This is a genomic window from Paenibacillus radicibacter (assembly GCF_024721995.1).
Taxonomy (GTDB): Bacteria; Bacillota; Bacilli; order Paenibacillales; family NBRC-103111; genus Paenibacillus_AM; species Paenibacillus_AM radicibacter.
This window is the reverse complement of record NZ_JANQBC010000003.1, coordinates 1-115,343: the sequence shown is the minus strand read 5'-3', so window position 1 is coordinate 115,343 and position 115,343 is coordinate 1. Positions and strand designations below refer to the sequence as shown.

Below are 115,343 nucleotides of genomic sequence, written 5' to 3'. Positions count from 1 at the left end.
GAGTGCGAGATGGAGCATGTGCCGCATCAGTACGAGTTCGCGCGCCTTAACATGACGAATACGGTAATGAGCAAGCGTAACCTTAAGCAACTTGTGGACCAAGGTGTTGTTGATGGTTGGGACGATCCGCGTATGCCGACTATCTCGGGCTTACGTCGTCGTGGATTTACACCGGAGTCGATTCGTGCATTCGCACGTGAGATCGGGGTTTCCCGCAGCAATAGTATTGTCGATTCCAGACAGCTTGACCACTTCATTCGTGAAGACTTGAAGCTCAAGGCACCACGTACGATGTCCGTACTGCGTCCACTTAAAGTTGTCATTACGAACTATCCAGAAGGTCAAGTCGAGATGTTAGAGGCAGAAGTGAATGCAGAGAATGAAGAGATGGGCGTTCGTCAAATTCCGTTCTCTCGTGAAATCTACATCGAGCAAGACGACTTCATGGAAGATCCACCGAGCAAGTACTTCCGCTTGTTCCCTGGCAACGAAGTGCGTCTGAAGCATGCTTACTTCATTAAGTGTGAAGAAGTGATTAAGGATGAATCGGGTAACGTGGTTGAACTGCGTTGTACGTATGATGTGGAGACGAAGAGTGGCAGCGGCTTTACAGGACGTAAAGTCAAAGGTACGCTTCACTGGGTGGAGGCGACTCAAGCTGTTGCATCCGAGTTCCGTCTGTACGAGCCACTGATCTTGGATGAGGCAGAATCTGAGGAAGGTACAACATTCCTAGACCGCATCAACGCTGCGTCACTTGAAGTGCTTCAAGGTTTCATCGAGCCGAACATGAAAGATGTACAGCCACAGGACAAGTTCCAGATGTTCCGTCACGGCTACTTCAACGTGGATTCCAAGCTTTCCACACCTGAGAAGCCCGTGTTTAACTTGATCGTTTCGCTTAAGAGTTCATTTAAATAACAAGAATCCCGACCTGTGAGAGGTCGGGATTTTATTTGTTTTACAATTGAGGTTTACTTTGAATCAGCAAGTTTTGCAGCTTGTTCTTGGAACAGCACAAGCAACTTGGCAAGGCTGGTCTTAATGGCTTTGGAATCCTTCGATTCCAAGGCTTTTTCTAGTTCGGTATGTGCTTGGTTATGGGCATCGTTTACAGCCATTTCCTTCTCATCTAGCGTAGCCATTCCGAATACAACTTCACCAGCTACCTTCTTCATATCTATTGTATTCAGCATGTTCTCTGATACAGCGGATGTTGTTGCTGTTGCTGTTGCTGTTCCTGTGTTGGTTGGAAGCAACTCTGTTGCGAAAACGGCATCTTTAAAAGTAACTGTTTCCCCCAGGGAATCACTTGATTTAACTGCGAGTCTAGTTACAGCATGAGCGGAGGAAGTTACTTGAAGCTGTTTCATTACTTTCTCCCAGTCTTGCAATGTTTCTGGAGCGTATTCTTTTGCAATTTCTATGGGATTTAATGCGGGTTTACTTGCCATTGTGACGGATAGATTTTTTCCAACTGCAGTGAAGCTTAATCCTTTGTCATTTGTTGTACTTGCATAGGCTGGAACAGCTACTGCGGTTAATAACATTGCGGATAGTACGGAACTTAAAATCGTTTTCTTTTTCATAAATAGGCACGCTCCTTGAATTGGGTTATTTGTTGTTGACAAGACTCATTCTACGGACAAAGTGTGGCACAAGAAGTCTATAATTGTGGAAAAAGAATGGCAATTTATCTGAACTTAAGGTGCATTTGGTATACTAGCTTCATTGTTAGAGGGGGCAGGCTAAATGAACAATTATCGCATCGCGATTGTGGATGATGATCCATATATTAGAGAGCTCGTTGAAACGTACTTGCGCCAAGAAAACCTAGAGACGATCGGTTTGGGAACTGCTGAAGAAGCGTGGGAGCTATGGGAGCAGAATCCACCAGATATGTGGGTACTTGATATTATGTTGCCTGGGATGGACGGCTATGAATTGTGCAGGAGGATTCGGGGTAGCGCCGAGGTTCCGATTATTATGATCTCTGCTCGAGATGATGAAGTAGATAAAATTCTGGGAATTGAACTGGGAAGTGATGATTACTTAGTTAAGCCATTTAGTCCAAGGGAACTTGTAGCTCGTGTGAAGCGACAGCTTAAGCGGATGCAGAAGCTTCAGGGGATTGAGGAAGAAAGTACAGCAATACATACATATATACAGCTCGGACAATTGCGCTTGATGTTGAATAATCGTTGTACGATCTGGCGGGATGTGGAAATTGATCTGACCTCCAAGGAGTTTGATCTGTTAAAGCTGCTTGTTGTAAATCCCAATCGAGCTTTCGCAAGAGAAGAGCTATTGCAGCTCGTATGGGGTGAAGATTACTACGGCAGTGATCGGGCGGTTGATCATCTGGTCAAGCGATTACGCAAAAAAGCCGAGCATATTCCGATTGAAGCCGTCTGGGGACATGGTTACCGCTTAAATGGAGGGGATTGCTGATATGAAGCTGATCCATCAGATTAATCTTGCTTTTGGTGTGCTGCTGGTGCTCGTATTCTCGGTTACGGCTGTTATTATACATACGGTGCTACTTGATCATTTTATGGGAAAACAGCAAGATGAACTTCAGGAACTTAGCAATAATCTATCGATTACAATGAGTCAGCGAGCTGTGAGAATGCCGGAAGAAATCAGCACGCTTACGGTGACCAATAACGTTGAGGCGATTCTGCTCGATGCCAATAACCAGGTGATCTCCACGACTATAAAAACAATAGATGGAGTGACAGGAGTTACAGATGTTGTTCAAGGAATCAGCACAGCTATGCCAATAAATGAGGACATGAAGAGAATTATAGCGGGACAAGATATTCGTTATCTAACAAGTTCGGCAGTGACGGACTACGGGCACCTCACTTTGGTATCATCGGTCAGTAAAATCAAGGAGATCGAGCAGAAGCTGTTTGGTCAATTGTTGATCGTGCTTTGCGTCGGTTTTGCATTGGTATATCTACTTAGTTTGTTGATTACAAAAAGGCTCATTCATCCCTTAATGTTGCTAAGAGAGGAATTGAAGAAAGTGAAGTGTCGTCAATTCTCGGGTGTTCAGCGCATTCAGGCAGGTGGCGAGATCGGCGTAGTGGCGGAGACTGTCTATGATCTAGCGAAAGAATTGGAGCGTTATCATCAAGTGCAGAAGCAATTTTTCCAAAATGCATCGCATGAATTGAAGTCACCTATGATGTCAATTACCGGTTATGCAGAAGCGATCAAAGACGGATACATAGCTGGTGAGGGTGTTTCACGAGGATTGGATATTATTATGAGCGAGGGAAAGCGCGTCAAGAAGCTTGTTACGGAGATGACGTTGCTGGCCAAGCTGGATAGCGAAGAGAATATTTTTCAGTTCGAAGAAGTTGCCTTAACGGATATGATCTTAGAGACACAAGAGCGAGTGAATCCTACGATAATGAAGAAGCAATTGGAGCTGAATGTCCATTACCATATAGAATCGCCAGACTCGATAACCATCCGTGCTGATCGTGATAAGTTGCTGCAAGCACTGCTTAATGTTGTAAACAATGCGGCTCGCTATGCGAAGGAGCAGATTGATATCCATGTGTACCAGCAAGGGGTTCGGGTTCAAATCTCCGTACAAGATGATGGAATGGGGATTTCCGAGCAGTTGCTTCCAACCCTTTTTCATCGTTTTGTCAAAGGAAAAGACGGCGAATCCGGTCTCGGACTCGCCATAGCAAGGGCAATTGTTGAAAGATGTGGAGGTGGGATTACGGCGCATAATCAACCTGAAGGTGGAGCAAGACTGGAATTTGATTTTCCTTTGTATCGGTGTAAGTCTTTGTAATAAAAATAAACTAGACAAGCGTATAGCTCTTGCGATTGGAGGCTTCTAACATTGAGAAGTAAACAAGAGATGATGACGTTGTTCATCGATTATGCCAAGCACGATTCGCGAATTCGCCTAGTCACACTAGAAGGATCACGAACGAATCCGAATATCACACCAGATATTTATCAGGACTATGATGTCTCTTACTTTGTAACGGATATGGCATCGTTTAAGGAGAATGATACGTGGCTGGATCAGTTCGGAGAGCGGCTGATGATGCAGAAGCCGGAGGATATGGAGCTGTTTCCAGCGGAGCTTGGCAATTGGTTCTCGTATCTGATCTTGTTTGAAGATGGGAATAAGCTAGATTTAACACTGATTCCTGTGGATGAGTCGGACGATTATTTTGCCAATAGTGATGGATTGGTAGAGGTCTTACTGGATAAGGACTGTCTTGTGAAAAATGAAGTGATCGCGGATGACCGTCAATACTGGATCAAGAAGCCGACTGCGAGGGAGTTCGATGACTGTTGTAATGAGTTCTGGATGGGTTCGACCTATGTCGTGAAGGGTCTTGCTAGGAAAGAAATGCTGTTCGCGATCGATCACTTACACGAGGTTGCTCGTCCGAACTTGCTGCGCATGATGGCATGGTACATGGGGGCTGAGCGAGGTTATGATTTTAGCGTAGGGAAGAACTATAAATTTATAGATCGCTACCTGCCTAAAGAAGATTGGGAAGCCTTGCAATCGACTTATCAGCAGCATAGCGATCTTGTGATGTGGGAATCGTTACGGACTTGTTATACGTTATTCCGCAAATACTCTGGAGCTGTGGCAGAAAAACTAGGCTATTCATATCCCGATTACGATCGGGTGATAACCTTGTATACGGATAAGATTCACGGATCTATTTAATGTCCCACTCGACTTTGAAGTTATCCTTAAGCTTTTACCCTAAGACGATGAGCACGTAGTCTCCATCTTTGTTGATTTCGTAGTTTTTTACCATTTAGAAGAAAAGTAAAAGAAGAGTCCTTCAAATGGATTGATAAATAGGTTTGAACATTTTACAATATATTCAGAATGTTGAAACTGTATTTCATTAAATGAAACTATGAGGGGTGCATGAGATGAAAGCCGTTATCGTGGAACAATTCGGTTCAGCGGACAACATGAAAGTGGTGGATCAAGAGATTCCTACACCTAATCCAGATCAAGTGCTGATTCGTGTGAAGACGACGAGTGTTAATTTTGCAGATATTAAAGCGAGACATGGGAATAAAGGGGGAGGGAAGCTGCCTTTCCTACCTGGATTAGAAGCGGCAGGTGTCATTGAGCAAGTCGGCCGTAACGTGGTGAATTTGGCGGTAGGTGATCGTGTGATTGCTTTTCCTCATGATGGATCGTATGCCGAATATATCGTAGCAGATGCCAACTTAACGTATGTGCTTCCAGATCAGATCGATTGGGATACCGCGGGTGCGTGTGGAATTGTTTCGTTCTTAAGCTATAAGTTGTTAGCAGGTCTATCTCATTTGCAAAAAGGGGATTCTGTCCTCATCCATGCTGCCGCTGGTGGTGTAGGTACGACTGCAATTCAAATTGCCAGAGCACTTGGCGCTGGACTTATTATCGGAACAGTGGGTCACCCAAATAAAATCCAGACTGCATTAGACGCAGGGGCGGATAAAGTAATTGTGTATGAACAAGATGATTTTGCTGCTAAAGTGAACGAATTAACCGCGGGCAGAGGTGTAGATATTATCCTCGACTCAGTCGGAGGAGTGATTACGGAGAGTAGTATGAATTGCCTTGCGAAGTACGGTAGGCTCGTTGTATTCGGCAACTCCAGCGGGAAGTATGGCAACGTGAATACGAAGGACTTGCATGCAAGCTGCCGCTCGGTACTTGGGTTTAGTTTAGGTACGACGCGCAAAGAGCGACCCGACATTTTACAAGAAATAGCAGTTCAAGTGTTCGAATTACTATCAAAGGGCAAGCTGAACATCCAGATCGGTGCAAAGTTCCCATTCCAAGACGCAGCACAAGCGCATCAATTCGTGGAAAGCAGACAAAGTACAGGGAAAGTTGTACTAACGTTCGATCTGTAAGATTCCGTTAATATTGTAGAGATATTCTTACATAAACCGATTTGGATGGACAAGTAAAGGGCTAAGTAGATGAATTCTACTTAGCCCCTTTTGCACGGTTACACGCCAATAATCGTTAATTCTTTCGGGAAGGAAGTTAATACTTCGACACCGTCTGCCGTTACGATCACATCATCTTCGATACGTACGCCGCCATGACCAGGAACATATACGCCAGGCTCGATTGTGAATAACATACCTTCACGCGTCTTGTCTTGGTTCTCACCATGTACGGAAGGGTATTCGTGAATTTCAAGGCCAAGCCCATGACCAAGACGCGTGATGAAGTAGTCACCATAACCGCGGTCAACGATCGATTTGCGTGCTGCATAGTCGATGCTTGCGAACGTCACGTCAGGACGTACGGCTTCGATACCACGAAGGTTCGCTTGAAGCACGACATCGTACATTTCTTTGTTCTTCGCATTGAGCTCACCAACAGCGAATGTACGTGTAATATCTGAAGCGTAACCATCAGCGAATACGCCTAGATCAAGAAGCAGCAATTCGCCTTCTTTAATAACGCTGTTACTCGGTTCACCATGTGGTTGTCCGGATTTCTCACCTGCAAGTACCAAAGTACCGAAGGAAGGACCTTGAGAGCCTAATCTACGCATCTGGTATTCAAGTTCAGCGACGATATCCATTTCGGTAACGCCTACACGTACCTTCTCTACACCTGCACGAAGTACATCTTCAACGATGCGAATTGCTTTTTTCATAATTACAATTTCTTCTGGAGTCTTGATCACGCGCATTTCACGCAAAGGCTGTTCGATATCTGCCCATACTTTAGCTTCTACATGGGAGCTAAGTGCTTCAAATCCTGCTACGGTTAGGTGGGATTTCTCTACGCCGAAGCTAGTGATGCTGCTTGGTAAGTAGCTCTTCAGTACAGCATAAGGGTTTTGTGTATCCGTATGTGCATGAATCGTGCTTACCGAAGATGTTTGTTGTGCTTTCTCTAGATCAAGAGACGGAACAAGCAAGAATGGATCTTGACCTTTCACGAGGACTAAACCTAAGAAACGCTCATGTGGATCGGTATAGAAGCCCGTTAAATAATACACATGCTTGGGCATGGTTACGAGCAAGACGTCTAAGGATTGACGTTCCATGAAGCTGTACAAATTTTGAATACGACTGTTCATTCTTGACCACTCCTTTTTTTCATATGAACTCAGAATCTACCAAATGCCAGCGCTTGTCAACACATTCGAACATTTATTTTGTAGCAAGTACAAACCGCATAATCTGGCGTATTTCTTGCATATACATTGGTGGACCATCGTGACTTTGGTATACTTAATTAATAGAGAATGGGGGATGCATGTATGGAGACGATTCATTTTCACTTACAAGGCAGTTGGCAGGGTGACCGATTCGGGCAAGGGCATATTGCGACAGGTGAGCTGGTGAAACAAGTCTCGATTCCATCAGAGATGCAAGGACCCGGCATAGGTACGAACCCCGATGAGATGCTGCTTGGTGCAGCTAGTACCTGTTATATGATTACACTAGCGGCGCTTTTTCAAACACGAAAGTTAGACATTGCATCGTTCACACTTGCTTCAGAAGGTATTGTTGAAGTGGAGCGGGGCGTGCCGAAGTTTAAGGCGATCATTCATCGTCCGTCTATTAAATTACCAAGCGATACAACGGATGAGCAGATTACATACATCACAACATTAGTCGAGCGAGCAGAGCGAAGCTGTATGATTTCACAGGCCTTGCATGGCAATGTGCAGATGCGAGTTGAGCCGACTATTATTAGAAGTTAAGGAGAGATAGACGATGAAACAGAAAGTAATTTTACTTGCATCTCATACACTTGGAAAAGGTTCCGAGGAGCTTGGCGAGACGATTCTTGAAACGTTCTTCACATTACTTAAGCAGCGCGAATCACTGCCATATGCGGTATTTTGCATGAATAGTGGGGTGAAGGCATTAACGGATGCATCGTTCGCTTCGGTTCATCTGAAGGAGCTTGAGCAGCAAGGTGTTCGCGTCATTGCATGTAAAACTTGCGTGGATTATTATGAACTGAGTGAATCGCTAACAGTCGGTCAGATCGGCAGTATGGCGGATTTTATCCAATTAGCAAGTGAGTATGAGGTGTTGACGTTATCGTAGTGTCCGCTACACAAAAAGCAGCCGTAATGCCTCGTTAGAAGAAGGCATATACGACTGCTTTATTTGTATACAAGAACCCTTATTGTTTGATCGTAATATTACCTGAAGATGCCTGTACTTTGATGACTTCAGGGGAAGAGTTGCTCGTGTTCGGATAGCTCGTGTCACCTGAAGAGGTTTTGAGGTCAAATGAACCTGCGAAATCTTTCGGAATGATTACTTTGGCATCGCCTGAAGATAATTTGATATCCGCATTCGCTGACTTCTTCTGCTCCAGTGTCACATTACCTGAAGAATTCTTGATTTTCGCATCATGTGTTACGCCATCGATTTCGATATTACCAGATGAACCTTCCGCAGAGAGGACACCTTCGACTTTAGAAGCAATGATGTTTCCTGAAGTTGCTTTAAATTCAATCTCTTGACCGCGAACACCATCTAGACGAATATCGCCAGATGAACTCTTTACATCAATGTCGCGTGCAATTAGATTCTTACCTTTAATCGATCCAGAAGAAGTTTCAATATCGATTTCTTCAAGCTGATTAAGATCTGCCATAGTAACGGTTACGTTGATTTTATTATTTTTAAAATTACCAATGGTGAAGAATTGAATATTCGGTTTTTTGTTCGTGAGATTAATGTTGAATTCTCCATCACGAATACCAGTTGATTGAATCAGATCAATATTTTCTTGGTAGGTATCGCCGTCCATTTCAATGGAGTTGGAACCGTTCTTACTCACAACAAATGTAACGTCGAAGTCTTCAGAATTACCTTGAAGCTTGATGTCTTTTAACTGATTAGCTGAGAAATCCCACTTTTTATCAAAAGCGATCTTGCTATTCTCCGGGTTGCCGCCACCGTTCAGTAGATCACCACGAAATGCGATTGCCCCGATTAAGCCGATGGCGATTAAGATTAGACCAAATCCAATAATTTTCTTATTCATATCTATTTCTCTCCCCCTTAAGTGTTCGACCAATCCATTTGAAATAACGAGCTAGCACGAGTGTCCACGCACGTAAAAGCTTAACTGCGTATAGGATCGCAATAAGACCAAGCCCTAAACATGCTATGGATAAGAAGATCTTACCGACTGAGAAATAGTCATTGAACATGAACTCGAATGTGACGAGTACTGGTGCGAGCGTTAGTGATGCAGCGGCAACAACTAGGGATAGACAGGCTGCCCAAAGTGAAAGAAGCACAGGTGTAAGGGAGATGTTGAGAAAGAACTGCCCAATTAAGGCAAAGATGGTACGACTGGTGCTAGCAGTTTCACGTGGGAGCAGATCGGGATTGATATATTTCTCACCAAGTGCTTCACGCGCCAGTTCAATTGGATCGCCGAGTTCATAAGCAATTTCATCTTCTGTCTGGCCATTTCTCATTCCATGTTGGAAGTGCATATCGTATTCAGCTAACAGCTCATGACGTTCGTAAGCGGGTAGCGCGTATAAATGATGTTGTAGGATTGCCATAAACATGGATTTATTCATCGAATCCACCTTCTCTCAATAAGTTAGACACATTGTTTGCGAAAAATTTCCACTCAGCGATCATCGTGTTCATGTAGATGACGCCTTGATCGGTTAGACGGTAATACTTCCGAGGTGGACCCTCTGACGATTCCTGTAAGTAGGTCGTGCATAATCCGTCATTCACAAGTCGACGTAGCAGGGGGTAAAGTGCGCCTTCAGCCACTTGAATGTGGTGAGACATTTGCTGTGCTAATTCGAATCCGTACTGGTCTTTTTTATTAATAAGGACAAGAACACATAACTCCAAGACGCCCTTCTTGAACTGAACATTAATTTCCACGTGCATAACCTCCCTTAGTCGAGTGTGTATATTCCTATGTTGTAAGTTAGTATGTTTTATTCAGTACTAATTAATGTTAGGTACCTGATGAAGATTACTATATCACTATGTACTGAACAATGCAAGGTACTGAATCATAAATTTTAGCGGAAAATTTCTGTTAGTTGTAAGATAGTAGTACATCTATCTTTACACAATTAATTGATAGGTATATAATTGTCATAGCAACTAATTAAGGGGCGTGTTATGTTACATGAATCCAGTGGATCATTCTCTTGGATTTCAGTTGGGGCGAACCCATCGAAAGCTGTACAATCTACTCTCAGGTAAGTTTAAGTCAAGTGATGTAACACCCGAACAATGGAGTGTGCTCTGCTGCTTAATTGAAGAGGAAGACATTACGCAGAAAGATTTATCGAGTCGTCTGCACAAAGATCAACCTACGGTTACTCGGATCTTAGACTGTTTGGATCGCAAGGGATTTATCGTTCGTAAGCCGAATAAGGCTGATCGCAGATCGTATCTGATTGGAATTACAGATGAGGGACGAGCTGTTGAAGCAAGTCTGCATGATGTGGAACATCGCGTGATGGACTCCGCATTTCAAGGAATGAAAGAAGATGAGGTTAAGCAATTCGGGCAGTGGTTAGCCCTTATTAATGGGAATATAGAAAAAGAAACCAACTAATAGGAGTGTTAGACATATGGATCAGTCACCTACTGGAAGCGCGTCCCGATTGTGGACGCGCGAATTTATTTTGTTCACCATTTCCAATATGCTTCTTTATCTGAATTTACAAATGATTACGCCGTCGCTGCCTGCTTATGTGGCTTCAGCCTTTGACGTCAGTAGTGTCTGGATCAGCTTGATCATTAGTGTGTTTGCGTTTGCTGCGATTTTGACGCGATTGTTCGTCGGCAAAGCGCTTAGCATAATGTCGCCGAAGCGTGTTCTGATTATTGGACTTATTGTTTATCTGCTATCGACGATCTTCTACTACTTTGCAGGATCGGTTGCGATGATTCTCGTTATTCGAGTTCTGTATGGGATCAGCTTTGGTATTGTCAGTACAGCTTATGGAACGGTTGTATCGGATATTGTGCCGAATAAGCGTATGGGTGAAGGCATCGGTTATTTTGGCTTATCGACAAGCTTCTCCATGTCTATTGCACCCATGATCGGTTTGTGGTTGCTCGGACAATTCGGATTCCATACGGTTATTGAAGTAGCTACACTGCTCATTCTGCTTATTTTCCCATTGTTCGCGGTGATTCGATTCCCATCAGGTCCGCTTCAAGCAGAAGGTGAGCCTGCATCAATGCCTCATAACGTGCCTAAGCCGAAGATGATGGACAAGCGTTTGCTATTGCCATTCGTACTTAATATGTTCTTCACCGTGACATACGGTGGATTAATTACGTTTATTACGTTGTTCGGTAAAGAAGTGAGTATTGCCAATGTGGGTTGGTTCTTCTTGTTTAATGCGGTAACCATCATCTTGGTTCGTCCGTTCTCGGGAAAGTTATTTGATCGTAAGGGACATATTGCGGTACTGCCACTTGGTGCGGCATTGATTTTCACCGCTATGATCCTGTTATCTTTCATATCTTCAACTAGTGGACTAATCGTTGCTGCACTTATCTATGGAATGGGTTCTGGACTGCTGCAGCCGTCTTTACAAGCGTGGATGATTCAGCGTGTAGAGCCGGAACTTCGAGGTACGGCGAATGGTGCTTTCTATAATTCATTGGATTTGGGGATTGCGATGGGTTCCTTATGTTTAGGTACAATTGCGACTAGTACAAGCTATGCGATGATGTACCGAATCTCTGCCTTTATGATGGTTGTATTCATCGTTGTTTATTTGGTCGTTCTGATGTTGGAGAGAAAGGCTCGTCCACAGCTTGCGAGTACAAGGAATCGTTCGGGTCATATCGGTAACTTACGCGGTATCCGTAACGTCGAAGATATTGCGGATTAAGAAGCTTGTTCCATAATCATGTAGCCTGAAGTTGGAATGCCTATCGTAGGCGATTTCCAGCTTTTTTTGTTTTTCTATAAAATAGCAATTGACACTTTTTACCTATTAATGGTACTATACTGTCATTAATCATAGTAATCTTATCGGAATAGTTAAATTGATTGTCCACCGGACCACCGGAGACCCGTCACAGTCGGATTGTGATGTGGATTCGCGCTTGCAGTAGGCGAGCCCCATAGAGAAGTTATTTCATTTATTTAAGTTATGAAAAGGGGTAGGTTATTGTGGCGAAATTCGGTGGTGTAGGAAGTTTATTTAGGAAGATGTCCATCTTTACAGTTACGTCAGCACTTGTACTTGGCTTAGCAGCTTGCGGAGGGTCTACACAAAGTTCAGGACAATCAACGAGCACGCCAGATCCTTCAAAAGGGGCGCAGCCAACAGATAAACCGCAAGCGAAAGCTGCTATTGAACTGCTCAACGTATCGTATGATCCGACTCGCGAACTATACGACAATTTTAATAAAGCGTTCATTAAATATTGGAAAGATAAAACAGGTCAGACCTTAACGGTCAAGCAATCCCATGGTGGATCGGGTAAGCAAGCACGTTCGGTTGTAGATGGTTTACAAGCAGATGTTGTGACGCTCGCTCTTGGTTATGATGTGGATCAAGTGCAGGCGGCAGGGCTTATTCAAGAAGGTTGGCAGAAGGAGTTTAAAGATAATAGCACACCATACACATCTACGATTGTGTTCCTGGTTCGCAAAGGCAATCCCAAAGGGATCAAGGACTGGGACGATCTGATTAAGCCAGGCACTTCTGTCATTACACCGAACCCGAAGACATCAGGCGGAGCGCGTTGGAACTACGTTGCCGCTTGGGGTTACGCACTCAAGAAGAATAACAATGACCCAGAGAAAGCGAAACAATTCGTCACCCAACTATTTAAGAACGTTCCTGTGCTCGACTCCGGTGCACGTGATTCCACTACGACATTCGTAGAACGTGGCATTGGCGATGTACTCCTTGCTTGGGAGAACGAAGCGTTCCTCTCCATCAACGAGTTCGGTAAGGATAAATTCGAGATTGTCGTACCGTCCGTAAGCGTACTTGCAGAGCCTCCAGTTGCGATTGTCGATAAAGTTGTGGATAAGAAGGGCACGCGTGAAGTTGCGCAAGCTTATCTCGAATACCTTTACACCGAAGAAGGACAGACGATTGCAGCTAAGAATTACTATCGTCCACGATTAGATTCAGTAGCGAAGAAATTCGAAAGCCAATTCCCATCGATTCCACTGTTCAAAATCGATGACCCCGAATTTGGCGGCTGGGCTAAGACTCAGAAGACCCATTTCAGCGATGGCGGTGTCTTCGACCAAATCTACAAACCAGGTAAGTGATGATTGAAGTCTCCAAGCGTGAACGAAAGAGAAAAGTAGTACTGGAGGAGCGAAGATAATGCTTACGAAGTACTTTTCCTATGGAAAAGTTGTGAGTTCGCCTTTGAAATCGTGAAAATACCATTAAATAAATTCAAATTCACGATTGAGACAGCGACCGGAAGTACTATTTTTCTCTGTAGTGGTGCAACTCTTGGCGACGCCACAAAAAAAGGAGTGTGTGTTTGTGACCAAACGTTTGAAACAGCGCAGCATCCTACCTGGTTTCGGTTTATCGATGGGCTACACGATTGTGTATTTGGGACTGATTGTGCTTATACCTTTAACCGCTATCTTGCTGAAAAGCACCCAGCTTAGCTGGGGGCAATTCTGGGATACCGTGCTTGATCCACGCGTCATCGCGTCTTACAACCTTAGCTTTGGAGCTTCATTTCTAGCAGCGATTGTGAATGCCGTATTCGGCTTTATCGTCGCATGGGTGCTTGTCCGCTATGATTTTCCGGGCAAGCGCATCATTGATGCCTTAGTAGATTTGCCCTTCGCACTACCAACCGCAGTGGCGGGTATCGCATTAACAGCGATTTATGCGCCGAATGGATGGATTGGCTCGATGCTCGAACCACTCGGCATCAAGACCGCCTATTCCCCGCTTGGGATCGTGATTGCACTTGTGTTTATTGGGATTCCTTTCGTTGTACGTACGGTTCAGCCTGTTCTACAGGAGCTGGATAAAGATATTGAAGAGGCTGCTGTAAGCCTTGGGGCGAGACGGTGGTTGATTTTCCGAAGAGTCATATTTCCTGAAGTATTTCCTGCGCTTCTTACCGGGTTTGCCATTGCGTTTGCCCGCGGGGTTGGGGAGTATGGTTCCGTCGTCTTTATATCTGGCAACATGCCGATGAAGACCGAGATTACGCCGCTTCTCATTATGACGAAACTTGAGCAATTCGATTATGCAGGCGCAACTGCGATTGCACTTGTGATGCTGCTACTGTCGTTCATTTTATTGCTTATTATCAACATGCTGCAGTGGCGGAGTAGTCGTCGTCTGCTCGCGGAATAGGAGGATTCCATGGCTCAATTACCTACAGCGAACCTGGGTGCTCCGACGCAGCAGCGACCGGCACATTTATCAGAATCGAAGGGGATCAAGTGGCTGCTTATTGCAGTAGCATTATTTTTCCTAGTCTTATTGCTGATTCTTCCGCTCGTAACCATCTTCACCCAAGCTTTCAAAAAAGGAGCTGAAGTGTACTTCGCATCCTTGCTCGATTCAGATGCACTAGCAGCGATTCGATTAACACTTATTACAGCAGCGATTGTCGTACCCTTGAATGTGATCTTCGGGCTTGCAGCCGCGTGGGCAGTTACGAAATTCCGGTTTAGAGGCAAGCAGCTTTTGTTAACGCTGATTGATCTGCCTTTTGCTGTATCACCTGTTATAGCGGGGTTAGTGTTCGTTCTCTTATTCGGTGCGCAAGGCTTCTTCGGAAGTTTCTTAGCGGAGCATGATATCAAGATTATTTTCGCCATACCAGGAATTGTCCTTGCGACGTTGTTCGTCACCTTCCCATTCGTTGCGAGGGAACTTATCCCACTGATGCAGGCTCAAGGTACAGGGGAAGAAGAGGCAGCAACGACACTCGGTGCCAAAGGATGGACGATCTTCTGGCGCATCACGCTTCCGAATATGAAGTGGGGGCTCATCTACGGGATGATCCTCTGTAATGCAAGAGCAATGGGTGAGTTCGGTGCAGTATCTGTAGTATCTGGTCATATTCGCGGGGAGACGAACACGATTCCGCTGCATGTACAGATTTTGTATAACGAATACAAATTCTCGGCGTCGTTCGCGGTTGCTTCCTTACTCGTATTGCTTGCCATTGTTACATTGGTTGTCAAAGCCATTCTAGAGTGGAAATTTGCACAAGATCACAAGAAAGGCGGTGGGGTGTAATGCACATTACGGTCAATCAGCTGCAGAAGTCATTCGGTGATTATGAAGCTGCAAGGCAGATTAGTTTTGATATTGAAAAAGGAAAGCTCATCGGTTTACTAGGGCCGAGTGGCGGAGGCAAGACGACCATCCTTCGAATGCTCGCAGGGCTGGAGGAACCTGATTCAGGCGATATTCTGTTTAACGGAGTGCATGTTAATGGACTGCCGCCACAGAAGCGTGAGATCGGTTTTGTTTTTCAAAACTATGCACTGTTCAAGCACATGACCGTGTTCGATAACATCGCCTTTGGTCTAACGATCCAGAAGCAACGAAAAGCGGATATTCACAATCGCGTTAGAGAACTAATCGAACTGACAGGGTTGTCAGGTTTAGAGAATCGACTGCCGCATCAGTTGTCTGGCGGTCAACGGCAGCGGGTCGCTTTCGCTCGAGCATTGGCTCCACAGCCACAGCTGCTGCTGCTCGATGAACCGTTCGCAGCGATTGATGCGAAAGTAAGGAGAGAGCTTCGGTCATGGCTTCGAGAGATGATCGATCGTGTGAAGATCACGACGATTTTCGTTACGCATGATCAGGAAGAAGCGGTGGAAGTTGCCGATGAGATCATGATTATTCATGAAGGCCGATTGGAACAGAAGGGTTCCCCGATTGCGATCTACCAGCATCCACAGACTCCATTCGTCGCAGGATTCGTTGGAGAGTCGAGCCCACTTGATAGATTCACAGGACTCCGGGGATTCGATTATCCTGAGTGGCATGATGCTAAGGCGATTATTCGTCCGGAATTCGTTGAAATAGGTGGGAAGAATGAGCTGTCAGTCCCATCAGCAGCTGAGTTGGGTATCGTGAAACATGTGTATTTCCGAGGCTCGAATTGGCAGGTGGAAGTACAGGTAGGGCAGTATCAGTTGTATGCGTACCGTGGGCTTGATCAAGTTCCTCTATTTCCAGGGGATCAAGTGCATGTATGCATCGATCGCTTGTACGTGTTTGATCATGAGAAGACCACGTTACTCGTCAACAAGCAGAAGACGGACCCATTGCCTGTTTATATCTAGATAAAAGACAGAAGAACATTAAAGGAGGAAGCGGTTGTGGAGTATACATTATCTATTCAATCCGATCAGGCTGAGCTCGCTGCCGTTGTACATGAACCTCAGTGGACAGGGAAAGAGGCAAATAGGGAGAGCGACTCAGATGAAAATACGGAACTTTTCCCGCTCATTATTATTTGCCATGGATTTGTTGGTAACAAAATGGGTACAGATCGATTATTTGTCAAAACAGCAAGGGAGTTAAGTTCGCAAGGGTTCATGGTCATTCGCTTTGACTATGGCGGCTGCGGAGAGAGTACCGGGGAATATGGCAAGGGAGGACTAGATGCCTTTATTGAACAGACGAGGAAGGTGCTCGATTATGGTCTGTCTCTTGAGGGTGTCGATCCTGAGCGTGTCATCCTGATTGGGCACAGCCTTGGCGGTGCGACAGCGATCCTAACGGCGGTGGAAGATACGCGCGTAAAGACCGTTGTGATGTGGGCTGCTGTTGCCCATCCGCTGAATAACATCGTGAATATTGTTGGTAAACCCGTATATGAAGAAGCGATTCGTAAAGGGAAAGCCGATTATCTGGGTTATGATCTGCACACGAGCTTTTTCGAATCGCTAGGGAAATACCAGCCATTCTTACAGCAGATTGGGCAGTTCAAAGGCGATGTTCTGTTACTGCACGGCACAGCCGATGATGTTATACCCGTGGATTACTGCTTTTTGTATCAGCGTGTGTTCTGGCTGCGCGGAGATGGGCAGTGCGATAAAGAAGTTATTTTACAAGGAAATCATACATTTTCATCCAAAGAAAGCTATGAGCAGGTCATCAAGAAGACGGCAGAATGGCTGAAATATATTGATAAGCGCAAGAATGATTGGCAGGACTGGGCGATCTAACTGGCAAGACTCAATTACGTGAATTGGAGGGAATGTAATGGGAAGAGCGCTTGAAATTGATGAGGTATGGAAATCACGTATTGTGGAAAGCTTAAATGGTCTCGAGTATGGAGCGGTACAAATTATTGTTCACGATGGACGAATCGTACAAATTGAGCGTACACAGCGTAATCGGTATGAGAATGGCGCTAATAAAGTGCAAGCTATTGAAGTGAAGGCAGAAATCGAACGCCAAAAATCACATAAATGATGATCGAAGATATGTGTTGTCAACGCCTAATCAACAGCCTCTGAGCATTCCTTTTGCGGGTTTGCAAAGAGGCTGTTGCGCGTTCACACATTTAGATTTATACTAAGTCTAAATCAATATGATGGAGGCCATAACATGACTCGAAAAGGAATACTCACACCGCAGCGTAAAGCGATCTATGAAATTGTAACCAAAGCCGACGACCATCCGACTGCAGCAGATATTATTGAGCGTCTGCGTGTGGGAGGGCACAATTTTGCTTATGCGACGGTTTACAATTCCTTACGCTATTTAACAGAGGCGGGTATGGTGCGTGAGCTCAAGCTTGAAGGAGATGCAAGTAGGTACGACGGACATATGGACGATCACCAGCATATCATTTGTCGGGTATGCGGTAAGGTAGATGAGGTGTTTGCGCATGTACCAGAAGACTGGGTGAGGCAAGTTGCAGCAGATACAGGCTATAAGATCGAGGAGGAGCATATCGTATTTAAAGGAGTGTGCTTGGCATGTCAACAAATGAAAAATTAATGACATCAAGTAATCGGATTCCTTCTTCCTTCCCAGAAGGAGCAGTGTGCAAGTCGACAAACCGGATTGTCTTAATTAGTCCATATCCAGCGGGTTTGCAGGAGCTTGTAGGCATTCTTTCGGAGCACTGCTTCGACGTGATGGTCTTTCACCATATAAAGGATGATTTGTTAGCGATGTTAAAGATAGATGTACTTGTATTGGATCAGAGTCATGCAGGAATTGAGATGGACAGTAGTGAGTGGAATATTCCTACGATCCACCTCGTATCGCGTGTACCTGATCCAGTGGAACATTCTGATCAACATCGGTATATCCAGTGGCCAGCTGATCGTAAGGCTGTGCGTGAAGCCGTTGAATTACTCATCGTAGAAAACCGTCTTGCATCACCAGCACAGTCGAACGTCCAAGTAAGCGCGAGCTTAGGACAAGTGGTGTTTAAAGATCTCATGCTTGATTCTCGTAAAATGATCGTAAGTCGCGGAGAAGTGCGTATCGATCTAACGCGTATTGAATTCGATCTGCTTAAAGTATTGCTTGAAGCAGATGGGGCTGCACTTTCACGTCAAGCCATGATGGATGCTGTATGGGGCAGCCAATATTTTGGCGGGAGTAATATTGTAGATGTTCATGTGAAAAGCTTGCGCCAGAAGCTTGGCGATAGCCCGAAGGCGTCCAAATATATAACGACAGTTCGAGGAATTGGATATCGTCTTGCTGATTAATGGCGTGCTGCCAAACCTTCATGAAACCTTCATCATGACTTCATGAACTCTTCATGAATGTCATTCGTTCGAATGGTATGATTTTTCTATACAAAAGATTTAGATTAAGTCTAAATATAGAGAACGAAAGGTGGCAGCGCAATGATTCATTTTAATACATTAACGACGAACCAAGGAACGCCTGTTGGCGACAATCAGAATTCCCGTACAGCAGGTCCGAATGGACCGACTTTATTAGAAGATTATCACTTGATCGAGAAGCTCGCACATTTTGATAGAGAACGTATTCCAGAGCGAGTTGTACATGCGCGTGGTGCAGGTGCACATGGCGTGTTCGTGACGCACAGCAGTATGCAGGAGCATACGAAGGCGGCATTTTTACAAGAGGCAGGGAAGGAAACACAAGTGTTCGTTCGCTTCTCAACGGTTATTCATTCAGCAGGATCTCCAGAGACAGCACGTGATCCGCGTGGATTTGCGGTGAAGTTGTATACGGAAGAGGGGAACTATGATATTGTCGGCAATCACTTGCCCGTGTTCTTCATTCGCGACGCGATGAAATTCCCAGACATGGTACACTCCCTTAAACCAGCGCCAGATACGAACATCCAGACGCCGGATCGCTACTGGGATTTCATGTCGCTGACACCGGAATCTACGCATATGCTCACATGGGTATTCTCGGACTATGGAACACCTGCGAACTACCGCCAGATGGAAGGATTCAGTGTTCATGCATTCAAATGGATTAATGCAGAAGGTAAATTGACTTATGTGAAATACCGCTGGAATCCGAAGCAAGGCGTTCGCAACTTGTCTGCGAGCGAAGTACGTGAAGTACAGGGACAAGATTTCAACCATGCAACGAAAGATTTATACCGTAACATTGAGGTTGGCAACTCCCCTGAGTGGGACTTGGAAGTGCAGATGTTAGCACCTGAAGACTTTGACAAGTTCGACTTCGATCCGCTTGATCCGACGAAGCAATGGCCGGAAGCTCAGATCCCGTACCAACTTGTGGGTACGATGACTTTAAATCGCAATCCAATCAACTTCTTCGCTGAAGTCGAGCAGGCTGCATTCTCACCAAGTGTACTTGTACCTGGTATTGAGCCTTCGGAAGATAAGCTTTTGCAAGGTCGCTTATTCTCTTATCCAGATACACAGCGTCACCGCTTAGGTACGAACTACATGCAGCTGCCCATTAACTGCCCGTATGCGACAGTACGCAACAACCAACGTGACGGAGCGATGCAGACGAAGCAGAATCCATCATCCATTAACTATGAACCAAGCCGTCATGAACACAGCTTGAAAGAAGCTCCTGCATACAGGGATTCCGAAGTTGCCGTGAATGGACCGGTTACACGCCAGAAGATTGAAAAGACGAACGATTTCGCTCAAGCAGGAGAGCGTTACCGTACATTCTCTGAGCAAGAACGTGACAATCTTATTGCGAACTTGGTAGGCGATCTGCAAAGCGTGAATGAACAGACAAAGCTGCTTGCGATCTGTAACTTCTTCCGTGCTGATCGGGAATACGGCATGCGTTTAGCACAAGGATTAGGTGTTGATATTAGCGCGTTTATTCCAGCAGGGAAGTAAGAATAGCAAGTTGAAATAAATACGAAGCCTGTTTACGATTGTTGGTCGTGAACAGGCTTTTCTTCATGGATATATAGGTCTGCACATAATTGTGGGCATTTGGGCAAATAATCTCAAATGAGGGAGGTATGTGTATGCCAGATGTATTAGAGATATGTATACGTACGGTTCTAGCAGTCGTCGTCTTGTTCTTGTTAACAAAATTACTAGGTAAGAGACAGGTGACGCAGTTGTCACTCTTTGAATACATAACAGGGATTACAATTGGTAACTTGGCAGGGTCCATCTCACTGGATGTGGATACGGATTGGTACTTAGGTGTGGTAGCTTTATTGCTATGGGCTGTGGTGTCCCTCGGTATTGAATTTATACAGATGAAAAGTAAAAAAATACGCGATTTTATAGATAGTACGGGTACTGTGCTTATACGCTCTGGGAAAATACTTGAAAATAACTTGCGCAAAGAGAAGCTAACGGTCGATGAGTTAATGGCACAATTGCGCAAGAAGCGCGCATTTCATTTAGCGGATGTGGAATTTGCAATAATCGAGCCCAGTGGTGATCTGAACGTGCTATTAACGCGAGAGAATCAGCCTTTGACACCGAAGGACATCGGTCTATACGTGGAACCAGAAGAAGTGCCGCAAATCATCATTATGGATGGCAAATTACAGGACAAGGGACTGATTGCTAGTGGTTTTACGCGGGAATGGCTGAATCAGCATTTACAACAATTAGATATGAAAATTGAAGAAATTCTGGTTGGACAAGTACATTCGAATGGCAAGATGTATATCGATGCTTATAACGATAATATTGAAGCGGCCAAATTAGCGAAGCCACTCATTCAAGCACAAGGAAGTTCTTCACAGTCCACGAAGTCAGCAGAAGCTACACCACTAGTGAAACCCAGTGATCCTCCGCAAAAAGCAGCACTGCTTGCTGCCTTAAAGAAATGCGAAGCCGAGATGCTGCTATTTGGGCTTACCACGAAGTCGCCTGAAGCCCAAGCCATGCTGGGTCAATGTTCACAGCAGCTTGAAGACATGATTGCCCAGATAAAACCGGTGCAACTTCAATAACTCATAGAAGTCAAAAAAGCCGTCATCCCAATAAACAGGATGAACGGCTCTCATTTTGTATAAAAGCTAAAGTTAAGATAAGTTCATTAAGCGATAAGCTTCAGACCAACAGCGGAGAATAGAATCATTGCAATGAAGAGGAATCGCTGCCACTGGCGAGATTCGCCCCATAGGAACATGCCCACTAACGCACCACCAACTGTACCAATTCCCGTCCATACCGCGTAAGCAGTCCCCATCGAAATGCTATCCATTGCATAGGAGAGTAAGCTAAAGCTCACGCCAAATGCAACAATAAGCAGGAGATAGGAAGAGAGTGTCCTCTTTTCGTTGACGCGATTAATGGCGATTACGCCTAGTACTTCACAACAACCTGCAATGAGTAGTGCAAGCCATGCCATTATTCATCCCCTCCCTTCTGTGCAGTAGCGGGTTCCGTTGAAGTTTTTTCTTTTGTAATCATCTTCAGTCCGATAACTCCAGCAAGTAAGACGAGAATCAGCGTAATTTTAATCCCATTTACGGGTTCACCGAACAATAACATTTCGGCTAGAACCGTTCCAGCGGTTCCAAGACCTGCGAATACGGCGTATACCGTTCCAAGCGGAAGTACGCGTGAAGCGCGAATGATCGTATCAAATGAGATCGCGATTGCAATTGCAGTTAAACCCCATTGCCACCATAGGGTGGAGTGTTTAAGTCCCGTTACCCATGCAACTTCGAGTGTGCCTGCTAGAAAAACGAGCGTCCAGCTCTTATTCATCATGAATCATTCCTTTCTTTCTTGTGCCTGTGATCAGCCTTGTTTGTGTGTGAGACCAAGCCAATAAATATGCCATGCAGCATCCAGTCGTTTGGTGAATCGTTCAGGTCCTCCGAATAGAAGCTCAACCCATGTGCCATCGATGATACACAAATAAGCTGCAGCTGCTTTACCCGCATCAATAGGTGGAATATCACCTTGTGTTAGGGCAAGCCTAATACGATGGATGAGGCGCTCCTCAATGCCATCTAAATACATATAAGTCTGCGTATTGACTTGTTCCGCCACCGATTGTGGTGGGAAGAAGGACATACGGAGCATGAACTTCATCTGTTCATCTTGCTCATAGCGATCTTTCGCGGAAGCGAGCAACCCATAGAGAACATCGTGTAGCGTTGATGCTTGATGAGTAGTCATATATTGATCCACGATCTGTAACTCAGCCGTGAACACGTCGCGAATGATGTGTAAGAATAAATCTTCTTTACCCTTAAAGTGTGCATAAATAGAAGGTTTCTTAATGCCAACCTCGTCTGCAATATTTGCAAGGGAAGCCCCTTCATATCCATCTTTGGCAAAATGCTTAAGTGCGATCTCTTTAATGCGAGTTGCAGTCACTTTCATCACCTACCTATCGTTCGTTAGGTAAAATATATCAAACATCATCCAATTCGTCAATGGCTATTATCTTCAATTTCGCTATATAATACGAAGAGTAGGTAAATTTCAAATTTCTGAACAAAAGAATAAATATCAAGGAGCATCGCATGAAACGTTCGATTCAAACGATTATCGTGTTGATCATCATGACGGGTTTATTGTTTATTTTGAACCGTGTTTGGTCGGATAAAATTGCATTTTACACGAGTATCGTGACAACTTTGATGGTGATTTTCGTTGGTCTGGTCATCTTTATGGACAACCGGCATCCGTCGAGCACGATGGCTTGGATTATGATTTTGGCCTTATTTCCGATTACTGGCTTTATTTTTTACGTATTGTTTGGTCAGAATTATTACAAGAACCGTGTATATGGGCGTAAAGCAGAGCGGGATGCGAAAGCATTCTTAGATCTCCATGCTCATCGTAGTGATCACGTATGGAAAGACTTCAATGAAGATCAACAGCTTATTTTCCGATTAGCTCAGAATGTCGCGAAAAGCCCGATCTCTCAGCATACGTGCACACGCATTTTATCCAATGGTGACGAAACATTCGATTCGATTATTCAAGAGTTACATAAAGCAGAGCACCACATTCACATCGAGTATTACATCTACCGCGATGATTGCATCGGTAAACAAATTCAGCAAATTTTAATTGAAAAATCAAAGGCTGGCGTGGAAGTAAGATTCCTCTATGATGCCGTTGGTTCGTATCAGTTGCCCGACGCTTTTCTACAACAAATGCGAGAGGTTGGAATCGAGACCTATGCGTTTAATGATGTGAAAATTCCGTTCTTCTCCAGCACCGTCAATTATCGCAATCACCGTAAAATTATCGTGATCGACGGTAAAGTCGGATTTACAGGCGGACTGAATGTTGGCGATGAGTACTTGAGCCGCAGCAAAGCGATGGGATTCTGGCGGGATACGCATATGCTGCTTAAAGGCGAAGCCGTGCGTATGCTGCAGTTTATTTTTCTACAAGACTGGTTCCATACGACGAAAGAGCGATTACCAAATCCAGAATATTGGGCTCCTGAATTTGAAAGAGTGACTCATGATGGCGCTGTGCAAATTATTGCGAGTGGTCCGGATAATGAGTGGCGTACGATCAAGAACTTAACGTTCGCGATGATTACATCTGCGAAGAAGAAGATTTGGATTGCTTCTCCGTACTTCATTCCCGACGAAGATTTGCTGACAGCTCTGAAAGTCGCGGCACTCTCTGGTGTCGATGTGAAAGTGTTGTTCCCTGCTAAGCCAGACCGATGGATACCGTTCTGGGCATCACATTCCTATTTTCCAGCCTTAATGGATGCAGGGGTCGAAATTTATGAGTACAAGAAAGGCTTCATGCATTCCAAGATCCTAATTGTCGATGACAACATGGCAACGATAGGTACGGCCAATATGGATATGCGTAGTTACCATCTGAACTTTGAAGTGAATGCTTTCTTATATGGGACAGACAGCGTGCAGACGCTAATTCGCGATTATGAGGAAGATCTTACCGAGTCTTCGATTATTGAGATGGAGTGGGTGAAGAAGAAATCCTATCCGAAGCGATTCTTGGAGTCTGCGGCTAGATTGTTGTCGCCGATGCTGTAGGAGTGTGTTCAAAAAGAGTTTCTCCTGCGTTCAACTTTTTGAACACACTCCGTTGTTAATTTTATAAAAGGAAAGCCGCCATACGGATATGGCGGCTGTTTGTTTTTTACTGCTTATGCTGCTCACGCTATTTATGCGTGCACTGCAACTAGCGGATAGCTCTCCACGAAACGCTCGCACTCAAGCGCTGCTTTACATCCGCTGCCTGCGGCTGTGATGGCTTGACGGTATTTATGATCCATAACGTCACCACAAGCGAAGATGCCAGGGATGTTCGTCTCGGTCGTGTCTGGTTTCACGATAATATAGCCGAGCTCATCTGTCTCAATCTGACCGCCGAGGAACTTGGTGTTAGGGGTATGACCGATTGCAACGAATATACCGTTTGTATCGATTACTTCTTCTTCGCCGGTAGCGTTGTTGAGGACTTTAAGTCCAGTTACGCCCATGCCACTTGCTTCAACAGCTAGTGGAGTTTTACCAAGACTCCAAGAAACTTTAGGATTGGAACGTGCGCGATCCTGCATGATTTTCGAAGCGCGAAGCTCTGTTCTGCGGTTCACAATCACAACTTCGGAAGCAAATTTAGTTAAGAAGTGAGCTTCTTCCATCGCGGAATCTCCGCCACCCACCACAATAATTTTCTTATTACGGAAAAAGAACCCATCGCATGTTGCACATGTACTTACACCCATACCGACATTCTCCCGTTCATTAGGAATACCCAGATATTTAGCAGAAGCCCCCGTTGAAATAATTAAGGTCTCAGCTTGTAATTCACCGAGTCCCTCTACTTGCAATGTAAACGGACGCTTTGAGGTATCAACATGGTTAACCCAACCTGTGCGAAACTCAGCACCGAAACGCTCGGCTTGTTTGCGCATATTGGCCATCAGTTCAGGACCCGTAATGCCATCAGGAAATCCAGGGAAGTTCTCGACATCTGTAGTTGTCGTTAATTGACCACCAGGCTCAGGGCCTTCAATAACGAGAGGGTTCATGTTCGCGCGAGCCAAGTATATGGCAGCTGTGAGCCCAGCAGGGCCAGTTCCGATAATAATTGATTTATACATAAATCGTACCTCCCATATGTTCGATTTCACACTTAATATACGTTTATATATATAAATTATGATATGTAAGGATGGGAAAGTCAATCCTTTTTATTCCAATTGGATTCATCGGATTACATGTGTTAGATTATCTAACATTTAAGCAATATTTTCTGTAAAAAAATCAGAAAGTTCTTGAAATTACATATCGTTTTCCATATAATTACTAAAAATAAAGAATTTCATGTTAGAATATCTAACATAAAAGAGGAGTGGAGCAAATGGGAGTCAAGGGTAGGCTTAGTAAAAAAGTACTGTTTGCAGTTGTTTCGTTATTCGGATTGTTTCCAATCATGGCACTCGCGGCTGAGGAGAAGACAGTGGCATCGCTAAGCGCAGGAATTGATGGGGTATGGGTTATGATCTCGGCTGTGCTGGTGCTGCTCATGCAGGCAGGGTTTATATTACTCGAAACAGGCTCCACTCGGATGAAGAATGCAGGTCATGTCGCAGGGAAGACGATTTTTACAGTAGGTTTAAGTTCCATCGTATTCTGGCTTGTGAGTTATGGACTTATTTTCGGTAAATCAGGTAATGGATTTGTTGGTTGGGGAGACTTCTTCTATTCACCTGTTAGCAGTGATCCGAATGCACTTTCTCCGTTTATCTTCTTCATGTTTCAAATGGCGTTCGCCACCATTTCCTTATCTGTTGCTTTCGGTGGGTTTGCCGAACGTGCGAAACTCTCGACTTATCTGGTATTCTCGATTCTGTTCACGGCACTCGTATATCCGGTTATTGCCCACTGGATCTGGGGAGGTGGCTGGCTCAGTACGCATGGCAAGCAAGATTTTGCAGGATCAACGGTGGTGCATTTAACAGGTGCGATGGCAGCTCTTGCAGCGACAATTCTGCTTAAGCCTCGGATTGGCAAATACAACAAGAATGGGACGCCGAATGAAATCCACGGGCATAACCAAGTGTTCTCGTCACTCGGAATTTTTATATTATGGATCGGCTGGTTCGGATTTAATGCAGGCAGTACGCTTGCGGTAGGGGATGGTTTCTTCGGCTTTGTCGCTCTCAACACACATCTAGCAGCGGGTGCAGGAGCTTTGTCGGCACTCTTAATTTCTTGGGTCGTGAATGGAAAGGCAGACATTACGAGTATTTTGAACGGGGCGTTAGGCAGCTTAGTAGCCATTACTGCATCTTGTGCGTTTGTAGAAACATGGGCAGCGGTAGTGATTGGATTTATAGCGGGCTTGTTAGTATTCTTCGGGGCGAAGTTATTTGAGAAATGGCGTCTAGACGATCCCATCTATGCGATCTCTGCTCATGGGGTAGCGGGGGTGTGGGGAACACTCTCCAGTGGATTGTTCGCAACTCCGGAGCTTGCTGCAAAAGTCGGCGTGGGGCAAGGTGGATTATTTTACACAGGAAGCTTTGAACAACTGTGGGTGCAAGCATATGGCGTGCTGACAGCAGGTGGTTATGCGTTCGTCGTATCGTTCGCGATTCTTTATGTGATGAAGCGTGTAATGGGACTGCGTGTTACAGAAGAAGAAGAGATTGTAGGATTGGATTTAAGTGAACACGGCAGTTATGGATATCCCGAACATATGAAAGCAGCATCTATTGAGCCGAAGACAGAAGCACTCAAGGTGGAGTAATGGAAGCGGCGTTCATAGAGAAGTTGCAGAAGAAGATTGCAGATGCGGTAACGATGAGGAAGCTAAGAGAGATTCGGGATTCGATTACATCACTTTTTATGTTGGAAGAGGTTAGTGGTCAAGGAGACATCTTGGAGCGATATGCGCGTTTTAATGTCCTACAGGATTGTCTCATTGCAAGGGTTGTGCAGCTAGTGGAGTCAGACCTCAGTAGTGGTGGGAGAGTAGCTCCATGCGCGTATGCATTCGTACTATTCGGTAGTGGTGGACGCAGAGAGCAGACGTATGTCAGTGATCAGGATAATGGCATTATTTATGCAGATCAGCCGATCGAGAAAATATTCCAAGCGCATCATTACTTTCGAATGCTAGGTGAGGCGGTGCAGCATGCATTAGAAGAGATTGGCTACCCTCCGTGTGCAGGGCGAGTTGTATGTGGCAATACGGCATGGCGTGGGAGTGTGCGTGACTGGAATGAACAACTCTATAAGTGGGGGACAGAGCCGACTTGGGAGCATATTCGTTACCTACTCGTGATGGCAGATATGAGAATGGTATATGGCTCTGCGGATGTGGTGGAGCATGTGGCAGAGAGTTTTCGCCAGCTGATGCATACCCGACCTGAGTTGGTTCAGGAGATGTTAGCCAATACACTGTTTCATCGTCCTATTACGGGAGTGTTTGGTAACTTAGTGCCGATTCCATATGGGGAATATGCGGGTGGTATTGAGATTAAGTACGGACTATATATTCCCTTCGTGAACGCGATTCGCTTATTGAGCTTGATCCATGGGGTGCAGGCAGTCTCGACTATCGAGCGGATGAAGCAGCTTGCGGATCGGCAGGTGCTTGCGGTGATCGGGATGCAGATGTTCTATCGGGGACTGGCAGATACATTGTCGCTACGATCCTGTTCGGAAGCAGGTCAAATCGAAGGTATGGTTCAATCAGGAGGCATTATTGAGAAGGAATTAATTACGAAGGAAATTCGCTTGCGGATTAAGAATAGTATTCGCGTCGTCAAACGCATGCAGCGCTTGGTTCACCAAGAATGTCGATCATGGAATTTAAGGATGCGAGTGCGATGAAACCGGAGAAGTCACAAGTTCAATTCTGGCATTTGTACAAAATGGGCGGTCTATCTCCTGCGCTGCTGTCGTTCGTCAATGCGACAGGCGCGCAGCAGATGGCGTTCGTTCGCTCCTTGGTCAAGGAGAAACAGCAGAGTGAGATGGGGGTGTTACTAACGGATTTACAAACCGTTGTCTTTGATCTGGAAACGACAGGCTTCTATCCTCGGCAAGGCGATGAGATCATCTCGATGGGGGCTGTGGGAATTTTTGGACGATCAGCTCAAGAAGTAGATTCGTTCCATACGTTAGTTAATCCGAATCGTGTAATCCCATCCCATATTGAAGAACTCACTCACATCACCACGCCAATGGTGCAAAATGCCCCCACACTCATCGAAGCACTAGCCCAATTCTTCGAATTCGTCAAACAGCGTACACTCATCGCCCATGGCAGCAGCCATGACAAACAGTTCCTCAAGATGGCACTGTGGAAAACATCCCGCGCGGCATTTAATCACCGCTTGCTCGACACCATGTGGATCGCCTGCAAGCTACATCCCTCCCGTCATCACTTCACACTCGACGACTGGCTTACCTATTACGGTATCCCGATCAGCGAGCGCCACAACGCCCTCGCCGACTCACGCATGACCGCTAAGCTCTGGTCGTCCCTCCTCCAAGAGCTCTACACCAAGCGCATCGACACGCTCGGTGACTTGTACACCTTCTGCGCGAGGTGAGGGGGGAAAAGATGTCGCTTAGTAGTTGCGCTGGCTTGTAGGAGATAGATATTTGTACAGCATCGCTTTCATGGAGAGGGTTGTTGTTTGAGTAATGGGGCGGTTAGCTGCTATCACTTGCTCGTAGAACAGGTGATGCTCTTTGACTTCGGAGCAGTGCTTACCCACGAAGTACACAAAAAACCAGAGCCGCAATACATTGCGCTCTGGTTTTTTGCGCCCCTCCTGCCCCAAAATGAGGGGCAATCCCTGCTTCGAAGCAGAGACAGAGAGCGACCCTTCCCATGGAAAGCGAAGCGGTCGCCTTTTGAACATAGTGTCCCCACCCCTGTAACCTAATCAAGGGACACGGCGTTCTAGCGATGGAATGGGATGGGTCACTCGTCGTCTCAGCCCAATAGCATCATTCAAGTCACCTTCGAATCAACTCTCACATCTCTCCTCTGACTTTACCCCTCAGCCCCGAATATGATTCCCCCATGCCCCTCTAATCTCCGCACCCTCACATCGAGTCTGTTCACCCTCTGCTGCAATTGATTAATCTCCTGCGACATCCGAAACTGCTCGCGTTCAAGCCTGTTTACCCGCTGCTCCAGATTAGATCCTGGAGGAAAAGGAGGGAGTGGAAGGGGAGGTGGTGGGAATATACTTGGCTGTGGAATGGTGAGTCGCTGCCCCACATAGATATGAGACCCATCTAATTCATTACCTTGCAAAATATCATCAACCGTTACACCAAACCCTGTGGCGATGGAATAAAGAGAATCGCCTGATTGTACGACATACGTCTGCATATGAGAATCGCTCCTTTTTCAATAAAGAGTTTATCTTTTAGGCAATATATGAGGTAGGTGGGTGAATGGCGTTGGTTAAATGCCCATAATATCCCAATATTTCCGAAACTTGAATCAATAACTGAAAAGTTGTACGATTAGTGCCTACATCATATGAGAGACTGGGGAGTTATTATGAACAAGCAACAAGCGCATCCATCGGATGCAGGTCCTTCCAATCCGGGGGACCAGTTTAGTAAGGCTGGATTTATTTTTGCTGCAATCGGCAGCGCTGTGGGACTTGGGAACTTGTGGAAATTCCCTTATATTACAGGAAAATTCGGCGGTGGCGCCTTTTTCATGTTGTTCATTCTGTGCCTCATCATCATTGCTTTACCCGTACTCATTGCGGAGCTTGCGATTGGCCGCGGAGGAAGAGGGAACGCATCATCATCCTTTTACAAATTATCAGGATCAAAGTTCTGGGCAGGTTCGGGATTAATCGGGGTTGTTGCCGCGTTCATGATCCTATCTTTCTATAGCGTAGTAGCGGGCTGGACGGTGTATTATGCAGTGAAATCGTTCAGTGGCTCTTTATTTTCGAATCCAGATTACAATGGTCAATTCGAAGCGTTCACAGGCAGCTGGTCACCGGTCTTCTGGCAATTTATTGTTCTAGCGATCTGTTTGTTCGTCATCCTTAAGGGAGTTTCCAGTGGGATTGAGAAGTTCAATAAAGTACTGATTCCAGGACTTGTGATCGTATTATTGTTCTTAATGGTACAAGCACTTCGCTTGCCGGGTGCAGGGGCAGGAGTGGAATTTTTCCTAAAGCCTGACTTTTCTAAACTAACAGGACACTCCGTTCTTGAAGCGATGGGACTTGCGTTCTTCTCCATGTCACTGGGGATGGGTGCGATGATTACATTCGGTTCTTATGTGCAAAAAGAGCAATCGCTAGGAACTGCGTCTATTGCCGTAGGACTCGGAAATTTGTCGTATGCGCTCATCGCAGGACTTATTATTTTTCCAACAACATTCGCGTTTGGCATTGAACCGGCACAAGGGCCGGGACTCGTATTTGTCGTACTGCCTGCGGCGTTCTCCGCTATGCCGTTCGGTTCGTTGTTCGGCGGACTATTCTTCGTCTTACTGGCGATGGCGGCACTGACATCGGCGGTGTCCTTACTTGAAGTACCAACGGCTTATGTCATGAGTAGGTGGAACTTGAGCCGTAAGAAGGCAGCTGTGTATACAACGATTGTTGTATTCGCCCTTGGTGTGCCTGCTGCATTATCTGTCGGAGGAGTATTAAGTGATATCCATATTTTTGGGAAAAATATTTTTGATATTATCGACTATATCGCATCGAATATTCTTCTACCGCTTGGTGGACTTGCGGGGACAATTTTTGCCGGTTATGTGTGGAAGAAAGCAGGCGAGGAAGCAGGACTACAAGGTATCTGGTATAAGATTTGGAGATTCCTACTCTGCGTGATTACACCGATTCTGATCGTACTTGTGTTCTTGTCATCGACAGGACTTCTTGATTGGATTATCGTTTAACGAATTTGAAGTTGATCCGTGCATAGCTATCGCTTATTTGCCGCATCCTACTAGCTGATAGGAGGGAAGTATATGCCAGATAACGATACAAGCTTACAAGCGCAGAATCCGATTTCCGATGCTCAGAATGCGATTGATCATGCGTATAATGCGATTTCTCAAGCGATGAGTCATCCGACGTCGCAGACAATTGAGCAAGCCCGTAATTCACTATCCAAGGCGGAACATGCAGTAGAACAAGCCCATGGAGATCCGAATACAGAGGCACTTGATCGGTTAGAAGAAGCGCTGAGTAGCGAGCATGAAGACCTAGATCAGCTATCATAATCAACCATCGAAGGCGCGTGTGGGAGTAACTATCCTGCATGTGCCTTTTTGCGAATAAAGGTAAAATTATCAAAAAAATTCATTGACAAAATATTTCGACCGATGCTAGAATTCGGTTCATGAGCTGTAACAAATAATAACGAAAGGTGGGATTTCGATGTACAACATCATCAAGATTGTAGGTAGAAAATTGAATATCGAAATAGCAACCCGTCCTTCGGTACAGCCAATTGGCTTTTAACTGAACTCACATATCGGACGCAGTGTTGCTTGATTGATCAGGAGCGCTGCGTTTTTATATTGATATGGGTCTCTCTAGGTGTTTGATGAAATTCCATTTAACGGGTATTTCTCAATTACTTGGCGGATACATATGGATGAAGACGTATCGTAACTATCGCGATGCGTCTTTTTTTGTAGCTATGTAAGGATAAGGTTTGGCGATATTGGCTGCCGTGATGGCGGATTTGCAAATGATAGGACTAGATGCGCGTGTTCAAAAAGTTAAGCGAAGAAGAATGAGGGTGTTGAAGGAGCGTAGCGCTCGCCTTTGAAATCGTGAAAATACCATTAAATAAATTCAAAATTCACGATTGAGACAGCGACCGGAAGCACCTTCATTCTTCGTAGCAACCCGACTTATTGAACACGCTCGAGATGGGGGAGTGAACAGATTGTTTGATGTTTTAGGGAAATTAGGTTGGTACTTTAAGCAAGAGTGGAAGCGCTATACGATCGCGATTACGTTTCTAATCTTGGCAGGTGTACTGGAGGTTATTCCTCCTAAGCTTGTCGGTATGGCGATTGATGATATTCAGTTTGGCACGATGACAAGTGATAAGTTATGGATTTACATAGGTGTGGGCGCGCTACTCATTATTTCGATATATGCGGTGACCTTTGTCTGGTTTTCGAAGCTATTCGGCGGTGCGTTCTTGGTAGAGCGTACGCTTCGCTCACGATTTATGACTCATTTACTCAAGATGACACCGACATTCTATGAGCGTAATCGTACAGGCGATTTAATGGCGAGAGCGACGAATGATTTGCGCGCAGTGTCGATTACAGCAGGTTTCGGAATTCTGACTTTAGTCGACTCATCCGCATTCTTGCTCGTCATTCTCGTGACGATGGCTTACTTTATCTCATGGAAATTAACGCTGGCAGCTCTACTGCCGCTGCCGCTTATGGCAATTGCAATGCAGAAGTTTGGCTCGATCTTGCACAACAGATTTACCGTTGCACAAGACTCTTTCGGAACGATGAATGATGCGGTTCTAGAGTCTGTTGCTGGTGTGCGCGTTGTACGTGCTTATGTGCAAGAGAAAGCAGATGAAGGCAGATTTGAAGATCTTACACAAGATGTGTATCGGAAAAATACAGCGGTAGCGAAGATCGATTCTTTATTTGATCCTACGATTAAGATTCTGGTTGGATGCTCTTACTTAATTGGTTTGGGTTACGGTGCGTACTTGGTGTTTCACAATGAAATCACGCTCGGCGAACTTGTATCCTTCAACGTCTATCTCGGGATGCTCATCTGGCCGATGTTCGCGATGGGTGAGCTCATGAACGTCATGCAGCGTGGTGGAGCGTCACTAGATCGGGTGAATGAGACACTCGCTTATAAACCGGATGTGGCGGATCGTGATCAGGTTGTCCATATGGATAAACCGGGTCAGCTGGCATTCCACAATGTCACGTTCCGTTACCCATCCTCTGAAGTTAACAATCTAGAGCAGATTAACTTCAAGATCGAGCGCGGTGAAACGCTTGGAATTGTCGGACGTACGGGTTCTGGTAAAACAACGCTAATCAAGCAACTTCTGCGTGAATATCCGGTGCCGAGCGGACAAATTACCTTGTCCGGTAAATCGATTGATACACTTGCGATGGATCAATTGCTTGGTTTTGTCGGCTATGTGCCGCAAGACAGTACGTTGTTCTCAAAGACGATGCGCGAGAATATTCTTTTCGGTAAAAAGGATGCAACAAACGCTGACGTGATGCATGCGCTTGATCTAGCTTCCTTCTCAGAAGATATTACGGTGTTGCCGCAAGGTATGGAGACGCTTGTTGGGGAGAAGGGTGTTGCCCTCTCAGGCGGTCAGAAACAGCGTGTGTCGCTCGCACGGGCATTTATCGCAGATCCGGAAATATTACTATTAGATGACGCGATGTCGGCTGTGGATGCACGTACAGAAGCGAAGATTATCTCGAACATTCGCCGTGAACGTGCAGGGAAGACGACCATGATCGTTACACACCGTCTATCTGCTGTCCAGCATGCAAGTCGCATTGTTGTACTGGATGAAGGGCGAATCGTAGAAGAGGGTACACATGAAGAACTAATCGCAATAGGCGGTTGGTACAAAGAACAATATGAACGCCAACAGGCAGAAGCCGATTTGGGCTAAGAGAGAAGGTGAACGTACGTGAGTAAGGGAGTAGGACGTCGATTATGGCATTATGCCTTATTGTATAAGAAGAGCTTTATTCTTTCGCTAGTCATGCTAGCGATTACAGTTGCAGCGGAGTTAACAGGTCCGTTCATTGCGAAGACAATGATTGATACGCACATTCTCGGGATCGAGAAGAAGTGGTATGTCGTAACAAATCCGGGTAGCAATCCTTCCTATGAAATAGATTTTAGAGGAAAGGTATATATACGTGGGGATCGCATTCCAGAGGGGCAACCGCTCGGTCAAGAAGTACGTGTTCTTCAAGCCGGTAGACAGTTTGCATTAATTGAGAGCCCGCTTGTAAGTGATGGTGAGCGTAAGATTAACGGGGATACACTCGTTGTGACGAAAGCGGGTCAATCGACCACGTACCCTGCATATGTGCTAAGTGGTACGGAGTTGTATCAATTTTATAAGCCCGAAATTCAAGGGTTAGTGAAGTTAATTTTGATTTACTTGGGACTCTTGATCGTGGCATCGGTGTTCCAATTTGGTGAAAAATATGTGATGCAGACGTCTGCGAACCGAGTTATTCAGCGGATGCGCGGCGATGTGTATAAGCAAATTCATCGGATGCCGATCAATTACTTCGATAACTTGCCAGCAGGTAAGGTTGTATCCCGTGTTACGAACGATACTGAAGCGGTGAAAGACTTGTTCGTAACCGTACTCGCGCAATTCTTCTCCGGTTCCATTTACATGATCGGGATTCTCGGCGCACTATTCTTGCTCGACTACAAGCTAGGTCTTGCGTGTATGGTTGTCATTCCAATCTTGTTTGTATGGATTGTCGTGTACCGCAAGTTTGCGAGCAAGTATAACCGTGTTATTCGCTCCCGTCTAAGTGATATGAATGGGATGTTAAATGAATCGATTCAGGGTATGCCGATTATTCGTGCTTTCCGTCGTGGCAAAGAAACGAAGCAAGAGTTTGAAGAGCTCAATGAAGATTATTACCAGCACCAACGCAAGATGCAGCGCCTGAATTCCTTAACGTCGCATAACTTGGTCGGTGTGCTGCGTAACGCTGCGTTCGTGCTGCTAATCTGGTACTTCGGTGGGGCATCATTAGGTGTAGGTACGGTCATTTCAGTCGGTGTGCTCTATGCGTTTATCGACTACATGAACCGTCTATTCCAACCGATTGTTGGTATGGTGAACCAGCTTGCAACGCTAGAGTCCTCACTTGTTTCCGCGGAGCGCGTATTCGAGCTTATGGATCAAGAAGGAACAGATGTTGCAGAGGGTACACTTCCGCGTTACAAAGGGAATGTGAAGTTCGATCAAGTCACTTTTGCCTATATTGAGAATGAGAATGTCTTGAAGAATATCTCCTTTGAAGCGAAGCAAGGTCAGACCGTGGCACTTGTGGGTCATACAGGTTCGGGTAAGAGCTCGATTATGAACTTACTGTTCCGTTTCTATGATGTGAACCAAGGAAAGGTCACAATTGACGGTAAAGATGTGAAAGACATTCCGAAGCAGATGCTTCGACAACATATGGGGATTGTATTGCAAGACCCGTTCTTGTTTACAGGTACAATTGCGAACAACGTAAGCTTGAACGATCCTGCGATTACGCGTGAGAAAGTAGATGCTGCACTAAACGCAGTAGGTGCCAAGCGTGTACTCAATAACTTGCCGAACGGATTTGATGAGCCGGTTATTGAAAAAGGAAGCACCTTATCCGCAGGTCAGCGTCAGATTATATCCTTTGCTCGCGCACTCGCCTTCGATCCTGCGATTCTAATCTTGGACGAAGCGACAGCGAGCATTGACACAGAGACAGAAGCCGTCATTCAAGACGCGCTAGAAGTATTGAAAAAGGGAAGAACGACGTTTATTATCGCACACCGTTTGTCCACGATTCGAAGTGCCGATCAAATTCTGGTCTTGCACCGTGGGGAAATTGTAGAGCGTGGTAATCACGAGGAACTTATGGCACAGAAGGGTCGTTACTTTAACATGTATCAATTGCAGCAAGGTGGAGGAGCTGCTCCTGCACCAACACTTGCACCAGCAAGTGCAGCGGCAGTTGAACCCGATAAAGTGAGCCTACGTGCAGCGGAATAGAGGATAAACAAAAAGCAACGAAGCTAAGGCAATATGCCGAAGTTCGTTGCTTTTTTTAGATATTGAATTCATATCAGCGTTTCTCTTCTTAATGAGTTTTGAATCGAGTCGTCATCTCTTGTAAGTCTTGTGCCATGCTTGCCATTTCCGTAAGTGCATGATTCACTTCCCCAAGCGCAATGAGCTGGCTTTGTGAAGCGGATGCAGCATGTTGAACATTGGTATTAGATTGAACAGATATATCTTCCATTTGATTCAGAGATGCTGTAATCTCTTCGCTACTTGCGGACATTTGCTCCGATGCAGCAGATACTTCTTGCATTTGATCAGCCACATGCTCGACGCGCTTTAAGATGTTGTCGAAGGCTTGTCCGACTTCACCCATGATCAAGGTACCTTCATTTACGACTTGATTACCTTTGGTCATCATGGCAGCAGCTTGTTCGCTTTCTTTTTGAATGGAGCGAATTAATGTAATAATATCTTTAGCGGATTGATTGGATTGCTCTGCAAGCTGCCTTACTTCATTGGCTACTACGGCAAACCCTTTCCCATGCTCACCAGCACGTGCGGCTTCAATAGCTGCATTAAGTGCGAGTAGGTTGGTTTGCGTTGCAATGTTAGAAATAACTTGCGTAATTTTTCCGATTTCATTTGTGCGTGCGCCTAATTGTTGCGTAACGACGGATGATTCATAGACCGTTTCACGAATCGCCGCCATTTGCCCAATTGCGCGTTGAATCGAAATGTTACCTTCATTCGCTTTCTGAGCTGCATCAACCGACGATTCCAATACATTGGAAGAAAATTCGGCAATACGCTGAATACCGACAGCGACTTCTTCCATTGAACGGACGCTTTCTTGCGCATTGACTAATTGAATGTTTGCGCCTTCTGCTACTTGGTTCATATCCGCAGCGATTTTGGTATTAACTTCGGTCGATTGCTGCGCACCTGCGAGCATTTCTTGGGTACTAGCTGATAATGTTTCTGCATTTTGGCTGATACTGATTACAATTTTTCTTTGAGATTGTATCATCAAGTTAAAATCGGTCGTAAGCTGGCCTAATTCATCCTTGGATTCATAAGTCCCTTGTACTGTTAAGTCCCCTTGCTGTGCTTTTTTCATTAAGCCTCCAATTTCATGGATTGGCCTTCTAATGACTTTGATGATGAGATAACCAACAGTACCACAGACTGCATAACAGAATACCCATACTATAATACTCCAGATTGTTGAAAGCTTTAGATCGGAGTGGTTTCTTGTATTTAGAGCATCTGCATCCTCTTGGTTAAATTTCGTAATTTGTGTTAAAGCTTCTACCATCTCATTACGCAGTGGCTGTACATTCGTCGTAAAAATGGCATATGCAATATCACTTTTATTTTGCAAGGCTAAATCGTTATAGCGCTTGAGATGAGACTCACTTGCTTGCAGTTTGGCTTTGTAAATATCAAGCTGTTCTTTCTCGCGATCTGACATCGCGTGAGATTCAAAGCTTTTCATTGCTTCTTGGCTCTCGGCAATGTGTTGATTAATCTTCTTCATGTTTTCTTGCTTCTTCGTTTGTTCGGTTAGAGCAATAAGTTCAAGTTCATAGAAATTAATCTTCGCATCGTTCACTAAGATTGTTGAGATGAGATTATTCGGTACTAACTTATCATCATACATTCTAATGGAGTGTTGACCTACACTTTGAATCGAAAAGTAGCTAGCCAAACTAATCGCTGCCATGAAGAAAAGGGATATACCGAATAGTACGTAAATCTTTGCTGACACCTTTAAATTCGTAAGTAGATTCATGATTTTCATTATGCAAGCTCCTCTGTAAATTCTGACAATAGTTCTTATTAGTCAACTAAGATGATAAAGAAGTGAATTGCTATTGTCCCCCTTTACAATGGTCAATTTATGGGATGTCTTTGTTGAATGATGTTGGTTAAAAAAGTAATGAGAATAAATGTATATTAACTATAAATTAAAAAGGAAACAATACTTGACATCACATTGAATATAAGCTTGAAAGCGATTTCTATTCGGTCAAAACTTGAAGTCATTTGGCAAATCAAGCATAATCGAAAAAAAGTCATATATATTTTGGTCAGACGTAAAGGAGCTACTATGCGAATTAACAAATATATTGCAGAGACAGGTATATGTTCACGGCGTGAGGCGGATCGACTAATCGAATCTCGCAGCGTCACTATTAATGGAGAGATAGCTGCGCTTGGTTCAGTTGTTGAACCAGGGGATGTAGTGAAAGTGAGTGGTAAACGAATCGGCGAGCGTCCGGACTTCGTGTACATTGCACTGAATAAACCGACAGGGATTACATCAACAACAGAGCGGCATATTCGTGGGAATATTATTGACTTTGTGAACCATTCAGAGCGCATTTTCCCAATTGGAAGATTGGATAAAGATTCAGATGGATTGATCCTGCTTACGAACGATGGGGATATTGTGAATGAATTGTTACGCTCGGAAAATAATCACGAGAAAGAATACGTTGTGACATTAGATCGTCCGTATTCGCCTAATTTCATTAAAGGGATGTCGTCAGGTGTTCGTGTACTTGGGCAGATGACAAAGCCATGTGAAGTCATTCCAGTGGATGACTATACGTTCCGTATCATTCTGACACAGGGTCTCAATCGCCAGATCAGACGGATGTGCAGCGCATTTGGATTTTCGGTTCGTAAATTACGTCGGGTACGGATTATGAATGTGAAGCTAGGAAACTTACGTGTTGGACAGTGGCGGGATTTAACAAAAGGCGAGCTGGACGATCTATTTCATAGTCTGAATTACAAGCAACCTTCCAATTAAAAAATATTTTCTGAAATTACCTTCAAACGTAGTAACTTTTTCCAAGAGACCTCCGTCTATATGACTGAAGTTCAATTATGTATGAGGATAAAAGGGGGCCGATTGGGTTGAAATTGCTTCGAATGGTAGGTACAACAGCAATTGCATCAACATTAATGTTTGGTTCAGTATCAGGTGCGCTCGCACAGACAGCAGCTTCTGCACCAGCAAACAGCAATGTAACATCAAACACTTCACAACCGAAACTCACTCCTGTTGACGAGTCCAAGATAAAGACGAAGATTTCCAAGGACGAAGCAATTGCGACTGCGAAGAAAGTGCTGGGGTTACCGGAAGGGTATGCACTGGAATCTGTGAATCTCAATGAAGGTTGGAATGACAGTTATGATCGCAGCGTATGGCATGTGAGTTTTAATAAGCGTGAAGGAAACCGATATTATGGCAGTATCAACTACATGGTAGATGCCAATTCAGGTCGTGTTCTCGGTATGAATATGTATGAGAATGATCCGGATCGCAAGCCTGCCTTCCCTCCTAAAGTGGACTTTAAAGCAGGCAAAGAGCTAGCAGCGAAGTGGATTGAGAAAATGAATCCAGGCGAACAAAGCCAACTGCAATATAGCGGTATAGCTGACGAAGACCAACGTCCCCCGTTAAATGGAGATGTGCGTTATAACTATACTTACGTTCGTACGGTAAATGGCGTGAAGTTCCCTCAAGACTCTATTGGAGTAAACGTTGATGGTGATGGTCGTATTGTCGGCTACACGTTCAACTGGAGTGATAAAGCAAAGTTTGAGAATAAAACGGATGTGATCACACTCGAAGCAGCCAAAAAAGCGTTCCGGGATAAGATGAAGCCAGAATTGTTTTATGAAATTCCATACCAAGCTGCTGTGAAAACGCCGTATGTTGGATACAACATGAACAATGTGATGCTTGATGCGAAGACAGGTCAGATTTGGGATGGTGGATCTGTTAAATTACCAGAGTTGAATCTTAAACCGCTAACCGACCAGCCACTTGCGGACAAACCTAAGGCAAATTTGAATTTGTCCAAAGAAGAAGCCGTTGCTAGAATCACTTCTTCCTTTAAATTACCAGCGAATATGACACTGCAGAATGCCAATTACAGCGAGAATAAGAATGAGCAAACAGGCGAGATGATGAGCAGTTGGAACTTGAACTGGAATGTGGTAGAGGATAAAGAAGAGAAGATGGGCTATCCAAGTGGAAACAGTGCATGGGCACAGGTAAATGCGAAGACGGGCGAGATCATGTCATATAATCTCAACGTTCAGAATAACGATCCTGTAACAGGAAAGCCTGTACAGTTTGCGACTAAGGTATCTGTTGAACAAGCCAAAAGTAAAGCAATTGAATTCGTGAAGAAGAATGCCCCTCACTATACGAATGAGTTGATTCTTTCAGCTCTGCAGGAAGAGATCGTTACGATTCAATCCGAGAATATGCCGAAACCATTACCAACTTCGCGCTTGTATGAGATGAACTTTAATCATGTGAGTGATGGTGTTCGAGTGGGCTATAATTCGATTCATCTGGCACTTGATAAAGAGACAGGTGACATCATTAATTACTATAGCAACATGAACATGACGAATTATCCAACGAAGAAACCTGCCGTGATCGCAGCAGATAAAGCGCAAGAAATACTATTATCTCAATATGATGTAGAGCTTGTGTATGTACAGCCTTGGGATGTGCCTGGCAATATCCCAATTGAAAGATATAAAGTGATGATGGCTGCTGGTGATATGCGAGTACCAAGTGGTAAAGCAGAAGCGAAAGAAGCGAAGCTTATCTACCAGCTTACGAACAAATATCAGCGTGATTCGTATTACCTAGATGCGACAACAGGTTCATGGAAGAGCAGTTCAACAGGCGAGATTATTACACTTGAGAAAGTAAAAGTGACCGATATTGATGCACACTGGGCTAAAGATGCCATTCAGCTCATGCTCGACTATCAAGCTCTTGATGTGAAAGATGGTAAAGTAAGTCCAGATTCGCCGATTACGAAGGGCGAGATGGTGAAGATGCTCGTTACAGCGATGAATGGTGGTAACATGTATTTCGGTTCTGAGATGCTAGCTCGTCAGGCTACTTTCAAAGACGTAGCCAATGGCAGCAAATACTTCGCCTATATTGAGACAGCACTCGATCGTCGCTTGATTGATAAAGGAGAGAAGTTTAATCCGGATCAGAAGATGACACGCGAAGAGATGGCTCAGCTAATTACACGAGGACTAGGACTTAAGAAATTGTCCCAGTACGAGGCGATGTTCAACCAGACTTTCAGCGATCGTACTGAAGTAAAGGCACCAGGTGAAGCAGCGATTATCGTAGGGCTTGGGATTATGACGCTATCCGATAGTAAATTTGAACCCCATCAGGAAGTTTCTCGTGCGCAAGCAGCAAGTGCATTCTATCGATTCTTGCAGATTCGTTCCATTTTGCAAGATGGTATGGTGAATTAAGTTCATAAAATTTACGTCGTTTCGACTAAATGCAGGGAGTGGAGTCATATCATGGCTTTCACTCCCTTTTCATTGTCACAAATCTTAAGTTTTTTTGAAGATTATCGTTTTAGACGCTTCCTACTGACCCTTGGTTATACTATAATGTGTTTGTATAGAGAAAATGTTTTGTGTGCTACATAATTTTGGTACTATTTACACAAAATAGTTGTAGCACAGAACATCCATATTATTAATTGGAGGTCGAAAAGTTCATGAAAAAGTTTTTTAACGTGTCTTTTTTATTGGTGCTTGCATTCTCTTTAGCACTAGTAGGTTGCGGTGGCAAAACTGCTGCTCCAAGCACAGACAAGCCTGCGGCATCTGAAGCGCCTAAGAGTGACAACTCAGGTAAAGATTTCAAATTCGGAATGGTTACTGACGTTGGCGGGGTTAACGATAAGTCCTTTAACCAAAGCGCTTGGGAAGCTCTTCAACAAATTAAAAAAGAGACTGGCGCTGAAGTTAAATACTTAGAGAGTAAATCCGAAGCAGATTTTGCTTCTAACACAAATCAATTCGTTAAAGGTAACTACAACTTAACTTGGGGTATTGGTATGCTTCTTGACAAAGCAGTTAAAGATGCAGCTACTCAAAACCCTAATGCTAAACTTGCAATGATCGATAACGTAGTAGAATTGCCTAACGTACAATCCGTAACATTTGCTGAGCAAGAAGGTTCCTACCTAGTAGGTATCGTTGCGGGTATGACAACAAAGACTAACAAAGTTGGTTTCGTTGGCGGTATGAAAATTCCAGTTATCTCCCGTTTCCACGCTGGTTTCGTAGCTGGTGTTAAAGCAGCTAACCCGAAAGCAGAAGTATTGATCAACTATGCGGGTGACTTCGGTAAGCCAGACGTAGGTAAAGCAGCAGCAGCAAGTCTTTACAACTCTGGCGCAGACATCATCTTCCACGCAGCTGGTGGTACTGGTAACGGCGTATTTAACGAAGCAAAAGATCGTTTGAAAGCTGGTAAGAAAGTTTGGGTTATCGGTGTAGATAAAGACCAATCCATCGAATTCGGTGCTGATGTAACTCTTACTTCCATGATCAAGCGTGTTGACCAAGCGGTTCACAAAGTAACTAAAGAAGTAATTGATGGTAAATTTGCTGGTGGTACAACTACAGTTCTTGGACTTAAAGATCAAGGCGTAGGTATCTCTGATACTTCTAGAAAGACACTTCCTGCTGATGTTGTTAAAGCAGTAGACGATGCAGCTGCTAAGATTGTTAGCGGCGAAATCAAAGTGCCTGCTGACGTTCAGTAATTGACCCAGGCGTTAGATTCGATATAATATAGTACATGAAGAAAAGGCTAGTTTAACATGAACTAGCCTTTTCTTTGGTTAATATCAAGATCAAGTATGGCAGGTGAGATAATGAGTGTTGAAAACCCAGTAGTTGAGTTAGTAGGCATTACAAAGCGTTTTCCAGGGATTGTAGCAAATGATTCCATTTCTCTAAAGTTACAAAAGGGAGAGATTCATGCCCTACTCGGAGAAAATGGAGCAGGAAAATCGACGCTCATGAATATCGTGTTCGGGTTGTATCAGCCTGATGAAGGACACATCGAAATGGACGGTAAGAAAGTTCTTATCGATTCCCCAAACAAGGCCATCGAGCTTGGCATCGGGATGGTCCATCAGCATTTTAAGCTTGTGGAACCGTTTACAGTTACAGAAAACATCGTACTCGGTATGGAACCAAAGAAAGGGATGCAGATCGATTATCGTACAGCTGCTGAGAAAGTTCGTAAACTTTCCGAGCAGTATGGATTAGATATTGATCCACATGCCAAAATTCAAGATATTTCAGTAGGTATGCAGCAGCGTGTTGAGATTGTCAAAACGCTATATCGTGGAGCAGATGTTCTCATTTTTGATGAACCGACAGCGGTTCTGACACCTCAAGAAATTACAAAATTAATGGAAATTATGAAGCAGCTTGTGAGTGAAGGTAAGTCGATTATCTTGATTACGCATAAGTTGAAAGAAATTATGGCAATTGCTGATACAGTAACGATTATTCGTCGTGGTAAAGTAATTGATTCCGTTAAGAAAACAGAGACAAACCCGCAGGATCTTGCCGAAAAAATGGTTGGCCGCAATGTATCGTTCCGTACGGAGAAGAAGCCTCCATCACCTAAACAAGCGGTGCTGCAGGTCAATGATCTATCCTATAAAAACAAACAAGGCGTTAACATCCTAAACGGTCTTTCATTCGAAGTGAAAGCTGGAGAGATTCTGGGTATTGCAGGGGTAGACGGCAATGGACAAACCCAATTAATCGAGGCGTTAACAGGTCTTCGTAAAGTTGATGGCGGCGCAGTTACGCTTAACGGTCAGAACATCACGAACTGTACACCGCGTCAAATTTCGGAGAAGGGCATGTCCCATATTCCGGAAGATCGTCACAAGCATGGTCTTGTGCTTGATTTTACTGTGAGTGAGAACATGGTTCTTGATACGTACTTCTATGAGGGATTCTCCAAAAATGGATTCATGGATTACAAAGCGATCGATGTACATGCAGAGAAGCTGGTGAAGCAGTACGATGTACGTACACCGAGCATTTACAATGAAGCGCGCTCTCTATCTGGTGGTAACCAGCAGAAGGCGATTATTGCCCGCGAGATCGAGCGTAACCCAGACTTTATCATTGCAGCGCAGCCTACTCGTGGTCTTGACGTAGGGGCAATTGAGTTTGTGCATAAGCAGCTTATTGAACAGCGTGATAAGGGTAAAGCTGTACTACTCATTTCATTCGAACTGGATGAAATTCTGAACGTATCCGACCGAATTGCCGTTATTTACGAAGGTAAAATCGTTGGTGAAGTGCTGCCGCAAGAAACAACGGATCAGGAACTAGGCTTAATGATGGCGGGCAGTCGCCGCAGCGAAGGAGGGGAAACGGTTGGATCGGGTCATTAGATATATCGCAAAAGATTCACTGGTTGTTCCTTTGGTTGCCATCGTTATGGGTCTTTTAACTGGTGCAATTGTTATGTTAATTGGAGGATACAATCCAATTGATGCTTATGGAGCATTGTTCTCCCGTGTATTCGGGAACGTATATGACTTTGGTGAAACGTTACGTCAAATTGCACCGCTTATCTTAACAGGTTTATCGGTTGCATTTGCGTTTCGGACAGGTCTGTTTAACATTGGTGCAGAAGGTCAATTCATTATCGGTATGACGGGTGCTACGTTTATCGGGATTAAATTTGGTCTGCCATGGTATGTTCATGCACCGCTTGCGATTATTGTCGGAGCGATTCTTGGGGGACTATGGGGAGCACTTGTTGGCTGGTTAAAAGCGAAACGCGGTGTGAACGAAGTTATTACTTCCATCATGCTTAACTGGATTGCGCTGTATCTTGCGAACTTTATTGTAGGTCGTTACCTACTAGAGCCAGGTCAACAGCGTTCTTATGACATTGCACCGACTGCTAGCATTCGGATCGAATGGTTATCCGAGATGTTGGGAAATGCACGTGTGCACTGGGGGATTTTCATCGCCCTTCTAGCGGCGCTCGTGTTCTATCTGATTTTATGGAAAACAAAACAAGGTTACGAACTTCGTGCGGTTGGACTCAATCGTAATGCGGCAGAATATGCAGGGATGAATGTTAACCGTAATGTCATTAAAGCGATGTTTATTGCAGGTATCTTCGCAGGTCTAGCAGGAACGTTCGAGACACTTGGGGTGTTCCAATCCCAGTCCATTACCGCAGCATTGCCTGGTTATGGTTTAGACGGTATTGCGGTAGCTCTACTTGGTGCGAATAACCCAATTGGTGTTATTTTTGCAGCTATACTATTCGGCGCATTAAGCTATGGCTCGGCGGGTATGCACTTTGCTGCTGATGTACCGCCTGAGATTATTCGTGTCGTTATTGGTGCGGTTATCTTCTTCGTAGCTGCACAAGGTATTGTGAAGTGGGTTATTGCTCCAATTTACTTGAAGCGCAAAAAAGATGAGAGGGTGGTATAGATGCAAGTGCTTGATCTCTTAGGTCAGACGATCAATACGACACTCGTGTTCTCCACTGCTTTGATTCTTGCTGCGTTAGGTGGTATTTTTTCAGAGCGATCTGGTGTCGTAAATATTGGACTTGAAGGTTTAATGGTAGCAGGGGCGTTTGGTGCAGCTGTTGCAACTTTATATGCTGAAAACAGTGGTTTAGGCAATGTTTCCCCATATATCGGATTAATTGCTGCAATTGTGCTTGGTGTGGCGTTCTCTTGGATTCACGCAGTCGCGTCGATTCGATTTAAAGCAAACCAAGTCGTCAGCGGTGTCGTGATTAACTTCCTCGCAGTTGGGGTAACGCTTTATTTGGTAAAACTACTATTTGATGGAGCTGGACAAACAGATACAATTGAATTCGTGTTTAGTAAACTGTACATTCCAGGCTTATCGGATATTCCGTTCATCGGTCAAGTATTCTTCAATGCTTATCCGACAACGTACTTGGCGATCATTCTTGTGGCTGTAACATACTATGTGTTATACAAAACGCCATTCGGCTTGCGTCTTCGTGCAGTTGGGGAACACCCAAGTGCTGCGGATACAGTAGGGGTTAAAGTACTTCGTATGCGTTATATCGGTGTATTGCTATCTGGTGCTCTAGCGGGCCTAGGTGGAGCGACGATTACACTAACGACTACAAGTGCGTTCTCCCACAATACGATCTCAGGCCAAGGTTTTATCGCGCTAGCCGCATTAATCTTCGGTAAATGGCATCCAGTCGGTGCACTAGGCGCGGCGTGTTTCTTCGGTTTCTCACAAGCGATCAAAGACCTTGTGCAAAACTATGGCTTGTCTGGAAGCATTCCTGCTGAGTTCATCTACATGTTGCCGTACATCTTAACAATCCTAGTACTTGCTGGAGCAGTAGGTCGTGCAAATGCACCTTCCGCTCTCGGTGAACCGTACGATCCAGGTAAACGTTAAGCGTGTAACAAACTTATACACCAACCAAACCTCTGTAATTCGCTTTCGCGGCGAATGCAGAGGTTTTTTTTATTATCGAGATTAATAATTATAATAATAAAATAAATGAATTGACGCGTATAACAGACTCGTACATAATAATAAAAACTTCACTTATTAGGGGAATTGTGGAAGTTAAAATTTATAGGGGGTTGTTTCATTTGGCGTTTTGCGAAAAATGTGGTCACAAGATTCAAGAAGGGGAGGTACATTTATGTAATGAAGCTGCAGCAACAGTAGCTCCTGATTCACAAGGGAAAGCAATTCAAGATAATCCGATGTTGCAAGATTTAAAGCGAGCTGTGGGGCAGATTGATGGTAATAAGGTGCTTACGATTTTGAAAAATCCACAAATGAGTTTACGACTTGATCCAGCTAAAGATCTCACATATGGAGTATTAGGAATAGCTGCATCCATAGTTGGATTTTTAATTTGGGCTATTATCATTCAGAATAAGATTGAAGACATGCTGGGAAATTCATTTGGCAGTTTAATGATGATGGCAGGTGGACGCATATCCTTTGGCAGTGGTATCGCTTGGAAAATGTTCTTGCTGGGTATTTTATCGCTTGCTGCTCTTCTTGGAACGGTATACATAATTGGTAATTGGTTAGGAACTAGAAAGCTTAGTTTTATTGAAATAGCCGTGAAAATCGGAGGCATGCACCTTACATCCGGTGCTGGATTTGTGCTTGTTGGAATTGTTTCTTTGATCAATATGAGTGTTGGTTTCTCTTTGCTTATGATCTTGTTGATATCTGCATTGATTTGGACGGTAATGGGTGCAAATCAATTAATGGAGGTACAGGAAGAGCGAAGAATTGCGTTTATTGGATCAACGATAGCTGTGTATGGCATTGTGTTTAGTTTGTTAATGAAATTATTCATGTAAGTATTCATGCTAGAACAGAAAGAACCTTTTCCGACTCAATGGGGAAAGGTTCTTTTTAATATATTAATTGATTTGTCTTGGATTAGACTTGCGGATTTACTTGCTGCTGGCGGTATTCGGTTGGAGATTGATTATACATACGTTTGAACTGTTTGGAAAAATAGAGCGGATCGCGAAATCCGACGGAGAACGCGATTTGTTCGACTGTTAGTTGGATTCGCTCACGCAGCAGTCTCCGTGCATGATCAAGGCGCAGATGGAGCAGGAATGTGACAGGTGTAACACCAGTTTGTTCTTTAAAGATGCGAGATAAGTAAGCGCGATTGTAGCCCAATCCTTCTGCCATCGTCTCAATTGTTATCTCCTCTGCGTATTGGGTGGACAAATATCGCAGGGCTTGGCGGACGATGTCTGTACTAGGGGTTGGTGTTGTTTGCTCGACTTGCTGCGTATGGGAAAGGATTTTGCCATAGGAAGCGAGAATGAGTTGTAAACTACCTGATGCTTCTAGAGAAGCAAAAGGAGTTCGCTGCCGAAATGCAGTAAAAACACGCCCGAATAACACGGTAAGCCGATTATGGTTGCTACCTTTCCTTGCAATAGGGTGATCAGGAGTGAGTCCAATCGCTTGAAATATTGGAGTGAGATTAGAGCCTCGGAAGGCGATCCACCGGTAGTGCCAAGGTTCGAATGGGTCAGCTGCATAAGTGACGAGTTGTTCAGGTTCGATTAGGAAACTGTCGCCTTCTTGAAGGGTATACGTCTGCCCCGCGCAGGTGTAAGTTCCTTTGCCTGTAAGTACGGTATGTAGTAAATAATAGTCCAACATTTTGGGACCGAGCGTATGCCCAGGCTTGGTTTGGCTTTCTCCAGCAAACAAAATGACAGGATCAAGCGAAAGTTCTGGATTTGGATTCGATGCAACCACATAGCTATATGTAGGGATAGATTGTGACATGGACATGAAGCACCTCCTCATCTAAGTATATCGCTCAAGGTCACATTTTTCCATGTGTACCTAACAAGATTCCATTGGGAGTTGATTGATGTTGCCGTATACTGAGATTACTTAATATCGAATCGAAGGTTTGGAGAATAGGGAGGCGTGAGTCAGATGGAAGTGAAGTTAATCGAGCAGTTAAAGGGACGATTTGTCGAGTTGTACGGAGGGAATGCCGCAGATATAGCTGTGTATCATGCACCAGGGCGTGTGAATTTGATCGGGGAGCATATCGATTACAATGGAGGATATGTATTTCCGGCTGCTCTTACAATCGGGACAGCACTACTGTTTCGACGTCGAACAGATGATGTGCTGAATATGGCATCGGAAGGATTTGCATTAACTGTACAAAAATCCTTATCGGATCTGAACTACCAAGCGGCAGATGACTGGAGCAACTTCCCGAAGGGAGTCATCTCACTTCTAAATGACGAGCAGGCAATTTCATCCGGATTTGATATGTTGTTCTACGGCAATATACCCAATGGGTCGGGATTATCTTCCTCAGCTTCAATTGAAGTGTTGACAGCTTACGCAATATTGGATCAAGAAAATCGAGAAATTGATCGTACTCAAATTGCACTGCTTGCTCAGCAGGCAGAGAATGAATATATCGGAGTGAAATGCGGGATTATGGATCAATTCGCAATCGCGCAAGGGAAGAAAGATCATGCGGTACTACTACGCTGCAATGATTTGAATTATGATCAAGTTCCTTTTGAAAGTGGATCTTATCAATTGGTAATCGGTAATACGAATAAGCGTAGAGAGCTTGCTCATTCCGCTTACAACGAACGTAGAGGACAGTGTGAAGCTGCCGTGGAAATACTGCGGACGGAAGCTTCTGGTCTTGAAAACCTGAAGTGGCTGGCGGATTTAAGCGAAGCACAATATAGCGAAGTTTCTCACGTCTTAGAAGATGAGGTTATGCAGCGCCGCGCACGTCATGTCGTGGAAGAGAATGCACGCGTACTGCGCTCTGTGGAATTGCTTCGTCAAGGTAATCTTGAGGAGTTCGGTAAGATGATGACGTTGTCGCATGAATCCTTACGTGACCTGTATGAAGTATCTTGTCGGGAGTTAGATGTGATGGTCGATACAGCTCTACAAGTGCCAGGAGTACTTGGTGCGAGAATGACGGGCGCAGGTTTCGGTGGATGCACGGTGTCCCTTGTACATGAAGATCATGTGGAAGAATTTATTCGTATTGTTGGCGATACGTATAACCGAGAAACAGGTCTAACAGGTGAGTTCTATGTGAGTAAAATTGGTGACGGTGTACGTCGCGTGGAATAGTAGGAAAACGTGTGGCTTGATCGGTTTGAAGAGATGAAAGTGTGAACTAAAGAGGAGGAGAATAAGATGGCGATTATGGTTACAGGTGGTGCGGGTTATATCGGTTCCCATACGGTGGCAGAGCTGATTGCTCGTGGTGAGGAAGTCGTGATTGTAGATAACTTGCAGCAGGGACATCGTGAATCACTGCTATTCGGCGGCAAGCTTGAAGTAGGGGATATTCGGGATCACAGCTTTATGGATCGTGTTTTCTCGGAAAATAAGATTGAAGCGGTCATTCATTTTGCGGCGAATTCCTTGGTTGGGGAGAGCATGCAGGTACCAGGCAAGTACTACGATAACAATGTAACAGGCATGAATTGCTTGCTGGAGCAGATGGATAAGCACGGCGTAAAGCATATCGTCTTCTCCTCGACAGCAGCAACATATGGAGAACCTGAGCGCGTACCGATTGAAGAGGGCGATCGCACGGATCCGACAAGTGTATACGGGGAAACGAAGCTCGTTATGGAGCGCATGATGCGCTGGTTCGACGTGGCACATGGGATTAAGTATGTGGCGCTTCGTTACTTCAATGCAGCAGGTGCACATGAGAGCGGCAAGATCGGGGAAGATCACTCACCAGAGTCTCATCTTATCCCACTGATCTTGCAAGTTGCGCTTGGACAGCGTGAGCAGATTGCGGTATTCGGTGAGGACTACGCGGCACCAGATGGAACTTGTGTCCGCGATTACATTCATGTGAGCGATTTGGCAGACGCGCATGTTCGCGCGCTGTATAAGCTTCGTGACGGCGGGGACAGCGCCGTCTACAATCTTGGCAACGGACGCGGATTCTCCGTCCGTGAAGTGATCGATGTGGCCCGCGATGTCACGGGCCACCCAATTCCGGCGGCGGTGCAAGGCCGCCGAGCTGGCGACCCAGCGGTGCTGGTCGCATCAAGCAGCCGAGCGCAAGCGGAGCTCGGCTGGGTCCCGCAAAAGCCGGAGCTGCGGGACATCGTGTCCAGCGCGTGGCGCTGGCACAAATCTCATCCTCGTGGATACCGAGGATGAAGGGGGGTTATGCGATGAACGACGTCATCGCTGGAACGCACATCGCGCCGAATACGGCTGCAAGAGCCCTGGAGGGGCTTTTGCAGTACGCCTTAGGCGCGGGAATGATTGAGCCGCTGGATGTATGCGCGGCTCGTAACAGTCTGCTCGCGGAGCTCCAGCTCGCAGCACCCTATGATCCAGCGCTCGATGCGCAGGATCACGCAGGAAATGCCGGTTGGACGATGTATCAACCGCTATCCGAGAATCATTGGGCATCGGTTGAGGGGGAGGCGGGATCTAAAGTTGGAACAACTGGATCACAATCCGCTCCATCCACAGCATCACCTAACGCACTACTCGCTACACTCATGGACTACGCGTATCAAGTTGGTATTCTGCCAGACAATACGACAACATATCGGGATTTGCTCGATGCAAAGCTGATGGGGCCGCTCATGCCGCGTCCATCTGAAGCAGCAGCGAAGTTCCAGCATATACGTGCGACACAAGGCATTAAAGCCGCTACAGATTACTGGTACCGTCTATCCATTGATTCCTGCTATATTCGTATGGATCGCATTGAGAAGAATATTATTTGGCCAGCCGAGACGGAATATGGTGAGCTGGAGATTACGATTAACTTATCCAAACCTGAGAAAGATCCAAAAGAAATTGCGGCACTTGCGAAGGCTGCTCAGCACACCTATCCAAACTGCCTATTATGTGTCGAAAATGTCGGTTATGCCGGTAGACTGGATCATCCAGCTAGACAGAACTTGCGAATTCTGCCGCTAACGTTATCAGGTGAAGAATGGTTCTTCCAATACTCACCGTATATGTATTACAACGAACACAGTATCGTTCTGAACGGACTACATGTCCCAATGCGCATCACACCACAGACATTTGAGCGCTTACTTGATTTCACAGATGAGATTCCGCACTACTTCATCGGTTCTAATGCGGATCTTCCGATTGTTGGCGGATCGATTCTGACACATGATCATTACCAATGTGGCAACCATAAGTTTCCGTTACAGAAGTCACCGATCGAACGTGCTTACGCGCATCCAAATTTCCCAGATGTACATGGGGGAATTGCACGTTGGCCGATGTCAGTCGTTCGACTCGCAAGTGTGGATAAATCGCAGCTCATCCAAGCGGCTGAGCATCTGCTGAGTGCTTGGCGTGGATATAGTGATGAAACAGCAGGTGTATCCGCCTATAGCGGCGATGTACCACACAATACGATTACACCCATTTCACGTAAAAATGAAGCTGGGGAGTACGAGATGGACCTCGTACTTCGCAATAATCGTATAAGTGAGAAACATCCCGAAGGCATCTACCATCCGCATCGCAACTTGCACCACATTAAGAAGGAGAACATTGGCTTAATCGAAGTGATGGGTCTTGCGGTGCTACCGCCACGTCTGCATACGGAGCTTGCGGCTATTAGTGAGCTGCTAACGCAGCCGGCTGTAGCCGTAGATCAACTCCCAAGTGCTATTATGCCGCATTCAACATGGATGGAAGAATTACGCGAAATTCATGGAACGATAGCGACAATTGAGCAAGCTGATGCGATTCTGAAGCAATCCGTCGGCGAGAAGTTCATGCAAGTGCTGCATGACGCAGGTGTGTATAAGCGTAATGAAGCAGGACAACAAGCCTTTGAACGATTTTTGCAAGCATCAGGTTATACTGCCCTATAATCGTGCAATCACGATATGCAAAAAGAGTGCAATACCATGAACACCATTTACGAATGGGTTAGTGGTTTGCACTCTTTTTTTAAAAATAAATAGAAAATATTACATGTTTACTTCGCTTTTACTCATGTAACGTTCCGTTAGAATCATAAGCAAATTAACGCCGACCTCATTCTTAACCCCTTCAGGGATAATGACATCTGCGTATTTTTTCGAAGGTTCGATAAATGCATCATGCATCGGCTTCACAGAAGACATGTACTGATTGCAAATTGATTGTAGGGAACGCCCGCGCTCATTCATATCACGTACCACGCGTCGCAAAATACGAATATCCGCATCTGTATCGACGAATACTTTGACATCAAGTGCGCTGCGTACATCTTCATCAGTCAGCACATGTAAGCCTTCGACGATCACAATGGATTTTGGTTCAATCGGAAGCGTACTAGTTGAACGCTCATGATTCACAAAGTCATAGACAGGTACTTCAACCCCGCGTCCTTGCTTCAATTCGTTCAAGTGCGTAATCAACAATTTATTATCATGGGCATTCGGGTGATCATAATTAAGTGCTTCACGTTCTTCAAACGGAAGATTAGCGTGATTCGCATAATAATTATCTTGAGAAATAATAACCGCTCGGTCCTCGCCGAGTTTGTCGATGATAGAGCGTGCAACTGATGTTTTCCCCGACCCTGTTCCGCCTGCAATACCTATAATTAACATAAACCTGTATTCTCTCCTGTCCTAAGCTCTACTACGTATTTTAACAAAAATCGAGTCGATTTAAAAATAAAAAGATTACCTTTTGTCAAAATTGTAGAGTGGACTAGGGTTTGCTTCCTATTTATCTAGAAATCAGTTCATTTTCCATGAGATAATCGCGAATGTCTTTAATCGAACAAGGAACAGGCCACCCTTCTTCGACAAGTCGCTGCTCTCCCCAAAAAAGTACAAGCTGCTTAATCTCTCTTGTGATTTCGTCACGCGGAGCGAGCATGTAGCAATCAGATAAAATTTCTTCTATATCGATTTCAAGGGTGGCTTCAAGCTTGATTTTCATACAATTAACCTCCACCTCCCTATGGGAAAATGATTAACGAAGCGAACTTAAATGCGAGGTGCAGTTGTACAACTTGCAGTCCCATCCGGCTTCTTTTTTGTGAAGAATCGTCAGGGATGTATTGCCCATAGGGCCATCTTGCACAGACTCGGGAACGAGTCGTGTGAGCGTTGTGCGAATTAATCCACCGTGTGAAACCATGAGGATTTTCTGACCGGGATAGCGTGCCGCCACGTCATCAATTGCTTGTTCACCGCGATCAGCAACGTGTGTACGATCTTCAACTCCAAGTTCTTGCTCGTTGTAGGTATCGCCCCACTTTGCCGTACGCTCGTCTTTGGTCATGCCTTCAAGCTGACCTAAATTCAATTCACGGAGCCTTGGATCAACAATGTCCACTTTTTTACCTTTTGCTTTGGCGATTGCCTCTGCTGTATCGTATGCACGGGACAGATCACTAGCCACTATGACATCCCACTCTTCTTCGGCAAGTCTTGCTGCAATAGCTTCCGCTTGCTCGCGTCCAAGCTTATTAAGAGGGATATCGGTTTGTCCTTGCATCCTTTGCTGCGCATTCCAATCTGTAAGGCCGTGTCGAATTAGTCCGATTGTCGTCGTCATTCTTGCATTCTCCTTTATGTATATCAGAATAGGCATGGCTCAAATTTAAGTATATCAAAGTTCATGCAAAAAGGCGGATAGGATTACCCATCAGCCCATTTTTGTAAAATAATTAATCGCAAGCTTGGCCACTGTTAATATGACCTGATTTTAAGGATTACTCTTCGTCAGATTGTGGAGTTTTTTCTGCGTCTTCAGAAGAGTTTACGATCATATGCTTGTCCTCTGCAAGATCGAGCGTGTCGTTCACGAATGCCATGTCTTGATTTTTTGCATGCATATTTGTTGTACCTACATAGTCGTCTTCAAGATCTTTATTTTTCATAGGTGAAATTCCTTTCTGTCTGTGATGGTATAGCTTGTGCGGAGGAATGCCTAAATATGCCTGTGTTCGTGCAAACTACTCTCAACGAAACATATGAAAGTTATGCATATAACGGACAAAGGACAAAGGGGTAATTTCACATGCTGCAAAAAAGGCGTTATTGGAGCGCAGCTTTACTTATGATGATCGGTTTAGGGGTTGGGGGCGGAACTTCGGCTTACTCGGTTATGAAGCCACTGGAAACTATGAGTAGAGCACGGATTTTGAATCAAGTTGGGGAATTGAACCCGGAGTCTAAGCACCTGACGTTCTGGCTCATTAGTGACATTCATCTAAATCGACCAAATGCCGTAGACAAATGCGTGCATGCCCTGCAAGATCTTGGGCAAGCTGCACCTGATTCGTCAGCACTTATTGTAAATGGCGACTTGGGTGATGGACATCCGCAAGATTATGCTAGGGTGGGACAAGTGATGCAAGCGGCTCCTCATCCATCGCAGGTGCTATATACGATTGGCAATCATGAGTTTTATCAAGCGTGGCATAACCGCAGGGGAGAATGGAGCAGGTGGACGTATCCAAATGGAGAGACCGAGCAGATGTCCGTTGCGCGTTTTGTGCAATTTACTGGAGCGAAGAATGTATATCAAGATCGCTGGATTCAAGGTTATCATTTTATCCTGTTAGGATCAGAACGCTATCGCTCCTCGGATGAATCCATTCTGGAGGATGCTTATTTGTCGGAGGATCAGCTCAAGTGGTTAGAGCAAACATTAAAGGATGACGAGGTAAAAGGGCTGGTGGCAAAAGATTTTATCGGGACGAGAGGGGAGAAATTGAAGGAGGAGGTTCGCGCAGATTCCGGGGCATCTGTTAAAAATCAGTCACGAGCAGTAAAGCCCATCTTCGTCTTCATCCATCAACCTCTGCCAAACTCCGTATCAGGGAGCGGTTCTGCTACTTACAATCGAGGTATCGTGCAGCATGAGCGATTAATGGCGATTTTGGACAAATATCCGAACGTGATCTTGTTCTCTGGACATTCACACTGGGAGTTGGCACTGCCCAAAACCGTTGTACGCAAAGGCTTTACCATAGTTAATTCATCCTCCGTATGGGAACCACGAAACGTTGAAGGCAAAGCAAAGTCGTTAACTGGCGATGCGAGCGAAGGCTTAGTCATTGAGGTGCAAGGTGATCATGTGCGAGTAAGAGGACGTGATTTGCAGCATGGGAAGTGGTTAGAAGAGTTGGATGAGTGGGTGTTATAGCCTTTATAAATAAAAAACGCACAAGCCAAGTTCCAGCTGCGCAAAGTGGCGCTATGTGGAATTTCTGGTTTGTGCGTTCTTTCGTTATTGACTCTATCTTAGAAACCAACTAGCTCCATTCCGTACGCAAGGTGAATAGCTCACGCAAATCACTCTCCGACATCTCGGTGATCCAGCTCTCGCCTTTACCTACTATCCCTTCAGCAAGACCGAGCTTGCCTTCCATCAGCTCATTGACGCGTTCTTCAAGCGTACCAATGGTGATGAATTTGTGTACTTGAACGTTGCGCGTCTGTCCAATGCGATAAGCCCGGTCGGTTGCTTGATTCTCGACAGCAGGGTTCCACCAACGGTCAAAGTGAAACACATGGTTGGCAGCAGTTAAGTTAAGCCCGATTCCACCGGCTTTGAGCGAGAGGATGAAGATATTGTTCTGATTTTCTTCAGGCAGTGTTCGATCTTGGAAGTGAGCAATCATCGCATCGCGCTGCGTCTTAGGTGTAGATCCATTTAGGAAAATAACATTCTCACCAATCTCTTCCTGCAAAATGCGCTGTAATAAGAAACCTGTCTCCACGAATTGTGTGAAAATCAGACACTTATCGCCTTCTTGCCGAAGCTCCTGTACCATCTCCGTTAGACGCTCCACTTTATTGGAACGATGCTCCCAAACGGCTTGTGGACCTTCTTTGAGCAGAAGAGCAGGGTGATTGCAGAGCTGTTTTAACTTTGTTAATGCGGTTAGAATATGGCCGCGACGCTCCATCGTGGACATTTTGTCAATGCGAGAGAACATATCTTGGATGTAGTTCTCGTAAAGAGAACTCTGCTCGGCAGTAAGAGAGACGAACACTTTCGTCTCGTTCTTCTCAGGCAGATCAAGCTGAATCGCAGGATCATTCTTCACACGGCGCAGCAGGAAAGGACGCACGAGCTTTTGTACAGAAGCAAGGGCTTCAGGATCACGTACCGATTCGATCGGTGATACGTAACGATGCGTGAAGTCCCGTAATGTCCCCAAGTATCCAGGATTAATGAACTCGAAGATCGACCATAACTCGGCGAGCCGATTCTCAACAGGAGTTCCTGTCATCGCAATCCGATGGAAGCCTGAAAGCTTACGGATTGCAGCAGATTGTTTCGTATAAGCATTCTTAATGTTCTGGGCTTCATCTAGACAGATTGAGTCCCAATGAATCATATTCAGTTCTTCTTCGTCGATATGAGACAAGTTGTACGAAGTTAGTACAAGATCGACTTCGTCTTGCATGACATCCGCGAAAGTTTGCCCTTTCAAGCGCTGAGGTCCGTAATGCAGATGAACACGTAGTGTAGGGGCAAAGCGCTTCAGTTCCATTTGCCAGTTACCGAGTACGGAGGTTGGACAAATGAGCAGCGAAGGTGTTGATTTAGGTGAATCTGGATGAAGGGCTTGGTCTGCTGCTGCGCGGTCTTTGACGGATAGTAAGTAAGTGATCCATTGAATCGTCTTACCTAGACCCATATCATCTGCTAAGCAACCACCAAGTCCGAACTGTCGTAAGAATAGTAGCCACGAAGCACCTTGACGCTGATAGTGCCGCAGATCCCCTTGGAATGCAGCAGGGGTTACGACTTCAGGAATATGCTTGGTGTGTACTAATTTATCAATCATCTGTTCCAGATGTTCAGTGAGTTCAACTTCCATATCGAAGCGAGCACGGTCTGCTTCAAGTTCAGCATCTTCATCGACAAAAGCATCGGAGCGGTTGTTGCCGCCTGTTCCGAGCAAATGTAGGGCAAGCGCATCGCGCAGGGATAGCCCTTTGCTCTGCTGAAGTTTACGGATCGCAGCACTAATTTCGCTGAGTGCTTTGGGATCAAGTTGGATCCATTGACCGCGGATTTGTACCAAGCTGCGTTTTTCATTAAGCAACTGAGTAAATTCATCTTCGGTTAACTCTAAGTCACCGATGGCAAGCTTCCAGTCGAACTGCATGAGCTGCGTAATGCCGAACAGCGACTCCCGCTGGCGCACTCCTGCTGGATTCAACTCCGAGCGAAGCTTCGCTCGCAGCCGTGGCCGCAGCCGCCTTACACGGTCCCACCAAGCCGGCAGGAACACGGTGTAACCTGCCGCGATCAACTTGGCGCTGCCTTCCGATAGGAAGCGCCAAGCCCCATCGTGCCCGAGCACGATGGGCAGTTTCGCCGACCCATCATGGTCGGCGGTTGTCAGCCATGGCAAGAGGCGCAGCCACTTGCCGGTGTCTTTTTGGACCCGATCAATATCCGGGGTCCAGTGTTCGGGCAGCGGCGCTTCCTCCGGTAGGAGGGCCCCGCTGCCGTCTACTGCGCGGATGATGCTGCCATCCGCGCGATCTTGCAGCAGCACGCGGAGCTGCCAATCGCGCCTGCCTTCAGGCTCTACGAGCTGAATGCAGGTGCGGAAAGCGGCAGCATCGTGCTGCCAACCGATTGCGACGAGCCAGTCGTCCTCGTCGAGCCATAGATCATGCGGCACTTCGCCCTGCCGCATGCGAGGGAACGCCTGCTCCAGCTGGTGCAGGCGCTCAGCCCCGCCGTGGACCGCGATCCACGCGGGAACGACAGCATCCATCCAGCGCTGGGCATCTTCGCTCACGAATGATTGTGCATCTTCGGGTAGATCTAGTTTCCAACCGACTTCACCTTTGCGCCAATGCTCATAGCTGGGTAAGAAACGTTCGCCAGCAAGTGCAGAGTGGACAGCAGGTGCTAATCGTCGGATGGCTTCTGCGCTCTCGCTCCATTTGAATCGAACATGTTCCACACAGCTAGGAGCTGTGAAATAATCAAGGGCCTCGATAGGTTCGAGTTCGACCCCTTCGATTTGCCCCATTTCTTTTTCCTCAATTAGCGTCCCATAGAAAGAAGGTTCGTGCCAAGCAAATAGCATATGCTTCAGGTCCAAGGCTTCCCAAGCCCCGCCGCGATCCCGCATTCCCCATAAGAATAGAGAGCCGTTAGGCATCGAAGCCGTATGAACCGTCAGCGCAGATGTATCGATCATAGCTTCCACGGTCCTTTCATCAGTTCGTCTTGGAACGCGCGAAGACGCGCAAATTTGTTTTGCAATCCTTCCAGATAGAAGTGCCAAGCACCGAGCTTACCGAGTTTGGCATAATACTCATTTAGTTTCTTTAGCATAGCAAGTGCTGTTTTGTAAGATGAACGATTCTTCTCCAGAATGAGTCGTTCAATCGCTTGATGGTAAAGCGGGAGCAGTAACTTGCAGTCTGCTTCCTCGACAGTTCGTAATTCTACGTTGTATAAATTGAGCGGGGATACCCGCGTTGCTAACTGTAAATCAACCCACTTGCGGTACCGCTTGGTTTGTAATAGATAGGCTGTGTAGTAATAGTAAGAGCGAGGCAGAAGTGTCTCCATCGCTTGTACCCATTCGTGATCAGATTGCAGCTGTTTCGCCGCATCGCTCCAGAATTGGCATAACGCACGGAAATCTTCTTGTGCCACCGTATGCATAACAGGTAGCAGCCACTGCAGCCATTCTTGAAGTGCTGTCCAGTTCCCTTGCTCCCGATTATGTTTTAAGTACATATAATAATCGCTCGGCGTACAAGTGTGGAGCTGTTCTAATCGATCAAATGCAACTTTAATTTGATGCTCCATCACGTCAAAATGTGCTCGAGCAATAATAAGTACATCATGCTGCCGTTCGGTTAGTTTCTTCTTATCGAGTGAAGTTAGAAACGCATCAAGTCGCTTTTTCTCATTCTCAATGAGTGTTGTCTCCGAGGTGAGATTCCACCAGATTAGTCGATAAATTTGCAGCCAATCCACAGGTATGGTTCGACCAGACAAGGCATATTCGCTGAGTAATAGTAAGGTTTCTTGCCAAGCACTCGCATCTTTTCGTTGGATAGTTCCCATCTCTTCAGCTTGCATCATATCGAGAAGTCGCTGTTCACAAGTTGTAACGGCGGCTGTACTACTCGTTTCGTGATACGAAGAAAGGTAGGCAGACTTGGTAGCCTCATAGAAGTTTTCGATTCGGCGCAAGGCAAACAGTGCAATATTGACACAAAACAGTCTTTTGCGCTCTGGCTTGTTCCAGCTGCTTGCAAGTGGCAAGAGTAAGTCCCACACTGCGGATGCGAACATCTCGAACGTATATTGATGAGAGATCACAAACCCATTAAATCGCCCTTCGAAATATCGCTGCCACTTCGTTGGGCAATCATCCATCTCGGGGAGTATGTTTGCGTCCTTTTTCTCATCTAATCGTAACTTTGCTGCACGCTGCGCTGATTTTTTGGCTAAGTATTTTTTTAATTCTTGCAAAATCATCTCTGGACGACCTTGCGTTGCATAAATGGCAAAGATCACAGCAGCCATATGTACACAAGGTTTTGGATCGGTGCAGGCACACTTGCTGCGCGTGAATTCATCGAGATGAACACGTACATTCAGGGGCTTTTTTTCGCGCACGGAAGCAGACACTAGGTTTTCGTCTAGGAGATCAAGACTTAAGACTTTGCCCTTATGAAAAAGAGTCCAGCCCTGCTCGACATCGTCCCATTCGTGATAGTGCTTTAACTGCTTCAATAAATACTCTATGCGATTTTTCGGAATGTGCAGTTTCAGCATGAAGCGCCCCTCCGACAGTAAAGGAATGTTAGAAAGCTATCTCCTTATAGTACCAAATTTTGTGAAGAATTGCCCCTATTCTTTTTTAGTTTTACCTCATTCCGGGCTCTAATTCATTTACATGGGCACATATGTTACACTCGAAGAAAAGGATCGAAAGGATCGTGTACAAATGGGAGTTAAATTCGGTAGAGAGTACAGCGACATTCAGAAGGAACTAACAGCAGCCATTTCGAAAATCACAGATGTGCATGTCTTTTTGGAAATGGAAGCAGCAGATTGGGATCTACTTGCAGAAGATGAGCAGTTGGAGTGCATCGGCACCCTAACAGATGATCTCTTCTATGCTCTAGGCACAGAGCCAGTTTGCCATGTTGGATCTGGAAGTGTGCGCTACGATCACGAGCGTCATGTCATCATTGTGCGTTCGTCCGGTGGGCTTGCGACCGTCATTTCATTAATATAAAAATGTGGCGTGTTAATAAGTCTGGTCACTGCGAATAAAAGAAGTACTTCCGGTCTCCGTGAAATCGTGAACTTTGAATTTATTATTAGGTATGTTCACTCTTTCAAAGTCGAACGCTAACGCTCCTCCAGTTGCTTCTTTTATTCTCCGTTTGACTTATTACCCCGCCTACTCCGAAAGGAACAACTAATCGCCTATGGCCATATTTAATCATGCAAAAGAAGTTTTGCAAAAATATTACGGCTACCCCGACTTTCGCGCGGGTCAGAAGCCGATCATTCAATCGCTGCTAAATGGACATGACACCCTCGGCATTATGCCAACTGGTGGTGGTAAGTCCATCTGTTATCAGGTTCCTGCCATGCTAATGGAGGGAGTCACACTCGTTATTTCACCGCTCATCTCCTTGATGAAAGATCAGGTTGATGCGCTTAATCAAGTTGGCATTCCAGCTGCATTCATCAATTCTAGCTTATCAGGCAGTGAAGTTGAGCAGCGGTTGCGCGCGGCAGCGCGGGGCGAGCTTAAACTTCTCTACATCGCACCCGAGCGTCTTGAATCGGTGTGGTTCCGTGAGCGAATGGCAACCATGCGCATTCCGTTCGTAGCGGTAGACGAAGCACACTGTGTGTCCCATTGGGGGCATGACTTCCGTCCGAGTTACGTGAATATCGCACCATTTATTGAAGAATTGCCTAACCGTCCACTCGTAGCGGCATTTACCGCAACAGCGACAAGTGAAGTGACGGTAGATATTGCAAAGCTGCTTCGTCTTCGGGAGGCTGAGATTCATGTATCGGGCTTTGGACGTGAAAACCTCGCACTAAACGTACTGCGTGGTGAGAACAAACGCGATTACGTGCTTCGTTATGCGAAGGAGCATACGCATCAGCCCGGTATTATTTATGCTGCAACACGTCGAGAAGTGGAAGAAGTTCAAGCTTTCCTTGCCAAGAATGGCATTTCCGCAGGCAAGTATCATGCAGGACTATCAGACGATGAGCGGATTCATGCACAAGATGCGTTTATTTATGATGACATTCGCGTGATTGTTGCAACCAATGCCTTCGGAATGGGGATCGACAAATCGAATGTACGATACGTGATCCACTACAACATGCCGAAGAACATGGAGAGCTACTATCAGGAGGCAGGTCGTGCAGGCCGAGATGGTGAGCCGAGTGACTGTATGCTGCTGTTCTCTGCGCAGGACATCATGACGCAGAAGTTCTTGATTGAGCAGGGGACGCAAGCCGAAGATCGCAAGGCGAACGATTATCACAAGCTGCAGACGATGGTCGATTACTGCTATACGCCGCAGTGTTTGCATACGTATATCTTGGACTATTTTGGTGATGAAGGGGAGCTTGTGAAGTGCGGACGTTGTTCTTCCTGTACGGATGATCGGGAGAGCATCGATATTACAGTTGAAGCGCAGAAGATTTTCTCCTGCATACGACGTATGGGGGAGCGCTTCGGTATTTCTCTAGTTGCTGGTGTGTTAAAAGGATCGCGTGTAAAGCGGATTATCGAATACCGCTTTGACAAACTGCCGACATTCGGGGTACTTAACGGCATGTCGGAGAAAGAAATTTCCGATCTCATTAATGTATTGGTAGCCGATGGCTACCTGGCATTATCAGAAGGGCAGTATCCGACGGTGAAGTTGGACTGGCCAGCTGTAGATGTGCTTAAGGGTGCAGCACGAGTTCACCAGAAAGTACGCCGTATTGAGAAACGCACTGAAAATTCGGCTGCGGGCAACATGCTGTTCGAACAGCTTCGCCTATTACGCCGTGAAATTTCACAGCGTGAGAAAGTGCCGCCGTATATCATTTTCAATGATGCGACCTTGCGTGAGATGAGTGAAGTAGGTCCGACAACAGCGGCAGGTTTACTTGCGATCAAAGGGGTTGGAGAAGCGAAGTTCCGCAGCTATGGTCAGCCATTCTTAGCACTGCTGCGCGAACATGCACAAGGTGCCAGTGCAGACGATTTCGATTATTAATATTATTAAATAAAGACAAAAAGCCAAACGAATTCATGTTTGGCTTTTATTCAATCATACCGCTAATAATCAATTGATCGATAAGTGGATCAAAAGAATGTTCGGAGTAGCAAATAACCGTCTTACCCGACTGCGTAATCAGAAGAAGAAGGTTCCGTTCATTCCAATTGTTACTTCGATACAAAATGATTTCCATTATTTTTTCACGAGTAATGTTGGAATCAACCGAGACGGCTGGAATAACAGGGATCTTGGCTAGAATGCCATCAAACTTTAAAGCGAATTGGTCACATATCGTTAAGTGCTTCAATATTAGCTGTACTTCCGCATGTATGGAGGGACTCCACTGCGTCTGACTAATCACTTCTTCTTTCGTTGTATCAAACACTTCAACATATGCAGCAGGAGTCTGGTTTTGGCTAACTGGTTCAGCGTGTGCATGGTGAATGTGACATACAAACAAAGTCATACACATCATATAGAATACAATTTTCTGCATGCGTTCACCCCTATAATAGGATGCCTTAAAAAAAGAAAAACATCTGCAATTCCAGAGGAATGAACAGATGTTTTTTATTATTTTCCTATCCATACCATACAATGCACTTCAATAAGTCCTGCTCGGCTGCCGCGCTCGTACGTATCCGTGATCACAAAGCCCACTTTCTCATAGGCCTGAATAGCACGTTTGTTCCAAGTCAGCACTTCAAGATCAATTTCATGGTCTGGATTACGATGCCTCGCTTCGTTAATGATCGCAGTTAGAAATGCATGGCTATGTCCTTGATCACAGAGATCAGGTCGCAGCCCAAGACCGAGCCGCGTCACCCCAGTGATCGGGAAATATTGCACATATCCACTCACTTGCCCGTCTTCATCTAAAGTTACTGCATACTGTAATTGTCTAATTGCAGGATCCGCAAATTCAGCCTCGTCACGCATCATCTGCTCCCATGACGACCAGTTGTAGCAGTCATAGGGTGCTGGATAACGCCACGTACAGATTTGCTTTCCGTGTGCCTCGAGCATGGGATGAAGATCGAAGCTTATCGCGCACCAATTATGCTGCGACATCACGTTTAGTGAACATGAGCCATGCTACGATGTGGAACACCACGAAGTAAATGGCAAGAATCGTGATGGAGAACGACAGCGTCATCTCCGGTCTAAATGGTGTACCGTCGAAGTATGACTTTAAATCTGTGTTTGCAAACAAGATATATTTGGACCACTCGTATTTTTGGAAAATGCTAACGACAGTGTTACCAACCAACATCCCGACAAGAGATAGGGCAATCGCCATGGAAGAACTGCGGAATGCAGAGGAGACCATGAATGCGAAAGTAACATACATCAGTGTGGACACAAGGGAGAAGCCATATGTCTTAAGCACACTTAGAATCATCAATCGCTCATGAACAGCACCGTCAGCTCCTACATAGATTTCAGGTGTTGAGAATCCTGTAAATCCATTCGTAGCCGCCCCAATAATGAAGGATACGATGAATGTGATCAAAGTTAAGAATAGAGCGAATATCAATGTGGCTGTGTACTTACTTATTAAGATTCGAAGCCTGGAAGCGGGACGAATCAGTAGTAATTTGACTGTTCCCCAAGTGAACTCAGCTGCGATCATATCGGCTGCAACCACAATGGTGAAGATCGATACAAGACTGATGACCAGTGATAATTCTTTTACTGTAGACCAAGCTGTTTGCTCATAAGGGTTAATATTATGCTCGAGCTGATATTGTCCAACCTTAATTTCATCTTCAAATCTCTTTTTAACAAATTCCGCCACTTCAGGGTCAGCTAACAGCTTCTTGTTTTCTTCCATCTGGTGGGTCAGTTGTGGCTTCCAATCTGCAGTCGAACCGGATTCTACCGGTGAGCTAATATGCATGAGCACAGTAAATAAGATGAGCGCAAGCACAATAAATCCAGCCATAATCCAGTTGCGCGGACGGCGGTAGATTTTCATATTCTCGTTCTGAACAAGTGGGAAAAAGTTAGACAATCTGCTCACCTCCTGTAATTTCAAGGAATTGATCTTCAAGCGATTTCGCTTTCGAAGAGATACCATAGATGTTAATACCGTTTTGAACAAGCACATTTAGAATAGTAGGAATTTGCTCACGTTCGAGTGGAAGTAAGATTCCTTTTCCATCCATAACATGGATTTGGCTGCTATCCGCATGACCTGCTAAAGCTACAATTGCAGCTTGAGGGTTATCGAGTTCGAACAACACTTTCTTATTTGCGGTTGCATCTGAACCTTCTGCATGCAGAGGGCGCACATCAATGAGTTTACCTGTTTGAATGATCGCTACACGGTCACACATGAGCTCCATCTCGGATAGTAGGTGAGAGGATACGACGACAGAGATGCCCTCTTCCTGTGTTAATTTGCGCAAGTAATCCCGTAGCTCACGAATACCTGCTGGATCTAGACCGTTAGTCGGTTCGTCGAGAATAAGAAGTTTAGGTCGATGAAGAATGGCCTGTGCAACACCTAGACGTTGACGCATACCAAGTGAGTAGCGTTTTACTTTTTCATGAATCCGATTCTGAAGTCCAACTAGTGCGACAACTTCGTCGATGCGTTCTTTGGTCACACCTTTATTCATACGTGCATAGTGCACAAGGTTCTGGTAACCGGATAGGAACTTATACATTTCTGGATTTTCAACAATCGCTCCGATTTGCGTCATCGCTTCCTCGAAGTTTTTCGTAACGGAAACGCCGTTCACAAGCACTTCACCTTCCGTCATTGCCATTAGGCCGACGATCATCCGAATCGTAGTTGTTTTACCTGCACCGTTGGGTCCGAGGAAACCGAATACTTCTCCTTTGGGCACATCAAATGTCAGATGATCAACAAGGGTGCGTTTGCCGATCTTTTTCGTTACATTACGAAGCTGCAATATCGTTTGGTCGCTCATAGCTAACCTCCTATTTATCTTAGAAAATAATTATTTCTGCGTTGATTCACTTGGTCTAGTATATAGCACAGATCTGTCTACTTTATACGTACTTACGGTGGGTTGGTTACTAGACTTTGGTCGGGGTAGGCGTATTTCGGATTATTTTACCTATAAAATGGAGAAAAAAAGGTGCCCATCAGGCTATTATGACCCTGGACACCAGTATAGATGAATATGAAATTATGCCGCGACATCCCTTTTGGTGAACATGAACCAAGAAATGAGATGGAACAGAACAAAGTAAACGGCAAGTACGAGTACCGAGAATGTTAAGGTCATCTCTGGTCGCATTGGCGTACCACCGAAGAAGACACTTAAGTCTGTGTTTGCGAACAAGATGTACTTGGACCATGTGTATTTGCTCAACACCGCAACAATTGTCGGGCCAGCGAGCAGACCAACAAGCGATAAGGAAATTGCCATGGACGAGCTACGGAAGGCAGAGGAGATCATGAAGGCAAAGGTCACGTAAATTAATAAGGTTACAAGAAGGAATCCGTATTGTTTCATGACATTCATCATCATGGACTGCTCGTGTACGAGTCCGTCTGCTCCTACATAAAGTTCAGGCGTGTTAAAGTCGGCAAATCCATTAACCACTCCACCGATAAGGAAAGAGACGACGAATGTGATAACGGTTAAGAAAAGAGCGAATTGCAGAGAAGCCATGTACTTACTCATCAGAATACGGAATCGAGAAGCAGGGCGAATAAGCAGCAATTTAATCGTACCTGCTGTAAATTCAGCCGCAATCATATCCGCAGCCACAACAATAGTAAAGATAATCGTTAGGTTAAGGAGCGGAGTTAAACTTTTGATTGTTCCCCATAATGTGTGCCGATCGGGTTTGATGTTATGCTCAAGTTGATACTGACTCATTTTAATATCTTTCTGCAAACGTTCAATCATGAATGGAGTTAGTTTCTCTGGGTTTTGCAAATCAGATTGATCATTAGCTATCGATTGAGTGACTTGTGCTCTCCAGTCTGAACTCACTGCATCGGTCGGTCTATTGATCTGCATAAGTACCGTGACGAGTATAAGCATGAATACGACAAGACCTGTCATGACCCATGTACGTGGCCGGCGATAAATTTTCATATTTTCATTTTGTGTAAGTGCTGCATAACTAGACAACCTGTTCACCTCCAGTAATTTCAAGGAATTGTTCCTCTAATGACTTGGTCTTATATGTAATGCCATAGATATTAATCCCAGCTTGTAGAAGAGTAGCTACAATCCCCGGAATTTGTTCACGTTCAAGAGGTAAAAGAATGCCTTTATGTTCCGTTACTGTAATTTGACTAGTATGAACCTGCCCGAGTAGGGCTTGAATGGCTGTGACTGGATCATCAAGTTCGAATAAGACTTGGTGAGTGAGCGCGGCTCCTTCACTATCCGTATGTAACGAGCGAATGTCGATCAGCTTACCTGCTTGAATAATGGCAACACGGTCACACATCAGCTCCATTTCAGATAACAAGTGAGAGGAGACGACTACCGAGATGCCTTCAACTTGAGCAAGATTACGTAAGTAATCGCGCAACTCACGAATGCCCGCAGGATCAAGTCCATTTGTCGGTTCATCGAGAATGAGCAGCTTCGGTTTATGAAGGATGGCTTGCGCAACACCAAGGCGTTGGCGCATGCCAAGCGAGTAACGTTTTACTTTTTCATGAATCCGATTCTGAAGTCCCACGAGCTTGATCACTTCTTCAATTCGTTCCTTGGTAATGCCTTTGTTCATACGTGCATAGTGAATTAAGTTCTGGTAACCGCTTAGGAATTTATACATCTCTGGATTCTCAACAATAGCACCGACTTGGGTCATCGCCTGCTCAAAGTTTTTCGTAACGGATATACCGTTAATAATCACCTCGCCTTGCGTCATGCCCATTAAGCCTACGATCATGCGAATTGTGGTCGTTTTACCTGCACCATTGGGTCCAAGAAAGCCGAATACTTCCCCTCTAGGGACATCAATTGTCAGTTGATCGACAAGGGTACGGCTGCCTATTTTTTTCGTAACATTGCGTAGTTGTAAGATCGTTTGGTCGCTCATAGCGCTCCTCCTATTCATCGAAACACGGTCATGTATGACTTGCTTGGATTAGTATATAGGAGCAGGTGCTAAGCTTCATACGTACTAGAGGTGGGTAGTAACCTAGACTTTGGGGATAGGGAGGGTACTGGACTTTGGACTAGGAATAGTTGGACAAATCCGATTATTTTTGTAAAAAAAGAGGGTTATGCAGGAGTGGGCGTGATGCTATAATGTAAATTAATTTAGTTTTCAAACAATTTATAGATACAGACTGTGGGAGGGATAGGCGTGGGTACAGTTGCCATACGTTCGGTTCATAAAAAGGATATTCCGCAATTAAAAGAACTCATGATTTCGTACATTGTTGATTTCTATAAGAGTCCTCAGCCTTCAGCAGGGAAGCTTGATGGACTTATTGAGACGCTACTGAAACATCAGGCAGGGATTCAATTTGTGGCGGAGAGCGAAGGTAAGCTCGTAGGATTCACGACTCTCTACTTCACCTACAGTACCCTCCGAGCATCGAAAGTTCTCGTCTTGAATGATTTGTATGTAGATGAGGCCTATCGAGGAGCAGGGGTAGCACAGCGATTGTTTCAGACTTGCAAGGAATATGCGACGCATAATGGATTCGCTTCAATTTCATGGGAAACGGCATCCGATAACGAGCGTGCACAGCGTTTTTATGAGAAAATGGGTGGTAAGAAGGGCGATTGGCTCGTCTATTCGATAGATCCGTGGAATTAGTTGCAGATTAGTTATAGAAGGGATGAGAAGCAGATGACAGCAATTGTGAGCCAAGAGTGGTTAAAGGAACGTTTAGGTGACGACAAATATATGATTATCGATTGTAGATTTCAGCTGGGTCAGGGTAACACGGAAGCAGGTCGCAAAGCATATGAGCAAGACCATATACCAGGTGCTTTTCATGTTGATTTGGAGAAAAATATGTCCGGGACAATACGAGAGCATGGGGGAAGACATCCATTACCGGATTTAGGCGAGTTCTCCCTATGCGTAGGTGATCTAGGTGTAGATTCCACGCGTACGGTTGTTGCTTATGATGATCAAGGTGGGGCTATGGCTTCACGTTTATGGTGGATGCTGAAGTTCTTGAATCATCAAGAGGTGTATGTGCTAGATAGCGGATATTCCACATGGAAAGCAGCAGGGAATCCAGTGACAAGCGAAATCCCAGTTGCGGAGAAGCGTGTATTCTCTCCAAGAGTACAGCGTCAAATGCTCGCTTCCATGGAAGAAGTTCGTGACAATCTGGGCAGTGCAGACCGTGTGCTCATTGACTCTCGTGAAGCGGGACGTTATGCAGGGGAAATGGAGCCGATCGATTCGAAGGCAGGGCACATCCCAGGTGCCAAGAATTTCTTCTGGAAAGATGCACTTGATCCAGATGGCAATTGGCTGTCACCGGGTCAGCAGCGTGAACGTTTGGAAGTATTACCAAGAGACAAGGATATCATCGTCTATTGCGGATCGGGTGTAACGGCTTGTCCGAATGTACTTGCACTACATGAAGCGGGATATGAGCAAGTGAAGTTGTATGCAGGTTCTTGGAGTGATTGGATTAGTTATGAAGATAATCTGATTGCGACGGGTGTGGAGTAAGGACGGAACTTCGCGTTATGAGTGGCTAGGGGGCTGTGGGAGGTAAGCGAGGATACTACCTGCCACAGCCTTTATTTGGATTCGGTAACTATGTAATCGATTTAATGTTTTTCCGTAAAGGAGAATCGACTGTGAATGAACAGACAACTTTATCTTCGTCTAACTTCATCATAAGAAGCGCAGTCGCCGATGACGTCGACACGCTGCGTGATGTCTTTCGCCGTGCGTCGTTGACAATCGAGGGTGACCGAGATCTTATTGCCACTCATCCTGAGTGGCTCGTGTGGGATGACGCGATGTTACCGTTCGTGCGTGTTGCTGTTGTTGCTGGACGAGTCGTCGGCTTTGCGTCGGTACATCCAGTCGATGACTTCCTCGAACTTGAGGATCTATTCACTGATCCTGACTGGATGCGTCAAGGCATAGCACGAGTCCTGATCGAGGACATTGCACGGCGAGGTGTACGTGTAGAGGTAACCGCGAACCTGCAGGCAATAGGATTTTACGAATCCGTAGGATTTGTCGCCAGAGGTGTCGTCAACACACAGGGTGGGTCGGTGCCACGGATGTACCTCGATACCACGCGCTAACAGGTACATAGTTCAATTGTGAAAGAGTTTAATATTGAAAAAATTGAGTAATAGTCGGGGGAAAGAATATGGTCGAGCATGAGATGAAGACAATTTTGGAAGGTCAAGGAATTGTATTACGTTATGCGATGGAATCCGATATAGATGAATACCTAGTTATGCTGAACGATCCAGAATCAACTCGATTAACAGGTTCGCAGCAGGAGTTTTCACGCGAGCGAATTGAAGCATGGCTGCGTAAGATCAGTATACCAAGTGATGAACGTGCCGATTTTATGATTGTGTCTACAGAAACAGGGGAGCTAATTGGCGAAGTCGTACTTAATGAAATGGATACAATTAATCGCAGTGCAAACATTCGAATAGGGATTCAAGGGACAGCTCATCGTGGGAAGGGCTATGGAACAGAAGCGATGCGCCTTATGATTGGTTATGGTTTTGAGAAATTAGGGCTTCATCGTATACATCTAGGTGTCTTTGTGTTTAACCCTCGTGCGATTCATGTTTATGAAAAACTAGGCTTTAAGCGTGAAGGGGTAGAGCGAGATGTTCTTTACCTAGATGGGGAGTATCAGGACATGATTAAGATGTCGATCCTAGAGGATGAATATCGAGTTTTGTATAGAGCAGAGTAATGGAGTATGCCTAAGCAAAATAAGAATGATAAAGGGGAATGGTATAATCGCCACTCCCCTTTTACAGTTAATTCCGATTGATTAAGAAGCGCTTGCAGCTGTTGTAATCATCCATCTAATGCCGAATTTGTCTTCGACTTGACCATACAATGTACCCCAGAAAGCAGGCTCCAGCGGGCACTTCACACTACCACCTTCAGCAAGCTTATCGAAAGCTGCGCGAGCTTCATCATCTGCTGTGTACTCCAGACATAAGTTAATTGCATTGCCTTGAGCGAGTGGTTCGAATACGGAGTCAGACATCATGAATTGTGTACCAGCGGCAACTAGAGTTAAGTTAACAACTTTGTCTTTCAGTTCTTCTTGTGCTCCAGGAAGCTGACCGTGTGTCATGACCGACAAGATCTCGCCTCCAAGTGATTGTACGTAGAACTCTGCTTGTGATTTTGCATCCTCAGATAAGATATAAGTAGAGTGTTTAGCCATTTTAATAACATCCTCTCGGGTTTAGTTTTGGTTTGTTTAACCTTGCCTTTATTAAGACAACGAACGAGAAACGACCGAATCGACATGATTTGAAAAAAAGTTTTAATTATTTTTTTAATGAATAAGACCGAGTTTGTTTTTAATAAATGTCTCCCTTTCTATGTCACAGATAATCGGGCTAATATGTTGCCATATAACGTTACATGAATAGAGGGAGGCATTTGGACAATGAGTTCTTATAAACTGGATTCGCAAGCTGGTATTGAAACAACAATAAAGCGATTAAAGAATGCAGCATTAATTGCCCTGCAGCATTATGACTTGGATTGGAAGTGTATTCGGTTTAATCAGTTATCAGATGCTTGTACATTTGTCATTCAAACAAGTGGGGAGGAAGATTTACTACTTCGTCTTCACTTCGAAAGGAGTCATGAAGAGATCACTTCGGAGATCGTTTGGCTGGATTTTTTGAATGAAAAGATGAATATTCGCCTCCCAAAAGGAATTTTGAATAAGAGTGGGGAAAGTATCGTAAGAGTTGAACTTGAGGAAGGTTCTTGTGTATATGCTTCGCTGATGCAGTGGGTGGAGGGAAAACATGAGGAAAGCGGATATTCGGAAGAACAGGCATATCAAGAAGGGATTCTTCTTGCTCATTTACATCTAGCCTCACAACAATTTGAAATGCCATCTAATTTTAAACTTCCTATATGGGGCGAGCAGAGCTTTGTTCGAGCGATGGAGCGTCTGACACAGTATCACCACAGTTTTTTATCAGATGCAGATTTACGAATATATCAACTAGCGGCTGCTCGTGTTCTTACGAGACTTGTGAGCATTCATAAAGATCATGAAAATTACGGATTCATTCATGGTGATCTACACCAAGGGAACATCGTATTCTATAATGGAGAGCCTCGCCCGATTGATTTCGGAAGATGCGGATCGGGATACTTTCTTTATGACTTAGCGCATACAATCTTGGGGCTATATCCTGTTAATCGGGAGTTTGTGATTAAGGGTTACCAAAGCGTCAAGGTGCTAAGGGATAATTGGCTCACAGAGCTTGAGACTTTTATGGTCATGGTGATGATTGAGAGCTTTAGTCATCATTCTACTGATCCTAGAGAAACAGAGAATATGAAGGAACAACAACCTTACGCGTTAGCAATCCTCAGCCATTACTTGAATGGCATGCCGTTCTTATTTAATAAGATTGATATTTAAAGATGGGAGGTGCAGAACCTATGCCAGATTGGTCGTATCAGACCATATTTCGTCCACTGCTCTTTCGATTGCCAGCAAGAGTGGCTAGGGGAGTGACGCTTCGGGCGATGCGAACGGTAAGCCAAATTCCTGGAGGTACATTTGTCATTAAGACTTTAGGTCATATGGAACCTGCACCGATTCTTGAAACGGATATTCTGGGTACAACATTTCCTACACCTGTCGGCTTATCTGGAGCAGTTGATCCGGATGGTACAGCTGTACAGGCGATCTCACAGTTCGGATTCGGTTTTGTGGAGATCGGACCTGTTACACTACATCCGATCCGGAGTGCAACTGCGATCCAGATGAAAAGACAAGAAGAGTCGATTACATATCCTTCTGAATTTGAAAATTGTGGTCTAGACGAGGCACTTCATCGTATTCGAAAGCCGAATCACCGACTCCCGCAGCTCATTCGTATTGCATCGATGCCAGAAGTAGACACAGTTCAAGCGATTAGCGAAATGCAGACCATGATGGATATATTGGCAGATGAGAAGGGGATTACGGCAATAGTTATTGAAGCAATCTCTCAAGATCGAAGTACGGCTGAGAATGAACAAGTCATCGCTCTTCTTACCAAATATGCAAAAGCAAATCAGATGAAGCCCATACTCTTATACATTCCCTTGAATTATCCAGAGTCGTTACTAGAGCCAATCCTACAAGGGGTAGATCCAGAGGCATGGAGTGGGTTTGTTATTGGTGATCGTATTGCGAACATTCATGGTGTAACAGTGGGCAAAGATGGCAAGTTACCTTGTAAATCCAAGCTTCCATTCATTCGTTCGCATGCCAAAGGAAAACCTCTACTTTTTGCAAGTGCAGGTGTGCATGAACCCGCAGATGCTTTGGAACTGGTGAATGCAGGTGCAGATTACGTGATGCTCCACAGCGGTCTGATCTATGCAGGGCCGGGTTTACCCAAGCGTGTGAATGAAGCGATTATTTATCAAAAGCTGAAGAGTGCATATCCACCACCTGAGCAATCTTTTTTGAAAAATTGGGGCTGGATGTGTCTGCTTGGCATTGGGATGATGATCGGAGGCTTCATTGCATGGTGGATTGCGGTTAGTACCGTGCTGTTACCTTATGATGAGGCGTTTCTTGGGATGACACGCGAAGAACTTCATGTGATCAACGGGCATTTGCTTCATTTCATGTCGCATGACAGAATCACGCTTGCGGGTACGATGCTGTCGATAGGCATTATTTATTATCAACTGGCTAGGTATGGTGTGAAAATGGGTCAGCATTGGGCGAAGACTGCGGTGAACGCATCAGGTGCGATTGGATTTCCGAGCTTCCTTCTATATTTGGGTTATGGGTTCTTCGATCCACTGCATGCAGGAGCTGTGGCAATTCTGCTCCCGATGTTCTTGCTATCGCTACGCAACAACCCAGATCGCTTAAATCGTAAGCCTGTGAATTTGCATAACAATGCCGTGTGGCGGAAAGCATTATGGGGGCAGCTTATCTTTGTGTTCCTTGGTGTTGGGTTATGTATTGGGGGAATCACAATTGCAATTGTCGGTATTACCGAAGTGTTTGTTCCGCAAGATTTAAGCTTTCTCGGTATGACCCGTGACAGTATTGATCGTATTAACCCTCGACTTATTCCCTTAATTGCGCATGATCGAGCAGGCTTTGGCGGTGCGTTACTAGCAGATGGGGTTATGGTTCTCATTATGTCCTTATGGGGGATTCAGCAGGGTGCGAAGTGGCAGTGGTGGACATTGCTACTCGGCGGTGCGCCGGGCTTTATAGCGGGTTTAAGCGTTCATTTTGATATTGGTTATACGGACTTTATTCATCTATCGCCAGCTTACCTTGGATGTGCCCTCTATATTGTCGCACTCATCTTGCTATATCCGTATTTAATGCGAAGCCATAAAGGCTGAGATTCGTTCACATGATGTGAGCAATCCCAGCCTTTGACAGGCAATACAGCCTCTATAAATTAGGCTTGCTTTTCCATAAGACTGCATGTTAATATTATCCAAATATTTCAAATAACCAAGATGAAGGGTAAGTAGTCGTGCGTGGATGGACTTGCAGAGAGCCGGTGGTTGCTGTGAACCGGTGTCCAGCGTAAGGTGAATGGCCTTCGGAGTTGCTTTTCTGAGACATCGTAAGGATGGAGTAGGGAAATGCCGGGTGTCCCGCCGTTATCAAGGGAACAGTATCGAAGTCTTCTTTTTAAATTAGGTAAAGAGGTTTCCGTACTGGTAGGAGATAATCAACTTGATCCGTCATGAACGGGTTTAAGGTGATTAATTAAGGTGGTACCGCGATAACTTCGTCCTTATTGGATGGAGTTTTTTTGTTGTTTATGAAAGGGGGTGATGGCCATGGAAGATGGTTGGTGGTGGCGATGGATGTGCATGCAAATCTTTTGGAATGAAACCTATCTAAGGAGTGTGTTTAATAATGAAAGAACGTATATTAACAGGCGATCGTACAACAGGCAAGCTTCACATTGGTCATTACATCGGAAGTTTACGCAATCGGGTCATGTTACAGGAACAATATGAGACATTTGTACTCTTGGCCGATGTGCAGGCACTTACGACCCATTATGATCAACCGGAACTCATTCGAACTCATCTGCGTGAAGTAGCGCTCGATTATATGGCAGTGGGGATCGATCCTGAGAAATCGACGATATTCGTCCAGAGCATGATCCCGGAAATTGCGGAACTGACAGTGTTGTATTCGATGTTCGTTACGGTGAATTTACTAAGGCACAATCCAACTGTGAAGGCAGAGTCGAAGAGTGGCAGTCTAGATGAGATGTACTATGGCTTTCTCGGTTATCCAGTTAGCCAAGCGGCAGACATTACGTTCTGCAAAGCGACAATTGTACCGGCAGGCGATGATCAGCTTCCACACTTAGAACTAACACGTAAAATTGTTCGGAAGTTTAACGAATTGTATAAGCCGATACTCTTAGAGCCAAGAGTACGATTAAGTGAGGTGCCAAGGCTAGTCGGAACAGATGGTCATGTCAAAATGAGCAAAAGTGTCGGCAACGCCATCGCGCTCAACTCTTCAACAGAAGAGATTGCCTTCAAAATCCGCAGGGCAACCACAGATCCTGCCCGTGTACACAAGAATGATCCGGGTCATCCAGATGTGTGCCCGATCTATGCGTATCATCAGGCGTTTCGGGCAGATGGTGCTGACGAAATTCGTGATGGATGTACGAAGGGAACGATGGGATGTGCGGCATGTAAGGGACAGCTCACAATAGCATTAGAAGAGCTTATTGCGCCCATGCGGGAACGCAGGTCTTCTTATGAGACGAATCCGAAGCTAGTCGATGAGATATTAATTCGTGGTACTAGGCGTGCACGAGCTATAGCGCAAGATACGATGCAGGAAGTTCGCGAAGCGATGGGGTTGAACTATTTTGACATATAAATAATAAGGTTATGGCTTAAATTGTTATAAATAAACTCACTCTTTTAGGTGGTTCAAGTCCCGTATACACTAGATTTAGATGATCCAATCAAATTGTATACAGGACGTGATCGCTTGTGAAAGTTGAGATTACATTAACCACTCAAGATGAAGCCTATATCATTAAGAATATGTATCCCCTATATCTCCACGACTTAGCGGGTCACTATGGACTCGTGCAAGGACACATTCCGAATGCACACGGAATTTTTGAAGAAGAGGACTCCTACAAGACGCTTGCAGATCAATATGAAGTACAGAGCATCTGGTGGACGAAGCCAGGGTGTTTGTATCCGCATCTCATACGTGTGGATCAGAACCCTGCTGGGTTTGCGCTTGTTGCCACGCCTCCGCATTGTGCACAGGGTGTTGATTATTTCATGAATGACTTCTTCGTACTAAGTCCGTATCGAGGGCAAGGTGTTGCCGAGCAAGCAGCAATCCAAGTGTTTGACCAGTTTAAGGGGCAGTGGGAGCTATTTACGAATTCGGCAGAGAAGAATGTGGTTGGGCAGCGTTTCTGGCGGAGGACGATAGCGGGTTATACTCAAGGTAATTTTGATGAGGTGTGTAGGAATACATTTGATGGGGTTAAAATGGTGTTTGGTTTTGATAACGAAAAATAGACGTTGCCTAGAATTAATAAGGCCGTAAAGGCTGCTTATGGCAGACCCTTACGGCCATTTCTTGTTCTAAGTTATGTCGTTTATTGCGCAGCTACAATACCTTGTGTTTGTAGGGCGGATTGTGCTGTATCATCTGCAGGATAGTAACCTTTTTCTAGTAATTCTTTGGTGTACATTTTGTTATAAATGAATGAGAAGATAATGCCAGGAATCCAAGCACCGATTCCGAATGTAAAGAAACCGAAGAGAGCAGATGTAATGAACATAATAAATGCCCATTTCAAGTCCCCTCTGAACAGAGCTGGGAAAAATCCAAAGAAGAATGTAGTCCAGCTAAATCCTACTTTCACGGTTTTTAAACCACCTGAAGCATTGCGCAAACTAATTTTCATGAACCAACTAACCTCCAATATTTAATGATTCACAATTTTGTAATAATTATATGATAAATGTAAGATATTGTCGATCTATATTTATTTAGAACGAAACGTTGGTTAATTTGTCGACGTATTTATAGTCATGAAGACCCAAATTATATGATGAAGGGAACGACCACCCGTGATGCCAAATGTCATTACAGAATGTCAGCATTTTCACATCGAGCAAGTGTTAGAGGGAATTTATGTTGCGATTGTAAAAGAAAGCTCTGGTGCTATAGCGAACGTAGGATTTATCGACCTTGGGGAGTCGATTCTTGTATTCGATTCTTTCAATACTCAACAAGCTGCACAAGAATTAAGAGATGAGATCATGAAGCTTACAGGCAAGCCAATTACGCATCTGCTTAATAGTCACTGGCATGGCGATCATATTCGAGGGAATCAAGTGTTCCACGATGTAACGATCGTATCCTCTAAACAGACCGCACAATTGATGCAGGAGATACATCCTGCAAGAATAGAAAGACAGCAATCTGATCTTGAAGGTTTACGTAGTTACATACAGTCTTTAGAAATACAAATCCAAGTACTAGAGGATAAGCAGCAAAAACTGCAAATGTCGAATCAAATCTCAGCTCTAAAGCAGCTAGAGATCTCCCTTCCAAAACTTCAGCTAACACTGCCGACCGAAACATTTGATTCAACTTGGGAAATAGAAGGTTCTAAACATCGGGCAGTGTTTCAGACGCTCGGTGGTGGTCACACTGCATCTGATTCATTTCTGTACATTCCGGATGCGAAAGTGATTTTCATTGGTGACTTAGTGGCAGTTCATAATCATATGTCAATTATGGATGGAAATGTTTCGAATTGGATTGCAATTCTAGAGCAATTACAGGACTGGGACATCGAGTATGTCATTGCGGGTCATGGTAAGCCAGGAGGGAAAGATTGGATTGCGAAAGCTGCTCAATACTTACGTGATTTAGATGAAGCTGCGAATGTACTGAAAGAACAAGGTGTAACACCGGATCAACTTGGAAACGTGGAAGTACCTGAACCATACACGAACTGGGATGCAGGGATGGTATACACACATAATTTGAAGCATTTGCTTAGTATTCATTCATAACGAGAATCCCCCGTCATCGATCTTGAGATGGCGGGGGATTCTCTCTTTTAATGGATGTGGCTTAATTGCTCTTGGATTTATGATCTTTTTTATCTGAAGATCGGGTTGTGGTGTTCTTATTTGCATGTCCTTGTTGTTTAGCCATTGTAGAATCCTCCCTCTATTAGGATTGTTTAAGCTACAGGTTAGTGTTTGATACCACTTGTGAAGTTATGCGCGCCTGTTGCTGTTACTAGTAGTGAAACGAACAAAAACCCCGCATCCTCTTAACCAAGTGGATAGCGGGGTTTTGTTATTTAGCTTGCAGTTGCCCTCTTCAGGCAACTACTCAGCAGCAGCGATCTTCTTGAATGCACTGTCATCAAGCACACGAGTTGCAGTGATGTAGCGCTTTGCATAGTAAGCTTCGCTAAGGTTGTTCTTGACGACGCCTTCATTCGTAGCAGAATGAATAAACTCGCCGCCACCTAAATAAATACCGACGTGAGAGATCGTACGGCCGCCACCTGTCGCGAAGAATACAAGATCCCCCGGACGAAGATCAGCTTTACTTACCTTCTCACCCTCGTCGCTTTGAGCTCCTGAGCTGTGCGACAAACTGATGTCGAATTGGTTGAACACATAACTTGTGAAACCGGAACAGTCAAAACCTTTTGTCGTCGTTCCAGCCCATTTGTAAGGTGTTCCTTCCAATGCACCGACGGCTTTCTCAAGGGATGTCGCTGCAAAAGCCGTTCCACCTGAGAAGCTCAAAACAAAAACCAGGCTTAATACTAGAGTTACGAACTTCTTCACTTACGTATTGCCCCTTCCTCTGCCTACGAGGTTAGCTAAGGGTTCGGTTGAAGGTTCCCTATGATCACTCTAATGCGAGATCAATTCACCCAAAGAATGGTTCCCCCGTTCCTCTTGATTAAAGAGAACTCGGCCGTTCTGATTTTTTTCGACTTTATTCAATTCGCCACCATTTGTGTTTTTCCTGCCGAAATAACAGATTATTTAAAATTATTGTTCGATTAGTTTTTCAAAAAGTAAAATCTGTTCCAAATTGATCGTCTTTGGTGCTTATGGGGGAGGCTTGTCTTTTTTTACAATGAGGACAATAGAAGAAATTACTCGTGATTTCGTTAGGGGGAGGATGAGAGATGAAGAACAGAAGGAGCTTTGTACATCTAAGTGTGGGTGCGAGGGAGCAGCTTGCAGGCTATTTATTCGTAGCGCCGCTTATGATTGGGCTGATTATACTTACTTTGCTGCCTGTTCTAGGTTCGATGCTGCTCAGCTTTACGGACTGGAACTTTATTACCGGGCTTGATGCGATACAGTTTGCAGGGATCGACAACTTTGTGCGTTTGTTTCAAGATGAGGTGTTCTTGGACAGCTTAATTAACAACCTAATCTTCATTGTGACTGTTCCCGTTACGATGATCTTGGCCTTGTTGCTAGCTATTCTGATTGATAAGCATGTTTATTTCAAAGACGGATTTAAAGTCATTTACTTTTTGCCGTACCTCTCAAGTATCGTGGCTGTTGCAATGGTATGGCAGGTGTTGTTCCATCCTTCGCATGGTCCTGTGAATCAATTCTTGATGGCAATTGGGATTGATAATCCGCCGAAGTGGCTGGCTGATCCTGATTTTGCACTTCCTTCTCTTATGATGATTCAAGTGTGGATTTTGCTTGGTTACAACATCATTATTTATATCGCTGCGCTTCAATCGATTCCGAAGGACTTGTATGAAGCAGCAGATATCGATGGTGCGAATTACTGGGTGAAGTTTCGTCACATTACGATTCCTTCGATCTCTCCGACAACATTTTTCCTGCTGGTCACAGGTATTATCGGTTCCTTCAAAGTGTTCGACTTGATTCAAGTTCTCACGCAAGGTGGGCCGGCTAATTCGACAACCGTGATCGTATACCAACTCTATGACACTGCATTTAACCAATTACAGACGGGATATGCTTCCGCTATGGCGCTGATCTTGTTCTTGATCTGTTTATTAATTACGGTAGGTCAATGGATGGCACAGAAAAAGTGGGTTAACTACTAGGTGATTAGATAAAGGAGAACAGAAGATGAATCAGTTATCGATTTCAAAGACGATTTGGACCGTAATCACGACGTTACTGGGTATCGTGTTCCTGCTTCCTTTTATATGGATGCTATCGACTTCTTTTAAACCAGAAATAGATGTCTTCAAGTTTCCTATTGAATGGATTCCGAGCACTTGGCAGGCGGTCGACAATTATAAGGCGGTATGGAGCGGCAATTTCGCACTTTACTATTGGAATTCGATTTACATCACGATCAGTACGACGATCATTAACGTATTGGTGTGTGCGCTGGCGGCGTACGGATTTTCCAAAGTTCATTTTAAAGGCAGAGATGTCATGTTCTTGTTCGTTCTTGCCTTGTATATGGTGCCGCCACAAGCTTCATTAGTCCCACAATTCCTGTTGTTTCGCTGGTTGAATTTGTTTGATACTCATTTTGGACTCATCTTACTGAATAGTTTCGGTATCATCGGCGCGTTCATGCTTCGTCAGTTTTTTATGAGTGTGAACAATGAATACATTGAATCTGCCAAAATAGACGGGGCGAGTCACTTACGCATCTTTTTCCAAATTGCAGTGCCTCTAATCCGCCCAGCACTTGCGACATACGGGATTCTGAAATTTATTTGGACGTGGAACGATTACCTAAACCCGCTTATTTTCTTAAAATCGAAGCAATTATTTACGATTCAGCTGGGGATTCGCCTATTCGGCGATCAATATGGAGACACCTATTCGCTGATGATGGCAGGTACAGTATCGGCGATTTTACCGCTGCTCATTATTTTTGCAATTGGACAAAAGCAAGTCATTGAAGGGATTTCACTCGGGGGCGTTAAAGGATAAAAACATGAAAGAAGTAAAAATAGTCTATTCCAGGTCAAAAAAGTGAACTTCGCTTAGAAAAAAGACATGATACGATTGGAACTGTAGAGAGCAGATTAGAGGAGGGTTTATATGAAAAAAATAATCACTTCGATGTTGTGTGCATCATTGGTATTAACGGTAACCGCTTGTGGATCATCTAGTAAAGATGCTGCTGTGAAAGATACACCTGCACCTGCCAAGGCAGACCCTGCTAAACAAGTCACTTTAAAGCTTAGTACATGGCAGACGGATGCGAAGGCACAATGGAGTAAGATCATCCCTGAGTTTGAGAAGAAAAACCCGGGTATTAAAGTCGAAGTGGATCTGCTCAATGAAAAAGGGGATTCCGTTGCTGCGATGCAGAAGCTTGACCTGATGGCAGCATCGAATGACCAACTCGACATTATTGAAATGCCATCCTACATGACCTATGCACAGCGTGCAACAATTGGTTTACTTGATCCACTAGAGAGTTACATGAAGAAGGATGGTTATGAATACGAGAAAGAATATATCGTTAATTCGAGTGTGAATGGCAAGATCTTTGCCCTTCCATCTTCGATGCAGCGCTGGTTCGTACTACTTAATAAAGATGCGCTAGACAAAGCAGGGCTTCCTGTTCCGAAGGATTGGACTTGGGATCAATTCACGGATTATGCGAAGAAATTAACGACTGGTGAAGGAGCGAAGAAGCGCTATGGTGCTTATTTGCATAACTGGCCGGATCTTTATAAATTGCAGCTAATGAGCAAGGAGACAGATAATCATTTTCTAAAAGTAGATGGTACGTCCAATGCGCTTGATCCTGTGTTAAAATCGAACTTAGAGATGATGAAGCAGATGATGTATACCGATAAGACGGTAGCACCATACGAGGACATTATTTCGCAAAAATTGCACTATCGTACACAATTCTTCAATGGCGCAGCAGCCATGGTACCAATCGGCGATTGGATGGTGGTGGAGTCTGGTGGAACGGATGCAATTCCTGCTACATTTAAGACAGCATTCGCACCTATTCCTAAGCTTGCAGGTGCAACTACACACTACTCGCCAACAGCACCGACCTATATGGGAATAGCGGCAAAGTCGAAGAACAAAGAAGCGGCTTATAAGTTTATTAGATGGTATTCGTCTGAGGGCTTAGAGATTGGTGGTCGTGTATTCTCTGGCTGGGCGAAATCAAATATGGATACGTTAATCGACAAGATTACTAGTACATCCAAAGATCCATCGAAGATCGATATGGAATCACTTAAATATACAATGAAGAATACGAAGCCAAGTACAGCTCCTGCTCCAACAAAGTTTACGAGTGAAATGGAGAAAGCAGTAGTCGGCGAAGTTGAACTTTATTTACTGAATAAACAAGATATTACGAAGACCATGGATTCAATGAATAAGAAGATCGAAGCGATATTAAAGAAGTAATGGGTTAATCGCTTGGATAACACAAAGCAGAGAGGGTGAACATCGGTTCACTTTCTCTGCTTCATTACAATTGACGAGGCTTCCTATGATGAGAAGAATGTCTTTGCGGAACAAATTGATGTTGTCCATGTTGCTATGTTTTATCATTCCGCTAGTTGCGAATTATTTTGTTACGAATTATGCGACCAAAGATATGATTTTGCAAAGAGCGGTTACAAGTGCCGATGATTCATTAAAAGCGATGCAGATTCGTATTTCAGGAGAAGTGAATCAGATGTTGCAACTATCCAACATGCTGCTAATGAATACGGAGGTCCGCAAACATCTGACGTCCCCTTTATATCAAACGTCAGCGGAGAAGAATGATGATTTCTTATTAAGCTCGGTACAGATGATCAGACACTTAGACGATTTATTTGCCCAGAACAGTAATCTATATATTACGGTGATCGGCAAGAATGGATTTATTTATACGAACTACCCCTACAGTACGTATGACCCTCACTTACTTCAAGAACAGTCATGGTTTCTAGAGTTAGATGCACTACCTGCTTTTTCTGCTAAGTATATTGGACTACAGCCTAATGTAATGGGCGCTTATGAAACACGTCTCAAGTCACCTTCTATGCTGACTATAGGTCGTTCCATCAAGACGGAAGTTGGGGAAGCGATAGGGACGATTCTTTTTAGTATCAATGAAAGTACGATTCGTTCGGAGCTTAATGCATTTCAAGGGCAAGAGATGATGCTGTTAGATGAGAATCAGACCATCCTCTCCCATCCGAATGCAGATCAGGTTGGACAATCTTTTCCATATAAAAAATATGCCAAGATGCAGCACACTTTGGAATATGGTGGAAACTCCTATATCTATGTTGAACAACCACTTGCGAATACAGAGTGGAAATTGCTTAGCTTAATTCCACAAACATCTGCGGTTGAGAAGAACAAGCAAATATTATTCATGAGCTTTGTTCTGCAAATCTTGTTCTTTACGTTGTTTTGTATTTTGTTAGCGGTATTAATTACGGCGATTACGAGTCCTATCGTGAAGTTGAACAAATTTATTACACGTGTGGATCGTGGTCAGCTAGATATTCGATCTGGTATTCGAGGTTATGGTGAGGTTGGGCGGCTAGGCAGAGCTATTGATGAGATGTTAGACCGGATTGAATCCATGGTCGATCAGATTACGGTGGAGCAAGTGAAGCAGCGTAAAGCGGAGCTGGAAATGCTGCAAGCGCAGATTAATCCCCACTTTATGTTTAACTTACTGAATTCGATACGGCTCAGTATCCTAATTCGAGGGGATAAGGAGAACGCTGATTTAATTAGCTCGCTTTCCTCGCTACTTCGAATGACGATTAATCGAGATAATGAGTTCATTCCACTGCAAGAAGAGGTGGAGACATCGCAGCATTACATGCGTTTGATGAATTTTCGACATGCAAATCAAGTGCAGATGAATGTTAATTTGATAGGCGAGAGTGCCAAATGTCTGGTTCCTCGATTTATGATTCAACCTTTTATCGAAAATGCAATTATTCACGGATTCCATCAATATGATGGGCAGATCGACATTGAGTCACAAATATTGTTCGAGACAGGGCGTTCTTTTGTGAAGATTAAGATTCGAGATCGTGGTGTCGGCATGTCGGAAGAGGTGCTTCATCAGTTGAAGAAGAAATTCGCATTAGAAGGTAGCTTGAATACACCGCATAAGACGGGCTTTTCAGGTATTGGTATTATTAACGTGTTTAAACGATTGAAGCTCATTCATGGGGAACAGTTTACAATGGATATTCAAAGTGAACTTGATATTGGCACTACTATTCTTTTGCAATTACCGCTCAAGTCTGATGAAGTGGGGGGAGTCCCATGTTAACAGCAATTGTAGTCGATGATGACTATCCCGTCTTACAATATTTATCACAAGCAGTAAAGTGGGAAAAGCTTAATATTCAGCTGATCGGCTGCTATTCCAATGGACTTGAGGCATGGGAGAACACGGGAGGGCATGCTCCTGATATTATTGTGACGGATATTGGCATGCCGAAGATGGATGGTCTGGAGATGCTGCAGAAATTTAATGAAACAGGTACGAAATACCGAGCCGTTATCTTATCGTGCCATGACGATTTTCATTATGCGAAGAAAGCGATGCAGTTAAATGCGAGTGATTACATGCTCAAGGAAAGCTTGGATGTCGAGCAGCTTCAACAAATATTACGGAAAATATGTGATCAGTTAAGCGGTGAGAAGACCCGCAATAAGGAGATGCAGCAGTATCAAGAGATGCGGGTCATGAATGAGTCTGCGCTTAGAGCGAAGCTGCTCAAGGATACCCTGCAACAGCAGTGGAAGAAGGAAGATTGGATTCAGAAAGCGGAGCAATATGGGATGAAGTTGCAAGCGAAGTATTATATCCCAATGGTCATAACGGTGGATCGATTATCTGAGGCGATGCGTGTGCGACGTATGAATGACCACACGATTATATTTGCTATTGAAAATGTGCTGCAAGACATGCTCGAAGAGGAGAAGACGTATCATATTTTCCAGTACAGCAGCAGAGAGTTGGTCATTTTACACACGACGGATGATCCGAATAAACAGTTGCAGCAAATCCAGCATCAGATGCAAAGCTGCCTCATCACCATTCATAATTATCTCAAAATATCCGTGTCCTGCTTGATCGGAAGAGCAGCTCGTAATCCAGAAGAAATTCGCAGCTCCATCGTGCCGATGATGAAGGAATCGGAGCATTGTTTTTATATGGAGGAAGGTCGAGTATGGTGTTGGGAGAGGGTGAAGTTTGCACTGGGTGATATGTATGCACAGTATGCCCCATATTTCACAGCGATTAATGAGTGTATTGCGCTTCATAAGGAAGAGCAACTGCGTAAGGTAATCGCCGATTGGGAGAATTGGGTGACCCGAAGCAAGTTTCATCCAGACGAAGTAAAAGAGTGGTCCTTGCAGCTGCTACTTGATTTGCAAATGAAATTGAAAGTGACGCTGCAATTCCAGCAGACGCCGTTATCGGAAGAGAAGCTGCACCGCATCATTCATGCGATTCAGACGATGAAGCATCTGGCGCAGTGGCTTGCTCAGTATTTGTGTGATCTCTCTGGTAAATTAAGCAGCTTAACCATCTCATCCAAGCGTACGGAAGTGATCAAGGCACAGCAATATGTAATCTCTCGTCTGACGGAGCGGATTACATTAGAGGAGATGGCACAGCATCTTAACTTGAACGCGAGCTACTTCAGCCGTCTATTCAAGCGAGAGACGAATCATAACTTCATTGAATATGTGAATCAGGTGAAGCTGCAGAAGGCGAAGGAACTTATGCAACAGTCCAATATGACTGTAGATCAAATCTCGGACTATCTGGGTTATTCGAACAAGAGTTATTTCATCAAGCTGTTCAAGCGCGACGTGGGGATGAGACCCAGCGAATTTGTTGCGTGGGACTAGAGTGTTTTAAAAGTGGGGTCACTGCAGATAAATAAAGCACTTCCGGTCTCCGTGAAATCATAAATATTGATTAGGTTTTTAAGGTGTATTTATTCTTTCAAAGTCGAACGCTCCGCTCCTTCCAGTGCTTTATTTCTCTTCCGTTAAACTTTTGAAGCAATCTATCCAGAATATGCAGTATAAAGATTTTAGCCCCTAGCAGATGCTCGGGGCTTTTTTATGACCATATAAATATTAATAGGTAATATTTTTAGAAGACCACAACTCATACTGCGCTGCAATCGACCACACTTTGAGGAACATCTCGATGATGGGGTACGCTTGGTACAAGATGAGCGCGATAAGTCCCGCCCAGATATACGATGTCGTCATTGCCGCAGCTGCCATGATGCAGGTGATGATGAGAAGAACAAGCGATAAACCGATAACCTTCGGACTGTGTTTGAGCCAGGAAAGAATCGACGAGAATGCTTTTATATTGTGGATGCGACCGAATTGAATATACATGAAGACCAGATTAATCAGATAGCAGTACAGCAGATAACCGCCAATCCAAGGGAGCATGCCTTGAATGAGTCCATTGTAGCTGGATGCGTGACTATAGAAGTAAGTCGCCTTGCTATATAACCAGAAGAGTGGAGATAGAGTGAACACGACTTGGATGATGTAGTAAAGCAGGAATGGGCCAGTAAGCTCCTTAATTCCAGCCACGAATCGATAGCCAGAGTTCAGTTGTTTATTCGCAAGGGAGTAGTAGACTCCTGCATTGATGATCGGATGAATGACCATGCGGGCTGCAAGCAGGGTACCAAGTGACCATAAGTAGGCTTGCGGCAGATCGGTTTTGAATATCTGGAATTGCCCTTCCGCGAAAAATAAACTTCGTGCCGTCATTCCCTGATCCGTGTCGGGGAATCGATGCAGCATTGGGACGATGATGGAGTACACTAGTTTATAGAGAATGACTCCCCAGATGAGTTGATACACGAACAGGGTAATGACGATAAAAGGCTGCTTCCACGTCGAAACCAGTCCATCCTTCATATACCGTAGCATAGGTTTCCCTCCAAGTTATTCGGATGAGCCGCAAGCCATCCACATTGGGACGGCGCGATTATTAGATGCGTATTACCAAGCGATCCAAGAGAATAGCGTTTCTAACAGTTGAGTAACACCGAGATTCCAACGTGTTTTCCATTTGGTATCTACACTTGTCTGCAAGTAGTTGTTAATATGTTTATTTTCCAGCACCATCGTGAATTTCGGATCAATGGACACCCAATCCAGTGGTGAAGTGTGCTGCAGCTTGAATTGCGCTTGTGCATCATTGCCGTCCCATACACGTTCAACCATTTTACCATCTGCAAAATGGAAGCGAATCGGTACACCCGCAGCAGTTCCGCCAAGTTTACGAATGAGGACTGAGTTGTCGTAGAGGGTTTTACCATCTTGATTGATTTTCTTCGTCTGAATGTTGTCCACAGAGTAATCGACCATCAGTGAACCATAGACAAACTGATTGAAGAACGTTTCCCAAGATTGCTTCGTTACCTCTTCGACAACATTTTGGAAGTCATGGGTAGTAGGGTGTTTGAATTTCCATCTTTCAAAATAAGTCTTCATTATCGAATTCATTGTGTCAGTTCCGACTCGACTTTCAATCTCGCGAAGCACGAGTTTCCCTCGAATGTACACATTATCTGCATAATGACCATGACCTTGATAATCCCATGCATTCTGCTTAAGGGCAGCAGGGGATGTGACATAACTTGCTTCCACAGGAAGATTCGGAGAAACCCCGTATTCACTTTGCATCAGTGCATCTTCTGCATAGGAAGTGAAGCCTTCATCAAGCCAAGCTTCTTCAAATTCATTCGAGGCGACCATGCCATAGAAGAATTGGTGTCCAATCTCATGCACAATGACACGTTCAAGCTCGAAACCTGGTGATGGATCTTCAGCTCCCCAACCTGTTACAAGTGTCGGATATTCCATTCCACCTGCTCCATTACCACCTGCCGGAGGGATGACGATCGAGAGCGTATCATAGGGATATGATCCATACCATTCGCTATAGCGAGTAAGAGCTTTTTTGGCTGCTGCAAAATAGCGGCTTTTAAGCGCTTCATGAGCGGGATCGAGATACAGTTTTATTTTTAATCCAGGAATGTTCTTAGTTGCCAAAGTCTCTTCATAATAACGAAATCGGGGCGAAGCAGCCCAAGCAAAGTCGTGTACATCATCGGAGTAGAAATTATACGTCTTGGTCTTGGTGATTGGATCTTCAGGTGATGATTTGAGTGGGAAGCCTGTACCAGCTACAACAAAATTAGAAGGTACTTTGATCTTGACGTCAAAGATGCCAAAGTCGGCATAAAACTCCGAGTTGCCATGGTACTGGTGGAGGTTCCAACCTTCTTCCGCACGATCACGTGTTCCTTCCGTCTCATAGACAGCAAGTTTCGGGAACCATTGACCACCCATGTAGAAATTATCGACATAGCCCATGCGAGCGAAAGTAAATGGCATTTTGACCGTAAAATCTGTTTTAAGAGTGATACTTTCACCAGGATTCACTGCTTGTGGTAAAGAAATTTTGAGTAAAGTGTGGTCATCTGTATTTCCGTCATCCGGTTGAACGAACCACATACGGCCTGTCAAGTCCTGTCCATTTTGCGTTTGAAGCATGTTTAACTTCATGGAACCTATGCTGTCTTCAGTTGCTTTATCATTGCGAAGCTTACCACCAGATTCACGCATAAAGGTCGTTTTTTTAGAAGCAAACGCATTCGGATACAAGTGCATGTACAAATGATCGACAGACTTCATCCCCGGATTTTTCCACGTAATCGTTTGTTGTCCACGAAGCTCTTTCGTATCAGGCAGCAATTCGACATTCATATGATATTCAACGATACGATTGCTAAGGGCTTGTTCGGTCTTAGGTGCAGAAGTAGGCGTAGGCATGTTCGCAAGTGAATCGACCCGAGGTTCCATGCGAGATAAAGTAGGCTCATTGATAGGGAGCAGCAATTTAGAAGCCACATATACAGTTGTACTTGCAACAAGAATGATTAGTATCCATCCAAACCAACAATTGGACATTCGATTTTTCATTATTTCACCCGCCTTACAAGCATCTAAAGCATGTATATGTTGGCAAGTCCTATAATATTTCTATAAAAAATATTGGGTTTGATTATAAGTGGGATTTTATGTATAATGCTTAGAAATCAACATCAATTAACAATCAACCAACAATCCATGATCGGGAAAGTAGCACATAGCAGCAGATATCAGCGAGCCGGGAGGGTGAGAGCCGGTAGGAGCGCTTGTGGCGAAGAGGACCCGTGAGATGACATGCCGAGCATCGTGTAAGGTTTGTCCGGTTTACACCGTTATCTGTTTACGAGTGGCTTGGAAAATGGCGTTTACGCGCATGTCCATGTCATAAGAGTGGCACCACGGGCTATCCCCGTCTCTTCATTGAGACGGGGGTTTTTGTGTTTTTATTGTGTTCAAAAAGTAGTAACACTGCAGAGAAAAAAGCACTTCCAGTCGCTGTCTCAATCGTAAACTTTGAATTTATTTAATAGTTTTTTACGATTTCAAAGGCGAACGTTTACACTCTTCCAGTTACTTCTCTTTATCTTCGTTCCATTTTCTAAACCACAAAATTTGATGCAGTAGGAGGAGTTATCCATGATATTTTCACAAACCGCACAAGCACTTGCTGCGCACATTCCACTTTCCGTGGATGAGATTAAGGGATTGCTTGAAGTACCGCCGAATCTAGAGATGGGCGATGTGGCGCTTCCTTGTTTTCAATTGGCGAAGCAGATGAAGAAGAGTCCTACGGTGATTGCAGAGGAACTCGCTAAGACGATTACCACCCAAGGCATGACTTGCAGCGCAGCAGGTCCGTACTTAAATGTTACTTTTGATCGCAAGGCAGTAGTAGAGCAATGGCTTTCAGCTGTTCTTGAGCCAACGTTCGGTCGGTCAAATGTCGGCAAGGGGAAACGTGTCATCATTGACATGTCCGGTCCCAACATTGCGAAGCCGCTAGGTATTGGGCATTTACGTTCGACGATGATCGGTAACGCCCTATACAATATTTATAAGGTGGTTGGTTACAACGTAGTGAACGTGAATCACCTAGGCGATTGGGGTACGCAGTACGGCAAGTTGCTTGTTGCTTATTTTAAATGGGCGAGTCACGATGCAATTAAGGAAAGTCCAATTCAAGAGTATTTACGGCTGTATGTCCAATTCCATGAAGAAGTGGAAGCACATCCTGAGCTTGAGACGCAAGCACGGGAATGGTTCCACAAGCTGGAGCAGAAGGACCCGGAAGCGTACCGTCTATGGGAGGAATTTGTGAAGGAAAGCTTGAACGAATTTAACCGGATGTATGAACGTTTAGATGTGAAGTTCGACTATGTGATGGGCGAGAGCTTTTACAATGATAAGATGCAGGCGGTTATTGATGAATTGCAAGAGAAGGGTTTGCTCGTCGAAAGTGATGGCGCATTGGTAGTACGATTGGATGAAGAAGGATTGCCGCCATGTATTATTGTGAAATCGGACGGTGCATCCATCTATGCGACACGTGATTTGGCAACAGCGATTTACCGGCATGAGACGATGCAAGGGGAAAAGCTCTTGTATGTGGTCGGTGGGGATCAGATTCTGCACTTCCGCCAAGTGTTTCACGTTCTGAAGAAAATGGGCTATGATTGGGCAGATGAATGCGTGCATGTTCCATTTGGACTTATGAAGTTTGAAGGCAAGAAGATGTCCACTCGTAAAGGACGGATCGTCATGCTGGACGACGTATTAGATGAGGCAGTTCAACAAGCGCACAGTATTATTGCAGAGAAAAGCAACAATCTTAACGATCAAGCGGGTGCATCAGAAGCGATCGGGATCGGAGCTATCGTGTTTGGTGACTTGAAGAACAATCGGATGAATGAGATCAACTTCTCCATGGAAGAGGCACTTAGTTTTGACGGTGAAACAGGACCTTATATGCAGTACACCTACGCGCGGGCGCAAAGTATCCTAGAGAAGGGTAGTTTTGAACATGTTGCTTCTATAAAAGGAGACCACCTAACCGCCGCATCCGCTTGGCAGTTACTCAAGCACGTTACGGAGTATCCGAACGCACTAATCCAAAGTGCGAAATTGAATGAACCTTCGATTGTTGCTCGTTATGCGATCGAACTCGCACAGCTGTTCAACCGTTTTTACCATCAAGAGCGTTTGCTTGTAGATGATGCAGAGGAGAAGCAAGCAAAGCTTACACTTGTAGAAGCGGCAAGCCGCACGATGGCGAAATGTCTACATTTATTAGGTCTAAAGACGCCACGCCGGATTTAGATTCGGATGACTTGGAAGTCAACCGCGAATCATTGTATAATCGGGACATAGTGATACTGACAGAAAGAAGGTGTCCCCTCGTGGATGAAAATACAGGCAAGAAGAAGATCGCGCTCAATATTGTGAGTTCTAAAGTGAATCACAAAGGATTTGGCGCAGGTTCCATCGATTTGAACAATGTTTCTTCTATTATTATGGATGGTGATGAGTGTTACCTTGATATGGGTGCATTGCATGCGAAAAGTAAAGTAGAGAAGGGCATTAAATTCTCGATGAACAAAGAGGATGTACCCAATGGTCGTCCATGCTGGCTCATCTGGGTTGCGGTAGATCGTAATGAAGAAGGCGCATTTTACGGTGGTATAACCGCTTGTCCGATGTTGATTGATACGGAGGCGCGCAGAGGTTGGAAGATTCTAGCCGAGCACGTAAACTTGATGGATGCGGCAATGAAACGTAAGGTCGTTGTTGATAAGTTAAACGATAAGGAAAAGGCGCAACTTCGCCAGCAACTCATCACGCATAATGCCGAGTGGTGGGAGCGGGCTGACGATACGCTCAAGGAAGCTTTGGCATAATTGTCAATACCCTAAATATTATGTCTTTTATGTGTCACCCATTGTCGATGATGCATGATCTGAGTATACTAATGTCTAGTATGTGTTACCTCATATACTAGGACAACAAAAAGGCAGAATCGGGGACGCCCGGTCCTGCCTTTTTGTGTTTAGAAGCTTAACTGTAGCTGTTGATATGCTAATAAATATGAGATCCCAGCTGCTGTGGCAATAGCGTAGAAATAAAAGTGTTCTTTCTTATTGATCATGCAGTTAAACGTTTGAAAAACGAGAAAGATCAATACTGTATAAATAGAAAATGCAACCATCAAGTACCTCCATATGTACAATAGTCTTCCTATTTTATTTATTTACATAACTAGTTAATAAGACTAAATAATTGTAAATGGAGTATATAAGCTTTTCATTATTAAAAATATGGTAACACTAATTTCCTTCAAATAAGTATTGCTTCATATATAGGTAGTCACAAAAAAAGGCAGGCTCGGACATACCCGATCCTGCCTTTATCTACTTAGAGCCTGTCTGACTAAGTTACTTCAGCCAGTTCTTGAACTTCTCCCACCAAGAGCCATTCGGCTTGCTCTTGTCCTTATCCTTATCGGAGCCGGTAGCCCCTCGCTCCGAGCAGTACGTCGTCGGCTCCGTTCCGACGACGAAAGACTCCAGCCGCGCAGTCCCGCGGCAGTCATCATTCGCCAGCTTGCCGCTGACGGAGTCAATCGGCACCGTCACGACACCGTCCGGTGCTGGGAACAGCTTCGGCGGCACGGCTGCGAGCGCGCCCTCGGTAAAGTCGGCGAAGATTGGCGCCGACAGGTGTGCTTCGGCCGTAGTGATATTGCGGCCTTTGTCATAGCCCACCCATACCGCCGTCGCTAGCTCCGGGGTATATCCAACCATCCACGAATCGGCATCAGTTGTACCCGTTTTTCCTGCAATCGGTCGCTTAATCGTTGCTGCTACACGCGATCCTGTACCTCCATCTTCGAATACACTTTCCATCAGATGAGTGAGTACGTACGTTGCCGGTGGGTCTACAACTTTCTCTGCCTTCGGCTGTGCTTGATATAGAATATTTCCCGCTGAATCCTCAATACGTAGAATCGCAGTTGCTTCTTCTCGCATTCCGCCATTCGCAATTGTAGCGAAAGCGCCAGCGAGTTCCATCGGCGATACGGGGAATGTGCCAAGTGCTAGTGAGGGTAGAGGTTTCATTTGCGAATTAAGTCCAAGCTTATGAGCGGTATCGATCACTTTCTCTGGTCCAATTCCCATAATCGTGTGCACCGCATAGATATTGTCCGACTTTGCAATCGCTTTGCGCATGTCGATCATGTCATTTTCGTACACATTATTGTAGTTGCCCGGCATGTACGTTTGTCGACCTTCATCATACGTGAATACCGTTGGTTCACTTTTAAACTTAGTAAGTGGCGTATATCCATTTTGCAGAGCAGCTAAATACAAGATCGGTTTAAATGAAGATCCAGGTTGTCTCATTCCTGACACTGCTCGGTTGAATTGATTGTCCTTGTACTCTTTGCCACCGACCATCGCTTTTATCTGCCCGGTTCGTGGATCGATTGCAACGAGTGCGGCTTGCAGTTCTCCTGAAGATTTAAGCGTCTTACGAATCGTCTCTTCAGCTACCGTCTGAGCCTTTAGATCAAGAGTCGTATAAATTCGAATCCCGACTTGCTCTAATACATCTTCAGAAATAGCCAGCTTCTCTACCGCCTGTGCTCGTACATAATCACGGAAATAGGGTGCCCGGGCAGGTTTTTTTCCCTCAAGTGGTTTATAGTTTAGTGGCTCTTTGGCAGCTGCATCTGCTTGTTCCTGTGTAATCGATCCCGTATGTACCATCGTACTGAGGACAGTTATTTGGCGTTCCTTCGCTTTTACCGCATCATAGTATGGCGAATAGTAGCGTGGCCCTTTAGGAACGCCGGCGAGTAGTGCACTCTCCGCAAGTGTTAAATCTTTGGCATGTTTTCCGAAAAATAATTGGGATGCTTTCTCCGCTCCATACGTGGAATGCCCATAGTAGATTTGATTTAGATATTGCTCCAAAATCTCGTCTTTACTCAGCTGCAATTCCATTTGCAGCGCATAGAGCGATTCTTTTATTTTCCGTGTCCACGTACGTTCATGAGTGAGATACAAATTACGTGCAAGCTGCTGCGTAATCGTACCTGCCCCTTGGACCATACTCATATGCTCCAGATTCACGACCATCGCACGAGCGATACTACGAAAGTCGAGTCCCGAATGCTCATAGAACCGTTGATCTTCTATTGAAAGAGTAGCTTGTATCAGATGAGGCGAAATTTGGCTCAGTGGTATGACTTGACGATTCTCTCCTTGATAGATCGTGTCTATGACTTCACCATTCACATCATACATTTGAGATGTTTGCTCGACAGTAATCACAGGTAAAGTCTTGAATCGAAGATAAGTTAACAAGCCGCCCATTAGAATAACGAACACAATCGACAACTTCAGCGCAATCCCACCGAACTTCTTCATGCGCCGCTTCCATTTGGTCTTTGTGTCTACTTCGGCAGTAGGCTTGTCCTCTGGCAGTTGCTCTTCCACCTTACCCTCGTCTGTGGCAACAACCTCTTCTTTATTATTTGGCTCGGCTATCGTTTCTTCCCGAGCAGGTTCATGTTGAAGCTCGACATCGGCCTCAGCGTACCCTTTATTCAATTCTTGTTGTTTGCTTTGATCAGACGTTGAATCAGACATACGATGAACCCCTTTCCGATCTGTTTTTTTCTTGTGTGTTTATAAAATGTTTGTCAAAGCACGAGCGGCGGAGAGAGGATGCACTGTAGGAGTGAATACGTTCGCCTTTGAAATCATGAAAATACAATTAAACAAATTCAAAATTCATGATTGAGACAGCGACCGGAATTGTATCCTCTCTCCACAGCGCCTATCGTTAACGCACACTCTATCCCTTTATATACGTACAAACCCAACATCGGTCGTAAAAACTTCCCTATTCTCATTATGGAAATTACTTACATCCGATATTCAAATGTGTACATAATAAGTTCAAATTTACCGAAAATATTTACCTGAACCCCTTCAATTGTTTTCATTTGGGGTACAATCTACTATAATACAATTTGTGCATGAAGGAGAGTGCTTGCAAATACCCGTTTGCGCATGGAAAGACGCTGAGGTTGAACACTGAGATCAGGCATATATTGGTCATTCATATAAATGGAAAGAGGGGCTGCACAATGGATTTATGGTACACAGAAAAACAAACAGATAGTTATGGGATTACGGCTAAGATTAAAGAGTCTTACGTTCGAGAACAAACGGACTTTCAAGATCTAGCCATGATCGAAACCGAAGAGTGGGGCACAATGCTTACACTAGATGGTATGGTGATGACGACTGTTCGTGATGAGTTTGTATACCATGAGATGGTTGCACATCCAGCACTATTTACGCATCCAAATCCGAAACACGTACTTGTTGTTGGCGGAGGCGATGGCGGAGTAATCCGTGAAGTTATGAAGCACCCAAAAGTGGAAAAGGCAGTTCTTGTTGATATCGATGGGAAAGTAATCGAGTACTCCAAGAAATACTTGCCGACAATTGCTGGGGAGTTAGACAACCCACGCGTTGAAGTAATCGTAGGTGACGGATACATGCACATTCACGAACACAAGAATGAGTATGACGTGATCATGGTTGATTCCACTGAACCTGTAGGCCCAGCTGTGGAGTTGTTCTCCAAAGGTTTCTACCAAGGCATTTTTGATGCGCTGAAAGAAGACGGAATTTTCGTAGCACAGACGGACAACCCTTGGTTCAAAGCAGATTTGATCCAAACAGTTAATCGCGACGTAAAAGAAATTTTCCCAATCGTACGTGTGTATGGCGCGAATATCCCAACTTACCCAAGTGGTCTATGGACATTCACAATGGGTTCCAAGTCGTATGATCCACTTCAAGTGGATGAGACGGCAATTCCAGAACTAGATACGAAGTATTACACACCACGCCTGCACAAAGCAGCGTTTGTTCTACCGAAATTCGTAGAAGACTTGGTGAAGTAATCTTTCTTAGTTTCTAGTGATGATAGAGAGGATGTGCGGGCAAGCAATGCGTTTAGATCAAGCTTATTCCGGTAATGTATTTATTTGTTCTTCCGATGATTATGCAGCTTCCAAGGCTGTCATTTATGGAATGCCGATGGATTTCACGGTATCCTTCCGTCCAGGTTCTAGATTTGGTCCCCCACGTATTCGTGAGGTGTCCATTGGACTTGAGGAGTACAGTCCTTATTTGGATAAATCTTTAGTTGATATTGATTACTTTGATGCAGGTGACTTACTTCTTCCTTTCGGTAACCCTGCGCGCTCCCTTGATGTAATTCGGGAATATGTAACAGGTCTACTGAAAGATGATAAGTTCCCACTTGGTCTTGGTGGTGAGCACTTGTGTTCATGGCCGATTTTCCAAGCGCTTTATGAAAAATACCCGGATCTTGCGATCGTGCATTTTGATGCACACGCAGATTTGCGTGAGAGTTATGAAGGCGAACCGCTTTCACACTCCACACCGCTTCGTAAAGCTGCGAACTTAATTGGTGGTCGTAACATTTACCAATTCGGTATCCGTTCTGGCTCTCGTGAAGAGTTCCAATTTGCGCGTGAGAACATCAACTTCTATCCGTTTGAAGTTCTTGAACCGCTTAAGAAAGTTCTTCCTGAGCTTGCAGGACGTCCTATTTACCTCACGATCGACATTGATGTGCTTGATCCTTCAGCAGCTCCAGGTACTGGAACAGCTGAAGCTGGCGGCATTACATCCAAGGAATTACTTGGTGCAATTCATGCGATGGCAGGCGCTGGACTTAACGTGATCGGCGCTGACGTAGTGGAAGTTGCTCCTGCGTATGATCCTACGGAGCAGACACAAATCGTCGCTTCCAAGATCATTCGTGAAATTTTGCTAGGGCTTGTACCGACGAAATAATAGATATATATCGAGGGTGTTCCTGAGTCAATCCATATTGACTTTGGGGGCACCCTCGTTTTTTCATGATAGAAGGAATCCGCCGCAGTAATTGAATTTATGATCGTGATACTATACACTAGAAGCTAAACTTGACATGAGGGAGTTACATGTCCAATGAAACAGCAAGTGCGAATTACCATTGATAGTACAATTGGCGATCAGCAGCTTTTGCAGCAGGCAGATGGCGATTTGTATTTGAAGAATGGACATATTTATATCAAGTATGAGGAAGTGCAAGAAGAGCTGGGGCGTACATCAGTTTTGCTGAAATTTAGCGATAATCAGTTCAAGATTATTCGACAAGGTGATACAGGGTATGAGCAAACTTTTCTGCCGGGTGAATGGACAGAGGGTTGGTATCGTACGGCACAGGGGGCCCTTGAGATGCGAACTCGCACACACTCACTCCAATTGCGCTTAGATGAGCGTGGCATCGGAGATGCCAAATGGAATTATGATTTGTATGTCGCAGGCGAACATGCTGGGCGATTCAAAATAAAGTTATCTGTTAAGCCATTAAGCGACAACCAGGAGGGTTAAAGGAATGAACGTGTTAGAACAAGTAAACGCTGCGGTACGCGAAGCAGTAGGGCAAGCTGTAGTAGAGGCAGGTCTAGTAGGGGCAGATCAGTTGCCAGAGATCACGCTTGAGGTGCCAAGAGAGAAGACGCATGGCGATCTTTCGACGAATATTGCGATGCAGCTGACAAAAATTGCGAAGCAAAACCCACGCGCAATTGCAGAACAACTGATTGCGAAGTTGGATCAAGAGAAGGCTCACATTTCCAAAGTTGAAATCGCAGGACCAGGTTTCATTAATTTTCATATGGACAAAAGCTATTTGTATAACGTTGTAGGTGAAGTTCTACAAGCTGGTGACCGCTTTGGTCAAGTAAACGATGGACAAGGCCGCAAAGTACAAGTGGAGTTCGTATCCGCGAATCCGACAGGTTCTCTGCACTTGGGACATGCGCGTGGTGCAGCTGTTGGTGATGCACTATGTAACTTACTTGATCTAGCAGGTTATAAAGTAACACGTGAATATTACATCAATGATGCAGGTAACCAAGTGAATAACTTGGCTCTTTCCATTGAAGCTCGATACATGCAAGCATTAGGTCAAGATGTACCGATGCCAGAAGACGGCTACCACGGCGAAGATATCAAAGGCTTTGCAGATGAGCTTGCGACAGAGAAGGGTAACAGCTTGCTTCAATTAGAGGAAGCTGAGCGTCTTGCGTTCTTCCGTGAATATGGTTTAACTCGTGAATTAGATAAATTAAAGCGTGACCTTGGTAGATTCGGTGTACAATTCGATGAGTGGTTCTCTGAGACATCCATTTATACGAGTGGACAATTGGAACAAGCCCTAACTGCACTTCGTAACAGCGGCTACGTGTATGAGCAAGATGGCGCTACATGGTTACGTACAACAGACCTTGGGGATGACAAGGATCGCGTACTTATCAAGAACGACGGTTCATTCACATACCTCACCCCAGACATCGCATACCACCGTAACAAGTATGAGCGCGGCTATGATGAATTAATCAACATTTGGGGTGCAGACCACCATGGTTATATCCCGCGTGTGAAGGCAGCTATGACTGCACTAGGCTATGACGCATCGAAGTTAACTGTACTTATTGCACAGATGGTTTCCTTGTTCCAAGACGGGGAGAAAGTGAAGATGTCCAAGCGTACAGGTAAAGCTGTAACGATGGAAGACTTGATGGATGAAGTTGGCATTGACGCAATTCGTTACTTCTTCACAATGCGCTCCATGGATTCTCACCTTGATTTCGATATGGATCTAGCAGTATCCAAATCCAATGAGAACCCTGTGTTCTACGTTCAATATGCACATGCGCGTATTTGTTCGATTTTCCGTCAAGCGGAGGAGCAAGGTATTACACTTAAGGACTTGTCTGAAGTGAAACTAAGCTCCCTAACAGCAGAAGGAGAATTTGATCTTCTTCGCAAAATGGGCGAGCTTCCTCAAGAGATTTCGGAAGCTGCACGTCTATACGCACCGCATCGTTTAATCCGTTACGTATACGAACTTGCAAGTATGTTCCACTCATACTACAAAGCAGAGCGTGTTATTACCGAAGATGAAGAGCAGACACAAGCACGTTTCGCATTGCTTGGTGCACTTCAAATCGTAATTCGCAATGTGCTCAAAGCAGTTGGCGTTTCTTCACCAGATCGTATGTAAGACAATAAAGACAAAAGGCACTGTAGGCGGGATTACCGTCAACAGTGCCTTCTATTTATATCTAAGATTTATTGATTTTGCGTCGCGTCACTTTATTTTTTGTTGGTTGTACTCGAGGTTTTGTAATGGCATTAATGATCCGCCGTGCATTAATTTGTCCTGCAGAAGCAGTAAGTTCCTTTTTTAACGAGACGGCATATTGTTTCAGAACTCGCTTAATCTGCAGTGGCTTAAGTGTTGGCTTGGTGCTTAGCATTAAGGCGACAACGCCGCTTACATGGGCAGTTGCCATTGAAGTGCCGCTTAGTTCGTTATAATTGCTATATAACCAGCAGGAGTAAATCTTCTCTCCAGGGGCGTATATGTCGATGCGCTTACCTTTATTGCTGAACGGTGCAATCCGGTTTAGTTGCGTAATAGCACCAACGGAGACAACTTGCGGGAAGCGAGCGGGGTAATCGACAGTTGCTTTTTTACCTTCATTTCCACAGGAAGCGATAATAATCTTACCCGCCTTATAGGCTTGCTCAACGGCATTCTGAAGTGCCTTTGAATATGTTTTCATTCCAAAGCTCATATTGATAATGTCCATATTATTTTCAACACACCAGTTGATACCGGCGATAATGTCGGAAACATACGCACTACCTAGTCGATCGAACGCTTTTACCGCATGAATAGAAGCTTGTGGAGCGACACCTAGAATACCTTTTCGAGTTGAAGCACCAGCGATAATACCAGCAATGTGAGTACCATGTCCATTATCATCGTTAGGCAACATACCGGGGAAGAGCAGATTGACGCCTCGGGAGATTGAAGTTTTCAAATCAGGGTGTGTGGCATCAACACCTGTATCAATGATACCGATCTTGATTTCATGACCGCGTGTTTTGTTCCAAGTCAGTGGCGCTTTGACTTGCTTAACTCCCCATGGGATTAATTGTCCATTTACAGGAAACGGAACATCTCTTGATTCGGAATACTCATATCCAGGTTCCATTTGCGCATGAAGGTGTAAGGGAATGTCTTCTTCAATCGACATGTTATTGGAAAATGGTATTAGTGCAGGCACAGCATGTGCCGGACATGAGATCGCTTGTATGATATTCATAACTTGAAACGATGATTTCTCATGAGCAGTAGCCTGCCAAGCTTTGATACTCTCGATGCATTCGTGGAAGTCCTTCGCATGCTTAAAGTGAATAATGTGTCTTTTTTTCTCGTTGTTTGAGAGATGTAATTCATCATGTGACGTTTCAATATGAGGATTGGGATCCAATGCAGCCACCTCCCACCTAACACCGGATGTCGAATCTCTCCTCATTGTATGTACATGCGCAATAACTGACTGATTGATTTGCCCCGTATGAAATAAATAAGGTTACAGCCGTGTCAAGGAGAGGAAATCGACATACTCTGAAAGTGAGAGGCATCGTAAATGAAGTCTCTGCAGGGTACAGTCTGAAGCGAAGGGAAACCTTCGCTTTGCTATTTTCTGGGGATGACTTGCGTGAAGTTGCATTTTTACATAAAATAGGTTTTACTTAATGAATATATTGGATAAGTTAGTAGTTAGAGCGCTGTATGAATAAATGTAGTTGAAGGGAAGTGTGTTTTGCTGTGAGTAACCCATATACACTTAAATTTAGCGAGGATCAAGCCCGCGAAATGCCGATGGTTGACCTTGCGTTTGAATTATTGAAATCTGCGAACACTCCGTTTTATTATCGTGATCTGATGCAAGAGATTGCGAAGATCAAAGGCATGTCCTCTGAACAAACGATGGATGTAATAGCACAACTATATACGGAAATTAATATTGATGGACGCTTTGCATGTGTTGGAGCTAACCTTTGGGGACTTAAGCGTTGGTACCCAGTTGAGAAAGGCGAAGATACAGTAGCAGGAGCTGCTAAACGTCCGCGCATCATTAATGATGAAGATGACGACGATGAGGATCTATTCGCTGAAGAAGAGGAAAGTTATGATGCTGAAGGTTTCGATTCCTTCGACTCCCCTCGTGATGAGTTTGAAAGCGAATCCGAGACGGAAGAGGAAGAGGAAGAAGAGGAATCCGGATTCTTTGGTGACGAAGAGATCGAAGAAGAAGAAGAAATCGATGAAGCTGTTGCTGGTGAAGGTACGGATGACGAAGATTCAGAAGATGAAGAGGAATTGGATGAAGAGGAAGCAGACGATAAATAATTGTTCATTCTTATGTCTAAATTTGACCTGTAAGTTTTCTTGACAGTCAGCCAGGTTTTGAGTAGACTATATTTCGGGCTTCAAAAAGAATAACGGACTTTATGATTAAAAAAGTGCCCCGTCTCGCTACGGGTGTCACTTTTTTTTGTTTTTTTATGGTTTTTTATCGTTTTTTTGGTTAAGTAACCCCGTTTTACTGGAAACTAAGACAAGTGAATCACCCATTTTGGAACGAAAGTTCAAAACATCTAAGGAGGCCATATAATGACTAAATATATTTTCGTCACAGGAGGCGTTGTTTCCTCACTGGGCAAAGGGATTACAGCTGCATCGCTAGGTAGATTGCTTAAGAATCGTGGACTTAAAGTTACCATCCAAAAGTTCGATCCATACATTAACGTGGACCCGGGAACAATGAGTCCTTACCAACACGGTGAAGTATTCGTAACAGATGATGGCGCGGAAACGGATCTGGATCTAGGTCATTATGAGCGTTTTATTGATATTAACTTGTCTAAAAATTCCAATGTTACAACGGGTAAAGTTTACTCTTCCGTCATTACCAAAGAACGTCGCGGAGACTACTTGGGCGGAACTGTACAGGTTGTTCCACATATTACGAATGAAATTAAAGATCGTGTGTTCCGCGCTGGTCGTGAAGCACATTCTGATGTTGTTATCACAGAAATTGGTGGTACAGTAGGTGACATCGAGAGCTTGCCTTACCTTGAGGCGATTCGTCAAATTAAGAGTGATATCGGTCGTGAGAATGTCATGTATATTCACGTGACATTGATTCCTTATTTGAAAGCTGCTGGTGAGATCAAGACGAAGCCAACCCAACATAGTGTGAAAGAACTTCGTTCAATCGGTATTCAGCCGAACATTATCGTATGTCGTACAGAGAAAACATTGTCTGAAGATACGAAGAGCAAGCTTGCTTTGTTCTGTGATATTGATGCGAATGCAGTTATTGAAGCACGTGATGCTGAGACGTTGTATGAGATCCCAATGATGCTTCGTGAGCAAGGGATGGACGACATCGTACTGAATCATTTAAAAATGACAGCTCCAGCTCCTGATATGACAGACTGGATGAAGTTGATCGATGTAGTGAAGAACTTGAAGCACACGACAGAAATCGCAATCGTAGGTAAATACGTAGCGCTTCACGATGCTTATCTCAGTATCGTAGAATCTTTAAGCCATGCAGGATTTGATGCGAATACTTCAGTAAACATTCGCTGGGTGAATGCAGAAGAAGTGTATGATCACAATGTAGATGAATTGCTTGCTGGTGTTGATGGTATCCTTGTTCCTGGTGGATTCGGTGACCGTGGTATCGAAGGTAAAGTTTCTGCAATTCGTTATGCACGTGAGAAGAAGATTCCATTCTTCGGTATTTGCTTAGGTATGCAAGTTGCGGTGATTGAATACGCACGTAATATAGCTCGTTTAGAAGGAGCGAATTCTTCGGAAATCAATCCGACGACAGCATATCCGGTTATCGATTTGCTTCCAGAGCAGAAAGATATCGAGAATCTGGGAGGAACAATGCGCTTAGGACTATATCCTTGCAAATTGATCCCAGGTACAATTGCAGAGCAATGCTATAATGATGAGCTTGTGTACGAAAGACACCGTCACCGGTACGAATTCAACAATGAATACCGTGATGCGATTGAAGCAGCCGGTCTTACGATTTCCGGTACTTCTCCAGACGGACGCTTGGTTGAAATCGTTGAGCTTAAGGATCACCCTTGGTTCTTAGCGGTACAATTCCACCCAGAATTTATTTCTCGTCCGAACCGTCCGCAACCATTGTTCCGTGAATTCGTGAAAGCGGCACTTGCTCGCAAACAATAGTCATTTTTTACAATTGATCCAAACCTTTTTACATTTTTAGCAGGAATGTGGAAGTAAATGGCGAATAAAGTTGTTATAGAAAACGGTTTTGTTCGTTATTTGTTCCGAGGGGGTATTGGATTGAATAAGAAGCTATTGATCGTGGATGATCAGACTGGTATCAGAATCTTGCTAACGGAAGTATTTAACGCAGAAGGATATACGACATTTCAAGCCTCCAATGGCAGACTTGCGCTTGAGATTGTAAAGAAAGAAGCGCCTGATCTTGTTTTGCTTGACATGAAAATCCCAGGTATGGATGGACTCGATATTTTGCGGCATATTAAGCAGATGGATGAGTCGATTAAAGTCATTATGATGACGGCTTATGGTGAGCTTGATATGATTAAAGAGACGACAGAACTTGGCGTGCTCGAGCATTTTACGAAACCGTTCGATATTGATGAATTACGTATAGCCGTTAACAATCAGTTTTTAGCACCTAATGAACGTAGGTTTGGATAATAAAAAGATCCTAATTCCAATAAAGAATTAGGATCTTTTTTTATTCATATCATCGGCACTGAGAACCAATATCTGGTTTTTCAAGGGCTCGGTTATCTTTTATATCCACATGTGTTATAATATCACAGTGTGATGGAAGAGGGTAAACAATCTTAATTTCAATCACTTAACTAGGAGGAGTAGAAAACATGCCATTAGTTTCTATGAACGAGTTTTTGCCACAAGCAAAAGCGAACAAATTTGCAGTAGGTCAATTCAACATGAACAATTTGGAGTTCGCTCAAGCAATTACAGAAGCAGCGAAAGAATTGAATTCTCCATTCATCTTTGGTGTATCTGAGGGTGCGCTTAAGTACATGGGTATCGAATACACAGTTGCAATTGCAGAAGCGGCAGCTAAGCAATCTGGTTTGCCAATCGCGTTGCACCTAGATCATGGTTCAACTTTCGAAGTTGCAATGAAATGTATCCGTGCTGGTTTCAGTTCCGTTATGTTTGACGGTTCCCACCATTCCTTTGAGGATAACATCCGTTTGACGAAAGAAGTTGTTAAAGCTGCACACGCAATGGGCGTTTCCGTTGAGGGTGAGCTTGGAACAATCGGTGGCGTTGAAGATGATATCTCCGTTGATGCTGAACACGCAAGCCTTGCTAAGCCAGAAGAAGCAATCCGTTTCTACGAAGAAACAGGTGTTGACTGCCTAGCAATCGCTGTTGGTACTGCACACGGTATGTATGCAGGTGAGCCGAACATTCACTTTGACATCATCGAGAAAGTTGCGAGCGCGATTCCAGTTCCAATCGTACTTCACGGTGGTTCAGGCGTTCCAGACGAAATGCTTCGTAACTCTATTGCAGCTGGCGTTGGTAAAATCAACGTAAACACAGAGAACCAAGTTGCATTGACGCAAACAATTCGTGATGTATTGAATGCAGACGCTAAAGTGTATGATCCTCGTAAATACCTCGTACCTGCGCGCAAAGCAATGGTTGAAGTCGTTAAATCCAAAATCAAGATCTTCGGTAGTGAAAATCAAGCTTAATCGATTTTCGATTCTGCTTGTTTGAATAGCTCGTTTAGCACCTACAAAATATTGGGAAACACATCGATTCGATGCGTTTCCCTTTTATTAGGCATGCATTTCCCTAGTAGATTAAGTGATATTTTTATAGATTGTATAAAATGAAAAGTTGTTTGTGTGATGCAGCGCTTTAGGGGGAAATAGATTTAATGGACAAATTGATGATTGCTGGGGGACGTCCACTCCGCGGAACCGTCCGTATTAGCGGTGCGAAGAATAGTGCGATTGCACTTATTCCAGCTGCAGTATTAGCGGAGACGACGGTAACGCTGGATAACCTGCCGCAATTAAGCGACGTTTCCATTTATACTGAAATTCTAAGTGAACTTGGAGCGACGGTAACTTGGCAGAAGGATGAAATGGTGATTGATCCATCTGCGATGAAATCGGTTCCGTTGCCAAATGGAAATGTAAAAAAAATTAGAGCCTCCTATTATTTAATGGGAGCATTATTAGGGCGATTCGGAGAAGCAGTAATTGGTCTTCCTGGGGGTTGTAACTTCGAGCCACGTCCAATTGATCTGCATATTAAAGGCTTCGAAGCTTTAGGTGCAGTTGTAACGAATGAAAATGGCGCGCTACATATTAAAGCGAAGGAACTTCGCGGCGCGAAAATATATTTAGATATGGCTAGTGTAGGAGCAACGATTAATATTATGCTTGCTGCTTCCCGTGCTAAAGGTTCCACCATTATTGAGAATGCAGCTAAAGAGCCTGAGATTATCGATGTAGCTACTTTGCTGAATTCCATGGGTGCGAATATTAAAGGGGCAGGTACAGAAACCATTCGTATCGAAGGCGTAGATACGATGCATGGATGTCGTCATTCGATTATTCCTGACCGGATTCAAGCAGGAACGTACATGATTGCAGCAGCAGCAACACGCGGGGATGTGACGATTGATCAAATTATCCCGAAGCATATGGAAGCTATTACGGCTAAGCTGCAAGAAATGGGCGTTCAGGTGTACGAAATGGATGAGTCCATCCGAATCGTTGGACAACCTGAATATACACATGTTGATGTAAAAGCGCTTGTGTATCCAGGCTTTGCGACGGATTTGCAATCTCCAATGTGTTCCTTGCTTACGCAAGCGACTGGTGTGAGTGTATTAACGGATCATGTATATGGAAGCCGATTTAAGCATATTCCTGAATTATTAAGAATGGGTGCTAAAGCGAAGCTCGAAGGACGATCCGCCGTTATAGAAGGAACAACACTTAGCCCGGCTCGCGTTCATGCTACCGATTTACGTGCGGGTGCAGCGCTAGTTATTGCAGGGCTTACTGTACCGAGTGGCAGTGGAATAACAGAAGTAACAGGTGTGGAATATATTGATCGTGGTTATGATTATTTGGTTGAGAATTTGACTCTATTAGGTGCTGAAATTTGGCGCGAGAAAGTCGAAGAATAATCCATAAGCCGGATGAAGCGGAATAAAGCTCGTTTTGTCCGGTAACAATGAATAGTATTTCCTGAGAGTATTAGAATAGAAAATATAATAGTTTGGTGGTTGAATCCAGTATGGACATGCATCTAGCTGAGTTAGAGGCGCTGAAGCTGACGGAACTGTATGCGTTAGCGAAAAAATTTCAAATCCCGTATTACGGTCAAATGAAGAAAAAAGAACTAATATTCGCGATTTTGCGTGCACAAGCAGAACGTGGCGGTTTAATGTTTATGGAAGGTATTCTAGACATTTTACCAGAGGGCTTCGGCTTCCTAAGACCAATCAACTACTTGCCTAGTGCAGAAGATATTTATATTTCCGCATCGCAGATTCGGAAGTTTGATCTTCGATCAGGCGATTTAGTTTCAGGAAAATGTCGTCCACCTAAGGAGAATGAACGCTATTTTGGACTCCTGAATGTGCAAGCTGTTAATGGTGAAAAGCCAGAGACAGCGGCAGAACGACTCCATTTCCCAGCATTAACCCCACTTTACCCACAGACAAGAGTTACTTTAGAAACGACCCCTTCCGCACTTTCAACACGTATTATGGATATGCTTGCCCCAGTTGGTCTTGGTCAACGTGGTTTGATCGTCGCCCCTCCTAAAGCAGGTAAAACACTACTACTTAAAGAAATTGCGAATTCCATTTCTACTAATTATCCTGAAATTGAATTGTTCGTCCTGCTCATTGATGAGCGTCCAGAGGAAGTAACAGATATGCAGCGTTCGGTTAAAGGGGAAGTTGTTGCGTCTACTTTTGATGAGTTGCCGGAAAATCACATTAAAGTGGCAGAGCTTGTGATGGAGCGTGCTCAGCGTCTAGTGGAACATAAGAAAGATGTTGTCATTTTACTTGATAGTATTACAAGACTTGCTCGAGCATACAACCTTGTTGTACCTCCATCTGGTCGTACATTATCTGGTGGTGTGGACCCAGCAGCATTCCATCGCCCGAAGCGTTTCTTTGGTGCAGCGCGTAATATCGAAGAGGGTGGCTCTATTACGATACTCGCGACAGCGCTTGTTGAGACAGGTTCCCGTATGGACGATGTTATTTATGAAGAGTTTAAAGGTACAGGTAACTTAGAACTGCACTTGGATCGTAAACTTGCAGAACGCCGTGTGTTCCCAGCAATTGATATTCGTCGTTCGGGTACTAGACGTGAAGAGATTTTGCTTGGCAAAGAAGAGCTGGATAAAGTGTGGGCGCTTCGTAAAGCGATGAATGATTCCCATGAATATACGGAAAACTTCATTAAGAAGCTTGGTGAAACGAAGACGAATCAAGAATTCTTAGACAATATTCAGATGCCAACTAAAGGATCAAGTGCTCCCAAACCGAGCAGCCCTAAACCAAGTGGCGGAACTTCTTCTAGTGGGACAACGCCACGAAGCAGTAGAGAACCGCGTGAAGGTAAAGTGAAGAATTCGGCATCTTAAGAGTAAGAGGAGTAAAACGGATGAATTTGGTTTATGCAGATGAAAACGGACAAGTATTTGATGATCCGGATTATATAGGTCTTGCGCGTAGTGCAGACATGGTTGTTGAAATTATGGAAGACGAACTGATTCCACTACCTGAAGGTGCGACACTTGTGTCGCTTCCTCATACGAATGCAGTCGGTTTAAATCCAGAGACTGGACAGATGGAGCGACTTGAAGGTACGCAAGCTGTAGGTGCACTGTTACCGCAAGGCTTTACTCGGTTACTCATTCCAAGCTATGTGAAGACGGATAAGACTCAATTGTTCCCGCTCTTTGGCTATACGGCTGTCGTGTGGAAAGAAGATGGGTTCTACGTTGCAGCTCGCTGCACAGATGATCCAGAACCTTGGAACCCGCGTAACTGTGACGTGAATGAACTAGAGCTAAGTGTGAAGCGAATTCGCGAAGAGTATCCTGAGAATAAATTGTACGAGCACTTATCGAATTGTGCCTTAGAGTATGAATGCTTAACGGCATCCAATACATTCTTGAATCGTTGGGAAGGCGCAGTGCCTGTCTCTTATTCTTGTAATGCCGGTTGTTTCGGATGTATTTCCGAACAGCCAGACGATAGTGGTTTCCCAGCTCCACAGACACGCATGAACTTTAAGCCGTCTCAAGAAGATGTGGTACAAGTGATGATGGAACATTTGCGTACACCGCAAAGCATCATTTCATTTGGACAAGGCTGTGAAGGGGAACCTTCCACACAAGCTCCGCTAATCATTAAGGCGATTAAAGAAGTGCGTCAACGTACAAGTCAAGGATTCATTAACATCAATACGAATGCTGGTTTAACGGATCACATTCGCGGTATTGTAGATGCAGGACTTGATCTCATGCGTGTAAGTACGATTTCAGCGCTTGATGATCATTACAATGCGTACTATAAACCTCGGGCTTATAACTTGAAGAATGTTGAAAAGTCTATTCGTTATGCTACGGATCAAGGTGTTATTACGTCCATCAACTATTTGATATTCCCAGGTGTTACAGACCGCGAGGAAGAAGTGGAAGCGATGATCGAGTTTGTTCGTCGTTCGGGTATTAAACTCATTCAAATGCGTAATTTGAATATCGACCCAGAGAGCTATCTGAACTTGATTCCGAAGGCTCGTGGGGAGATGATCGGTATGAAGCAGATGATGGAGATTTATGCTGAAGAATTACCTGATGTGATCATGGGATCTTACACGCATACACCGGATTTCTTCCATAAAGTGACCGGCAAATAAGCTTGTTAAGCTCATTAAACTATGATATACTTTCAAAGTTAATTCCATTATTCTGGGTCGCAAAGATACCAGGGCGGAAAGAGGTGAACGTAATGAAAGAAGCAATTCATCCGAAATACCACGTAACTACTATGACTTGCGCATGTGGTAGCGTATTCGAAACAGGTTCCGTTAAGGAAAACCTTCGTGTTGAGATTTGTTCCGCTTGTCATCCATTCTACACTGGTAAGCAGAAGTTTATCGATGTGGGTGGCCGCGTTGATAAATTTAAAAAGAAATACGGCATCTAATTTTACAATCAAACCTTCCAATTGGGAGGTTTTTTCTTTTGTCCTAAGGTTGATATTTGCTGGACAATCGGCTATACTTATTTTTGCCGTGCTAGATGGGGAGGTAGCGGTGCCCTGTAACCCGCAGTCCGCTGTAGCGGGGTTGAATTCCTATTAGAGGGTATGTCGGTGGTTGGTCCGCCTTTTATAAGTGGTGTTGAGAGTTGGGTCCTCCGCAATGGGAACCTGTGAATCCGGTCAGGTCTGGAAGGAAGCAGCCGTAAGCAGGATCTCTCATGTGCCGGAGGGGTGCCTGACTTGAGCTAACTGTAAGAGAACGCTTCGGTCGCGTATTCAATAATAGGTGCACGGTTTACTTACTAAATAAAACGTCTATTCGAGAACTAAGTGAAAGCTTAGGGTTGGGATAGACGTTTTTTTGTACGTTTGGGAATGTTAGGAAGGAGAAAAGTCGCTCTAGAACGAACAGTATATGTAAATCGTGACCATTCGGCCCCGCTTATAAGGATGAGGTGATCTGAAGTGAATACTAATAACTCACCCGGTTTCATTACGTTTGGGGATTTAAGTCAATGTTGGAGTCTGGTTGCAAGTGCAGGCGTCATTCAAGTGGATGCGAATTATCTCTTTGTACGTTGTGATATTAATTTTGAATCGTTAACGGGATATGAGTCGATCAAGCTTCTTGGGATGCCGATTAGTGACATCGTTGTCTTAGAGTTGCCTTTACAAGAACTCTGCAGTTATGGCGCACAAGCATCCGAATTTGGCAGTCGAGCGATTCCTTACTACTTACGCATTCGGACATCGAAGGGAACGACTGTTGTTAAAGAGTGTAAAGTAATTAAGCTAGAAGGGGACCGGGGTGGATATATTCTCTTTCTTGAAGATGTAGAAGAGAATGTGAAGAATTTATTTGAGCGCTTCTCTGGTGCATTTTTAGAAGATGTGAATTTAGGGGTCCTACTCGTGGATACGGAGTTTACCCTTGTGGATATTAGCAATATGGCGTGTCAAATTCTTGGATTTAACAAAGATGCTGTTCTGGGTAAACCGATGAATGAAGTGTTCATGTCAGTGCCTATTGAGTATCGACTGGTTCAGTCCACCATATTAGATGGTGTTGTCGTTCGCAATCACGCAATGTCTTGGATGAACGATCAGAAGCGTTATGAGTTATTACTCGATTCGAATGTACTACGTGATAAGCGTGGAGCGATTGTCGGTGCATACGTTATTTTTAAAGATGTATCGAATTTAAGGTCACTCGAGCAACAGGTTGAACGCAGTGATCGACTTGCAATGATTGGACAGATTGCAGCAGGTGCTGCACATGAAATTCGTAACCCTCTGACTTCAATTAAGGGCTTCTTACAAGTGTTCCGTAAATCCTTCGATCAATTGGGACTGCACCGCGAACAAGAATATGTGGATATCATGCTAGATGAGATCAATCGTGTGAATGAGCTAGTGAATGAGTTTCTAAAGTTATCAAAGTCCAGAGATGCTAAATTTCAGAAAACGAACATTACAGGCGTGCTTCGGGGACTTATGCCGATTATTCAAAGTGAAGCTCTGCTGCATAATGTGCAATTATCCTATGAAACAGAGAATCGTTTGCCAGATGTGATTGCTGATCAGGAGATGCTTAAGCAAGTGTTCCTGAATATTTGTAAAAATGGCATTGAAGCCATGGTTGAAGGGGGAACATTAAGTATCACAGAGCGTGTCGATGTACAAGAACGCAATGTACGGGTAGAAATTCACGATACAGGTCCAGGTATTCCGCTGTATGTGATTGATAAGATCTTCGATCCCTTTTTCACGACAAAAGAAGAGGGAACGGGGCTAGGATTATCTGTATGCCAGCGTATTATTCATGATCTTGGTGGTCAGATTCGAGTGTCATCCAAGGGCTTTGGTACAACGTTTACCATTTGCATCCCTTACCCGTGACGCGGTTTCTTATAGGCCATTGATATAGTATAATAAGCTTTATTGACAATGAATTGCGAGGGACACTATGACGCATATCGCTTTATACCGAACATGGCGTTCGCAAACATTTGCCGAGGTGGTCGGACAAAAGCATATTACCCAAACGCTGCAAAACTCACTTCGTGATAATCGTTTTACACATGCTTATTTACTAAGTGGGCCGCGTGGTACAGGGAAGACGAGTACGGCTAAGATTTTGGCTAAGGCACTTAATTGTGAAAAAGGTCCAGCAGAAGAGCCGTGTAATGAATGCTCGGCATGTCGGCGAATGACTGAAGGAGCACTGATCGATGTTGTAGAAATCGATGCAGCTTCCAATCGTGGTGTTGATGAAATTCGTGATCTTCGGGATAAGGTGAAGTATGCACCGACTGAAGTTCGCTACAAAGTCTATATCATCGATGAAGTTCACATGTTGACCACGGAAGCTTTTAATGCGCTGCTCAAGACATTAGAAGAACCACCAGCGCATGTGATATTTATATTGGCAACAACCGAACCACACCGTATACCTGCAACGATTTTATCTCGTTGTCAGCGATTTGATTTCCGCAGAGTTCCGCTTGCTGAGCAGATCGGTCGCTTGCGATACGTTTGTGAGCAAGAGCAACTAGAGGTTGAAGAGGACGCTTTACATTATATTGCGAGACTTTCTGATGGTGGAATGCGGGATGCACTAAGCTTGCTTGATCAAGCTTCGTCGTTTAGTCTAGGCTCTATTACACTAGATGATGTACTAGCGATGACGGGTGGCTTGCCGACTGAAGGTTTTGAGCGCGTACTAAAAGCAGTGCATACTCAGAATATCGGAGAGGCGCTGCAACTGATTGATGGATTTATGCAAGCAGGCAAGAGTGCAGATAAGTGTACGGAAGGTTTAATGAACTTTATCCGTGATTTACTGCTCTTACGAATGATTCCAGATTCATCAGCGCTCACGGAGCGGGTATTTGATGGCGAGCGCTTGCGCGGAATTGCGACTCAATTTGCTCCAGATCACTTGATGCAAATGGTTGAAACACTCAATCATTATCATGGTGAGATGAAATATTCCGTTCAACCGCAGACACTGCTAGAAATCGCTGTGCTCCGCATGTGCGCAGCGGAAGGCACAGCTCAACCCGTGGCTTCACCTAGCGGGTCGCAACCCGCATCTTCCCCGCCCACCGGCGGTGAAGATGCGGGCGCGCTGGCCGGCCGCGTCCAGCGTCTGGAGGAGCAGCTGCAGCAGCTCCTCCAGAACGGCGGTGCCGCGCTTGGCGCCGGCACTAGTTCCGGCGCCCCTGCATCGCGGGCGCCAGGACGTCGCGCCCCATCCGGGTCGGGCGGGGCGGCATCGAGCGCGCGTTCGAGAGCACAGATCGAACGCTTCGTTAGCGGCGGCGATGAAGCTGCGCTACGCGCTGCAGCCTCCAAATGGGGGCAAATTCTCAGCGTCGTCAAAGAACGTAAAATTACCGTTCACGCATGGCTTGTAGATGGTGAGCCGGTAGCGTATCATGGAGATGCGCTGCTCGTTGTATTCCGAAGCGTCATGCACCGGGATACGACGGAGAAGCCAGATAATAAGTTGATGATCGAACAGGCAATGAGCGAAGTACTTGGCGAGAAAGTTACACTCGTAACCGCGATGACGAAGGATTGGACAGACGCCAAATCTTCAGCCGCACCTCCTGCCGAGGAAATGAAGCTTGAACAACAGGATGAACCAGGCGTAAACAAGGGTGAACCTGATCATGTGAGTGAAGCGCTCAAACTTTTTGGTGAAGATCTAGTCACGATCAAAGACGAGTAAGCACAAACTAAATGAAATACAACTAAAGGAGATATGAACCCATGAACAATATGAACCAAATGATGAAACAAGTGAAGAAAATGCAAGAGCAAATGATGAAGGCTCAAGAGCAATTGGGCACACAAGAAATCGAAGGTACAGCTGGTGGCGGCGTTGTAACTGTAACAGTTAACGGTCACAAGAAAGTTCTAGGCGTAACAATTAAGCCAGAAGCAGTAGATCCAGATGATGTTGAAATGCTACAAGACCTTGTTCTTTCTGCGGTTAATGATGCTCTAACAAAAGCAGAAGAGATTGGCGCAAAAGAAATGGGTAAATACACAGGCGGCATGAACATCCCAGGATTGTTCTAATACCGTATAAAGGAGTTACTCCCTTGTACTATCCGGAACCGATATCCAAATTAATTGATTCGTTCTCAAGATTGCCTGGCATCGGTCCGAAGACCGCAGGGCGCCTTGCCTTTCATGTTCTTCGGATGAAGGAAGAGGATGTCATGGAATTTGCCAAAGCTCTTGTGAATGTGAAACGCAATCTACACTACTGCTCCATCTGCTGCAACATTACCGATATTGACCCGTGCCGTGTCTGTCAGGACAAATCGCGCGACCAGTCAATCATCTGTGTGGTGCAGGAATCCAAGGACTTAGTTGCGATGGAGCGTACCAAGGAATATCACGGTTATTACCACGTTCTGCATGGTGCTATTTCTCCAATGGAGGGCATCGGCCCTGACCAGATTCATATTGCGGAGCTGCTCAAGCGTCTTTCTGATGAAGTGGTGCAGGAACTTATCCTAGCGACCAATCCGAACATTGAGGGTGAAGCAACGGCGATGTATTTGTCTCGACTTGTCAAAGGTTTCGGGATCAAAGTTACGCGAATTGCTCACGGCTTGCCAGTTGGCGGCGATTTGGAATATGCCGATGAAGTTACCTTGTCCAAAGCGATGGAAGGTAGACGCGAGCTATAGCCTAAATGAACTGCATATTAGTAATATCTCTTGGAGCCTTCGGGCTCTTTTTCTTTTTTGTAAAATAGTTCTTAAACCCATCGAAACCCTCATATACATGAAAACAGAGTGCATTTTGTTCCTAGACTGTGTAGATGGTAGGTGGATTTGATGGGGCGTATAGAGCCTAAGCATCAAGAACTTGAGAAGTTAGAAGAACTAGAGATGGATCAAGATTTATTGATGCTAGAATTTAAAAAATCACGTGAACAGCTGAAGCAAGCACATGAATACTTCAACTTTGCTCTAGATCATGATCAGATCGATCACGCAATCTTTATGCTCAATGCAGCCGAGAAGCGATTCGATATGCTGTACAAGCTGGCGAAAAAGATGCAAATATCGATTACTCAATTGCAGGAGGGGAATCAATCATGAAATGGTTGGCGTGGGGCGTTCTAGCCCTTTCCGCTTTTGGTCTGCTTTATCAGCTAGCAGCCAATCGTAAATTTGGACAAGTAGCAGCGAGATTCGGCTTGCAGCTCGTATTTGGTGCGTTCCTTCTGTACATGCTTAATGTGACGAGCGGTTATACGGGCTTTACACTACCTATTAATCTTGTAACCCTTGGTACAGTGGGGGTTCTAGGACTTCCGGGGGTTGCTTTGTTGGTGGGTTTAGACTGGATTGTGCTTTAAACTTCCATATGTATGATTTTTCCTGTTACAAACCTGTTGCATTGTGTTGCTAATTTTGATAAGATACTCCTTGTCACTACGGAACACGACAAAAAATGAGAATAACAAAAACGACTTTCGAAAAAAAAAGTTGAAAAAAAGTTATTGACATTAAGTATTCCAATATGATATGATATAAAAGTTATCGCCGGTAACACGGAAGACAGCGAAATGAAGAATTGTCCTTTGAAAACTGAACAACGAGTGAATGAATAGATGAGATTCTAACGAATCTCAAACAGTCAAAATCATTGCTTTCGAGCGATTGATTGAGACAAGCTAGTAAGTAAATTTTGAGCAATCAGCTCTTTAATGGAGAGTTTGATCCTGGCTCAGGACGAACGCTGGCGGCGTGCCTAATACATGCAAGTCGAGCGGAGTTATTCCTTCGGGGATAGCTTAGCGGCGGACGGGTGAGTAACACGTAGGCAACCTGCCTGTAAGACTGGGATAACTCACGGAAACGTGTGCTAATACCGGATAAATAACATTCTCGCATGAGAGAGTTAGGAAAGATGGAGCAATCTATCACTTACAGATGGGCCTGCGGCGCATTAGCTAGTTGGTGAGGTAATGGCTCACC

106 protein-coding genes, 1 rRNA gene, 1 other RNA gene, 1 riboswitch and 2 other annotated features (1 of these 111 running past the window's edge) are annotated in these 115,343 nt (G+C 44.6%); of the genes, 76 read left to right on the top strand and 32 right to left on the bottom strand.

All coding sequences use genetic code 11. From position 1 onward, the window contains the following. Positions 1 to 921 carry the 3' portion of a glutamine--tRNA ligase/YqeY domain fusion protein gene (locus NV379_RS08290; RefSeq protein WP_258207177.1) on the top strand. The gene continues 732 nt to the left of window position 1, outside the view, so only the last 921 of its 1,653 coding nucleotides appear in the window; its start codon lies beyond the left edge, outside the window; its stop codon occupies positions 919 to 921. A 53-nt stretch (positions 922 to 974) separates the two neighbouring features. Here NV379_RS08290 and NV379_RS08285 read toward each other — a convergent pair whose 3' ends face one another. Then, positions 975 to 1,589 (bottom strand): hypothetical protein, encoded by a 615-nt coding sequence (locus NV379_RS08285; protein WP_258206835.1) that lies wholly within the window; start codon positions 1,587 to 1,589, stop codon positions 975 to 977. 163 nt (positions 1,590 to 1,752) lie between these two features. Here NV379_RS08285 and NV379_RS08280 point away from each other — a divergent pair, with 163 nt between their 5' ends. From NV379_RS08280 to NV379_RS08265, 4 genes are all read left to right on the top strand, one after another. Beyond that, complete coding sequence (locus NV379_RS08280; protein ID WP_258206834.1) at positions 1,753 to 2,451, top strand: response regulator transcription factor; 699 nt, start codon at positions 1,753 to 1,755, stop codon at positions 2,449 to 2,451. A gap of 1 nt (position 2,452) precedes the next feature. Further along, a complete protein-coding gene (locus tag NV379_RS08275) occupies positions 2,453 to 3,817 on the top strand; it encodes a sensor histidine kinase (protein WP_258206833.1) in 1,365 nt (454 codons plus the stop codon). Positions 3,818 to 3,868: 51 nt separating this feature from the next. After that, a complete protein-coding gene (gene ant(6) / locus NV379_RS08270; protein WP_258206832.1) occupies positions 3,869 to 4,720 on the top strand; it encodes an aminoglycoside 6-adenylyltransferase in 852 nt (283 codons plus the stop codon). Positions 4,721 to 4,935: 215 nt separating this feature from the next. Next, positions 4,936 to 5,916 (top strand): quinone oxidoreductase family protein, encoded by a 981-nt coding sequence (locus NV379_RS08265; RefSeq protein WP_258206831.1) that lies wholly within the window; start codon positions 4,936 to 4,938, stop codon positions 5,914 to 5,916. Between the two features lie 98 nt (positions 5,917 to 6,014). Here the strand turns inward: NV379_RS08265 and NV379_RS08260 are convergent, their stop codons facing one another. Beyond that, entirely contained in the window at positions 6,015 to 7,106 is a 1,092-nt protein-coding gene (locus NV379_RS08260; protein WP_258206830.1) for a M24 family metallopeptidase, read from the bottom strand. Positions 7,107 to 7,289: 183 nt separating this feature from the next. Between NV379_RS08260 and NV379_RS08255 the strand changes: the two genes are divergently transcribed. Further along, positions 7,290 to 7,736: an SACOL1771 family peroxiredoxin gene (locus tag NV379_RS08255; protein ID WP_258206829.1), complete on the top strand. Its 447-nt coding sequence runs from the start codon at positions 7,290 to 7,292 to the stop codon at positions 7,734 to 7,736. A 13-nt stretch (positions 7,737 to 7,749) separates the two neighbouring features. Then, entirely contained in the window at positions 7,750 to 8,088 is a 339-nt protein-coding gene (locus NV379_RS08250; RefSeq protein ID WP_258206828.1) for a DsrE family protein, read from the top strand. 79 nt (positions 8,089 to 8,167) lie between these two features. Here the strand turns inward: NV379_RS08250 and NV379_RS08245 are convergent, their stop codons facing one another. From NV379_RS08245 to NV379_RS08235, 3 genes are read right to left on the bottom strand one after another with little or no spacing between them, the layout of a single operon-like run. Then, a complete protein-coding gene (locus NV379_RS08245) occupies positions 8,168 to 9,040 on the bottom strand; it encodes a DUF4097 family beta strand repeat-containing protein (RefSeq protein WP_258206827.1) in 873 nt (290 codons plus the stop codon). Then, positions 9,033 to 9,590 carry an HAAS signaling domain-containing protein gene (locus NV379_RS08240; protein ID WP_258206826.1) on the bottom strand — a complete coding sequence of 186 codons (558 nt, stop codon included), beginning with the start codon at positions 9,588 to 9,590 and terminating at the stop codon, positions 9,033 to 9,035. The genes NV379_RS08245 and NV379_RS08240 overlap by 8 nt, the downstream gene beginning before the upstream one ends. After that, entirely contained in the window at positions 9,583 to 9,912 is a 330-nt protein-coding gene (locus NV379_RS08235; protein WP_258206825.1) for a PadR family transcriptional regulator, read from the bottom strand. Before NV379_RS08235 ends, NV379_RS08240 begins: the two co-directional genes overlap by 8 nt. Positions 9,913 to 10,165: 253 nt before the next feature. On the opposite strand from NV379_RS08235, the gene NV379_RS08230 reads away from it, so the two are divergent. The 12 genes from NV379_RS08230 to NV379_RS08175 all read left to right on the top strand — a co-directional run bounded on the left by NV379_RS08230 (position 10,166) and on the right by NV379_RS08175 (position 21,396). Next, entirely contained in the window at positions 10,166 to 10,600 is a 435-nt protein-coding gene (locus NV379_RS08230; protein ID WP_258206824.1) for a MarR family winged helix-turn-helix transcriptional regulator, read from the top strand. A gap of 16 nt (positions 10,601 to 10,616) precedes the next feature. Next, positions 10,617 to 11,894: an MFS transporter gene (locus tag NV379_RS08225; protein ID WP_258206823.1), complete on the top strand. Its 1,278-nt coding sequence runs from the start codon at positions 10,617 to 10,619 to the stop codon at positions 11,892 to 11,894. Between the two features lie 323 nt (positions 11,895 to 12,217). Further along, positions 12,218 to 13,297 carry a sulfate ABC transporter substrate-binding protein gene (locus tag NV379_RS08220; RefSeq protein ID WP_258207176.1) on the top strand — a complete coding sequence of 360 codons (1,080 nt, stop codon included), beginning with the start codon at positions 12,218 to 12,220 and terminating at the stop codon, positions 13,295 to 13,297. A gap of 226 nt (positions 13,298 to 13,523) precedes the next feature. Then, a complete protein-coding gene (cysT, locus tag NV379_RS08215; RefSeq protein ID WP_258206822.1) occupies positions 13,524 to 14,360 on the top strand; it encodes a sulfate ABC transporter permease subunit CysT in 837 nt (278 codons plus the stop codon). Between the two features lie 9 nt (positions 14,361 to 14,369). Next, positions 14,370 to 15,254 (top strand): sulfate ABC transporter permease subunit CysW, encoded by an 885-nt coding sequence (cysW, locus tag NV379_RS08210; protein WP_258206821.1) that lies wholly within the window; start codon positions 14,370 to 14,372, stop codon positions 15,252 to 15,254. Beyond that, the gene (locus NV379_RS08205) at positions 15,254 to 16,315 is read left to right on the top strand and encodes a sulfate/molybdate ABC transporter ATP-binding protein (RefSeq protein ID WP_258206820.1); all 1,062 of its coding nucleotides are present in this window, start codon (positions 15,254 to 15,256) and stop codon (positions 16,313 to 16,315) included. Before cysW ends, NV379_RS08205 begins: the two co-directional genes overlap by 1 nt. 36 nt (positions 16,316 to 16,351) lie before the next feature. Next, positions 16,352 to 17,203 carry an alpha/beta hydrolase family protein gene (locus NV379_RS08200; protein ID WP_258206819.1) on the top strand — a complete coding sequence of 284 codons (852 nt, stop codon included), beginning with the start codon at positions 16,352 to 16,354 and terminating at the stop codon, positions 17,201 to 17,203. A 37-nt stretch (positions 17,204 to 17,240) separates the two neighbouring features. Continuing rightward, on the top strand, positions 17,241 to 17,453 hold the full coding sequence (locus NV379_RS08195; RefSeq protein WP_258206818.1) for a YezD family protein: 213 nt from the start codon (positions 17,241 to 17,243) through the stop codon (positions 17,451 to 17,453). A gap of 135 nt (positions 17,454 to 17,588) precedes the next feature. Next, positions 17,589 to 17,984, top strand: coding sequence for a Fur family transcriptional regulator (locus tag NV379_RS08190; protein WP_258206817.1), 396 nt, complete (start codon positions 17,589 to 17,591; stop codon positions 17,982 to 17,984). Next, a complete protein-coding gene (locus NV379_RS08185; protein ID WP_258206816.1) occupies positions 17,963 to 18,709 on the top strand; it encodes a winged helix-turn-helix transcriptional regulator in 747 nt (248 codons plus the stop codon). The genes NV379_RS08190 and NV379_RS08185 overlap by 22 nt, the downstream gene beginning before the upstream one ends. Before the next feature lie 141 nt (positions 18,710 to 18,850). Next, a complete protein-coding gene (locus NV379_RS08180) occupies positions 18,851 to 20,314 on the top strand; it encodes a catalase (protein WP_258206815.1) in 1,464 nt (487 codons plus the stop codon). A 134-nt stretch (positions 20,315 to 20,448) separates the two neighbouring features. Then, positions 20,449 to 21,396, top strand: a complete 948-nt coding sequence (locus tag NV379_RS08175; RefSeq protein WP_258206814.1) for a DUF421 domain-containing protein — start codon at positions 20,449 to 20,451, stop codon at positions 21,394 to 21,396. 86 nt (positions 21,397 to 21,482) lie between these two features. Here the strand turns inward: NV379_RS08175 and NV379_RS08170 are convergent, their stop codons facing one another. The 3 genes from NV379_RS08170 to NV379_RS08160 are packed head-to-tail and all read right to left on the bottom strand — an operon-like array spanning position 21,483 to position 22,783. Beyond that, entirely contained in the window at positions 21,483 to 21,797 is a 315-nt protein-coding gene (locus NV379_RS08170) for a DMT family transporter (RefSeq protein ID WP_308860263.1), read from the bottom strand. Beyond that, the gene (locus NV379_RS08165) at positions 21,797 to 22,159 is read right to left on the bottom strand and encodes a DMT family transporter (protein WP_258207174.1); all 363 of its coding nucleotides are present in this window, start codon (positions 22,157 to 22,159) and stop codon (positions 21,797 to 21,799) included. Before NV379_RS08165 ends, NV379_RS08170 begins: the two co-directional genes overlap by 1 nt. Before the next feature lie 33 nt (positions 22,160 to 22,192). Further along, on the bottom strand, positions 22,193 to 22,783 hold the full coding sequence (locus tag NV379_RS08160; RefSeq protein WP_258206813.1) for a TetR/AcrR family transcriptional regulator: 591 nt from the start codon (positions 22,781 to 22,783) through the stop codon (positions 22,193 to 22,195). 143 nt (positions 22,784 to 22,926) lie between these two features. Here NV379_RS08160 and cls point away from each other — a divergent pair, with 143 nt between their 5' ends. Next, positions 22,927 to 24,432 (top strand): cardiolipin synthase, encoded by a 1,506-nt coding sequence (gene cls, locus NV379_RS08155; RefSeq protein WP_258206812.1) that lies wholly within the window; start codon positions 22,927 to 22,929, stop codon positions 24,430 to 24,432. Between the two features lie 131 nt (positions 24,433 to 24,563). Here the strand turns inward: cls and trxB are convergent, their stop codons facing one another. Beyond that, complete coding sequence (gene trxB, locus NV379_RS08150) at positions 24,564 to 25,505, bottom strand: thioredoxin-disulfide reductase (protein WP_258206811.1); 942 nt, start codon at positions 25,503 to 25,505, stop codon at positions 24,564 to 24,566. A gap of 260 nt (positions 25,506 to 25,765) precedes the next feature. On the opposite strand from trxB, the gene NV379_RS08145 reads away from it, so the two are divergent. Genes NV379_RS08145 through NV379_RS08135 form a run of 3 tightly spaced genes read left to right on the top strand, consistent with a single transcriptional unit; the run spans position 25,766 to position 28,970 of the window. Further along, positions 25,766 to 27,157 (top strand): ammonium transporter, encoded by a 1,392-nt coding sequence (locus tag NV379_RS08145; RefSeq protein ID WP_373426094.1) that lies wholly within the window; start codon positions 25,766 to 25,768, stop codon positions 27,155 to 27,157. After that, positions 27,157 to 28,245 carry a DUF294 nucleotidyltransferase-like domain-containing protein gene (locus tag NV379_RS08140; RefSeq protein ID WP_258206810.1) on the top strand — a complete coding sequence of 363 codons (1,089 nt, stop codon included), beginning with the start codon at positions 27,157 to 27,159 and terminating at the stop codon, positions 28,243 to 28,245. The genes NV379_RS08145 and NV379_RS08140 overlap by 1 nt, the downstream gene beginning before the upstream one ends. After that, entirely contained in the window at positions 28,242 to 28,970 is a 729-nt protein-coding gene (locus NV379_RS08135; RefSeq protein WP_258206809.1) for an exonuclease domain-containing protein, read from the top strand. Before NV379_RS08140 ends, NV379_RS08135 begins: the two co-directional genes overlap by 4 nt. Before the next feature lie 18 nt (positions 28,971 to 28,988). Here NV379_RS08135 and NV379_RS08130 read toward each other — a convergent pair whose 3' ends face one another. Both NV379_RS08130 and NV379_RS08125 read right to left on the bottom strand, forming a co-directional pair. Further along, a complete protein-coding gene (locus NV379_RS08130; RefSeq protein WP_258206808.1) occupies positions 28,989 to 29,285 on the bottom strand; it encodes a hypothetical protein in 297 nt (98 codons plus the stop codon). Positions 29,286 to 29,419: 134 nt separating this feature from the next. Further along, the gene (locus NV379_RS08125; protein ID WP_258206807.1) at positions 29,420 to 29,764 is read right to left on the bottom strand and encodes a LysM peptidoglycan-binding domain-containing protein; all 345 of its coding nucleotides are present in this window, start codon (positions 29,762 to 29,764) and stop codon (positions 29,420 to 29,422) included. A gap of 174 nt (positions 29,765 to 29,938) precedes the next feature. On the opposite strand from NV379_RS08125, the gene NV379_RS08120 reads away from it, so the two are divergent. The 4 genes from NV379_RS08120 (at position 29,939) to NV379_RS08105 (ending at position 36,171) form a co-directional block, all read left to right on the top strand. Continuing rightward, on the top strand, positions 29,939 to 31,309 hold the full coding sequence (locus tag NV379_RS08120) for a sodium-dependent transporter (protein WP_258206806.1): 1,371 nt from the start codon (positions 29,939 to 29,941) through the stop codon (positions 31,307 to 31,309). A gap of 72 nt (positions 31,310 to 31,381) precedes the next feature. Then, positions 31,382 to 31,636, top strand: coding sequence for a hypothetical protein (locus NV379_RS08115; protein WP_258206805.1), 255 nt, complete (start codon positions 31,382 to 31,384; stop codon positions 31,634 to 31,636). A gap of 674 nt (positions 31,637 to 32,310) precedes the next feature. Further along, positions 32,311 to 34,053, top strand: a complete 1,743-nt coding sequence (locus NV379_RS08110; RefSeq protein WP_258206804.1) for an ABC transporter ATP-binding protein — start codon at positions 32,311 to 32,313, stop codon at positions 34,051 to 34,053. A 93-nt stretch (positions 34,054 to 34,146) separates the two neighbouring features. Beyond that, positions 34,147 to 36,171, top strand: a complete 2,025-nt coding sequence (locus tag NV379_RS08105) for an ABC transporter ATP-binding protein (RefSeq protein ID WP_258207172.1) — start codon at positions 34,147 to 34,149, stop codon at positions 36,169 to 36,171. 88 nt (positions 36,172 to 36,259) lie between these two features. On the opposite strand, the gene NV379_RS08100 is transcribed toward NV379_RS08105, so the two are convergent. Further along, the gene (locus tag NV379_RS08100) at positions 36,260 to 37,984 is read right to left on the bottom strand and encodes a methyl-accepting chemotaxis protein (RefSeq protein WP_258206803.1); all 1,725 of its coding nucleotides are present in this window, start codon (positions 37,982 to 37,984) and stop codon (positions 36,260 to 36,262) included. 309 nt (positions 37,985 to 38,293) lie between these two features. Here NV379_RS08100 and rluF point away from each other — a divergent pair, with 309 nt between their 5' ends. The 7 genes from rluF (at position 38,294) to NV379_RS08065 (ending at position 47,429) form a co-directional block, all read left to right on the top strand. Beyond that, positions 38,294 to 39,001 carry a 23S rRNA pseudouridine(2604) synthase RluF gene (gene rluF / locus NV379_RS08095; RefSeq protein WP_258206802.1) on the top strand — a complete coding sequence of 236 codons (708 nt, stop codon included), beginning with the start codon at positions 38,294 to 38,296 and terminating at the stop codon, positions 38,999 to 39,001. 107 nt (positions 39,002 to 39,108) lie between these two features. After that, positions 39,109 to 41,499, top strand: coding sequence for a YcdB/YcdC domain-containing protein (locus tag NV379_RS08090; protein WP_258206801.1), 2,391 nt, complete (start codon positions 39,109 to 39,111; stop codon positions 41,497 to 41,499). A gap of 254 nt (positions 41,500 to 41,753) precedes the next feature. Continuing rightward, positions 41,754 to 42,809 carry a BMP family lipoprotein gene (locus tag NV379_RS08085; protein ID WP_258206800.1) on the top strand — a complete coding sequence of 352 codons (1,056 nt, stop codon included), beginning with the start codon at positions 41,754 to 41,756 and terminating at the stop codon, positions 42,807 to 42,809. Between the two features lie 111 nt (positions 42,810 to 42,920). After that, on the top strand, positions 42,921 to 44,471 hold the full coding sequence (locus NV379_RS08080; protein WP_258206799.1) for an ABC transporter ATP-binding protein: 1,551 nt from the start codon (positions 42,921 to 42,923) through the stop codon (positions 44,469 to 44,471). Next, on the top strand, positions 44,455 to 45,534 hold the full coding sequence (locus tag NV379_RS08075) for an ABC transporter permease (RefSeq protein WP_258206798.1): 1,080 nt from the start codon (positions 44,455 to 44,457) through the stop codon (positions 45,532 to 45,534). The genes NV379_RS08080 and NV379_RS08075 overlap by 17 nt, the downstream gene beginning before the upstream one ends. Next, positions 45,535 to 46,497 carry an ABC transporter permease gene (locus NV379_RS08070; protein WP_258206797.1) on the top strand — a complete coding sequence of 321 codons (963 nt, stop codon included), beginning with the start codon at positions 45,535 to 45,537 and terminating at the stop codon, positions 46,495 to 46,497. It begins immediately after the preceding gene. Between the two features lie 200 nt (positions 46,498 to 46,697). Continuing rightward, a complete protein-coding gene (locus NV379_RS08065) occupies positions 46,698 to 47,429 on the top strand; it encodes a hypothetical protein (protein WP_258206796.1) in 732 nt (243 codons plus the stop codon). A gap of 82 nt (positions 47,430 to 47,511) precedes the next feature. Here the strand turns inward: NV379_RS08065 and NV379_RS08060 are convergent, their stop codons facing one another. Continuing rightward, positions 47,512 to 48,387 (bottom strand): AraC family transcriptional regulator, encoded by an 876-nt coding sequence (locus tag NV379_RS08060; RefSeq protein WP_308860262.1) that lies wholly within the window; start codon positions 48,385 to 48,387, stop codon positions 47,512 to 47,514. A gap of 156 nt (positions 48,388 to 48,543) precedes the next feature. Here NV379_RS08060 and NV379_RS08055 point away from each other — a divergent pair, with 156 nt between their 5' ends. From NV379_RS08055 to NV379_RS08045, 3 genes are all read left to right on the top strand, one after another. Beyond that, entirely contained in the window at positions 48,544 to 49,728 is a 1,185-nt protein-coding gene (locus NV379_RS08055) for a galactokinase (protein WP_258206794.1), read from the top strand. Between the two features lie 66 nt (positions 49,729 to 49,794). After that, entirely contained in the window at positions 49,795 to 50,784 is a 990-nt protein-coding gene (gene galE, locus NV379_RS08050; RefSeq protein ID WP_258206793.1) for a UDP-glucose 4-epimerase GalE, read from the top strand. A gap of 14 nt (positions 50,785 to 50,798) precedes the next feature. Then, complete coding sequence (locus NV379_RS08045; RefSeq protein WP_258206792.1) at positions 50,799 to 52,481, top strand: UDP-glucose--hexose-1-phosphate uridylyltransferase; 1,683 nt, start codon at positions 50,799 to 50,801, stop codon at positions 52,479 to 52,481. 99 nt (positions 52,482 to 52,580) lie between these two features. On the opposite strand, the gene udk is transcribed toward NV379_RS08045, so the two are convergent. From udk to NV379_RS08025, 4 genes are all read right to left on the bottom strand, one after another. Then, positions 52,581 to 53,207 carry a uridine kinase gene (gene udk, locus NV379_RS08040; protein WP_258206791.1) on the bottom strand — a complete coding sequence of 209 codons (627 nt, stop codon included), beginning with the start codon at positions 53,205 to 53,207 and terminating at the stop codon, positions 52,581 to 52,583. Positions 53,208 to 53,328: 121 nt separating this feature from the next. Beyond that, positions 53,329 to 53,544 (bottom strand): hypothetical protein, encoded by a 216-nt coding sequence (locus NV379_RS08035; protein ID WP_258206790.1) that lies wholly within the window; start codon positions 53,542 to 53,544, stop codon positions 53,329 to 53,331. A 33-nt stretch (positions 53,545 to 53,577) separates the two neighbouring features. Continuing rightward, positions 53,578 to 54,165 (bottom strand): histidine phosphatase family protein, encoded by a 588-nt coding sequence (locus tag NV379_RS08030; RefSeq protein ID WP_258206789.1) that lies wholly within the window; start codon positions 54,163 to 54,165, stop codon positions 53,578 to 53,580. A gap of 157 nt (positions 54,166 to 54,322) precedes the next feature. After that, entirely contained in the window at positions 54,323 to 54,490 is a 168-nt protein-coding gene (locus tag NV379_RS08025; protein WP_258206788.1) for a hypothetical protein, read from the bottom strand. A gap of 140 nt (positions 54,491 to 54,630) precedes the next feature. On the opposite strand from NV379_RS08025, the gene NV379_RS08020 reads away from it, so the two are divergent. Next, positions 54,631 to 55,761, top strand: a complete 1,131-nt coding sequence (locus tag NV379_RS08020) for a metallophosphoesterase family protein (protein WP_258206787.1) — start codon at positions 54,631 to 54,633, stop codon at positions 55,759 to 55,761. 109 nt (positions 55,762 to 55,870) lie between these two features. Here the strand turns inward: NV379_RS08020 and NV379_RS08015 are convergent, their stop codons facing one another. Together NV379_RS08015 and NV379_RS08010 are read right to left on the bottom strand one after the other, a co-directional pair. After that, complete coding sequence (locus NV379_RS08015; RefSeq protein ID WP_258206786.1) at positions 55,871 to 58,792, bottom strand: DEAD/DEAH box helicase; 2,922 nt, start codon at positions 58,790 to 58,792, stop codon at positions 55,871 to 55,873. Next, positions 58,789 to 60,390: an SWIM zinc finger family protein gene (locus tag NV379_RS08010; protein WP_258206785.1), complete on the bottom strand. Its 1,602-nt coding sequence runs from the start codon at positions 60,388 to 60,390 to the stop codon at positions 58,789 to 58,791. The genes NV379_RS08015 and NV379_RS08010 overlap by 4 nt, the downstream gene beginning before the upstream one ends. A gap of 172 nt (positions 60,391 to 60,562) precedes the next feature. Here NV379_RS08010 and NV379_RS08005 point away from each other — a divergent pair, with 172 nt between their 5' ends. Both NV379_RS08005 and recQ read left to right on the top strand, forming a co-directional pair. Continuing rightward, the gene (locus NV379_RS08005; RefSeq protein ID WP_258206784.1) at positions 60,563 to 60,856 is read left to right on the top strand and encodes a hypothetical protein; all 294 of its coding nucleotides are present in this window, start codon (positions 60,563 to 60,565) and stop codon (positions 60,854 to 60,856) included. A gap of 196 nt (positions 60,857 to 61,052) precedes the next feature. Beyond that, the gene (gene recQ / locus NV379_RS08000) at positions 61,053 to 62,864 is read left to right on the top strand and encodes a DNA helicase RecQ (RefSeq protein ID WP_258206783.1); all 1,812 of its coding nucleotides are present in this window, start codon (positions 61,053 to 61,055) and stop codon (positions 62,862 to 62,864) included. Positions 62,865 to 62,910: 46 nt separating this feature from the next. On the opposite strand, the gene NV379_RS07995 is transcribed toward recQ, so the two are convergent. The 6 genes from NV379_RS07995 to NV379_RS07970 form a co-directional block, all read right to left on the bottom strand. Then, complete coding sequence (locus NV379_RS07995; protein ID WP_258206782.1) at positions 62,911 to 63,363, bottom strand: hypothetical protein; 453 nt, start codon at positions 63,361 to 63,363, stop codon at positions 62,911 to 62,913. A 77-nt stretch (positions 63,364 to 63,440) separates the two neighbouring features. Then, complete coding sequence (locus NV379_RS07990; RefSeq protein ID WP_258206781.1) at positions 63,441 to 63,893, bottom strand: GNAT family N-acetyltransferase; 453 nt, start codon at positions 63,891 to 63,893, stop codon at positions 63,441 to 63,443. A 31-nt stretch (positions 63,894 to 63,924) separates the two neighbouring features. Further along, positions 63,925 to 64,890, bottom strand: coding sequence for an ABC transporter permease (locus NV379_RS07985; RefSeq protein WP_373426093.1), 966 nt, complete (start codon positions 64,888 to 64,890; stop codon positions 63,925 to 63,927). Then, entirely contained in the window at positions 64,874 to 65,806 is a 933-nt protein-coding gene (locus tag NV379_RS07980) for an ABC transporter ATP-binding protein (protein ID WP_258206779.1), read from the bottom strand. The genes NV379_RS07985 and NV379_RS07980 overlap by 17 nt, the downstream gene beginning before the upstream one ends. A 222-nt stretch (positions 65,807 to 66,028) precedes the next feature. Continuing rightward, the gene (locus tag NV379_RS07975) at positions 66,029 to 66,985 is read right to left on the bottom strand and encodes an ABC transporter permease (protein ID WP_258206778.1); all 957 of its coding nucleotides are present in this window, start codon (positions 66,983 to 66,985) and stop codon (positions 66,029 to 66,031) included. Then, on the bottom strand, positions 66,978 to 67,910 hold the full coding sequence (locus NV379_RS07970) for an ABC transporter ATP-binding protein (RefSeq protein ID WP_258206777.1): 933 nt from the start codon (positions 67,908 to 67,910) through the stop codon (positions 66,978 to 66,980). Before NV379_RS07970 ends, NV379_RS07975 begins: the two co-directional genes overlap by 8 nt. A 270-nt stretch (positions 67,911 to 68,180) precedes the next feature. Here NV379_RS07970 and NV379_RS07965 point away from each other — a divergent pair, with 270 nt between their 5' ends. The 4 genes from NV379_RS07965 to NV379_RS07950 all read left to right on the top strand — a co-directional run bounded on the left by NV379_RS07965 (position 68,181) and on the right by NV379_RS07950 (position 70,740). After that, on the top strand, positions 68,181 to 68,639 hold the full coding sequence (locus tag NV379_RS07965) for a GNAT family N-acetyltransferase (RefSeq protein WP_258206776.1): 459 nt from the start codon (positions 68,181 to 68,183) through the stop codon (positions 68,637 to 68,639). Between the two features lie 33 nt (positions 68,640 to 68,672). Next, the gene (locus NV379_RS07960; RefSeq protein ID WP_258206775.1) at positions 68,673 to 69,515 is read left to right on the top strand and encodes a sulfurtransferase; all 843 of its coding nucleotides are present in this window, start codon (positions 68,673 to 68,675) and stop codon (positions 69,513 to 69,515) included. 131 nt (positions 69,516 to 69,646) lie between these two features. Further along, positions 69,647 to 70,105, top strand: a complete 459-nt coding sequence (locus NV379_RS07955; RefSeq protein WP_258206774.1) for a GNAT family N-acetyltransferase — start codon at positions 69,647 to 69,649, stop codon at positions 70,103 to 70,105. Between the two features lie 83 nt (positions 70,106 to 70,188). Then, positions 70,189 to 70,740: a GNAT family N-acetyltransferase gene (locus tag NV379_RS07950; protein ID WP_258206773.1), complete on the top strand. Its 552-nt coding sequence runs from the start codon at positions 70,189 to 70,191 to the stop codon at positions 70,738 to 70,740. An 81-nt stretch (positions 70,741 to 70,821) separates the two neighbouring features. Here NV379_RS07950 and NV379_RS07945 read toward each other — a convergent pair whose 3' ends face one another. Continuing rightward, positions 70,822 to 71,226, bottom strand: coding sequence for a VOC family protein (locus NV379_RS07945; protein ID WP_258206772.1), 405 nt, complete (start codon positions 71,224 to 71,226; stop codon positions 70,822 to 70,824). Positions 71,227 to 71,454: 228 nt separating this feature from the next. Here NV379_RS07945 and NV379_RS07940 point away from each other — a divergent pair, with 228 nt between their 5' ends. From NV379_RS07940 to NV379_RS07925, 4 genes are all read left to right on the top strand, one after another. Continuing rightward, positions 71,455 to 72,453, top strand: a complete 999-nt coding sequence (locus tag NV379_RS07940) for a phosphotransferase enzyme family protein (RefSeq protein ID WP_258206771.1) — start codon at positions 71,455 to 71,457, stop codon at positions 72,451 to 72,453. Between the two features lie 20 nt (positions 72,454 to 72,473). After that, positions 72,474 to 74,396: a dihydroorotate dehydrogenase gene (locus NV379_RS07935; RefSeq protein WP_258206770.1), complete on the top strand. Its 1,923-nt coding sequence runs from the start codon at positions 72,474 to 72,476 to the stop codon at positions 74,394 to 74,396. A gap of 108 nt (positions 74,397 to 74,504) precedes the next feature. Next, positions 74,505 to 74,805: a binding site (T-box leader), on the top strand. 120 nt (positions 74,806 to 74,925) lie between these two features. Beyond that, complete coding sequence (gene trpS, locus NV379_RS07930; protein ID WP_258206769.1) at positions 74,926 to 75,918, top strand: tryptophan--tRNA ligase; 993 nt, start codon at positions 74,926 to 74,928, stop codon at positions 75,916 to 75,918. A gap of 116 nt (positions 75,919 to 76,034) precedes the next feature. After that, positions 76,035 to 76,583, top strand: a complete 549-nt coding sequence (locus tag NV379_RS07925) for a GNAT family N-acetyltransferase (RefSeq protein WP_258206768.1) — start codon at positions 76,035 to 76,037, stop codon at positions 76,581 to 76,583. A gap of 80 nt (positions 76,584 to 76,663) precedes the next feature. Here the strand turns inward: NV379_RS07925 and NV379_RS07920 are convergent, their stop codons facing one another. Then, entirely contained in the window at positions 76,664 to 76,975 is a 312-nt protein-coding gene (locus NV379_RS07920) for a DUF2628 domain-containing protein (protein ID WP_258206767.1), read from the bottom strand. Positions 76,976 to 77,144: 169 nt separating this feature from the next. Between NV379_RS07920 and NV379_RS07915 the strand changes: the two genes are divergently transcribed. Further along, positions 77,145 to 78,095 (top strand): MBL fold metallo-hydrolase, encoded by a 951-nt coding sequence (locus NV379_RS07915; protein ID WP_258207171.1) that lies wholly within the window; start codon positions 77,145 to 77,147, stop codon positions 78,093 to 78,095. 324 nt (positions 78,096 to 78,419) lie between these two features. Here the strand turns inward: NV379_RS07915 and NV379_RS07910 are convergent, their stop codons facing one another. Continuing rightward, entirely contained in the window at positions 78,420 to 78,890 is a 471-nt protein-coding gene (locus tag NV379_RS07910) for a C40 family peptidase (protein WP_258206766.1), read from the bottom strand. 5 nt (positions 78,891 to 78,895) lie between these two features. Next, positions 78,896 to 79,035, bottom strand: a riboswitch (cyclic di-AMP (ydaO/yuaA leader). A 205-nt stretch (positions 79,036 to 79,240) separates the two neighbouring features. Between NV379_RS07910 and NV379_RS07905 the strand changes: the two genes are divergently transcribed. The 5 genes from NV379_RS07905 to NV379_RS07885 all read left to right on the top strand — a co-directional run bounded on the left by NV379_RS07905 (position 79,241) and on the right by NV379_RS07885 (position 85,931). Next, positions 79,241 to 80,149 carry a carbohydrate ABC transporter permease gene (locus NV379_RS07905; protein WP_258206765.1) on the top strand — a complete coding sequence of 303 codons (909 nt, stop codon included), beginning with the start codon at positions 79,241 to 79,243 and terminating at the stop codon, positions 80,147 to 80,149. Between the two features lie 25 nt (positions 80,150 to 80,174). Beyond that, positions 80,175 to 80,999 (top strand): carbohydrate ABC transporter permease, encoded by an 825-nt coding sequence (locus NV379_RS07900; protein ID WP_258206764.1) that lies wholly within the window; start codon positions 80,175 to 80,177, stop codon positions 80,997 to 80,999. A gap of 111 nt (positions 81,000 to 81,110) precedes the next feature. Then, a complete protein-coding gene (locus NV379_RS07895; RefSeq protein ID WP_258206763.1) occupies positions 81,111 to 82,451 on the top strand; it encodes an ABC transporter substrate-binding protein in 1,341 nt (446 codons plus the stop codon). An 88-nt stretch (positions 82,452 to 82,539) separates the two neighbouring features. Beyond that, complete coding sequence (locus NV379_RS07890; RefSeq protein ID WP_258206762.1) at positions 82,540 to 84,336, top strand: sensor histidine kinase; 1,797 nt, start codon at positions 82,540 to 82,542, stop codon at positions 84,334 to 84,336. Continuing rightward, on the top strand, positions 84,330 to 85,931 hold the full coding sequence (locus NV379_RS07885) for a helix-turn-helix domain-containing protein (RefSeq protein ID WP_258206761.1): 1,602 nt from the start codon (positions 84,330 to 84,332) through the stop codon (positions 85,929 to 85,931). The genes NV379_RS07890 and NV379_RS07885 overlap by 7 nt, the downstream gene beginning before the upstream one ends. Positions 85,932 to 86,165: 234 nt before the next feature. On the opposite strand, the gene NV379_RS07880 is transcribed toward NV379_RS07885, so the two are convergent. Continuing rightward, complete coding sequence (locus tag NV379_RS07880; RefSeq protein ID WP_258206760.1) at positions 86,166 to 86,987, bottom strand: hypothetical protein; 822 nt, start codon at positions 86,985 to 86,987, stop codon at positions 86,166 to 86,168. A 72-nt stretch (positions 86,988 to 87,059) separates the two neighbouring features. Continuing rightward, complete coding sequence (locus NV379_RS07875) at positions 87,060 to 89,048, bottom strand: M1 family metallopeptidase (protein ID WP_258206759.1); 1,989 nt, start codon at positions 89,046 to 89,048, stop codon at positions 87,060 to 87,062. 138 nt (positions 89,049 to 89,186) lie between these two features. Beyond that, positions 89,187 to 89,417 (top strand) — a binding site (T-box leader). A 216-nt stretch (positions 89,418 to 89,633) separates the two neighbouring features. Between NV379_RS07875 and argS (NV379_RS07870) the strand changes: the two genes are divergently transcribed. Beyond that, on the top strand, positions 89,634 to 91,313 hold the full coding sequence (gene argS, locus NV379_RS07870) for an arginine--tRNA ligase (RefSeq protein ID WP_258206758.1): 1,680 nt from the start codon (positions 89,634 to 89,636) through the stop codon (positions 91,311 to 91,313). 80 nt (positions 91,314 to 91,393) lie between these two features. Further along, complete coding sequence (locus NV379_RS07865; protein WP_258206757.1) at positions 91,394 to 91,891, top strand: YwhD family protein; 498 nt, start codon at positions 91,394 to 91,396, stop codon at positions 91,889 to 91,891. A 534-nt stretch (positions 91,892 to 92,425) separates the two neighbouring features. Here NV379_RS07865 and NV379_RS07860 read toward each other — a convergent pair. Beyond that, the gene (locus NV379_RS07860; protein WP_258207170.1) at positions 92,426 to 94,423 is read right to left on the bottom strand and encodes a transglycosylase domain-containing protein; all 1,998 of its coding nucleotides are present in this window, start codon (positions 94,421 to 94,423) and stop codon (positions 92,426 to 92,428) included. 725 nt (positions 94,424 to 95,148) lie between these two features. Between NV379_RS07860 and speE the strand changes: the two genes are divergently transcribed. The 4 genes from speE (at position 95,149) to argS (NV379_RS07840) (ending at position 99,158) form a co-directional block, all read left to right on the top strand. Beyond that, the gene (gene speE / locus NV379_RS07855; RefSeq protein ID WP_258206756.1) at positions 95,149 to 95,976 is read left to right on the top strand and encodes a polyamine aminopropyltransferase; all 828 of its coding nucleotides are present in this window, start codon (positions 95,149 to 95,151) and stop codon (positions 95,974 to 95,976) included. A 46-nt stretch (positions 95,977 to 96,022) separates the two neighbouring features. After that, positions 96,023 to 96,898 (top strand): agmatinase, encoded by an 876-nt coding sequence (gene speB, locus NV379_RS07850; RefSeq protein WP_258206755.1) that lies wholly within the window; start codon positions 96,023 to 96,025, stop codon positions 96,896 to 96,898. Positions 96,899 to 97,054: 156 nt separating this feature from the next. Further along, positions 97,055 to 97,480, top strand: coding sequence for a YwiB family protein (locus NV379_RS07845; protein WP_258206754.1), 426 nt, complete (start codon positions 97,055 to 97,057; stop codon positions 97,478 to 97,480). Between the two features lie 4 nt (positions 97,481 to 97,484). Next, positions 97,485 to 99,158: an arginine--tRNA ligase gene (gene argS, locus NV379_RS07840; RefSeq protein WP_258206753.1), complete on the top strand. Its 1,674-nt coding sequence runs from the start codon at positions 97,485 to 97,487 to the stop codon at positions 99,156 to 99,158. A gap of 61 nt (positions 99,159 to 99,219) precedes the next feature. Here the strand turns inward: argS (NV379_RS07840) and NV379_RS07835 are convergent, their stop codons facing one another. Beyond that, positions 99,220 to 100,437, bottom strand: coding sequence for a S8 family peptidase (locus NV379_RS07835; RefSeq protein ID WP_258206752.1), 1,218 nt, complete (start codon positions 100,435 to 100,437; stop codon positions 99,220 to 99,222). A gap of 341 nt (positions 100,438 to 100,778) precedes the next feature. Here NV379_RS07835 and rpoE point away from each other — a divergent pair, with 341 nt between their 5' ends. The 16 genes from rpoE to NV379_RS07755 all read left to right on the top strand — a co-directional run. Further along, entirely contained in the window at positions 100,779 to 101,363 is a 585-nt protein-coding gene (gene rpoE / locus NV379_RS07830) for a DNA-directed RNA polymerase subunit delta (protein WP_258206751.1), read from the top strand. 264 nt (positions 101,364 to 101,627) lie between these two features. Beyond that, complete coding sequence (gene pyrG / locus NV379_RS07825; protein ID WP_258206750.1) at positions 101,628 to 103,229, top strand: CTP synthase; 1,602 nt, start codon at positions 101,628 to 101,630, stop codon at positions 103,227 to 103,229. Positions 103,230 to 103,349: 120 nt separating this feature from the next. Further along, positions 103,350 to 103,733 (top strand): response regulator, encoded by a 384-nt coding sequence (locus tag NV379_RS07820; RefSeq protein WP_258206749.1) that lies wholly within the window; start codon positions 103,350 to 103,352, stop codon positions 103,731 to 103,733. Positions 103,734 to 103,921: 188 nt separating this feature from the next. After that, entirely contained in the window at positions 103,922 to 104,776 is an 855-nt protein-coding gene (fba, locus tag NV379_RS07815; RefSeq protein ID WP_258206748.1) for a class II fructose-1,6-bisphosphate aldolase, read from the top strand. A gap of 188 nt (positions 104,777 to 104,964) precedes the next feature. Beyond that, on the top strand, positions 104,965 to 106,230 hold the full coding sequence (gene murA, locus NV379_RS07810) for a UDP-N-acetylglucosamine 1-carboxyvinyltransferase (RefSeq protein WP_258206747.1): 1,266 nt from the start codon (positions 104,965 to 104,967) through the stop codon (positions 106,228 to 106,230). Positions 106,231 to 106,340: 110 nt separating this feature from the next. Beyond that, a complete protein-coding gene (gene rho, locus NV379_RS07805) occupies positions 106,341 to 107,708 on the top strand; it encodes a transcription termination factor Rho (RefSeq protein ID WP_258206746.1) in 1,368 nt (455 codons plus the stop codon). Between the two features lie 20 nt (positions 107,709 to 107,728). Continuing rightward, entirely contained in the window at positions 107,729 to 108,988 is a 1,260-nt protein-coding gene (locus tag NV379_RS07800; protein WP_258206745.1) for a radical SAM family protein, read from the top strand. A 92-nt stretch (positions 108,989 to 109,080) separates the two neighbouring features. Continuing rightward, complete coding sequence (gene rpmE / locus NV379_RS07795) at positions 109,081 to 109,278, top strand: 50S ribosomal protein L31 (protein ID WP_258207169.1); 198 nt, start codon at positions 109,081 to 109,083, stop codon at positions 109,276 to 109,278. Positions 109,279 to 109,364: 86 nt separating this feature from the next. Continuing rightward, positions 109,365 to 109,629, top strand: an RNA gene (ffs, locus tag NV379_RS07790) — signal recognition particle sRNA large type. Positions 109,630 to 109,800: 171 nt separating this feature from the next. Next, on the top strand, positions 109,801 to 111,234 hold the full coding sequence (locus NV379_RS07785) for a PAS domain-containing sensor histidine kinase (protein WP_258206744.1): 1,434 nt from the start codon (positions 109,801 to 109,803) through the stop codon (positions 111,232 to 111,234). Between the two features lie 67 nt (positions 111,235 to 111,301). Beyond that, entirely contained in the window at positions 111,302 to 113,071 is a 1,770-nt protein-coding gene (dnaX, locus tag NV379_RS07780) for a DNA polymerase III subunit gamma/tau (protein WP_258206743.1), read from the top strand. Positions 113,072 to 113,112: 41 nt separating this feature from the next. Then, on the top strand, positions 113,113 to 113,424 hold the full coding sequence (locus tag NV379_RS07775) for a YbaB/EbfC family nucleoid-associated protein (RefSeq protein WP_258206742.1): 312 nt from the start codon (positions 113,113 to 113,115) through the stop codon (positions 113,422 to 113,424). Between the two features lie 23 nt (positions 113,425 to 113,447). Beyond that, on the top strand, positions 113,448 to 114,044 hold the full coding sequence (gene recR, locus NV379_RS07770; protein ID WP_258206741.1) for a recombination mediator RecR: 597 nt from the start codon (positions 113,448 to 113,450) through the stop codon (positions 114,042 to 114,044). 150 nt (positions 114,045 to 114,194) lie between these two features. After that, the gene (locus NV379_RS07765; protein ID WP_258206740.1) at positions 114,195 to 114,461 is read left to right on the top strand and encodes a DUF2508 family protein; all 267 of its coding nucleotides are present in this window, start codon (positions 114,195 to 114,197) and stop codon (positions 114,459 to 114,461) included. Continuing rightward, entirely contained in the window at positions 114,458 to 114,721 is a 264-nt protein-coding gene (locus NV379_RS07760) for a pro-sigmaK processing inhibitor BofA family protein (protein WP_258206739.1), read from the top strand. The genes NV379_RS07765 and NV379_RS07760 overlap by 4 nt, the downstream gene beginning before the upstream one ends. A 348-nt stretch (positions 114,722 to 115,069) precedes the next feature. After that, positions 115,070 to 115,343, top strand: a 16S ribosomal RNA gene (locus tag NV379_RS07755); the annotation flags it as partial.

Excerpts from the sequence above, each read along its gene's own strand:
- NV379_RS08025 (WP_258206788.1), bottom strand. The coding sequence starts at position 54,490 with ATGAAAAATAAAGATCTTGAAGACGACTATGTAGGTACAACAAATATG.
- NV379_RS07875 (WP_258206759.1), bottom strand. The coding sequence starts at position 89,048 with ATGAAAAATCGAATGTCCAATTGTTGGTTTGGATGGATACTAATCATT.
- NV379_RS08265 (WP_258206831.1), top strand. The coding sequence starts at position 4,936 with ATGAAAGCCGTTATCGTGGAACAATTCGGTTCAGCGGACAACATGAAA.
- NV379_RS08020 (WP_258206787.1), top strand. The coding sequence starts at position 54,631 with ATGCTGCAAAAAAGGCGTTATTGGAGCGCAGCTTTACTTATGATGATC.
- speE (WP_258206756.1), top strand. The coding sequence starts at position 95,149 with ATGGATTTATGGTACACAGAAAAACAAACAGATAGTTATGGGATTACG.
- NV379_RS08245 (WP_258206827.1), bottom strand. The coding sequence starts at position 9,040 with ATGAATAAGAAAATTATTGGATTTGGTCTAATCTTAATCGCCATCGGC.
- NV379_RS08190 (WP_258206817.1), top strand. The coding sequence starts at position 17,589 with ATGACTCGAAAAGGAATACTCACACCGCAGCGTAAAGCGATCTATGAA.
- speB (WP_258206755.1), top strand. The coding sequence starts at position 96,023 with ATGCGTTTAGATCAAGCTTATTCCGGTAATGTATTTATTTGTTCTTCC.
- NV379_RS07885 (WP_258206761.1), top strand. The coding sequence starts at position 84,330 with ATGTTAACAGCAATTGTAGTCGATGATGACTATCCCGTCTTACAATAT.
- NV379_RS08115 (WP_258206805.1), top strand. The coding sequence starts at position 31,382 with ATGCCAGATAACGATACAAGCTTACAAGCGCAGAATCCGATTTCCGAT.
- NV379_RS08160 (WP_258206813.1), bottom strand. The coding sequence starts at position 22,783 with ATGAAAGTGACTGCAACTCGCATTAAAGAGATCGCACTTAAGCATTTT.
- NV379_RS08185 (WP_258206816.1), top strand. The coding sequence starts at position 17,963 with ATGTCAACAAATGAAAAATTAATGACATCAAGTAATCGGATTCCTTCT.
- NV379_RS08120 (WP_258206806.1), top strand. The coding sequence starts at position 29,939 with ATGAACAAGCAACAAGCGCATCCATCGGATGCAGGTCCTTCCAATCCG.
- NV379_RS08045 (WP_258206792.1), top strand. The coding sequence starts at position 50,799 with ATGAACGACGTCATCGCTGGAACGCACATCGCGCCGAATACGGCTGCA.
- cysW (WP_258206821.1), top strand. The coding sequence starts at position 14,370 with ATGGCTCAATTACCTACAGCGAACCTGGGTGCTCCGACGCAGCAGCGA.
- NV379_RS07980 (WP_258206779.1), bottom strand. The coding sequence starts at position 65,806 with ATGAGCGACCAAACGATATTGCAGCTTCGTAATGTAACGAAAAAGATC.
- dnaX (WP_258206743.1), top strand. The coding sequence starts at position 111,302 with ATGACGCATATCGCTTTATACCGAACATGGCGTTCGCAAACATTTGCC.
- NV379_RS08085 (WP_258206800.1), top strand. The coding sequence starts at position 41,754 with ATGAAAAAGTTTTTTAACGTGTCTTTTTTATTGGTGCTTGCATTCTCT.
- NV379_RS08010 (WP_258206785.1), bottom strand. The coding sequence starts at position 60,390 with ATGCTGAAACTGCACATTCCGAAAAATCGCATAGAGTATTTATTGAAG.
- NV379_RS07890 (WP_258206762.1), top strand. The coding sequence starts at position 82,540 with ATGAGAAGAATGTCTTTGCGGAACAAATTGATGTTGTCCATGTTGCTA.
- NV379_RS08250 (WP_258206828.1), top strand. The coding sequence starts at position 7,750 with ATGAAACAGAAAGTAATTTTACTTGCATCTCATACACTTGGAAAAGGT.
- udk (WP_258206791.1), bottom strand. The coding sequence starts at position 53,207 with ATGTTAATTATAGGTATTGCAGGCGGAACAGGGTCGGGGAAAACATCA.
- NV379_RS07935 (WP_258206770.1), top strand. The coding sequence starts at position 72,474 with ATGCCAGATTGGTCGTATCAGACCATATTTCGTCCACTGCTCTTTCGA.
- NV379_RS08285 (WP_258206835.1), bottom strand. The coding sequence starts at position 1,589 with ATGAAAAAGAAAACGATTTTAAGTTCCGTACTATCCGCAATGTTATTA.
- NV379_RS07900 (WP_258206764.1), top strand. The coding sequence starts at position 80,175 with ATGAATCAGTTATCGATTTCAAAGACGATTTGGACCGTAATCACGACG.
- NV379_RS07765 (WP_258206740.1), top strand. The coding sequence starts at position 114,195 with ATGGGGCGTATAGAGCCTAAGCATCAAGAACTTGAGAAGTTAGAAGAA.
- NV379_RS08280 (WP_258206834.1), top strand. The coding sequence starts at position 1,753 with ATGAACAATTATCGCATCGCGATTGTGGATGATGATCCATATATTAGA.
- NV379_RS08275 (WP_258206833.1), top strand. The coding sequence starts at position 2,453 with ATGAAGCTGATCCATCAGATTAATCTTGCTTTTGGTGTGCTGCTGGTG.
- NV379_RS07800 (WP_258206745.1), top strand. The coding sequence starts at position 107,729 with ATGAATTTGGTTTATGCAGATGAAAACGGACAAGTATTTGATGATCCG.
- NV379_RS08080 (WP_258206799.1), top strand. The coding sequence starts at position 42,921 with ATGAGTGTTGAAAACCCAGTAGTTGAGTTAGTAGGCATTACAAAGCGT.
- NV379_RS08225 (WP_258206823.1), top strand. The coding sequence starts at position 10,617 with ATGGATCAGTCACCTACTGGAAGCGCGTCCCGATTGTGGACGCGCGAA.
- murA (WP_258206747.1), top strand. The coding sequence starts at position 104,965 with ATGGACAAATTGATGATTGCTGGGGGACGTCCACTCCGCGGAACCGTC.
- NV379_RS07915 (WP_258207171.1), top strand. The coding sequence starts at position 77,145 with ATGCCAAATGTCATTACAGAATGTCAGCATTTTCACATCGAGCAAGTG.
- pyrG (WP_258206750.1), top strand. The coding sequence starts at position 101,628 with ATGACTAAATATATTTTCGTCACAGGAGGCGTTGTTTCCTCACTGGGC.
- argS (WP_258206753.1), top strand. The coding sequence starts at position 97,485 with ATGAACGTGTTAGAACAAGTAAACGCTGCGGTACGCGAAGCAGTAGGG.
- NV379_RS07970 (WP_258206777.1), bottom strand. The coding sequence starts at position 67,910 with ATGAGCGACCAAACGATCTTACAACTACGCAATGTTACGAAAAAAATA.
- NV379_RS08140 (WP_258206810.1), top strand. The coding sequence starts at position 27,157 with ATGGAAGCGGCGTTCATAGAGAAGTTGCAGAAGAAGATTGCAGATGCG.
- NV379_RS08130 (WP_258206808.1), bottom strand. The coding sequence starts at position 29,285 with ATGTTCAAAAGGCGACCGCTTCGCTTTCCATGGGAAGGGTCGCTCTCT.
- rpmE (WP_258207169.1), top strand. The coding sequence starts at position 109,081 with ATGAAAGAAGCAATTCATCCGAAATACCACGTAACTACTATGACTTGC.
- NV379_RS07845 (WP_258206754.1), top strand. The coding sequence starts at position 97,055 with ATGAAACAGCAAGTGCGAATTACCATTGATAGTACAATTGGCGATCAG.
- NV379_RS08105 (WP_258207172.1), top strand. The coding sequence starts at position 34,147 with ATGCTAGCGATTACAGTTGCAGCGGAGTTAACAGGTCCGTTCATTGCG.
- NV379_RS08240 (WP_258206826.1), bottom strand. The coding sequence starts at position 9,590 with ATGAATAAATCCATGTTTATGGCAATCCTACAACATCATTTATACGCG.
- NV379_RS07860 (WP_258207170.1), bottom strand. The coding sequence starts at position 94,423 with ATGAAGAAGTTCGGTGGGATTGCGCTGAAGTTGTCGATTGTGTTCGTT.
- NV379_RS07940 (WP_258206771.1), top strand. The coding sequence starts at position 71,455 with ATGAGTTCTTATAAACTGGATTCGCAAGCTGGTATTGAAACAACAATA.
- trxB (WP_258206811.1), bottom strand. The coding sequence starts at position 25,505 with ATGTATAAATCAATTATTATCGGAACTGGCCCTGCTGGGCTCACAGCT.
- NV379_RS08255 (WP_258206829.1), top strand. The coding sequence starts at position 7,290 with ATGGAGACGATTCATTTTCACTTACAAGGCAGTTGGCAGGGTGACCGA.
- NV379_RS08170 (WP_308860263.1), bottom strand. The coding sequence starts at position 21,797 with ATGGCATGGCTTGCACTACTCATTGCAGGTTGTTGTGAAGTACTAGGC.
- galE (WP_258206793.1), top strand. The coding sequence starts at position 49,795 with ATGGCGATTATGGTTACAGGTGGTGCGGGTTATATCGGTTCCCATACG.
- fba (WP_258206748.1), top strand. The coding sequence starts at position 103,922 with ATGCCATTAGTTTCTATGAACGAGTTTTTGCCACAAGCAAAAGCGAAC.
- cls (WP_258206812.1), top strand. The coding sequence starts at position 22,927 with ATGAAACGTTCGATTCAAACGATTATCGTGTTGATCATCATGACGGGT.
- NV379_RS07895 (WP_258206763.1), top strand. The coding sequence starts at position 81,111 with ATGAAAAAAATAATCACTTCGATGTTGTGTGCATCATTGGTATTAACG.
- NV379_RS08030 (WP_258206789.1), bottom strand. The coding sequence starts at position 54,165 with ATGACGACGACAATCGGACTAATTCGACACGGCCTTACAGATTGGAAT.
- NV379_RS08070 (WP_258206797.1), top strand. The coding sequence starts at position 45,535 with ATGCAAGTGCTTGATCTCTTAGGTCAGACGATCAATACGACACTCGTG.
- NV379_RS07905 (WP_258206765.1), top strand. The coding sequence starts at position 79,241 with ATGAAGAACAGAAGGAGCTTTGTACATCTAAGTGTGGGTGCGAGGGAG.
- NV379_RS08035 (WP_258206790.1), bottom strand. The coding sequence starts at position 53,544 with ATGAAAATCAAGCTTGAAGCCACCCTTGAAATCGATATAGAAGAAATT.
- NV379_RS07760 (WP_258206739.1), top strand. The coding sequence starts at position 114,458 with ATGAAATGGTTGGCGTGGGGCGTTCTAGCCCTTTCCGCTTTTGGTCTG.
- NV379_RS08005 (WP_258206784.1), top strand. The coding sequence starts at position 60,563 with ATGGGAGTTAAATTCGGTAGAGAGTACAGCGACATTCAGAAGGAACTA.
- trpS (WP_258206769.1), top strand. The coding sequence starts at position 74,926 with ATGAAAGAACGTATATTAACAGGCGATCGTACAACAGGCAAGCTTCAC.
- NV379_RS08060 (WP_308860262.1), bottom strand. The coding sequence starts at position 48,387 with ATGTCACAATCTATCCCTACATATAGCTATGTGGTTGCATCGAATCCA.
- NV379_RS08220 (WP_258207176.1), top strand. The coding sequence starts at position 12,218 with ATGTCCATCTTTACAGTTACGTCAGCACTTGTACTTGGCTTAGCAGCT.
- NV379_RS08195 (WP_258206818.1), top strand. The coding sequence starts at position 17,241 with ATGGGAAGAGCGCTTGAAATTGATGAGGTATGGAAATCACGTATTGTG.
- NV379_RS08055 (WP_258206794.1), top strand. The coding sequence starts at position 48,544 with ATGGAAGTGAAGTTAATCGAGCAGTTAAAGGGACGATTTGTCGAGTTG.
- NV379_RS08100 (WP_258206803.1), bottom strand. The coding sequence starts at position 37,984 with ATGAAAATCATGAATCTACTTACGAATTTAAAGGTGTCAGCAAAGATT.
- NV379_RS07995 (WP_258206782.1), bottom strand. The coding sequence starts at position 63,363 with ATGCAGAAAATTGTATTCTATATGATGTGTATGACTTTGTTTGTATGT.
- NV379_RS08135 (WP_258206809.1), top strand. The coding sequence starts at position 28,242 with ATGAAACCGGAGAAGTCACAAGTTCAATTCTGGCATTTGTACAAAATG.
- NV379_RS07945 (WP_258206772.1), bottom strand. The coding sequence starts at position 71,226 with ATGGCTAAACACTCTACTTATATCTTATCTGAGGATGCAAAATCACAA.
- NV379_RS08230 (WP_258206824.1), top strand. The coding sequence starts at position 10,166 with ATGAATCCAGTGGATCATTCTCTTGGATTTCAGTTGGGGCGAACCCAT.
- recQ (WP_258206783.1), top strand. The coding sequence starts at position 61,053 with ATGGCCATATTTAATCATGCAAAAGAAGTTTTGCAAAAATATTACGGC.
- NV379_RS07880 (WP_258206760.1), bottom strand. The coding sequence starts at position 86,987 with ATGCTACGGTATATGAAGGATGGACTGGTTTCGACGTGGAAGCAGCCT.
- NV379_RS08145 (WP_373426094.1), top strand. The coding sequence starts at position 25,766 with ATGGGAGTCAAGGGTAGGCTTAGTAAAAAAGTACTGTTTGCAGTTGTT.
- NV379_RS07920 (WP_258206767.1), bottom strand. The coding sequence starts at position 76,975 with ATGAAAATTAGTTTGCGCAATGCTTCAGGTGGTTTAAAAACCGTGAAA.
- rluF (WP_258206802.1), top strand. The coding sequence starts at position 38,294 with ATGCGAATTAACAAATATATTGCAGAGACAGGTATATGTTCACGGCGT.
- NV379_RS08165 (WP_258207174.1), bottom strand. The coding sequence starts at position 22,159 with ATGAATAAGAGCTGGACGCTCGTTTTTCTAGCAGGCACACTCGAAGTT.
- NV379_RS07960 (WP_258206775.1), top strand. The coding sequence starts at position 68,673 with ATGACAGCAATTGTGAGCCAAGAGTGGTTAAAGGAACGTTTAGGTGAC.
- NV379_RS08175 (WP_258206814.1), top strand. The coding sequence starts at position 20,449 with ATGCCAGATGTATTAGAGATATGTATACGTACGGTTCTAGCAGTCGTC.
- argS (WP_258206758.1), top strand. The coding sequence starts at position 89,634 with ATGATATTTTCACAAACCGCACAAGCACTTGCTGCGCACATTCCACTT.
- NV379_RS07990 (WP_258206781.1), bottom strand. The coding sequence starts at position 63,893 with ATGCTCGAGGCACACGGAAAGCAAATCTGTACGTGGCGTTATCCAGCA.
- NV379_RS08015 (WP_258206786.1), bottom strand. The coding sequence starts at position 58,792 with ATGATCGATACATCTGCGCTGACGGTTCATACGGCTTCGATGCCTAAC.
- NV379_RS08180 (WP_258206815.1), top strand. The coding sequence starts at position 18,851 with ATGATTCATTTTAATACATTAACGACGAACCAAGGAACGCCTGTTGGC.
- NV379_RS08205 (WP_258206820.1), top strand. The coding sequence starts at position 15,254 with ATGCACATTACGGTCAATCAGCTGCAGAAGTCATTCGGTGATTATGAA.
- NV379_RS08260 (WP_258206830.1), bottom strand. The coding sequence starts at position 7,106 with ATGAACAGTCGTATTCAAAATTTGTACAGCTTCATGGAACGTCAATCC.
- rho (WP_258206746.1), top strand. The coding sequence starts at position 106,341 with ATGGACATGCATCTAGCTGAGTTAGAGGCGCTGAAGCTGACGGAACTG.
- NV379_RS07775 (WP_258206742.1), top strand. The coding sequence starts at position 113,113 with ATGAACAATATGAACCAAATGATGAAACAAGTGAAGAAAATGCAAGAG.
- NV379_RS08125 (WP_258206807.1), bottom strand. The coding sequence starts at position 29,764 with ATGCAGACGTATGTCGTACAATCAGGCGATTCTCTTTATTCCATCGCC.
- NV379_RS07950 (WP_258206773.1), top strand. The coding sequence starts at position 70,189 with ATGAAGACAATTTTGGAAGGTCAAGGAATTGTATTACGTTATGCGATG.